This is a genomic window from Blautia glucerasea, assembly GCF_013304385.1.
Lineage (GTDB): Bacteria > Bacillota > Clostridia > Lachnospirales > Lachnospiraceae > Blautia_A > Blautia_A ammoniilytica.
In genome coordinates this window covers 1-90,403 of record NZ_JAAITU010000010.1, presented here as the reverse complement: position 1 = coordinate 90,403, position 90,403 = coordinate 1, and the positions used below count along the sequence as shown (strand labels likewise).

The window sequence follows — 90,403 nt, the reverse complement described above, 5'->3', positions numbered from 1 at the left end:
CAATTCATCTCCCACCTGTAGAGGAAGGAGAATTCTTGCTATATATTATGTTAAAACTTTTGTTTCTACTTGATAAAGCATTGACAGATCACTATCCACCATGACTTGTTTGTTTCTTACTACATAAATCAGATTTTCAATGTCCGGTGGCATGATTTCAACGATTTGTGTTTCCACTGGTTCCATTTCTTTTGCTTTCTGATCCGCCATTCCATCTCCTCTATAACTCGAAATGCCAAACTGGCATTTCAAGTTACTTTATCGCACAATCATTTCTTATGAGTTTCCAAAATCCATGTTCCCATTTTACCCTATTTTTCTCATCCTGCCTACTGCTATTTTTCATACAATAATGAGGTCGCAATTCACGACCTCATCACCTTCATTTAAACATAAATCAATTCCTTGAGAATAATCTCTTCCGCAATCGCTCTGTGCTGATTAGCAGCTCTTACCCATGCCATCTGATCTTTCTCTTTATCCAGTAATGGTTCTTTTTCTTCCAACTGTTTCAGGATCACTTCTTCCCGTTCTCTGGCTGCCTTATCTACTTCCAGAAGATGTTCTCCAATTGTATCCTGTAAAAGCATCACCTGATAGGTTGAATTTCGATGGTTTTTCAGATAATCTCTGCGAAGAAAACCATACTTGCCAAGTTGCTCCATCTGCTCACCGGATTTATAGGTGAGATTCGGAATCAGATATCCATTTACATTCGTATACCTTATATAAATAGGACATTCGCAATCCGCTTTCGCTACTTGCTCATGAACGCAGTTGCTTCGCTGCCTGCGTTCATTTTATTAGCACTCTCCATTTCTCATCATTTTTTGACCACAAATTTACGACATTTACGACAAATCTGACACTGCTTTACAATACCAGGCAAAATGACTGATGCACCGGAAAGCCTGTAAAACAGGCACTTCTAAGATACACAAGACAGGACAAAAATCGACTTCCATTATCAAGAGGTGAGTGCTAATTTTTATGAAGAATTTGTTATCGCTACAAGCCATGAAAAATAAGGAAATTATCTCTCTGACTCCATATAATATTACTTTGCAGTTTATTTACTTTTATATTAGGACAGGGGAAATCACCTGTCTTTTCCATATCAGAATGTATCACACAGGCGAAAAACTGATCTGCTGTAAATTCTTCCATTCCTTCTACGCTGATATAACGGAATCCATGGAATGTAAAATGCGGTCGAAAAATCTGTTCTTCTCCATTACAGATAAATGTATCGATTGATTTTGCCTGACGAAGTGTCTCCGGATAGAAGTTTCCATCTTTGTCCAGTACCTCTGCATGACGGAGCACAATCTTCTGTCCTTTCTCGCCTTTCACATGAACCTCTACAACGCCAGTCACAATCTGTCCGAAGTCATTCAAGTCGAGCAGCCGCGAGACTTGGCGCGTGATTCTGGTCAGCGTAAGCTGACATATTCTTTGCAGAATCACTGTGCATCCTCGCGGAGCGTTTATCTCAGTCGGAGATTGGACTCCCACTAAGACTAACTTGCTGTTACTCACCACCTGAAAGAGGTGGGAGTCTTCTCGACTGAGATAAACTTTTCACCTTTTGATGTCACAATCAACTCTTCACCCACAATTTTCTCTATGATACGAACAGGTTCATTCTCCTGTGCTGTTAATACTGCTTTGTCAAAATCTTTAACAATAACATTTCCTTCTGTGATTTTCGGCGCATCTGTACCGATTGTCGATTCTATTTTCCAGGAAAATCTTGGTGCTTTCTCTGTAAGTCCCATTGGATTTTCTCTGTATTCTGTCCAAAAAAAGATTTGAAAGGTATCAGCCAGAAGGTTCTCACTGACAGTCTAAGATTAATGGCAGAAGATGGAATCTGCCCAATACCACCGCAGATACTGTCAGGGTCCATATGCACCCGGGCGTCAAATCCCACGAAAGGGCGGCCAGAGTCTTGATCGAATATTTGCTTGTATCAGGAAATAGATATTACTTTTCCAATGAACAGAATTTCATCATTGTTTCTGTCATAGATCAGAAATGCAAATGGGCGAGTAAGCTCCACGGTTTTGATAATCGGTTCATTTTCCACCGCGGCAGACATACATTCCATGGTAACTGCCGTCACTGCTGCTGCCTTCGTGCCGTTTTCATCCAACTCCAGTTTTGTTTTCTGCAGTATCGTATCCACATTTACATTTTGGTCTACAATACCGGAGAAATCAGAATTGCTGGAAAATAGATTGTCCAGCCCCATGCTTGAGAGCATATCGTTTAGAACAGTGCTCGTCTCAAAGTTAAGTTTTGGCATCTTGCAATCAACTTCATCATATTCTGGATTGGATTTCAGAAGTCCGCCAATATCCAGATCCTCAAGGTTGAAATCACCTTCATCATTTGGCAGGATGCCTATGAAACTTAGCCCGTTGGCATAATCCCTGCCAAAAGCAGTAGCCTTGTCATTTTCATAATACCTGTCTCCTGTACAGGTCATGTATTTTGTTTTTTCTTTTTTTCCAAAACTTTCTTCTGTATCAGAAACATTCCAAGGTTCCCCACTCCATCCGGACTCAAAATACAGGGAATTGGTCAGGCACAGTCCCGTATTGTCATTGATCAGATCCGGCGTAATGATCTTCGGGATCAGCCCTTCTGTATTTTTGTCACACCAGGAATTGATGACATCACATGTTTTCTCCGCGGCAGAAAAATCCACAGCTTCCACTTCTGCCCCAAAACTATTCGATACCGTATTCTTGAATTTCTCCTGAAGTGTTAACCCATTATCCAACCAAATCGCATCTGCTATCTTTACTTTTGACTGATATCCGTAACTCTCATCTTCAGTATTATATGCCTTAATTTTGTCCAGATACTCCTTTGCATAGGTGGCAAAATCATTGGTTCCCAGGTAATTATCCAAAATTTCTTTTGTCTCTCCTTTCGCACCTTCTGCAATCATGCCGAGTGCAAAGTTCAAACTTGTCGGACTGAACATGATGTTTTTACCGAAAGCTTCCGCTGAGAGCATGTCTGTCATTTTTACTGAATTTTGTAATACTGTAGTTTTGTTAATATTGGTTTCATTTTGCATGTATTCATCTGAAGTAAAGATTTGGATTTCGCTGGCCGCTGCGGTATCAACATATACGTTGACGACTGGCATCACTGCTGCCATCGCTGTCATTATACCAGCCAGAAGTTGGTTTCTTCTCATAAGGCATTTCCTCCTTTGGCATTTCCTCCTTTGGCATTTTCTATAGTTTAACATGCTAGTCTTCTTGCTGTGTAATTTCAGAAAACCAAATATCTGAAGCCTGTTTCATGACAGCCGAAATTTAAGCCGAATCAAGTAAGTCCAACTTTCGGTGATGCGTTGACTGTATGTATTTCATAGGGTCTGATTCTGATGTTTCCCCAAGTCATATTTTATGTTCTCACAGCTGAAATATCCCCTGTCCAGAATGAATCCGATCTTCTTATAACCATATCCAAATGCTTTATCCAGCATGAACCGAAGCTGGGAGATATTTCAGGAAATTCACCAATGCTATCTTGCAGGAACATTATCTGATACAGTGAATTTCTATGATTTTTCAAATAATCTCTGCTTGAAAATCCATACTTGCCAAGTTGTTCTATCTGTTCGCCCGATTTATAGATGCGATTGGAAATCAGATATCCATTCACATTTGTATAAGTCAGTTTCCAGGATTAACTATCTTTTCTCAAAATTTAAAAATGTCTCAACACGCTTTCTTTAATATTATTTTGTCATTGGAAGTTTATTACATTCTATAATTATTTTCTCACATCTGTCATAACCAAGCTGGGAACTGTTCAGGCATAGCGTATAATTGCTGGCTTTTCCCCATTTCTGCTCTGTATAAAAGTTATAATTTGTCATACGTCGCTTATCTGTGTCTGCCATCATTTTGACCGCTTCCTTCTCCCCTACATTATATAAGCGAATAATGCGCTGTATTTTTTCCGGCATATTCCCATGAATAAACACATTCAGTACATCGTCCCGGTCTTTCAGAATATAATCTGCATTTCTTCCAATAATCACACAGGACTCCTTCTGAGCCAAATCAAGAATAACCTTTCTCTGTGCCTCGTATACCATATCCTCTACTGATTTTCCTGTAATGTCACGCCCGGCAAATGCATACGCAAATAGTCCTTTCTTCGGAGATAACTCAGCATTTTCCTGAATATATTCCGGTGATAAGCCGGATTTTTCTGCAATCTCATTAATAACATTTTTATCATAATAGGCAATTCCCAGTTTCTTTGCTACCTCTTCACCGATAAAACGTCCGCCGCTTCCAAATTCTCTGCTGATCGTAATGATTCTTTTTGTCATCTCAGACTCCCCCTTAATTCAAAATATCCACTTTATTTTTCCTGATTTTCTTTAAAAATACATATCCCACCAGGCATGAGATCACCTCTGTAATCGGAAATGCCCACCAGATTAATGCAACTCCTGCCTGACCATTTCTGACAAACAGTGAAAAGATTCCAGCCAGCGGCAGAATGATAATAAGCTGTCTTAACAAAGAAATAACCAATGATTCCAAGCCGCCATTCAACGCCTGATAAATGCCCTGATAAGCAACATTAATTCCGGAAAACAGAAAACTGACAGAGATCACTCTCATCGCGCTGATAAAAAAGTCTCTTGACTGTCCCGCATTAAACAATGTTGCAAACGCTCCAGGGAAGATCTCTGTGATTGCAATTCCCAGAATCATTAATACAATGGTATAGATAAGCCCATATTTGATTCCATCCTGAATTCTCTTCTTGCTCCGCATTCCATAAGCAAATGCAATGATCGGTGTGATCGCATCTCGTAAACCAAAAGCAAGAAACAGAACAAACTGCTGAACTTTATAGAACAATCCATAAGCTGTCTGTGCAGACGGATTAAATTTCAGTATCAGATTCATCACATAAACCATAATAGACATCAACGCCTGTGCAATAATTGCCGGAAGTCCGATTGCATAGATTTCTTTTATAACCTTGGCATCTGGCTTCATATATTTCACCCCATGCTGAAATTCCTTATTCAGTTTGATATGAAAAATAAGCAGTAATACTGCGGATGCTACCTGCCCAATTACAGTTGCGTAAGCAGCACCTTTTACTCCCATTTCAGGGCAAGGTCCAATACCATAGATCATGATCGGATCAAGAATAATATTTACTAACGCACCAACAACCTGTCCGATTGTAGAATAAAAAGAACGCCCTGTTGCCTGTAATAACTTTTCAAATAATGAAAAGAAAACAATTCCAAAAGAAATCACACAGCATATTCTCAGATAACTAACTCCCATCTCAAGTACTTCTGCATCAACTGTTTGTGATGAAATATATACTCTCACACCAAAGATACCAAACAATAAGCAGAGCACATAAATGATCACTCCCAGAAACAGGCTGTTTCCTGCTACCTTTGCTGCTTTTTTACTGTTTCCCTGTCCAAGTGTCCTTGCAAGAAGTGCATTGGTTCCTACACCGGTTCCAACTCCCACCGCAACCATAAGCATTTGAACCGGAAATACCAATGTTAATGCATTTAATGCCGCTTCACTACCTACTCTCATATTTCCCACAAATGCACTGTCTACAATGTTATAAACCGCCTGCAATGCCATGGATAAGATCATCGGGATTCCCATTTGGATCATCAGCTTACTCACTGGCATCTCCTTCATTTTATTGCTTTCCGACATTTTATTTTAGCTCCTCTCTTTTTGGCACAAAAAAAGTGTGCACCTTGTCATATAAGCTGGACTTACGCTGAAAGGCTACACACTTTTTCATGGCAAATATTATATTTTAACAAAAAACGAGCAGCTAGTAAACTGGATTTACGCTTACTCGCTACTCGTTTGGTGTAATTATATTTCCTGTTTTTCAAAAAGTCAAACAAAATTTTTCTTACATTTTTTTTGCAATGCCATAAGGAGGCCTTATGAATTCCAGAAACAAACTGGCAGAAAGGCCAATCTGACCTTTACTATACACAATGGCAGTTCCCCTAATGCTGTCATTGCTTGTATTAATATGATCAGTGCAGCTATCCGCCAACTGATATTACTGGTTCCCTGCCTCTGGATTTTCATAGAGATTTCTGACATTTCACATAGCTGGTATGCATTCTGGCTTCTTCTTTTGTCAGACACAATCTCAATCTTGCATCTGAGTTTGAGACAGGAACATATATTTTTTCTTTTTCATCTTCTACCGGCTTCATCAGATAATACAATTTGTTGTTTTTTTCGTCCTGTGGATTCAAATATAAAATATTATCTATTTTGCATATACCTGTAACAGGCTTGCTGACAAGATCTCCAATTTCATATTTCACAAAATTCTCTCCTTACTGATTGGCACATTTATTCCGTAAAAGTATAACGTACAAAAGAACCATGATTATCTCCTGTCACTATTACAATATCCCCACTCTCATTACATGTGGATTCCAGAATTGGATATCTTCCATTTTCTTTTACATAGGCTTCCGGACTATCTGCTTCTGCCTCGATCAGAGTTTTTTTACTATACTGCTCTCCTCCACAAGGATTGATTTCCTCAATAAAGATTTCATACTCATGCATATACGCTTCCTCCTGAAATAATTTTTATAAGATGAGCAGCGGCATATGTTGCTTTCCTGCACCATTGCGCTGCTCATCTTTATTTTCATTATAAAACTATTTCATTTTGATTTCAAAAGCGTTTTTTGCCAAAATGCCTATTCTATTTTTAGGCATTATTACTACGTATTTGCACATAGTCAGCCTTCTTTGCTGAGATAAGACTATCACTTATACCAAATCCTCAGGCATTTCACCTTGATATTCGATGGATCTGCTATTAGTTTTCCTATATTGAGATTCATAGTTTTTGTCTTTCCAGGCTTTATGTTTACTTTAAACGTCTTGGTACGGGTCATTGTTTCGTTGATGGTCATGGTAAACTTAAGCTTCACTTTGGTGATGATAGATTTGGATTTGTTGGTAAATTTAGTCCTGTAATAGGTTTTACCGGAGGTTGGATAATATTTATAACCTGTCACCTTCACCTGCAGTTGTTTCAAGGTGGGCTTTGGTGCAGACTTTTTACCTACGATCACAGTAATCGTCTTTCGCTTGCCATTTACCAGAGCGCTTACCTTCGCAGTGCCGGGTTTCTTTGCTATAATAAATCCGCCAGCTGCATCAACGATCTTTTTATTGCTGGATTTTACTTTTTTGATCGTAATGCTTCCGCCACCTGTTTTGAAAACATAACTGGAAAACATTGTTGTGTCCCCTACCTTAAGGGTAATGGATTTGGCAACCGTAATAACTGTTTTTGACACAGTAAAGGAAACCTTCTGGGTTTGATTGCCATATTTGAAAATAAGCTCTGCTGAACCGGCTTTATAAAAATAAACATTTACCTCAACACTATCACCAGATCTTGGAGTAATTCCTGTAACCTTTCCAACTGATGAATCTGAAATGCTTACAGAATATTTGGATGTGTCCTTCAGCGGATCTAATACATACGGATCATCCACTGTTACCAGAAATGCTCCTGTAGTTTTATCATAATTTTTTTCAGGCGGATAAATAGTTATGTCCGCATTTTTCCGATTTTCCCGAACATTTACTGTAATATTGAAATCCACATACGACTCAGAAATATAGTTATCGTAATATGTAAATATTTCCATAAATTCCAGTTCATCCGATTCATTGAAAGTACCAGAGCCCTGGAGTACATTGCTGCCATTTGGATATAAATATGTGCTGTTGTCGCCCAGCCATAAGCTTACCCGGCCAGGAGTCAGTTCAGTATTGGGAAAAGTCATAGTCACATCTACTCTGTAATCCATGGACTCCTCTGACGGAACCTGATATCCAAGATAATACCGAAATGAATTTCCACTTTGCACATCCATGGTTCCTGTCCCACTAAGCTTAAATCCGTCCTGGGTATTCTCCCTGGTGATCGCCGCATGTACCTGCTGTGATCCAGAGCAAAGCAACATAAATATTGCAACTACAAACACCAAAGTGTATTTCTTCCATCTGGTTAAATTGCTTTTCATAATCATAAAAAATCCCCTCCCTTTTATCTTTACACAGGCTATGATATTGCTTACAATCAGTGTATATAGTTGAAGGGAATTTTTCCATTAACCATTCGTTAGTTTTTCAAGAAGATAAAAAAGGAGACTGTACACCATGAATATAAGAACTGCCACATTCAACGATCTTGAACAGATTTCAGAGGTAGAAGCTCAGTGTTTTCCTGCTGCTGAAGCAGCAACCAAAGAAGAATTTTCAGAAAGACTTCGTTATTACGGTGATCATTTCTGGCTGATGTTCGATCACGAAAAATTGATTGCCTTTGTTGATGGCTTTGTTACAGATGAACCGGATCTATATGATGAAATGTACGAAAAAGCGTCTCTGCATAATCCTCAGGGTGCCTGGCAGATGATCTTTGGGGTTAATACACTTCCCTCCTATCGTCGCCAAGGTTATGCAGGCCAGCTGATCCAGTGTGCCATCGACACCGCCCGCAAGCAGCAGCGAAAAGGTCTTGTCCTCACCTGTAAAGACCGCCTGGTTTCCTATTACTCCAAATTTGGTTTTAAAGATGAAGGTATCTCTGATAAATCCGTACACGGAAATACCGTATGGCATCAGATGCGCCTTACTTTCTAATATCGAAAACGGCCGGAAAATCTCCGACCGTTTTCACCTAAAATTAGTCCTGAGGATGTACCACCACTTTGATGGATTCACTGGACATCTGCATAAGAATAGCGTCTTCCAGATGTTCCAGATCATAATGATGGGTGATCAGCTTTTCGATCTCCAGCCGTCCGCTGTTAATCAGATTTACTGCTCTCTGATGAGTATCCGGATTGATAATAGAACCACGCACAGTAAGTTCTTTTTTATAAACATCAAATAATGGAAGAGGTGCAGTTCCTTCTACTGGCGGTACACTAAACAGCACTACAGTTCCGCCTGCGCCAGCCATTTCGATGGCCTGCTGAGCGATCTTCGGATTGCCTACGCACTCGATGACGCAATCTGTTCCTTCATTTCCTGTGATCTGAAGGATCGCCTGGGCCAGATCCTCATGGATAGGATCAACAGCAACATCTGCCCCTACACTAAGACCAATCTTACGTCTCATCTCAATTGGCTCACTAAGAATCACTGTAGATGCGCCTTTTAATTTGGCCAGCTGGATCATCAGTTGACCGATGGCACCGCCGCCGATCACCAGTACTGTCTGTCCAGGAATAATATCTGTCCTGTCAATCCCATGGATCGCACAAGCCAGAGGTTCAGCCATGGCAGCCACATCAAAAGGAACATCTTTATTTAATTTGTAGCATTGATCCTCCGGTGCTACAGAATACTCTGAAAAACCACCGTCCACATTCACTCCAAGAGCAAACAGGTGCTCACAGTTCTGCTTTTTCCCCATGCGGCATGGGCGGCATTTCCCACAATACATATTAGGATCTAAGGTTACATGATCCCCTACTGCCACTTCTGTTACTTCAGATCCCACCGCAGTAACCACACCGGAGTACTCATGTCCCAATACAACCGGAGGGGTTACATCTGCTGAACCCTTTTCTCCATGATAAATATGTACATCTGTTCCACAGATTCCTGCTGCCATATTCTGTATCATTACCTGATGTGGCTCCAATTCTTTAAATTCCATATCACGGACTTCAAACTTTTTTTCTTTGTCCGCTCCTAAAAAATATGCTCCACGCATGTCCAAATACCTCCTATTACTTTAATGTTCTATTCAAATAATCCAGGATCAGATTCTTTACTTCAGTCTGTGAAAATGCTGCATCCGCATGGTCTACCCCATCAATCAGTACAAATTCTGCCGGAACACCTTCCTTTTCAAGTTTTTCATACAAAATTTCACTGTGAAATACTGGAACCTGTGTATCTTTTGTTCCATGAAGCAGAAGAAATGGAGGTGCATCCTTTGTAATGTAAAATCTTGGATCCATCTTCTCGCCAATTGTCTTTTCATGGCGCAGGTGATTCACTCCTGCTGCCACTGACTGCGGTTCCAATTTTCCTCGTAACAGAAACTGCTCTTTTTCATCATAAGAATCCAGGCTTTCCCTGCCCTCAAAATTCATCATATCCACAGCTCCGTAGAAGATCACTGCAGACTGCACTGCCGAACTTTCATCCAGGTATTCCCCTTTTTCAAATTCCTTACAATCTCCGGTGGCTGCCACAAGTGAAGCCAGATGTCCTCCTGCTGACTCTCCCATCACTGCAATCCTGTCAGGATCGATGTTCCACTCACTGGCATGGGCTCGTAAGTACCGGATTGCCTGCTTCACATCCATCAGCATTTCCGGGAAAAACCAGGTTGCTGGAAGACTGTAAGAAACACTTGCCACCACATAACCTTTCTTTGCATAGTAAGACAACTCCGGAAGCCATACATTCTGATCTACCTCTGTCCATCCACCGCCTGTGATCCACAGGATACAGGGCTGGGGCGCAGGCTTATCATCATATTCAAAAAATGCTCTCTGATGAAGAATGCTCATCTTTAAAGGAACTCTGGTGGCATTGCACCAGTACGGTTTCTGAGAGAATACCAGGTCTGTGCACTGAAGGATCACAGGTTCTTTTGTTTCTATTTTTATGATTTTCTTCACATTGACCACCTTCCTGTATTATGGTTTTATTCTTTTTCCACAGCAGAAGCAGCATGCTTCCTGGAAGCATAGTCCATACCAACTGCAAGGATCAGTACAACACCGTTCATTACATACTGCCAGTAAGTATCCAGTCCCAGAAGGGTAAGTCCGTTATTCAGGATACCAATGATCAGTACACCAAATACTACTGAAAACAATCTTCCGGCACCACCGCTTACTGATACACCGCCTAATACAACAGCTGTAATTACCTCGAACTCGAAGCCGCGGCCTGTATTCGGGGTTCCGGACATCAGACGGGAAAGCATAAGAAGTCCGGCCACGCAGGCAAACACAGAGCTCATAATATAGGCCATGATCTTTACTTTATCAACATTGATTCCGGAAAGTCTTACAGCCTCTTCATTTCCACCAATAGCATACAAGCTACGCCCAAAAACGGTTTTCTTTAAAATAAAGGCACCAAGTACAAACATCAGAATCATGATCAGCGTAGGAATAGGAAGCATTCCAATATACCCCTGTCCCATAAGTGCAAATCCATCACTGAAGCCAAATACTGGCTGACCACCGGAGATCAGATATGCAGCGCCATAAAGGATATTCATAAAAGCCATTGTTGCGATCATCGGCGGGATATTATACTTTGTGATCAGGAAGCCATTACAAAAACCAACTACTGCAGACATGAGTAGACTGATCAAGATCGCTAAGATCGGATGCACACCCATTTTTACCATCATGGTTGGACAGAGTACATTTACAAGTTCAATAGTGGAACCAATGGACAAATCAATCCCACCGGTAAGGATGATCATCATCATTCCAACTGCCGCAATTCCACGAAAGGAAATCTGCCTGGTGATATTTAGAAGATTATTCAGGTTCAGAAATGCCGGTGACAAAATACTGAATACAATAAACAGCGCCACAAATGCAAATACAATAATATTTTGGTTCATCCATGATTTTACATTTTTCTTATTCATCTTTTATGCCCTTTTCTTTATAAAATTCTATATTTAAAGGAATCAGCTAAAATACTATTCCGCCCTAACTCTGAGATGCCAGGGACATTACCGCCTCCTGACAGAATTCTGTTTTTGACAGTTCCCCTGTCACACGACCTTCACAGAATACTACGATCCTGTCGGACATTCCCAGAAGTTCCTCCATATCAGATGAAATCATGATAATGGATTTCCCTGCCTGTATTAGTTCATTCATGATCCCATATATTTCCTGCTTTGCCCCTACATCAATACCACGGGTAGGCTCATCCAGTATGATCACATCCGGATTCTTTGCCAGCCACTTGGCAATAACCACCTTTTGTTGATTTCCACCAGACAGGTTTTTACAGATCTGTCTGTCGGAAGGTGTTTTGATTGCCAGTGCTTTAATGTATTCACCAACAATATTTTTTGCTTTTGTATAATCGATCACATCATGTTTCGAGATCTGAAGCAGACTGGGGAAATATATATTCTCCCCCACAGACATATGAAGCATCAGACCCTGCTTCTTTCTGTCCTCAGGTGCAAGAGCGATTCCCTGCTCAATGGCATCCTTTGGATTTTTAACCTTTAACTCTTTTCCTTTGTAAGTGATGGTACCGCCGGTTTTTCCTGTAATCCCGCAGACCAGCTGCACAGACTCAGTCCTTCCGGCTCCTACCAGGCCGCCAAATCCCAGGATTTCACCTTTACGAAGCTGAAAAGATACATCCTTTACACCTGGTCCTTTCAGATGCTGTACGTCCATCACAACTTCCGTCTGTTCCTGCTTGTCCAACTTTGGATACTGCTCCGTCAGCTCTCTTCCTACCATCATGGAAATCAGTTCCTGACGGTTGGTATCACAGGTGTTTACTGTTTTGATCATTTTTCCGTCCCTCAGGATCGATACCCTGTCTGTAATCTCAAAGATTTCATCCAGCCTGTGGGAAATATATATAATGGTAACACCTGAGGCTTTCAGCTTTTTAATGATCTTAAACATGATCTCCACTTCATTGGTAGTAAGAGAAGCAGATGGTTCGTCCATTACCAGGATCTTAACCTTATGGGACAGAGCCTTTGCAATCTCTACCAGCTGCTGATAGCCTGTTGTCAGTGTTCTTACATTCGCCGTCACATCAATATTTATTCCAAGCTGTTCAAATATTTTCTGGCTTTCACTCACCATAGCTTTCATATCAATCATTCCGTGTGTGCGGATCGGACTTCCAAGGAAGACATTTTCCGCAATAGATATGTCGTTTACCAGATTGAATTCCTGGTAAATAACAGCAACTCCCTGCTCCTTTGCAATAGCAGGTGTCAGATTATTAGTATATTCTTTTCCATCTATCAGAATCGTTCCGGATGTAGGAATCACAGCACCTTTGGTAGATTTAATCAATGTGGATTTCCCGGCTCCGTTCTCACCGGCCAGCGCATGGACTTCTCCTGCACGGAACGCAAGACTGACATTATCAAGTGCCACAACACCTGCGTATTTCTTTGTGATATTTTTAAATTCCAATATATTTTTCGTACTTTCCATATGCCAACCTCTTGAATATCTTTTGCTCGTTGTAACTGTCCAGTACCCTTGTGAGATACTGCCTGCTGAATCGTTACTGCCTGTTGTCTTAAATTATGCAGGGACCTGCCTGAGGCTTCCTTTGCACGATATTCACCGTTGTTGCCTCTTCTGCCTGTACAGGTGCCCTGCATACACATGTTTACTTGCTGAGTTTACTCAGATCTATCTGATCTTCATATTTCCATTCTTTCAGCCAGTCTTCCATAGTATCAACAGTTACCAGCTCATTTGGTGTTACCTGATCTTTTTCTGTGATTCCATTATTCAGAGAATCAAGGATAACTTCTACGATACCATCTCCAAGCTGCCAGCCTGCGCCAAATGCAACTTCCGCTTTGATGGGGTCGCCGTTTGCCATCAGCTGAAGGGCTTCGATAGTACCGTCAACTGCAAAAATACCAAATCCTTCCTGCTTGCCGGCTGCTTTTACTGCCTGGTTAGCACCAATACCGCCGCCATCACCGATGGACATGATCACTTTCATATCCGGATATGTTTGCAGCCAGTTCTCTACGATGGTCATTGCCTTATCTGCAACTACACAGGAATCCTCAACAACAAGTTCTGCATCTGGAGCATTCTCTGCCAGGGCTTTTTTCATTGCCTCTCCACGATCTTTACATTCCTGGTTCTCATAGAAAGTAAGAAGACCAACCTGTGCTTTTCCGTCATAATTATCATTAATAAACTGAGCTGCCTGCTCACCGATCAACTGTCCTGCACCTGCATTATCATTTGTATAGGATACATCATATGTGTTGGTATGCACGCCGTAACACATAACCATGATTCCTGCATCCTGGGCATCTTTGATAGCACTTTCTACAGAATTGATATCAATTGCAGAAACGATAATGGCATCCTTTTTCTGCTGAATGAAATCCTCGATCTGTGCAACCTGCGTAGACGGATCATTATTAGCTGCAACAACGGTAAAGGTACTTCCCATTTCTTCACCCTTCTTCTGTACCTCGTCACAAACCTCTGCCCAAATTGGATTGGTCAGATCCGCTACTGTCATACCGATCTCATAGCTTTTTGCCTCTTCGCTCTTAGCCTCCTCTGCTGAAGCTGGAACTGCCAGAACAGATGTGCCGATTAACGCTGCTACTAAAGTCCCTCTCAATACATTACGTTTCATGAATGCTCCTCCTTTGTTTTATAAATATATTTTACAAATGTTTCTTGATATATTTGATGATATCATTGTATTTATTTACTGTCAATCATCGAATTGCTGATTCTATTTGTGCATATTTACCATATCTCTTTATGTTTTATGTATTCTCAAAGCAGTTATTTTTACAAAAATGCTTTATATATCTCTTTTCAATCCACGGTTATAAGGTTTTATACATCACTTTTCTCTCATTTTCAGCCTTTCACAGATTTCTTTTTCGCTTTTTTACATGAGTTTTACATTTATTTACGATTATTTATATAATTCCTTCTTCTTTTTCACCTTATTTAGCTATTTTTTCTCATTTTCCCTATTCACTTTTGTAAATATATTTGTTATAATTATAACAAAATCAAGATCTTTCACAGGAGATGTATTATGGGGATTACAACTTCAGAATTGAAGCAATTGAATTGCGATATGGTATATCGGATGATTTATGAGAATAACGGCATCACCAAGCAAATGATTGCCAAAGAGTTGAGATTTTCATTGCCTACAATTTCACAGAATCTGGGATATCTGCTGGAGCAGGATAAGATCCACTGCAGTTCCCACAGAGCTGCAACCGGCGGCAGACCGGCACAGTTATATAAATTCAACTATAATTCCAGAATCACTATTTCTGTAGAGCTTCTCGCCAACATGCTGAATGTGGCTGCAGTCAATCTGGCAGGGGAGATCATCGCCGAATCCAGCCTTGACCTGGTTTTTACAAATGACCCTCTTTATTTTGAAACCTTCAGTTCCTGGGTGAATCATTTTATTGCTTCACTAAGCTGCAGGCCTGAACAGATCCTGGGCATTACAATTGCCATTCAGGGTGTGGTTGATGCAGATCAGGAACATATTTCTTTCGGCACCCTGTTGTCTAGCAGTACTTTTGTAAGGACTGATTTTGCACAGCACTTTCAATATCCAGTGTCTCTGATCCATGATGCAGAAGCAGCTGGGATCGCTGAGAGCTGGCACAGTGCTCCGGATATGAATGCTATCTACCTTTCCCTGAATGCCAACCTGGGCTGTGCGGTGATCGTCAATGGTCAGATCATGAGATCCAGACATCTGAGCAGCGGTGTTATGGAGCATCTTACACTGTACCCCAATGGCATTCCCTGCTACTGTGGGAAGTGTGGCTGTGCAGAAAGCTATTGTTCTGCTAATACCCTGATCCGAAAATCCGGTCTGAGCCTGCCTTTATTCTTTCAGAAGGTTCGTGACAAGAATATCAAATACCTGCCGATCTGGCAGCGATACCTGCAGGATCTGGCACTTATGATCGATGATGTACGGATGGTCATCGGTGGTGATGTGATCATCGGTGGTCTACTGACCCCATACCTTACAGATGAAGATCTGGATTCCATCAAAGACAGCGTATGCTCTCTTACCACCTTTAAAAATGCAGACTTCACTATCAGTAAGGGTAAATATGGCAAGAAAGCCACTCTTATCGGTACTGCGCTCACCCGCATAACGGATTACCTGAAAGAAGAGCGCCTGGTTGACTGACCAGATACTTAAATTCATTTACGTAAAAAGACCGCCGCTGTACCTGGCAGCGACGGTCTTTTTACAACAACATTCATACATAAACAACGGCTCTTTATTCGGCAGCCTCTTCTTCCTTCGGCTCTTCTTCAGGAACAACATTGTGTACCTCGGAAACCACAACTACGGTAGCATTCAGATCTGTACGTAGATCTACATCCTTATCCTGTGCAATCGGCAGATCCTTAACTTTGATGCTGTCACCTATATGCATATCTCCAACATCTACCTCGATCTTCTCCACCAGTGCTGCTGGCAAAGCCTTATAAGCAATCTCTTCCAGCAAAAGCTGTACCACTCCATCTGTTACTTTATCATGGTTCAGAAGAACAACCTCTGCAACAGAATGTACTTTTTCATTGCTTACCAGAGCCTGGAAATCGATCTCATCTACCTGTCCTTTTAACGGGTTAAATTCCACGTCCTTAATCAGTACATCATACTTTGTACCGTCCACATCCAACATGATCTGGCTGCCCTTACTGTTTGTTTTCAGCAGCTTATCCAGATCCTTCTTAACGATCTTGACGGGAATGGATTCTTTTATTTCTCTTCCAAAGATATTACCGGTAACAAATCCTTCTCTTCTTAATTTTTTGGCTTTGACATCCATGCTTCTTTTTTCAGCTTTTAAAGTATTCATTTATCTTTTCCTCCAAAAATCTGATTTGCTCAATAGCCTTCACCCCGATCTTCCAGGGAGGTTTTATTAAGTAGCTTTCCTTTGTTACAATCGTATTATAACACCCATATCAATTTCAGATTCACCAATTTTATTTTTTTTCATCTGTAATTTTTGTCAGTTTTTAATCTTGTATTTTCCCGCCACCCTGCTTACGATTTTTTGCCACATCTCCCACGATTTTCTTTGTATTACTTTTGCTTTTGGTGTATTGTAGTATTAAATACAGCCACTTGATTTTTAATCTTATTTTAATCTTTCTTCAAAGTTACTTTAAGGAACTACTGGTAGATTATAACAGTCAACTGATACAAAACTTTGATTGAAAGGAAAAGGAAAATATGGACCAGTTAGAAAAAGTAGATAAATTAAGAGAAAGAGCAAATGTCAGCTATGAAGAAGCAAAAGAAGCCCTGGAAGCAAGTAACTGGGATCTTCTGGATGCTATGGTATATCTTGAAAAGCATGGGAAGGCAGAGCCTCCTGAACAGGAAACCGCATCCTCTGCCTCCCAGGAAACTCCCCAGTATGTATCGGTTAAGGAAAAGGTAGAAGAACAGGAAAAAGAATCTTCTGAAGGCCTTCTTACCAAGCTGGCAAAAATATGCAAGGTGCTGTTCCGCATGAGCAAAGAAAACAGCTTCTGTGTGAATCGTCATGACAAAGAACTGATCCGCATACCCGCCTGGGTACTGATCCTGGCTCTGCTGTTTGCATGGAAAATAATACTTCCGGCAGTGGTCATCGCCTTGTTCTTTGACTGCCGATATTCTTTCTCAGGAAAGGATGACCTTTCCCCGGCAAACAAAGCTATGGACAAAGCCAGCGAATTTGCCGGAAAAGTAAAAAGCGAATTTGAAAGCAGGTAAATTCTAATCATGAATGAACATATTCTAATTGTAGAAGACGAAGAAAAACTGGCCAGGTTTGTGGAGCTTGAACTGCTCCACGAAGGCTACCAGGTCAGCAAATCATCCAACGGAAGAGAAGCCCTTGCCATGGCTGTGGCAGGGGATTTTGACCTTATCCTTCTGGATATCATGCTTCCAGGCCTGAATGGTCTGGAGGTTTTAAGGCGACTTCTGCAGGATCATCCTACGCCTGTGATCCTGCTCACTGCCCGTGACGCAGTCATGGACAAGGTAGCCGGGCTTGATGCAGGTGCTGTAGATTACATTACCAAGCCATTTGCTATCGAAGAATTACTGGCTAGGATCCGCGTAGCCATAAAGCTGCACAGGAATTTTAACAAAGGAACTGTGCCAGAAGCAGAAGACGGTCTTCTTCGCTGGGGACACCTTACCCTAAATGAAAAGAAGCACCAGGTTACTTATGACAACCACCAGATCAGCCTTACCAACCGGGAGTTCCAGATGCTGAAAGTCCTTCTGGAAAACCAGGATATTGTACTGACCCGGGATGTTCTCCTGGAGCGTATTTGCGGATATGATTATGTAGGCGAAACCAATGTTGTTGACGTATATATCCGTTTTCTCCGTTCCAAGATCGATCAGGTTTTCCAGGTCAAAATGATCCAGACCGTCCGGGGCGTAGGCTATGTGATCAAATCGGAAGAGTGAAAAATGCAGAAAAATAATACTCAGACCAAACGTATGACCTCTATCGCAAGAAAGCTGCACAGGTCATTGATTCGGAAGAAGATCTCCATGTATACAGGCTTTGATTTTCTTCTTTTTATGCTTCTTCTTGTTGGCTGGCTGGCCAGCCTGGAATACCACACTTTTGGTAAATTCATCCTATCGTACAACCGTTATTTCCATATTCCATCTGGAAGTACGCACTGGTTTCGGGATCTTGTTTACATTGTATCCGATCAAAAAGAAAAGATCCTGCTGAAGGTTCCCCTTGCGGATCTGATCATTGTGCTGTGTATCACAACAGGTATCCTGTTTTTACTACAGCTTCTGTTTATATGTTTTTCATATGCAAAAGAAAGCAAAAAAATCCGTCGGATTCTGGCTCCCATTAATGAAATTGCCCTGAAAGCAGATGAGCTGAGCCGTATGACTCTTTCCGGTGACAAATACCAGCAGATCGAAGATGCTATTTCCCACCTTCATCCGGAAGAGGCTGAACTGCTTTCTTTTGGTGATTCCGATCTTCAGGGGATCGAAGCGGCAATGAACAACCTGCTTCTGCGTATGCGGGATTCTCAAAGACAGCAGGCCCGTTTTGTCAACGACGCTTCCCATGAGCTGCGAACCCCTATTGCAGTGATCCAAGGCTATGCCAATATGCTTTCCCGTTGGGGCAAAGATGATGAAAAAGTTCTGGATGAGTCTATCACTGCTATCCAAAATGAATCTGATCATATGAAGCATCTGGTAGATCAGCTTCTTTTCCTTGCAAGAGGTGACAGCGGTAAAACACAGCTTTCTTTGGAACTGGTTTCCCTTAATGATCTGATGAATGAAATATATGAAGAATCCCTGATGATTGACGAAAATCACTTATATCGTTTTCGGCCCGGGGATTCGGTGCGGCAGGTACAAGCTGACCCTGCCCTTCTAAAACAGGCTGCGCGTATTCTTGTTGATAACAGTGCCAAATATACCCCTGAAGGAGCCGAGATCCTTCTTCGTACCGGGCAGACTGATGATGGAAAGTCTTATCTGGAAGTACAGGATTCCGGGATCGGTATGTCTCCCAAAGATGTTTCCCATATGTTCGAGCGTTTTTACCGTTCTGACGAAGCCCGCAGCTATCAGGGCACAGGGCTTGGGCTTTCTATCGCCAAGTGGATCATTGACCGGCATAATGGACGTTTTGAAATCCTTTCCCGTACAGAACTTGGCACCAGGATCAGGATCATCCTGCCTTAATATTACTTAGCCTCTGGATTTTATCGCTTTACCGTGATACAATATTTTTCAGACAGTGCTGCCAGGCCTGGTGGTTCTGATTATGAATTTACTGCAAGGAGATACTGATATGGAATTATTTGAAGGAAGACCCACCGACTGCCAGGGGCGTCTTGCAAAGGAAATCCGGGTTTATGATTTTCTTGATTCACTTGGGATCAAATATCAGCGGATTGACCATGAAGCCCTGATGACCATTGAGGCCTGCCAGGAAGTCGATCAGCTACTGGGAGCTATGATCTGCAAGAATCTGTTTCTCTGCAACCGCCAGGAAACAGACTTTTACCTGCTTCTGATCCCTGGGGATAAGAAATTTAAAACAAAAGATCTGTCTTCCCAGATCGGGTCTGCAAGACTTTCTTTTGCAAAAGAAAATTATATGGAAGAATTTCTGGACATTACTCCAGGCTCTGTAAGTATCCTGGGACTGATGAATGATAAAGATCACAGGGTACGTCTTCTCATCGACAGTGATGTGGTAAAAGAACCGTATATCGGCTGTCATCCCTGTATCAACACTTCCAGCCTTCGGATCAGCACCAAAGATATGCTTGAAAAGATCATTCCTGCTATGGGACATGAGCCTACATACGTAGAATTGTGATATGTTTTTTTGCTAAAAGAGACCGTGGCACAGCCTGAAACGGCTATGACACAGTCTCTTTTTTATGGAAAAGGAACGCACAGATCAGCACAGTCAGCGGCACGCAGAGAACGATTCCAAAGCTGCCTGCCAGTCCCTGCATAATGGCAATTCCTATATTATTTGAATTAATGATCTGCTGATAAGGCAGATTGTATGCGTAATCCAGAAGGAGCATGCTCACACTGCTTCCAGCAAAAGCAAGGATCAGCGTATTGCTGTCTGTTCCCATCATGTCACGGCCTACACGCATCCCGGCCTTAAACAATTCTTTTCTGGTAAGCACAGGATTCTGTCTGTAAATCTCATCAATGGCACTGCAAATAGACATAGACACATCCATCACTGCCCCAAGACAGGAGATCAGAAGTCCTGAAAACAACAGTCCTCCCACCTGAATCCCATTGGTATTCCATAAAGTCATTAAAGTCTCGATATCTGATACATTATATCCGGTGATCCCAGAAGCTTTACTGAAGCACCATGCTGCCACACCAGCCGTCATAACTCCCACCAAGGTTCCCAGTGTGGCCGCTATGGTCTTTCTTGAAGCCCCACCGATCAGGTACATGGTCACAAGAGTGGTGATAAAACAAATAAATACCCCACACCAGAATGGAGAATAATTCAAGTATACCAGCGGAAGATATACAAAGATCACGCAAAAAAAGGTAAAGACCAGTCCCAGACACCCTTTAATTCCCTGCCAGCCTCCTATAATGCAAAGAGCAAGAAGATATAAAGCGGCAAAAATATAGATCACCCATTCCCTGTCCTGGGAATATACACTTGCCACCGTTGAATCACCTGCAACACTTTGCATAACGATCACTTTCATTCCCGGACTGCAGGCGGCCCCAAACAAATACCCGGAACTGCTGGTAATATCCAGTTCTTCTCCTTTTCGCACACCTGTAAGCATACGCACCCGCACTTTTTGCTCTCCAACACGGGTTCCATTGTCTTCCAGATTGTCCTGAAGGATCTTCACTACTTCTGCTTTTTCAAATGTCTGCCCTGTACGGACTACCAACTCTGTTTTCTCCACCTGGTTCAGACGGATCACAAACACAGCGAACAGACAGACAAGAATGAATCCTATAAGATACCGGGCTGCTTTTTTCTTTTGAAACAGCCCGGCAGATTTTAATTTACTCATTTCGTTTTTTCAATGGTAAAGGTATCATCAATCGCTTCTGCTTTTCCATCATCGGTAATCTGATATGTATCAATGGAAAACTGATCTGCGGTCATTGTGATCACGGAGTAGCTTGGAAGCCAGTTCTGGCTGCGTGCTGCAATGTAATCCTGCTGTGTAGGTACAAGCTCATAATATTTGGATCCGGATGCAGAGTTTGCTGTCATGTAAAGGATTCCCTGAGGATCTGTTACTGTATTGCCTTCTACATCCTCAATGGTGTAGCAGTTATTATCCTGTTTAAAGGCATCCAGTGCAGCCTGTGCATCTGTATCTCCATCTTCCGGAGCCAGTGTGATCTGTTCCTCTGTATCTACGTTTGTTGCATGATCCCAGTCATAATCAGAGCCATCCTCATTCAGACGGAATTCATATTTTCCATGAGTCTGTCCATCACCATAAAGCATTTTGGAACGGCTGTAAGTATGATCATGTCCCTGAAGTACCACATCAATATCATTGCTATCAAATACAGGGGTAAGCTGTGTACGAAGGATCATACCGTCTGTATCAGAATGATCCAGACCTGAGCCGTAAATATCCTGATGGATGGTAACTACACGCCATGCTGCATCCGGATAAGCAGCTACTGCCTCTTCAATAGTCTTCTGATGCTCTGCCACATTGTAATTATTTGTATTCAGTACGATAAACAGACCCTGGCCATAGCTGTAATAATAGTCTCCTCCAGCTGCTGTTTTACCGTTCTCTGTGTTATTCGGATTATTGAAATGATAAGCATAATCCGCATTCAGGGAATCATGATTTCCAATGGTAGTTGCAACCGGAAGGGATGCCAGTGCGTTTGCACTTAAATAAGACGCATACTCTTCTTCCTTCGGTTTTCCTGTTTTATTTACCTGATCACCTGCAGAGATCACAAAATTCAGATCCGGATTTTCTGCCAGTGCTGTATCCAGTGTACGTGACCATGCAAAGCCATCGTTCTTTGCCGCTGTATTAGCTGCTCCATCCTCAGCGGATAACTCTGCTCCGTCCTGAGTCTGTCCTTTGGAAGCGCCAACCTGGGGATCTCCCACATACAGGATCTTTACGCTGTCTGTTCCCTTTGTGGTATACTCTGTTACTTCTGTCTGCTCACCATTTTTCTCAACTGTATAATAGTAAGTAGTGTTTGGCTCAAGGCCGGTAACTGTTACATGATTATATTCATAAGCCTTGTCACCTGTCAGATCCTGGTCTACGTCTCCGCTGGTTCCTTCAAAGGTTTCCAGATTGTCCTTGTCTGTTCCGAAATGTACCACAGGTGTTGCCTGGCTGTCTGTCTTTTCACTGTACCATGCAAAATTTAATTCTGTATCATCTGCTCCAGGTGTAAGGGAAACTTTTGTAAAATCTGCTGCGGTTGTTTCCCAGCTGGATGACCACTCATCCCAGCCATTATCCTTTCCTACTACACTACTGTCTGTATAATGATCTGTGGAAGCAAATGCTGCTGCCGGACATACGGTTACTGCACTCAGGGCAAGGATAAGACCTGCAACTAATTTTTTCTTCATAATAACTCCTCTCCAGTAAATGGAATTTTAATATCAAATCAAGTCTTTTTTATTCTCAGCAGAAAAAAGTCCCGGGCCCGTCAGGCTTTCTCGCTTACGGGATGGAGTATAGCACTGTAATTTTTGTAAAACAATATGGTTTCCAATGTTTTGTCACACATTTTACCCTGCCTTTACAAAGCAAATGCGCCTGGTACGATCTCTTAACCCAAAAGAAACAAATTTTCCCTTGGCAAAACGTACCAGGCGCAGCTGATCTCTGCTTAAGCAGACATATTTATTTATTTTCGTTTAAATCATAAAATACTACCCAAAGTATTTTCGTTAGTCAACCGGCTTCTTTTTCCTCAAAACTGCAAGAATCAATATGGCTGATGCTGCAAACAAGAGCAGATAAAAAGCAATTGGTGTTTCATCCGCCGTCTTTACATTCTGTGTCTGAGAACCGTAATTACTGCTGCCGCCTGAACTTCCAGGATTGCCTCCATTGCCATTCTGACCTGGCACTGCACTCGCAGATGGGGTTACAGATGGACTTACCTCTGGAGTTACTGACGGGCTCACCTGCGGAGTTACTGATGGGCTCACCTGCGGAGTTACTGACGGGCTCACCTGCGGAGTTACTGACGGATTTACCGATGGTGTTACTGATGGACTTACCGATGGTGCCGGGCTTGGCTGAACTTTAAACTCATTTGTAAATACAGGTTCTGCCTCTTTATAAGTAAATCCTTCCCCATCTTTTTCCTGCAGCTGATAAGTTACTTTATACGGAACTAACACTGCTTTTCCCTGATCCTCATCCAGCTTCATGGTAACAGTAACTTTATACACAGCATTGTCACTGTAATATCCTTCCGGAAGCTTTTCTGCATTCTCTCGGATATAATAAACAAAGTCTTTGGCAACTGCTGTTTTGCCTTCCAGCTCCTGCACCGCATAAACAGTTCTGCCATTTTCCTGTGCTGTCATATCCTTCATATCGAAGGCATAATCCTGTCCCTGCTTGAACGGAACTGTAAACTCAATCTTTCCTGTGCTCAGGTCATTGGTAAATATCTGATCAGATGCCTTTTCTGTACACTTCTCATCCTTGTAAAGATTGAATGAAAAGGCTTTCATATCTCCGCCAACCACTTTTTTCTCTGCCTGGAAGGAAGCATTTCCTGTGGCAGCAAAGGAATTGACAAACAGGATCTGATCTGCATTTTCAGTTTGACCTTCCATTGTTTTTTCTACAACCTGAGGTACTGCCTGCAGGGTACCATCTCCCTGATCAGTAATTCTCACAGTTACTTTATAACAGCTGTTATCTTTTCCATAGCCAGCTGCATCACTGCTTAGATCCTCTTCCTGTACATAATAAGTCTTTTCTGTTTCTGTCAGATAAGAGGTAATCTTTCCGCTCTGGTCCTTAACTGCCAGATCATCCATTGTATAGTCCAGAGTAAATTGAAACTCTCCGGTACCGTCCTCTGCATAGGCACTGTCTCCATTCGGAATAACTGCAGTGGCAGTATCCAGTCTGTTTCCTGGTGTTCCCTGGTTATCCTCATAAATGCCAAAGGTGAAATCCTCCCTTAACGGACCGCCGGAAACCCTCTTGGTCCCTGTGATCCGGGCACTTCCCTTTGCCTGATAGATATTTACAAATTCAAGAACTGCGTCATTTCCTGCAAGAACTGTAAAATCACTTTCGCCTGCTGCCTTCCTGCCTGCTACCTTTGGCGTTACAGTAAGAGTACCATCATTTTTCAGGCTTCCATCGTCCTTCTTATTACTTACAAGCACCTCAATCTTATAGATGCTTTCATCCTTTGCATATCCTGCTTTATCAGAGTTTTCCTTTACATAATATACAAATGTTTTCTCACCGGCATATGCCGCTTTTCCGGAACCAGTACTTTCTTTCAGATCCTTCATGGTATATGCAAATGTAAATCCAAAGCTTCCATCTGCCGGATCACTTGCTGCCACATTGGTCTGTACCTGGCTTCCAGCCAAAGCTGTGCAGGCCTCATCCTGATAAATACCAAATTCAAAAGCGGAAGGATTAGCTCCTTTCACTGTTTTCTTTCCTGTAAGAGAAGCCGTACCGGAAGCTTTATCCCTGTCAAAAAATCCTGCATCATTGGCAGAAGAAACGTATACTCTGGTACTTAACGCACTTTCATCAGGCATAAGAATTTTCGGAATAAAGCTGTACTTCAGATCTCCTGCCCCATACTCAGTATCATTTTCCTGTGCATAGCATGGAAGTCCGTCCGAATCGATCCGGTCATTGTCTCCCACATTGGACAATGCTGCTGTATAAGGAGTCAGCTCCAGTGCCGCACTTATTTTGCCAAGTCCCGGTACTTCATAATTCCTATCTGCAAAAAGAATTCCGAAGGTACCCTTTGGCAGATTTATAAAGCTGTAATGTCCTTCTGTATAAGTTGATATTGCCCCTGTAGTCAGATTCATCTGCTGTCCTGTAACAACCTGGGCCGGATGAAGCAAACCATCAGATCCTGTGTACCTGTAAACCTCATAATCTGACAACTTCTGTGGATCCCCGTTTTCTTTCAGTTTCATCAGAACCACACCTGCTCCGTTCAGAGATGCTTCACTCTGGCTGCGTATGCCATTCATATCATCATCCAGCCATGTCTGACCTTCCAGCCTTCGGCTTACGATATAGGTTGATGCAAAAGCGCTTAATGTACCATGGGTCAGGCTATTCTTGATCACATCCCCTGCTTCTCCTTCCGGAAGCTGAAGATTGATGTGCATCTTCAGCGTTTTCCGCTGAGGCATGGTGCCATAAGCTGCTATAGCTGTAATTGCCTCTGTTTTCTGTGTCTGAACAGCCGGAAGGTTCTCAGCTACAAACTGCAGGCTGCTTTCCCCGTCAGAGCTGGCTTTTACCCGGAAAGTGACCGGCTTCCAGTCTGCATTTGCTGCAAAATCAAAACCTCCCGTTTCCGGTGTGCCATCTCCATCAAAATCAGAAGTACCATCCTCGTTCATATACCAGGTACTTGTTTTGCCCTGATATGCCGGGTTGGTGGTATAGTAAAATTTAAGATTGGTTGAAAACAGATCCGCATCTGCTTCCTTTTTTGCCCCAAAGCTGAACTCATTTACTGTCAATGGGCCATGGAAGGAAGAATCACTCTGTTCTCCGGTATAAGGAAGCCCTTCAATAATATAACTGTCTGGTCGTGCTGTAGCAGAATTATTACCCACATTCATGGTAAATCCCATATCCTGTGCTTTCTCTGCTACACTCTGCTCGGCAAGTTTTGACAGGCTGACTGCAGATTCCTTTAATACAGAGATCCCTGCCTGAGACAGATTTTTAAATACCGCCTTCTGCTCACGCTGATCCAAAGTACTGGAAATCCTGGCTGCGATCTGTATCTGCTGCCCATTTTTTACATCCTTATCATCATCACCATTGACTCCGATCTGGCAGCTGAAATAAATAGGATTCAGTTTTGTTACCTGCTTGCTCATATCAATGGTCACATCTTTTAATACCCATTTCAGGCCTGTGATCTTCTGCTTTCCATCAATCTCTTTATAAACATATTCTGTGATATTTTCCTGGTCAAGATTAATGCCTCCTGTAACTTTTCCAGGTGCACCCTTCTGTTCCTGATAGGTACCTCCCCAGCAGGCAGAATCTTCTTTATATGTGAGAGACAGATCCTCTGGCAGATCCACTTCAATAGTCACATCAGTAGTATCCGTACCGCCGGTGGTGCCAGGCTCTCCCGCTGTCACACAGATAGACGGATTCAATTTGTAATCCACATACCTTTGGTTTGCAGACATATCATAAACCTGCTTCCGTTCGCTGGTCTTATTTCCGGCCTGGGCAACCTGGGCAAGGATAGATGTCTGATGGGGCATAACCAGACAGGAGTCACCCCCGTAACGGCCTGCCGTACCATTCACATACTTATTATCCTTGTAAACAGTCTTAATGTAGCCATAAATATGTGAGCTCTTAGCATAGTCAAAAGTCCAGAAGTTCTTTGGATAGTCCTGATCATACTTTATCTGACCATTCCCTTCTCTGGTAGGAAACAGATCTGATTTAACATAAGCATCATATTCTGCATGAGTAGGTGCATAGCTATTATCTTGTCCCAGGCTTGCTGCCACCTGTTTCGTAATATCAGCCTCTTTCCACGCCCTTGCTGCATGGCTGGCCATATAAACATATCCAACAGGGCAGTCATTCTTCACCTTACCCTTTATGCACAAATACAGTGCATTTTTTCCGCCTATATCGGCAAGGCCTCTCCATTCCACAAGTACTGCTACAGGCACACAGCCTGCTGCCTTTAGTTCTTCCAGACTGTTATAGAAAATCAGATCATCTGCTGTAGCCTGAAGCATTTCCGTATCATAATCTGCCCCATCCGGATCCTGACCCTGATGATTCCAGCCATCCTTTGTTGGCTTTGCACCCCAAAGAAGTTTATATTGATTCTGAGAAATAACCGTTTGGGTCTCTTCGTCACGAAGACCCTGGTATCCATATTTTTCCGCTTTCGCACTGGAAGGTTCCAGAAATACATCATCGAATTTCACCAGCTGGTCATATGCAAGTCTGGTATTAGTTCCTTCTGCAGCTGAGTCACTAATAAAATCCTCAATAACCATGCTGGTGCCTCTGGTTGCCCAGTCTTTTCCGTCATCTTCACAGCCCTCGGTTAAGGCATCCAAATAATTGGAGTAATTTGACTTCAGGAACAGCATCTGGTCAGAAATCTTTCCCTTCTGTTCCTGGACCATTGCCTGGATCGCAGAGTTATCCTTCAGCTTTTCCTCACGAAAGCTTTCACTGCTATCCGGTCCGAAGCTCTGTCCGGAAACGCTTTTCATGGTAAGTTCTGAAGCTGCTAATTTTACATTGAAAGTACCCTCTGCACTGTTAAATTTATCTACATATGCTACGCCGCTTTCATCCTGATAGGGCTGGATCAGCCATACCTCCCCTGCTGAAAAGCAGGCGTTTTCAATATCCCAGTAATTTGTCTGAATCTCTGGATCATAATATGTGCATGTTTTCACCATACCTGTATCCATCCATGGGAAACGATCCACATTAATCTTAAATCCCTGTACAGTTACATGGATAGTGCCATTCTCATCTGTCTGCTGAGTCCAGGTACCGCCATTATAGCAGGTAGTTGCAACATCTTTTCCCCGATTCAGCGGTGCTGCATAAGCAGCTTTTGTACCAGTACCTAACAGCTTTCGATGATCGTTGTTCCACCGATTCGTTTCACTTGGCAGCTGTTCATCAAGACTCCACAACAAGGGCTTGCGGATCTCTGTATTATCATGAGAAACCTTTTTGGCATTAAAGACAGAAGACACAGTCAGATCAAACTGAATGTCCGTATTTTCATCCGGAAACTCCAGACCGCGCATGCCTTGTCCTTCTTTCCCCAACATCATCAGGGTAATTCCATAGGCTCCTATTCTTCCATAAACTTTACCGATACCTTTGTTAGGGGCAAAATCTTCCCCAGTATCAAAGTTAAAGGTTCCCAGATACTGGCAGTCTGTTGTGCCTCCGTTCTTAATCTGTACATTATATCTTGGTGCTGCACTGACTGTTACCGGATCTGCTGCAAAAGATACGGCCTCAACATTCCCATGCTCCACACAGCTGGTCTGTCTGCCTGTCACCAGACTTCCGGTTGGGATCTTCATTGCCTGCGTCTTTATCTGACCATCTTCTTCATAAGTATAAGCAGCACCTGCAATAGTTTTGTACTGGGCGCCTACATCATTTCCTTCCAGCCAGTAAGTAAACTGAGGCTGTACAAGATCATTATTATGCATCTGCAGTACACGAAGCACGACCTGAAGCTCATTATAGCTTGCGCCAATAGCAGTAGGATTGTCCTCTGCCGGCTCCAGCATAAAGCTTCCACGCAGTACCTGACTGCCATTTACCTCTGTTACCTCATAGTAACAGCTGGGCTTTGCCTTCAGCCATCCCATGGCATTCGTTTCAAACTGCGCCTTGCTTTTCTCATATGGAAGAACAATTTCAAAGTAAAAACGGCCTTTTTCATAGCCAGCCGGTCTCTGTGCATCCGGCTGCATCCTTGTATAAAACATGGTTGTATAGCTGATGGTATCAAAACTGCGGACGATCTGGTCATCCGGAGAGGTATCATTGCCTGCACCTTCTGTTGTGTCAAAAGGAACGGTTCCGGTCACAGTCTCATCCTTCAGGATCCCTGCATTGGAAATATATGCTTCGTCCTTATTCTGATCATCTGGAAGTACTGTCCCATATTCGCCGGTAGCTGCTACAGACAGAAGAACCTCTTTGCTTCCGCAGTCTGTCTCGGCTCCGTTCTCATCTGCATAATATGCCCGGTATGTTACCACATACTGCTGCTGTGGTGTCTCAGGCGTAATCGTTGTAGGTCTGCCCAGTGTTTCCCAATCATAGGAAGGATCATCTACATAAGTAACCCCATCTGTACTCATCTTCTGACGTTTCAGGCTGTTGATCCCAATCTTTACAGAAACCTCTTTGCCATTTACTGTGATAACAGATGGATCTGCGATTACTCCTTTAAGAAGATCATAATCGGTTCCTGCAAAAATAATTCCCTCTAACTTAGGGATAATGGTAACATTCTCCTGACCTGCATCTTCCAATACATCTGTCTCCTGATTCTCTGTCACATCCTCAACAATTTCTGCATCGGAAGATGCCTGAGAATCCTCTGATGCAGAAGGCTCTGCCGACGTTTCCGGCTCTGTAACCTCTCCCGGAGTTTCCGTTATTTCCGGCTCTATAACCTCTCCCGGAGTTTCCGATATTTCCGGGCCCGTAACCTCTCCCGGAGTTTCCGGGGCTGTAACTTCTCCTGGAGTTTCCGGGGTTGTAACCTCTCCCTGGGTTTCCGCCCCTTCGACAGCTTCTGCAGGTGCTTCAGTTACAGAAACATCTGTATTTCCCGGATCTGAAGCTGCTTCTTGATTGACGCTCTCCGCTGAAGCTGCTGGTACTTCACTCTCAGACAAAACAGCTTCCTTTGTGATTCCTGCATTTTCCTCTGCAAACAGGGACATGCCTGACGTCTGCAGGATCATAGACACGGCAAGTATGCCGGTCAAGGCTTTTTTACGCCAAGACCGGCCTGTTCTTTTTTCTTTCTTTTTCATGCGCTCCTCCTTATATTGTGTACGCTTTTCTAACTAGAAAATCCACCTGCAATGCTCTGCCGGAGGTTATGTCAGACGTGAGCACTGCGTTTCACCACTGCTATCAGACGTAGACTCTACATTTTATCACGACTCCGATAGCAGAAGATATTTAGGAGTGTAGCGCAATCCATCTTTCCTTACAATATAACATTTTTCATTTTTATATAATAATTAAACGCTAAAAGGTACGCAGATCCCCTAATCCCAGGATCACATTACGTAATTCTTCCTGTGTTTTCACCTGATAATCCGGTTTCTTTGCACCTTCCGGAAGCTTATACCCATGGTAATTCACCCAGATGGTTTTCCATCCTGCATTCATTGCCCCTGCCATATCATTGGCAAAGGAATCGCCGATCATATAAACAGTCTCATCTGTGATCCCCAGCCGCTGTTCTGCCATCCGGAAGATTTCACTTTCAGGCTTGGCGCATCCAACTCCTTCTGAAACCAGCACATGTTCCATTGGAATCCACTGTTCCAATCCCATAATATGACATTTCTCCTTTTGATGCTGATCTGGACCATTGGAGATCACACCCATCCGTATCCCTGCAGATTTACATCTTTCCAATATTTCCGCCAATGCCGGTGAAAGCTTCAGGTTCTGCTGTTTTTCTTTGTATCTGCGCTGAAAATCTTCTGCCATTTCTTCTGTAAAAGGAATCTGCAGGTCTTCCATTGTTTTCATAATGCGGCATATCCTTGACTGGTGAAGTTCCATTCTTCCAGCCGAACTTTCCAGGAACATTTCGTAGCTTCTTTTCCCAAAAGTCTGATAAAACAGTTCCGGATCCGGCAGCTTTTTACCGCCCATTGCTTCTTCACAGGCTGACTGAAGCAAATCGATCTGGCGGTATAATGTATCATCAATATCAAAAACCAATGCTATTTTATCTGTCATCAAATGTTCTCCCTTCCCATTTCCGTATCATACGATTATATTATACTCTTCCACAAACAGCAATTCATTTATTTGATGCGCTTCTGCACCTACAGAACCTGCCACCGGCAGCTTCTTACGGATGCCTGGCGACAAAAATACCGCACCGGCTTCCTTTCCCGAAACCGATGCGGTATTTTATACCAGGTGCTTTACCTGCTTCATATTCTTTTCAATTCAGAAAGTCTTAGTTCACACCATCACCGAACTGAAGTCCGCTTCTGCCTCCCTGTTCAAAATCATCAAACAGGTTATCGCCGCCCTGGACATCATCGCCCTGATCATCACTGTTCTGTACATCGCTGTCCTGATCCTCATTACTCTGATCCTGGTCCTCACTGGAGCCAAGAGTAACGTCTACTGTACTCTCTTTGTAACCGCCCTTACTAAGTGTTGCGATCGTGACCTCTACCTGTTCTTCTGGCTCGTAATACTCAAGCATATCTACCAGATCTTCAATAGAAGTAACAGTCTTGCCATCAAACTTTGTGATAATGTTCTGTTCCTTAATACCAGCAGCCTCTGCAGCACCGCCTTCCGTTACTTCTGCAACATAAACACCTTCCGGAATACCATAATACTGGCTTGCTTCATCACTGACTGTACGTCCGCTGATGCCAAGTACGCCATGGCTTCCCTCTACTTTATCTCTTGTCTTCGCATTCATCAGATTCTCAATATCATCTGTAACATCAGAGATCGCAATTGCATAACCGATACCTTCAACCTCAGTAGATGCCAGCTTTGCGGAATTGATACCAACAACCTCACCCTTCATGTTAAGAAGAGCACCGCCACTGTTACCAGGGTTGATTGCTGCATCTGTCTGGATCAGATTGATACCGCTCTGGTTATCTTCTTCATCACTCTGAACCGTCTGCTGGGAATAATCAGAATTTGCTCTGCGGTTCTTTGCACTGACAATACCAGTTGTAACAGACTGTCCATAACCAAGTGCATTACCAATAGCAATTACCTGCTCGCCAACCTTCAGATCATCGGAGCTTCCGATGGTTGCAACAGAGATTGCATCCATGGTATCATCGGAAATATCATCCAATGATACGGATACAACTGCCAGGTCATTTGCCTTATCATATCCTTTTACTTTTGCTTCATAAGCATTGTTATCAACAAAACCAACAGATAATGTATCTGCGCCCTCCACTACGTGGTAGTTGGTTGCGATCAGAAGCTCTGTATCGTTCTTCCCGATAATAATACCGGAACCGCTGCCTTCAACTTCTCTCTCCTGTGGTGCATATCCGTACTGGCTGAAGATTCCGTAATAATCCTGTACCTCCTGTACAGACTTGGTACTGATGGATACTACAGAAGGCATTGCCTGCTCTACAATTGCAGATACATCCATACTTCCTGCAGATGCTGTATCTTTTTTGTCAGAATCATCGGAGCTTGACTTCTTAGCTTTCAGAAGAGTAAGTGTATCACCACTCTCCGCTGCCTGTACATTGCTTGCTGTATTCCAGTTATTCAGATAATTAAATCCGTGATAAGAGCCTGCTGCAAGTCCTCCTGCAAGCACTGCACAAAGGCTGATGCTTAAACCTTTCTTCACCATTTTCTTTTTCTGGTTTTTCTTTTCTGCCTTTTTGTTATTTTCATTCTCATTCATTTCATCCATCTCATTCAGTTCATTAAAATCCTTCATGATATATACCTCCTTAAAGACTCATCGTCTGTTTTATTCTTTAATGATCTGTTGCATTCTTTAATATCTGCTTCATTTCCTTTTGATGTTTCACAGTATAGGGGTTATTTGTGTTTACTTTGTGGGAAAAATGTGTTCAATTTGTTAAAAATCATTTTTCTGTTTTTCATCTTTTTCTGCCTGCATGCGCACAGCTGTATATAATGAAACCCCATCCCTGAACCTTCTCGGATCATATCCGCAAATCTCCCGGATACGGTTCAGCCGGTACTGAAGAGTATTTTTATGCATATTCAGCAGTTCACAGGTTTTCTGCAAAGACATATCCTGGCTGTAATAGACTTTCAGTATTTGAAGATCCTCCGATGCCAGACCCTGCAGAATTTTCGCTATATACTGAGTTTTCACTTTTTCAGATACATTTCCCAGAAGCATTTCAAATCCCAGTTCTTCATACAAGCAGAATCCCTTGCGGCCCTGCACACTTCTCTGAGCCATCCTTGCCTCCTGCCAGGATTGAGAAATATGGGAAAGTTCCTTGAGCATTCCCATCCCTGCAGTAATCTCTGCTTCATGAACCCTGGTCAGTTCCTGCAGCAAGCGAATAGCTTTGCCTGTATCGCTTTCTTTCAACAATAATACATATTCTCCCGGATATTCATATGTATACCAAGGACTGATCTTTTCAAAAACACGAAGCACCGGGTTGGTCATGCCTTCCGCAAAAACATCTGACCTTACATTTACAAAAGCCATCCTGTACTTTCCAGATTCCCTAATCCCATTTTCTTTGAAAAAAGCTTTCAGCTCTGTATAGTCTGTGATGTCCTGCCTGATCAATGTCCGAAGCATATAACTGATCTTGGATCTCTTTTGGCTGCCTCTGGCTTCCAATTCTCTTTCCCGCAAAAGGATCGTGGTGATTTTCTGTGCCAAAGCTGCATATTTTCTTGCCTCTTCCACATCGCCGCTGATTCCTACTGCAGCAATCACTTTTCCATGATAAAAAACCGGAAGATTTACTCCTTTTTGAACGCCCCAAAAGCTTTCATCGCCTGAAACTTCTTTTGTATCTCCCTGGGTCACTACCTGATAGCCGATCTCATGAAAGGAATCTACCCGGCTGTGATCTGTGCTGGCAATAATAATCCCCCTTGCATCAATATAATTAATATCTTTTCCACATACACTCTTTACTGTATCCACAATATACTGGGCTGTTTCCCTGTCAATGATCTCCATGTTTTCCCCCTCATTGTGCTTTTATAAATTTATATGTTCTTTATAACATATATTTCTTGTTTTTTAAACCATATTTTATTATTTATACCATTTTTTCACGCGATAAAACTGATAAAATATAAACAAAAGTAAGATTTGATTCGTAAGCCCAAGAAAAGGAGATCTGACCATGAAGCTTGTAATTGCCATTGATTCATTTAAAGGAAGTATGACTTCTAAGGAAGCCGGTATCGCAGCTGCCCAGAGTATCCGAAAAGTTTTTCCAGATGCTGATATCTGTATCCGCCCTCTTGCAGATGGCGGCGAAGGCACAGTGACTGCCATCACAGAAGGTATGGGTGGCTCTTTTCGTACTGTCACAGTGATCGGTCCAGGCGGAAAACCAGCTCACTGCCGCTATGGTATCCTTCCTGCCGCCCACACTGCCGTGATTGAAATGTCAGGTGCTGCAGGCATCACACTAGTACATGGAAAAGAAAAAAATCCTCTGCATACAACCACTTATGGTGTAGGTCAGGTGATCCTGGATGCAATCTCACAAGGCTGCCGTAAGTTTATCATAGGTATTGGAGGAAGTGCCACCAATGACGGTGGTGTGGGGATGCTGCAGGCATTAGGCTTTGATTTTCTGGATGCTTCCGGGGATCCTATCCCTTATGGAGCCCAGGGGCTTTCCCTTCTGAAAACCATTGATAATACCCATGCACTTCCAGAATTAAAAGAATGTACCTTTCGCATTGCCTGTGATGTGACCAATCCACTTTGCGGTCCTGAAGGATGCAGTGCCATTTTCGGACCCCAGAAGGGTGCAGACAGCGAAATGATCGCTCTTATGGATCCATGGCTGGCACATTTTGCAAGCCTTGCCGGTAAAATGTATCCGAATGCAGACCCAGACTACCCAGGCTGCGGTGCTGCAGGCGGCCTGGGCTTTGCTTTTCGTACTTTTTTGAATGCTTCTTTGGAATCCGGGATCAAGATCGTGTTGGAAGAAACACACATGGAAGATTATATCAAAGACGCAGATATCATCCTGACCGGAGAAGGCCGTCTGGATGCACAAACTGTTATGGGCAAAGCCCCCCAAGGTGTGGCACAAATGGCAAAAAAATACGAAAAACCTGTTTTGGCTTTTTCAGGATGCGTAACGCCTGATGCTGCCGTCTGCAATCAGTCCGGTATTGACGCATTCTTCCCGATTCTCAGATCCCCGGTCTCCCTGGAAGAGGCTATGGATACTGAAAATGCCAAAGCAAACATGTCTGCTTCTGTAGAACAGGTTTTCCGTGTAATAAAAACATTTATTGTAAGTACTCAGTAATTATCCTCACAGTTACAAATTTTTCCTTAAGATATCCTTTAGATCATCTCTTATTTGAAAGGATTATAAAATCGTCCAAAACGCAGGGTAATGCCAAGGCTGATTCCAAACAGCACAACCCCCAGGGCAAGGACCACAAAATCCCTGCGTGCAAAGGGACGCTTCATATACCAGGTACGCTTTTTATCCTTTCCAAAGCCTCTTAGCTCCATAGCATTGGAAATGGTATTGATCCGGTTCAGGCTGGTAAGGATCAGCGGCATCAGAATACTGACAGAATTCTTCAGTCTGGCAAAAAACGGCTCGCTTTTTCCCAGCTCAACGCCTCTGGCCTGCTGTGCCTGGCTGATACTGTGGTAATCTCTCTGGATATCCGGAATATAGCGGAGGGCAATTGCCACAGAATATCCAATCTTGTAGGAAACACCAATGCTGTTCAGGCTGGCCGCAAATTCGCTTGGATTGGTAGCAGAAATAAACAAAATCGCCACCGGAAGTGCCACAAAATATTTCAGAGAAATATTCAGCATATAAAACAGCTGCTCCTGGGTGATATCATACCTCCAGAACAAGTGAAAAAGCACATGGCGGGTCCCATACAATGTGGTGCCCTGGTTAGGATCAAACAGCAAAATAAACAAATTATTCAAAAGGAGAAATACCAGCATAAAGATCATCATAAACCGTACTTCCCGAAAATGGATCCGGCTCAGTTTAAAAGCAAAGAGACTAACCGCCAAAAGTCCTAAAAGTACCCATGTATTATAGGTGATCATACTTGCAAAAGTAAACAGAAGAAAAAATGCCAGCTTGGTGGTACCTGTAAGCTTATGCACCACACTTTCCCTGGGAAGATAATTTAATACTGTCTTAGCAGCCATGACTGCGCACCTCCCTGTCCGTCTCTATAAATCGTTCTACAAAAGCTTCTGCTGGAGTGATCCCACACCGGTTCGCTAATGTAAAAAGACTGGTTTCCTTTAATGCTGCCTTTTGTATCAGCTCCGAATCACAAAGAACCCCTGCCGCACTTCTGTCTGCGATCAGCTGTCCGTTGCAAAACACCAGGGCTCTTGGTGTATACTCCAGCATCAGATGCATATCATGGGTGATCATGATCACAGTTACACCTTGTCGGTTCAGTCCCCGCAAAAATTCCATAATATCCGTGTAATGTCTGAAATCCTGGCCTGCCGTAGGCTCATCCAGGATGATCAGTCTTGGATCCTGCACCAGCACACTTGCTATAGTCACCCGCTTCTTCTGTCCAAAGCTTAATGCAGAAACCGGCCAGTTTCGGAAAGGATATAAGCCACAGATCTTCAGGGTAGACTCCACCTTCTCCCTGATCTGCGCCTGATCCATACCACTTCCCTGAAGTGCCAAGGCAACCTCATCAAAAATCATATTCTTAGAAATCATCTGGTTAGGATTCTGCATTACATATCCAATATATTTAGCTCTTTTCCGGATATTTTCTCCGGTAATGTCCCGTCCTTCAAAAAGTATCTTGCCCTTCTCTGCCTGTTCAAAGCCGCAGATCACCTTGGACAGTGTAGACTTCCCTGCGCCATTCTGCCCTACAATGCTGATCATTTCCCCTTTTCCAATAGAAAAGCTTACGTTATGCAGTGTCTGCCGCTCTTTTGTATATCCGAAATTCAGTCCCTCTACCTGCAGCAGAACCTGCGGATCTTCATTTGACTGTGGCTGTGGTCTGGATTCAAACCAGTCAGAAATCTTCCGGATGTCCTGTTCGTCAAGCACTGTATGATCCACATGAGAAGGCCTCTTCTGTGGTGTGATCTGAACCCCCGCATACCGCATGGCGGTTACATACAAAGGCTCACGGATCCCATTCTCCGCCAAAAGGTTGGTGGCAAGCAGTTCATCTGGATGCATATCCGCCAGGATCTTCCCTTCATTTACCAGAACGATCCTATCCACATTTCGCCACAAAACATCCTCCAGCCTGTGCTCAATGATCAGCACTGTAGTATCTGTCTTCTCCTGGATCTCATCGATCAGTTCGATCGCCTGCTTGCCAGTAGCCGGATCCAGATTGGCCAGTGGTTCATCAAATAAAAGGATCTTTACTCTGTCCACCATCACACCAGCCAGAGAAACTCTCTGCTTCTGACCGCCAGATAATTCATGGGGCGCATACTCTAGATGCTGCCGGATCCCTACCAGGTCCGCCACATGTTCTGTGATCTTGTGCATCTTATCCTGTGGGGTGCAGCTGTTCTCCAATGCAAATGCAATATCCTCCCCTACTGTCAGACCGATAAACTGTCCGTCAGGATCCTGGAGCACAGTACCAACATGTGCAGAAAGTTCAAAAATACTGCTGTTTGGTGCATCCACACCATCTACCATCAGACTTCCAGTGCACTTTCCTGGATTTGAGAATGGATTCAGACCATTCACGCAGGATGCCAGCGTACTTTTACCACTGCCGGAAGGACCGGCGATCAAGACTCTCTCGCCAGGATAAATATCAAGATTGATTCCGGTCAGTGTAGGCTTTTTCTGTGCCCTGTACTGAAAGGAAAAATCCTTAAATGAAATAATAGGTTTCTTCAGTTCCCTCATATGTATATACCTCAGTTAAATGATTCAAACATAACATATTTGATTATAACATAAAAAAGGCTCTTCCACACCCCTAAAGAATGTGGAAAAGCTTTCTTCTTGAAATCTGTGCAGTTATTCCCTGCACTCACAGTTACAAAACCGATTAAAATTAGTATTTCTGATTTTTACGAAGCGCTCTGTCTGATTATTCCTGATCCAAAGAGCCTTTCTTTGCAATGGTCTTGGTATATGCGATCACAAGCAGGATACCTACGATCACAGCTGTAAGGATATTAGCGACAGCAGCAAATGCGCCCTGTGCAAAAACCTTGTTGGCAGGCTCTGCATAAATAAGAATATCAAGAACCGGTGCTACTACGATCCAAGCTGCCAAATGTGCAACAATATTGGAAATTGCAAATGTGGCAATCTTGCCCTTGCCAAAATCACCTTCCTGGATATCCAGCTTCTTAGCAAACAGGCCAACTACAATACCAACAAATGTGGATGCAATTACCCAGCTCCACCATGGGCTGCCACCCCATGACAAATCAATCAATGTATGACCAATGAATCCAATCAGTCCGCCTGCAAATGGTCCGTACATAGCAGCAAGTAATGCCAGTACTGCATACTGCAGACTGATATTTGTGTTAGGTACCGGACTTGGGATCGCAACAAAACGTCCCAGCACAAAAAACAGTGCTGCACCGATACCAACAGCTACAACTGTCTGAATACTGTTGTTTTTCTTCATAACTCCGTCCTCCTGGAAATGTAAAAGTATTTTGTATGTAACTGTAATGATATAAAACAGTTACTTTTGTCTTTATTGTAAAGACAGTGTTAGTATACTCCCGTTTTTCGGAACCTGTCAACGTATAAATCCCCAGGCCTGCAACAACCCGGGGATTTGAAAATTTCAGAGGATACTAAATAGTTATGCTTTTTCTGAGTTCTTCCGAGATGCGAAGTAGGCTCTCAGAGAATTGATCACGATAGTAAGTCCAAGAATGATCAGCAGTATGGCAATGATCAGCTGGAGCCCTTCTACCAGAAAAGTAGCAGAACCTGCTGCAATTGCCTTCACCAGACCAATCGTCCGCTCTGCCAGCGCAGTGCCGGTTACCAGAAGCATGATGATCAGCGGTGGAAACAGCATCTTATTACTTCTTCCTGTAACCTTCATAAATACACACAAGGTGACAAGCACCAGTGCAGATAACAGCTGATTGGCAGATCCAAATAATGGCCAGATATTTGCATATCCGATCCTTGTCAGAACGAAAGCTGCTGCCAAAGTAAGGATCGTTGAAAAATATTTATTGCAGAAAAGCTTTCTCCATCCTTCTGCATGCTCCATATCATCCGTACTAAAAAGTTCCTGGAAACTCATACGGCCAATACGTGCAACTGCATCCAGGCTTGTCAGTGCCAGCGCAGATACACACATGGTCATAAAACACTGTGCCACGTAAACCGGCACGCCAAACATTTCAAAGAAGCCTGCTACTCCACTGGAAAAAATCTGAAATGGCGTACCTGCTGCCGGAGTGCCGTCTGCAGATGCTGCAGCACCGGCTACACAAAGAGCCAGCACAGCCAGCAGACTTTCCAGTACCATTGCACCATATCCCACCTTCAGCATATCCTTTTCGTTGGCAACTGTTTTTGAGGATGTACCGGAAGAAACCAGACTGTGGAATCCGGAAACTGCACCACAGGCTACTGTAACAAACAAAATCGGGAACATATCTCCCAATGCATCATTGTGAAATCCAGTAAATGCTGGAAGGTTCATAGAAGGATGTGCTACCAGCAGTCCCAGAGCTGCACCTGCGATCATACCTATAAACATATAAGTAGTCATCGCGTCACGAGGCTGTTTTAACAGCCACATAGGTAATACAGCAGCAAAGAAAATATATACAAATGTAATATAAGTCCATGTATCTTTCCCTGCTATTATGGGAAGCATCATACCAATGGCCAGTGCAGCAACTGTACAGATCAGCCCGGTTACAGTTTCTTTCCAGCCATGGAAATTCATTTTTTTCTGAATCAAACCGAAAATCATTGCAAATCCAATAAACAGAAGAGAAATCGTTCCGGCAGCTCCATTTGTCCTGGCTGCATCTGAAAGAGATGCAACACCATCCGCAACAACATAAGCATTAAAAGTACCTGCAACCATATCTGCAAACGCAGCAATTACAAGTAATGTGAAAAGCCAGCAGAAAAGCAGAAACAGCTTTCTCCCCAGCTTTCCGATATATTTTTCAATCAGGAGTCCCATGGATTTGCCATCATTCTTCACACTTGCATACAAGGCACCAAAATCAGTAACTGCACCGAAAAAAATACCTCCGATCAGCACCCATAAAAGCACCGGTACCCAGCCAAATACAGCAGCCTGGATAGCACCTGTCACAGGCCCTGCACCTGCAATAGAGGAAAACTGATGACTGAAAACAGTCCATCCATCTGTTGGGACATAATCCTGTCCATCTTCAAATTTACGCGCCGGTGTTTTTGCCTTCGGATCAATCCCCCATTTGTTGACAAGCCAGCGTCCGTACAACACATAAGCAGCAACTAACAAAACTGCAGCAACTAAAACAATAACTAATGTATTCATCTGTCTTTCTCCCCTCTGTATCATACAGGTAAGATAACGGCTCAATGCCCTTACAGTTACCAGATAAGATACAATTGATGTAAAAATTACCATTGTTTTAGTCTCAAACAATTCAATTGTCAATGCTTTTTTGCGTATTTCATCACTTTACACTAAAAAAGAGTTAAAGTAAAAAAATTTTTAATGATTTTTACAAGCTATTTTAACAGGTTTCTCTTTCAATAATATATGGTTCCATAAGAACACATTTTTCCTGTATCTTTTCCTTGCGGATCAGTCGCATCAGATACTCAACAACTGCTTTTCCCAAAGCCTGTTTGGGCTGGGCAACCGCTGTCAGCTCTTTTATAGACAGCTTCCCCATGTCGCTGCCATCAAACCCAAGTATAGACACCTGTTCTGGCACCTGGTACCCATGTTTGATCAGTGCATTCATTGCACCAATTGCATAATAATCCACGCAGCCAAACACTGCATCATAATCAAACTTATCCTGCAAAAGCTTCTCCACCCTGTCCATTGCGCATTTAACGGAACGCTCTGGCAGAATTTCATAATGAATCTCATCAGATAAACCGGCAAGCTCCATTGCCTTTTTGTACCCCAGAAGCCTTTTCCTTGAAAAATCGAAATCCAGGTCATATCCTAAAAACAAAATTTTCCTGCGGCCTTTGGAAAGAAGATATTCTGTTCCCATCTGCCCACCTGCAATACTGTCTGACTGCACAGTAAGAAATGCTTCGTCAGCCGCACGATCAATACAGACAATCGGTATCTGTGCGTTCCGGTAGCTGGATAATACGTTGTTTCCACTACCCATCAGGATCAGACCGTCAATATTCCGAGCCAGCAGTCTTCGCAGATTCTTTTTTTCCTTTTCAGGGCTCTGATCAGAATCACATACGATCATACAATAGCCGTACTTGCAGATTGTATCTTCCATCACACGAAGCACTTCAATGGAATAATTGTTTTGCATATCCCACATCACAACCCCTATGGTTTTTGATAGATTTGTTTTTAAACCGCTGGCCAGAAGATTGGGACAGTAATCTACCTGCTTGATAGCATCCTGTATCCTTTTCAGCGTTTCCGGACGAACTGTTTTCTTGCCGCTCAGAACATAAGATACGGTACTTACGGAAACCCCGGCGATCTCAGCTACGTCTTTTAATGTTGACATATCTTCACTCCAGATTATTTCTAATTTTATGAAAAGGGCACCCAATATACTTGGCATGCCCTTTACCGATCAATAACTATATCATCAACCCTTGCTTCTATCAAAGATTTCTGCGTCTGCTAAAGGACCTGTGGAAATCTTTCTTGGCTCTTCATTCCATACTTCGTCATTCATGGTAAGGTTCTCAATATCTTTTATCAGATCCAGAGATCCGTCATGGAAACCGCCATCATAAGGGGTGTTCAGGAAAATCTCAAGCATCTCAATAGCTTCCCACTCACCAATGGTCTTTCCACCCATGCACAGAATATTTGCATTATTATGACGTCTGGTCATCTCAGCCTGATACTGTGTACTGCATAGACCTGCACGGATGCCTTTAAATTTATTTGCTGCCATGCTGATACCGATACCGGTTCCGCAGATCAGTACGCCGCATCTTGCCTCGCCGGAACGAACTGCATTTGCCACCTTTGCTGCAAAAAACGGATAACGGGTTGCCTCAATATCCGGATTATCATCAGATCCACAATCTACATAAGGAATCCCTTTTCCTTCCAGATACTCGATACATTTTGATTTCAGATAATAGCCTGCTGTGTCATTTCCAAGATATACTTTGTCTCCCATGTCTGTGTCTTCTCCTTTATGTTTAATAATGCCAATCCCTTGCTGTCAGCATCTTCCCCGGCATTCTCTTATGACTCTGCGTGGATCAGCTTAACCTCTTTGCCCAGGAATTTACAAATCCCATATACTGCAGTATTGTGATCTTCGTGATGTTCCAGTCCTGATACTGAAAGTACGCCTACTACACCAACACCATTTACATAGATAGGAAATCCGCCGCCCATCATACTGTACTCATCCGGATCCAGATGTCCATCGACAAACAGATCATCCTGCCCTACAGACTTCATATAATGAATTCGCAGCGTGCTTCTGTGTATCATGTTTACAGAATTGATCTTTCTCTGAAGCCAGATCTCATTAAATCCGTTGGTTCCTGCAAACCCATACCTAAAAACCTGATACCCATTGATCTGAATATCGATTGCAATGGGTAGCTTATCCTCTTTTGCCTTTTTCACAAGAATCTTTCCAAGCTTCCATGCATCATCATTATCAAAATGCTCAAATCGAAGCTCCTCTTCCTGTTTGCAGAGAATGTCATATTTTTCTTTATCACTTAATTTTCCCATATCAATCCTCTAATTCTACTCCGTATTCTTTTGCCAGTGCCTCTTTCATAACCTTTGCATTACAGTCACGGCCGGACCAGAATTTAAAACTGATCACAGCCTGATTAACCAACATGCCAAGGCCATCAATAGTCTTTGCACCGTTCTTCTCAGCCTCTTTCAGGAACATTGTATGTGGATGGTTTGGAATCACATCACATACTACCATCTCAGGCTTTACGGTAGCATAATTAATATCTGGTTTCTGATCTACATTCGGATACAGGCCGATATTTGTAACATTTACAAGAATATCCACATCTTCCGGAACATCCAGGGTATGATCCCAGCAAATGTATTTTGCATTGGCAGATGTTTTCTCATTTACAAGCTTTACCAGTTCCTCTCCTCTGCCAGAACCTGGACGGTTGGCAATAAGGATCGTCTCTGCACCTGCATTTGCAAGCTCCACTGCGATGGCACGGCCGGCTCCTCCAGCTCCCAGCATCATAACTTTCTTGCCCTTCATCTCTACATTTTCATCCTGAAGGGATTTGATAAATCCTTTACCATCTGTGTTCTCGCCATATAATTCACCATCTTTTACCCATACGGTATTAACAGCGCCCATAATGGCTGCATCTTCAGCCACATGGTCCAGATATTTTAATACCTCCACTTTATGTGGAATGGTAAGATGGATACCTTTCATATTCAATGCTGGCAGTGCTTTCATTGCATTCTCAAGATCTTCCGGTTTTACCAGAATGGTAAGATAACGGTAAGGAATCCCCAGGTCTTTAAATGCTGCCTCTGCTACTACTACTGTAGGGTTCTCGTCGATCGGACACCCAAATACACCCACAAGCTCTTCTCTATATGATTTGCCCATAAATATTCTCCCGTTTTTTCAAAACACCGGGGATGTATCTCCCCGGTGTTGCATTTTGAACGAATTACTTACTCAGCATCTGTTGTCTCTGTCTCTTCCTCTGCTGTTGCATCTTCCTCTGTTGTTGCCTCTTCCTCTGCTGTTGCATCTGCATCTACATTATCAGCTGTTACAAGCTCAACCTCTGTACCGATAGAAGCTTCAACTTCCTCGCCAGCTGCGATCTTTCCGCAAACCTCTACTGCAGTCTCTCCCATAAGAGCCGGAAGCTGACGAACAGTTGCAGCCTGTGTACCAGCCTTGATTGCATCCAGGTTATCTGCATCTGCATCAAATCCAACGATAACGATGTCATCTCTGTCTGCCTGCTGGCAAGCTTCGATAGCTCCTAATGCCATCTGATCATTGTGGCAGAATACAGCCTTGATATCCGGATTAGCTGTCAGAGCATTCTCCATAACACTCATAGCCTCAGAAGAAGACCAGTTACCTGTCTGAGAAACAACAACTTCAAATTTGTCATTGTCATCCATAATATTGTGGAAGCCTTCTCCACGCTCGTTGGTAGCACTTGCACCAGCCTGGCCCTGGATCTCAACAACCTGTCCGCCATCTGGAAGCTGATCTACGATGTACTGAGCTGCGATCTCGCCGCCATATACGTTATCAGATGCAATGTGGCAAACAATATCACCACTGTTGGCAGCACGGTCAACTGTAACAACCGGGATACCTGCATCATTTGCCATTGCAACAGCATCACCTGCAGCATCGGAATCAACTGGATTATAAACGATAACATCCGGGTTCTGTGTCAGCAGGTCTTCCATGTTTGTAACGTCCTTTGCAGCGTCATTACCGGAAGAAAGAGAGATCACTTCATACCCTGCATCTTCTGCTGCTTTCTTGAAAGCATCTTCAAGGGTGGAGAAGAACTGGTTTGTGTTATCAGATAACATAAGACCAAGTGTAAGATCCTGTTTCTCGTCAGCAAAGACTGCGACTGGTGTCACTGTTCCAAGTACCATTGCTGCGGTTAATGCTCCTGCGATAAGTTTTTTCATTTTTTTGTCCTCCCATGACATTATATATTTTATACAGCTTCTGCTGCATAAGTACGGTTTTATATAAATTTCTATTGAAGTAGCGCAAAATTTACTTCGTAAATATTCGGGTCCCTTCAATTTTGCTTAGTTGTTACTTTTTCTGTCCATAAGTACAGCTGCCAGGATAACAACACCTTTTACGATGGTCTGCCAGTAGCTGGACACATTCATAATGTTCAGGATATTGTTGATCATACCGATAATAATGGCACCAACAAGTGTCATTGCAATGCGGCCTTCGCCACCTCGTAAGGATGTACCGCCAACAACGCAGGCTGCGATAGCATCCATCTCATAGCTTTCACCTGCAGTAGGCTGAGCAGAACCAACACGAGCACACATAACTGCACCTGCAAGACCTGCAAGGACACCACAGATCACATGACACATTAATTTGATCTTGCGTACATTCAAACCAGAAAGATAAGCAGCATCCTCATTGCCACCCACTGCATACATATGGCGTCCGAAAGATGTTTTGTTCTGAACATAGTACACAACAATAAATACAAGTGCCATGATCAGAACCGGCATGTACAGGAATCCAAAAATCCTGCCAGATCCAAGGAATTTAAAGGAAGCAGCACATGCACCCTTTGACATTGCTACTGTTGCACCATTTGTAAATACCAGGGTAGCACCTCTGAATACAGACAGTGTTGCAAGTGTTACGATCATTGGCTGCAGATCAAAGTATGCAATAAACACACCATTGATCAGACCTGCTACAGCACCGATAGCCAGTGTTGCCAGAATAACAACAACCAACGGAACATCTCTGACAACCAAAGCGGCTGCAATGGCACCGGTAAATCCTACAACTGATCCGATGGAAATATCGATACCGCCCAGGATGATGGCAAAGCTCACGCCTGCTGCCAGAATCGCATTGATAGAAACCTGCTTCAGTACGTTGGTAAGATTACCAACAGAAAGGAATCTGCTGCTGATCAGTGAGAAAATAATGATCTCTGCCAGCAGAATAATAACCTGGCGATAATTGTTTATAAATTTTAATCCTTTATTTGTTGTCTTGCTTTCCATTTCTCTTGTTCTCCCTTTAACTAAGAATCTTATCCATGATCTTCTCTTGTGTTGCCTCTTCTCTGCTCAGTTCTCCCTTTTTCTTACCTTCATGGAGAATCATAATACGATCACTCATACCCAGAATCTCCGGCATTTCTGAAGAAATCATAATCACTGCTTTTCCCTGCCTGCGAAGTTCATTGATCAGAAGATAAATCTCTTTCTTTGCTCCAACATCAATACCTCTTGTAGGCTCATCAAGAATCAGCACCTTGGGATCAGACATCATTGCTTTTGCCAGAATGACCTTCTGCTGATTGCCGCCTGAAAGATTTCTTGTTTTTTGGAAAACAGACGGTGTTTTGATACGCATCTTTTTCACATAATCTTCTGCATATTCTCTGTCTTTTTTCTCATTGATATGACCGCTGCTGGTAATCTTGTCTGATGAAGAAAGAGAGATATTCTCCTTTACATTCATGATCAATACAAGACCGTCACCCTTTCTGTCCTCAGTCATATAATAAATGCCATTCCTGATGGCATCACTTGGGTTTTTGGGATGGATCTGCTGTCCGTCCAGCTCCACGGTACCCTTGTCGTAATGGAAAACACCATATAAAGTCTTAGCCAGCTCTGTACGTCCTGCACCTACAAGACCTGCCACACCCAATACCTCACCGGCCTTGACATCAAAAGAAATATCATGTACATAATCATTACTCAGATTCTTCACGGAAAGGACTGTCTTACCAGGCTTCATTGCCTCATAAGGGAACTGATTCTCCAGCTTACGCCCAACCATCATGCTGATCAGTTCATCATAGGTAAGCTCTGAAACTTTCTTCTCACCGATGAATGCGCCGTCGCGGAGGATGGTGGCCCTGTCACAGATCTCAAAAATCTCTTCCAGTCTGTGGGAAATATAAACAACCGCTTTCTTCCTGTCCCTAAGATCATTGATGATCTTAAACAGGCTGACTACCTCTGAGTCGGTAAGTGCATCTGTAGGCTCATCCATAACGATCACCTTGGTATCCAAAAGAAGGGCCTTAGCGATCTCAACCATCTGCTGTTGTGCCACAGATAACTCACAGATCTTCTGATCAGGCTTCAGATCTACATTCATGGACTTCAGCATCTCTGCTGTCTTATTGTACATCTGCTTAATATCGATCTTGCCCATCTTATTCTTAAGCTCTCTGCCCAGGAAAATATTCTCATATACTTTCATCTTAGGAATCAGATTAAGTTCCTGGTGGATAATGGAAATCCCGTCATCCTGTGCCTGCCTGGCATTGGTATAATTGATCTCTTTTCCCTTGAACTGGATAGAACCGGCATCACGCTGATACACTCCTGTCAGGCATTTCATAAGTGTACTTTTGCCTGCTCCGTTCTCTCCCAGAAGTGCCATAACCTCGCCTTCACGTACTTCCAGATCCACTCCGTCCAGAGCCTTTACACCTGGGAACTCTTTGCAGACACCCTTTAATTTCAAAACAACTTCGCCCATTTGTTTCTCCTTAATTATTCTTTATAAAGCCAAGATACCCGGTCTTAAAATATGCTGCCCTTTGTATGTTACATCTTCGTATACCCAGCTGCCTGTATGAGAGATCACTTCCGGCTTCCCGTCTATCACAATAAAAGTATCCTCTGCCTTAACTCCGGCAATAGTAGGATTCCAAGAAAAAGCCTGATGCTCCAGTACTGTCTCTGTATTGGAAAAGTCTGTACAATAATCCCTGGTAGGATAACCAAGAGCGCCGCCCTGATGGTGAAGATGGAAATCTTCCCCATATCCCTCTTCTTCATAAACCTTCTTACCAGCCTCCAGTACATCCTTGGCCTTAACACCAGGTACTGTAGATAAAATATATGCTGCATCTACTTTAAGCACTGCATCCAGCCGTTTCTTCTTGTCCTCATCCACCTGGCCAAAAGAAACCAATCTGGTAAGAGATACCGTAAGGCCATATTTCTGTGGACAGATGGCAACCATCATATATTTCTCTACACGATTGTCTGTAGGAATGGGGTGGCGGTATTTCTTAAGACGATCATCTGCAGCAACCAGCGTAACCGGCATCTGATATCCTTTTGCAAAAAAAGCACCGTTCACCATACCGGCTACTTCCATCTCAGAGTCACCCTTCTTAATCTGTCGGCAGCAATCCTCAAGAATCTGTGCTGCTTCAGGTCCGATCATGCGGAAACGGGCAACCTCTGCATCTGTAAGCACGTAACGCAGGTGCTGGATATCTGTTCCAATATCCTCCCCATAGCATCCATTGTCGCTGGCTACCTTCTTACCTGCCAGATACTGCTCCAGAACCTTTGCCTCACTTTCATGCCAAAGGTATGGGATCAATTCAAATGTACCATCTGTCAACTCCTCATCCATTACACGGTATCTCTCACTTGAATTACAAACCACATAATTCTGTTCTGCAGTGATCATGATCTTGGATGCCGCTGGTCCTGACTTATCTACAAAAGCACTCTTACCACCGGTAATCCAGAAAAAATTCTCGTTCTTAGAAAGCAGGACCACATCCAGGTGCTTCTCCTTCATAAGTCCTCTCACTCTGTCAAGCTTAACCTGAACTTCATCTGTTATGTTCACTCTCTACTCCTCCTCTCTTATAAGCAGCCTGTGTAACTGCTAAACTGCCTGGTGCCTTAGCTGTTATAAGACAAAAGCACATCTGGCAGCTACTAATTTGCACAATAAAATTTATTATCAATCGTTTGACTATGTACTGATTATATAAATTTAATTCTCTTTTGTCAATCGTTTGACTTTGATTTTTATCAACTTTGTGTAAGTAACACAAATCAAAAACCGCGCATTTGGTAATTTATACCAAATGCGCGGTTTCATCATCAAGAGGACGTTATTTTTTTATGATTATTTTTAATGATTGTATTTTCTGTAAAACCAACGGCATCCATAGCCGGAAAGATGGTTTCCTGCTGCTTCCATGGTCATGCCGCTAAGCAGGTCTGTATATTCCCTGCCTTCATCCATTGGCATCCATACTTCATCCAGTTCATATTCGCTGAAATTGAAATATGCACGGATCTCTTCCCCGTCCAGGTAACGGCCGATACCAAGCACATGGGAATAGCCTGTGTCAAATGTCCACACATCCGCTTTTCCGTTGAATACAGGATGCTGCTCGCGAATCTGTTCCATTTTGCGGATTGTATGGAAAATCTCCATGGAAACTCTGTAATTCTTATCTGTTTCTTTCAGCTTTTCCCACTGGAATTTTCCCCTGTGCAGATAACGGCTGTCTGCACATTTATCAGGGTCTTCCTTATAGCTGTAGTCATTCAACTGACCTACCTCATCCCCACTGTAGAGAACGGGGATTCCGCTCTGGATCAGAAGATATGCATGCAGCATCAGGTCACAGGCTACTGCCTGTTTCACTTTATCCGGATTGTTTTCGTACAAGGCTGTCTCCAGTCCGCAAAGAGAAGCAGTTGTTCCGCAAAGCCGGGCATCCCCCAGCCTTGGATCGTCATTATACAGCTCTCCTCTTGCATCTGAGCCATACCCTCTTCCGGTAAGCACATCGTTCAGATACTTTTTATGAGGCACTTCCTCAATGCCAAACTGTTTCAGCCAATCGTAATCCAGACCCCATCCAATATCATCATGACATCTAAGATAATTCAGGAAAACATATTCATTTGGAAGAGCACATACCTGATCCATCTGTCTTCTAAGAAGTCCCACATCCTTTGTAGCAATGGTATTCCAGGTACTTGCCATAGTTGTAACATTGTAAAGCATATGACATTCCGGTTTGTCCACGCTGCCAAAATAAGGCAGTACTTTGGCAGGCTCCATCACTACTTCTCCCAGAAGCAGTACTCCCGGGCATACGATCTCACTAACCAGGCGCATCATACGTACAAGAGTATGGACCTGTGGCAGATTTCTGGATTTTGTTCCCAGTTCTTTCCATATATATGGTACTGCATCCAAACGGATCACATCGATCCCGCAATTGGTAAGGAACAGCATGTTATCCACCATATCATTAAATACCATACAGTTAGCATAATTAAGATCCCACTGATATGGATAAAAAGTGGTCATCACTACCTGGTTGCAATCCGGCAGCCAGGTAAAATTACCAGGTGCAGTGGTTGGAAAAACCTGTGGCGTTGTTTCTTCATACTTATTGGGAATATCCCAGTTATCGTAAAAGAAATACCTGCTTCTGGCCTGTGGATCTCCGGCTCTTGCTGCTTTTGCCCAGGCATGGTCTTCACTGGTATGATTCATTACAAAATCCAGACAGCAGCTGATTCCCTGCTCATGGCACAAAGAAGTCAGCTCCTTCAGGTCTTCAATGGTTCCCAGCTCCGGCTTTACCTTTCTGAAATCAGCCACAGCATATCCTCCATCATCTCTGCCTTTCGGGCTTTCCAGCAAAGGCATCATATGGAGATAATTTACACCACAGGATTTTACATAATCCAGCTTTTCCTTTACACCTTGCAACGTACCTGCAAATGCATCTGTGTACATCATCATACCCAGAATATCATTGCCTTTGTACCAGCAGGGATTTTTCTCCCGCTTCCGGTCAATTTTCCGTAATGGTACAGGGCGTTCCACATAATTCTGATACATACGCTGTATCAGATAAGCAAAGCCTTCCTTTTGTCCCGGATACAGCTGCTCATATAAAGATCTCAGTTCCGCCTCCCGGCATTCATATCGATTTCTAAATTCCGGTTTCCACTTCATAGGGTCAGACATTTTTCACACTCCTGTTTCACTGGCTCTTTTTTGCCATCAAATCTTTAAAGCTGCATCCCAAGGCTGTTTCTCAGTTACCACAGGCTTATATGGATCAGCCATTGCCTCTTCCATTTTCAGGCAAAGGTACATATCCTGAAGCGCATCTGCAAGAGAGTAAATTTCTTTTCCACTCTTTACATACTCTGACATACCAAGAAGCAGGCTTCCTACAGCAATCTCATCATCATTCAGTCTGGCATTAACAAATGGTGTCTTATAAAGGAATTTTTCCCCAAGCATAATCGCAAAATGGGACCACTCCTGATTACCATAAACGCCAAGGTCGATCCTGTTCAGTTCCTGTGTTACAGGGATATTCTCTGGTGTAAGATAACGAATGGTAAGATCATCGATCTCTCCTCTGTCTCCCTGAACGGACAGCTGACGGGTACGGATAAAGGAATGATACTGTGCCGGATCAGAGAAATCAAAAAATGCCACCTGTCCGTTTTCAAATTCCAGAGTCACACGATCTCTTGGGCATACAAAGGTTTCTCCATCAAAAGCCATTCCCTCACGGCCATAAGTCTCTGTCACAGAAAAATGATATCTTTTTCCGTACATGGTACATTTCTGTCCCTTTGTGCCAAGCATCCATCGGATCATGCTGATCCCGTGATATCCATGCAGTGCAGAAATATTAATATTTTCCACATTTCCGATCAGTTTCATATCTGCAATGGCTTTATGCCAGGATGCATACAGCGGCTGCAGGAAATACTGCTCTGCCACCTGGATTTTAGGCTGATATTTCTCATAAGCACTCCACAGCTTCTGCAGATCCTCCTGACTTTCTCCAGGAGGTGTTTCTGTAAGTACAGGAATACCTTTTTCAAACAGTTCAAGCAGATAATCTGTTACGCAGCCACGTTTGATTGCCAGAACAACAAACTCCGGCTCATCTTTCATCAAAGTATCAACTGTATTTACTACTTTGACGCCAAATTTTTCACTGAACTTTCTGCCTTTTTCTTCATCTCTTATCAAAACAGCTGTCAGATCAAATTTTTCCGGAACAGCCTTTGCAATACGGATATAAAATTCGGCACGCCATCCGGAACCAATTACCGCATATTTTACTTTTCCCATTTTATGTCTACTCCTCTTTTCGTTTAGGCAGCACGAAAAGGGACTTCTCCCTTTTCGTACAATCTTATCCTATACAAGAATCTATGATCACGGCACATCAAATCCGCGGGATGCAGCCAGGATCGCATACCACTCATCATAGGTAAGCTCAAGCTTCAGTGCATCCACTGCATTTTTCACACGATCCAGGTTCATGGTTCCGGTGATCGGCATGATCTTAGCCGGATGACGAAGAACAAATGCATACATAACCACATCCATGCTTACCTGATGTGCTTCAGCGATCTTCTGGATCTCTGCGCGAAGACGTACAGACTGCTCATCCTCACCCTTGAATACGCTGCCGCCGCCAAGCGGGGACCATGCCATAAGGCCTGTCTGGTTCATCTGTGCATTGTCTACAACACCGTTGAAGAAATTGTAAGTAGCTTTTACAGAGAACTCCATCTGGTTTGCAACGACCTTAACCGGCAGGTATTTCTGAAGTGCTTCCAGCTGTGCAGGCTCATAGTTGGATACACCAACATTGAGGGCTTTTCCTTCTTTTACGATCTGTGCCAGGGCCTCAGCAGTCTCCTGTGGATTGCTCAGCACATCCGGACGATGGATCAGAAGAAGATCTACATGGTCTGTACCCAGGCGCTCCAGAGATGCATCCATCTCAGCCAGGATATTTTCCTTTGTGGAATCATAATAAATATGGGAATTTCCCTTCTGTCCCGGTAAAATAATACCTGCTTTTGTAACGATTTTCATTTTGTCACGAAGAGAAGGATCTTTTCTAAGTACCTCATCTCCGAAAATTTTCTCACATTTGCCAGCTCCATATACCGGTGCATGGTCGAATGTATCAATACCCAGGTCCATGCAGCCATGAACGAAAGCACGAAGCTTATCACCGTCCATCCCTGCATCCAGTGTACGCATGCAGCCTGCAATAATGCGGCTGAATTCCAGTTTTTCTGTCAGTGCGATATGTTCCATTATATTATTTTCCTTTCTACTGAATAGTTTCCAAAAATCAACCTTTCATACCACCGGTTGTCAGACCTGCTACAATGTTCTTCTGGAAAATAAGTACCAGTGCGATCAGTGGCAGTGTGCAGACAATGGAAGCTGCTGCCATATCTCCCCATGGCAGCTGATAGTTGCTTGGGAAAAGAGCAATTCCAACAGGTACTGTTCTCATTGCATCTTTGCTCATAAATGTAAGTGAATACAGATACTCATTCCAACAGTTGATAAATACCAGAAGTCCTACAGAAAATGTAGCCGGTTTGATCAGCGGAAGCATGATCTTTACAAATGTCTGGAAATGACTGCATCCGTCAATTGCTGCTGCTTCCTCAAATCCTTTTTCAATCTGGGAGAAGAAGTTGGTCATCAGCCAGATTGCCATTGGAAGGGAAAATCCGATATAAGTAAGGATAAGTCCCTGGTAGGTATTCAGCAGGTTCATATTTTTCAGGATCAGATACAGTGGTGATAATGTTGCAATGGTAGGGAACATGGATACTCCCAGGATCACCATCAGTAAAACAGCCCTGCCTTTAAAATGAAGGCGTGATAATGCATAAGCGGCTGATGCGCCGATCAGCAGACTGAGCAGTGTGGCAGAAGTTGCCACGATCAGACTGTTCAGCATATATCGTGCAAACGGATGCTTTGTAAATACATTCACATAGAACTGGCCATGGAAATAGCTTGGGATCCATTTCGCAGGCATCTCTGCAATCTCATTTAACGGTTTCACGGAAGTCAGGAACTGCCAGATAAAAGGAAGCAGCAGTAAAACAACGAATGCTGCAACAAATATATAAAATGCAACCCATCCTACTGTACGTTTTGTTTTCTTACTCATAAATACACCTCTACTCTGCAGTCAAATCTTTCTTCAGGAAGCACATGTAAATCAGACTGATTCCAAATACAATAATAAAAATCAGAATGGCAAGTGCTGAACCATAACCGAAATTCAGGAAGGTCATCAGCTGCTTGTATGCATACATGGCAATACTCTCTGTACCATTGGCACCGCCTGTCAATACGCTTACAAGGTCGAATACACGGAATGCATCCAGTGTTCTGAACAGAAGTGCAACCAACAGGGATGGCTTTACGATGGGCAGCGTGATCTTGAAAAATCTCTGGAATACATTTGCACCATCGATTTTTGCTGCCTCATACAGTCCCTCGTCAATAACCTGCAGTCCGGCCAGAAGCAACAGCGCCATATACGGTGCCGTTTTCCAAACATCCGTGATCACCATAGCCATAAAGCTTCCGCTCCTTGTACTGAGCCATGCTTTATATCCGTCAATGATGCCAAGTCTGTAAAGAATATCATTAAACATACCATACTGATCATTGTAGATAAATTTCCACATCATAGCAGATACAGATGTGGGAATTGCCCAAGGCACAAGGATCGCTGCACGTACCAGACCTCTTCCCTTAAATGCCCGGTTCATGATCAGAGCTGCTGCAAAACCGATGATCAACTCCAGTGCCACCGTTGCAATTGTAAATTTCAGTGTGAACATAATGTCCTCACCGGCACGGCTGTCGGACAGGATCTTTGCATAATTTTCAAGTCCGATCCATGGAAATCCTGTCTGTGGCCTTTTCAGGTTCATCTCATGAAAGCTGAGCCAAAAGGTACGCAGAATAGGGTATGCCTGGATCACTCCCAGAACAACAAGGGCAGGAGCAAGCATAGCCCATGCAGTTCTTGCCTCCTTAACCTGCGATTTCATCTTTTTCGTTTTCAAGGTTTTATTCCTCCATTGCCTGTCTCAAAAACAGGGCTGCTGCAATAAACAGCCGCTGTGAATAAATATGCATTTTATTCAGCAGTGCGTATTTAGTGCAGCAGCCCCGGTAATAACTATCTTGTAAAGCGGAAATTCGCGATCCGCTCCGCTACTTGCTCATGAACGCGGTCGCTTTGCGATCTGCATTCAAAATTACTTTCCGGTCAGACTTCTATAATTACTGAAGTCCTTCTGCCTCTTCCTGAAGTGCGTTTAATGCGTCTTCTACAGGTGTCTCTCCAGTCAGAGCTGCATGTACGTTTCTCTGGATTGCATCAGATAATAAGGAGTAATCCGGAGTAGATGGACGGCCTTTACCAGTCTCGATGATTGAATAGAAATCTGTGTAGAATGGGATCTGCTCAAGTACATCTGCATCAGAGTAAACAGCTTTTACTGTCGGCGGCTGAGAAGAGCTGAGGCAGAATGCTTTCTCTTCTTCCTCAGAAGATAACCATTTGATGAATGTCTTAGCTGCTTCTTTGTGCTCGTCGTCAATGTATGTATTTACAGCAAGGTCAAGACCGCCAAGGCAGCTGTGTGCTGTATCGCCTTCATTGTATACAGGAAGCATTGTCATACCAACTTTTCCTGCAACTTCAGACTGCTCTGCATCGTTAAATGTATTCCATGTACCAGACCATGTACGGCATGTAAGAGCTTTGCCCTCCTGGAATACCTGCTGTGACTCTGTCTCAGCATATGTGGTTGTTCCTTCCGGAGCATATGTTCCAATGTAATCATGCATCAGCTGTGTAGCATCGATTGCTTCCTGAGTATTGCATGTAGGATTTCCGTCCTCGTCAAGTACGCTTGCGCCGAAGGATGCAAGGAACTCAACCCAGTTGCAAACCATAGCCTCGCTCTGTGCTCCCTGATAGCAGAATGCATAATCAATACCAGAATCCTCGCCAAGCTTCTCATATACATCGATCCATCCCTGATATGTGGTAGGAACTTCTGTAATTCCCAAATCCTCAAGTACATCTGTACGATAGAACAGTGCAGATGCGTTTGTGAACCATGGTGCTGCATAAAGCTTACCATCGTATTTTGCGCCTTCTACTGTACCATCCAGATATGCGCTCAGTTCATCCTCTGTGTACAGATCATCCAGTGCCTCGATCCATCCGGCAGATGCAAACTCTGCTACGTAAACAACATCAAGTGCCATAACATCAATGCTCGTATCCTCAGATACCATTTTGTTTACAAAATCATCATGAAGGTTGTTAGCGTCCTGTGGAAGATGATAGGACTGAACCTCGATCTTGTCCTGGCTCTCGTTGAATGCCTTGATTGCTTCTTCTGTAGGTGTGCCAACGCCCTCATCAAAAGCAAAAGTAAGTGTGATCTTGTCGCCAGATGCGTTTTCCTCATCTGCAAAGACGAAAGCAGACTGAGATGCAGTCATAGCTGCGATCACGCCAAGTGCTGTGGCTCTTCGTAACATTGTTTTCTTCATGTTATATCCTCCTTAGATATATGATATTTTATCTTGCACCCTTTCGGGAACAGTTTCTTAAGTATTTTTCTGAAAAAGGCCGCAGTTTCCCCGTAGGAAAGCGCTTACCTACTTTTTGAAAAAGTATCCTGCCTGATAACAGCTGATGTTACAAAGCAGGATGCCTGTGCTCATCAGAAATGAACAAATCTTTCTATATTACTGCTTAACTATGATACCCTTGGATTATTTCATACTTTATAATCTTACAATTCTTGTATCATCAAATCTTTTTAACGCTGAATCTGCGGATGATCTTGTGAGGAACATATGTAAGCTTCTCAGTGGTTTTCTCCTGGTTTTCAATCAGGGAAAACAGCTCTTCAGCCGCTTTCTTGCCCTCATCATAATAAGGAATCCGTACCGTAGACAATGCAGGGGTTACATACATGGAAACCTCAGAATCATCAATCCCCATAACAGAAATGTCTTCCGGTACCTTCATGCCAAACTTGGCAATGCAAGCCTGAGCGCCAACCGCCGTCATATCACAGCAGGCAAGCACAGCAGTGGGAAGCACCATGCTCTCCTCATAGATTCGCTGCATAGCCTTTACTCCACTGTCGTAGGAGAAATCACCGATAGTAATATAAGACTCCGGTATCTCCAGTCCTAACTTATCTACTGCCTCGCGAAAACCCTGAAGCCTTAATGTCCCAGAAGAATAGTCCTCCTTAGGTCCACTGATATAAGCGATGCGCTTATGTCCATTGGCTGCCAGAAACTCTACCGCATCGATCACAGCTTTCTTATTGTCATGGATCACTGTATTGATTTTTGTCTTTCCGTCAGAAGCCTGCTGAGTAAGAAGTACCACAGGAAAATCCAGATCCAGCATCCATTTCACACGGTCACTGTCAATGTTCACACCTGCCAGCAACACTCCAGATGCCCTCTGCTCCTGCATTCTCTCAAGCAGCACCTTCTCTTTCTTCCTGTCTCCGTCTGACTCACAGATCATTACTGTAAAGCCTTTCTTCTGACAGACACGGTTGATTCCTTTAATGCTTGTAGAAATAACCGAATTGGAAAGATCCCGCACGATCACGCCAATGATATTGGACTTATCTGTTGCCAGTCCTTTGGCAAATGTGTTGGGTTTGAACCGGTTCCTTTCTACCGCATCCAGAACTCTTTGTTTCAGTTCCGGGCTTACCGCCTTTGTATCGTTGATCACTCGGGATACGGTAGCGATGGAAACCTTTGCCTCGTTTGCAATGTCTTCAATCGTAACTGCCATGCCTTATTCCTCCGCTTATCAGGAAAGCCCTTTCCTTGATTAAGAAGTTATCACTCTTTCCTGTTTCTGTCAATAATATTCTAAGCTTTTCCTTACTTTCTGGCTGTTTTCGTCACTATGCATAGTTTTAAATGTTTGTTTTTGGATACTTTTCCGGCTTTTCCTGCTATTTTAGGTAAGCGTTTTCTTAGCTAAAGCCTTCTATACTTTTCTGTACACTTCTGCAATCCTGCCGGAGGCTATATCCTTATTTCTAATCTTCCTCGCTGAACAGCTCCGGAAGCAGCGGCTTTAGTGCCCTTCTGTGTAATCCTACACAGACGTAGGCAGGACAGGAAAACCAGAAGAGAAGAATCAGCGGCAGCATACGCAGCATAAGTGATACAGACATCATAAGTACCGAAAGAACTGAAGCAGTGAGAAGTGTAGTCAGGATCACCAGAGGAAATTTGGCCAAAGCCAGCAGAAAACTGTTTTTCAGATCATCTTTATTCCACTTTTCTGTTTTGGCTGCAATAAATGCTGAATACTGAAAGATACCTGACAGGATCAGGAAAAGTACCACATAAATCCCGCAGAATAAGATACGTCCTGTCCCTTCCATGGTTTTCAAAACATAATTCACATTAAAGCCAAGCCCAACGCAGCATACCAGGATCACGGTCCCGATTGGAATCATAGGCTTCAGGCTTTTTTTGAACACCTGGAAGAACCGTTTTGCCGAAAAACAACCTTCACCGTGAACATGCATTTCATTCATACTGTCTGTCATGGCTGCGTAGGAGGCTCCCATGGTCACAACCGGCAGGGAGCATAGGATGAAGAGCAGATTGATCTCTGCCAGTTCCAGAAGGATAGTCATAAATCTGAACAACGGGGAGTCTGTGCCAAAAAATCGTTTCATTGTCTTTTCCTCTCTTCTTGTGTATTTTCCTGGGCGAACTATTTTATAATAGGGTGAGATAGCAGCCAGGAAAGTGCTTTCCCGATTATCTTATATCTATATTTATCCAATTCCCGGTATGTTGTCAAGCCCTAACCATGGAAAGAATTCATCTGTTGCTCTTTGTATAAGTATCGAATGACTGCTTTGCATGTTTCTCTACTGAACAAATCTTCAATGAAAATAGCGCAGCCTGTTTAAAGACTGCGCCATTTCCTGATTGGCATTTTTTGGTTTATTACTTTTATTGCTTTTATTGTTTTATTACTTTTATTATGTTATTACTATTATTATTTTTATTGTTACAGGTTTATTTTGTTCCTTTCATGCGTCTGTCAATGTAATCTGCCAGGAAATCCACGCTTCCCTCAAGCCCTAACTTACTGCTGTTCAAGCTCAGATCATAGGTATGGGAATCTGACCATTTTGATTTACAGCGACTGTCATGGTATTTCTTTCTTTTTCTGTCTTTTTCTCTGATGAATCTTTCAGCTTCTTTCTCGCTTTTTCCGTAAAGATGCTGCACACGGGCTACTTTGCTTTCCATGTCACCAATGATAAAGACAGAAACCAATCCTTCATAATCTTTCAGGATCGTTTCAGAGCAACGGCCTACGATCACAAAAGACTGGCCTTTCTCTGCTTTATCCAGAAGAAAGTTAAACTGCATATTTGCCACATTGTCTGCCGGTGAACTGCTCATCCCATTGATAGAGCGGTACAGAAATTTGTTGTGCTTCATTTCATCATATTCCTGAAGCTCCTGGCTGTCCATATTATGACTGGCAGCCACTTCATCCAAAAGATTGTGGTCATACAGCGGCAGTCCATAACGCTTCGCCAAGCGCTCTGCGATCTCATGTCCTGCACTTCCGAACTCTCGTCCGATTGAAATAATTAACTGCTTCATCTTCTCTTCCCTCCCATTACGGTAAATAACGTACATATATCATAACCATGGAGATCAGAATCACAAGTATGGTCGCCGGAGCCATAGATTTGCAATATCTTCCCCACTTGATCATATGACCGCTCTTTGCTGCTGTGGCAATACCCACAACATTGGCAGATGCTCCGATCGGTGTGGCACTTCCGCCAATATCAGTTCCCATAGCAAGTGCCCATGCAAGGATGGAAATCTCAATCCCCTGTGTAGCTGCCAGACTGTTGATCACTGGGATCATGGTAGCAGCAAATGGAATATTATCAATAAATGCACTTGCAATTGCAGATACCCAGATGATAATGGCAATCATTACTTTCAGATTACCTCCGCTGACAGTTCCGATAAAGCCAGCCAGCAGCGTAAGGATTCCGGTCTTTTCCAGACCGCCTACGACAACAAACAATCCTACAAAGAACAGAAGGGTTTTATAATCTACTTTTTTCAGAAGGTCAAGTGCATCTCTTCCTGCTGTAAGCAATGTAACAAGAGCAATGAATACTCCAATGCAGGATACAGTAAGCCCGGTCTGAGAATGTGTCACCAAAAGAACCACTGCACACAGGAAAATGATCCAGCTGATCACAAATCCTCCCTTGCTGGTGATAGCCTCTGAAGGATCCGGATAATCTGCCGGATTCTTTGTGACGGCATTGGAGGTCAGTTCCTTTCTGAATACCAGATAGAAATAAATCACAACTGCAACAAGACATACAATTGCGATCAGACCTGTATTGGTCACAAAGTCGGAAAATGACATTCCCAGGGATGTTCCGATGATAATGTTTGGCGGATCTCCGCACATAGTAGCCGATCCACCAAGATTTGCGCAAAAGATCTCAGACAGGATCATTGGCACAGGGTTAAACTTTAACAGCTGGGACAGCTCCACCGTAACAGCTGCCAGGAACAGGATCACGGTAATGCTGTCGATAAACATTGCAAGTACAAAGGAAAGTACCATAAATGTGATAAAAATCGGGATGATCTGATATTTGACCATCTTGGCGATCTTCATACACAGCCAGCGGAAAAATCCGGATTTGGCCATACCTTCCACCATAATCATCATTCCGGCAATAAATACGATGGTTTCCCAGTTAATACCACCAGAGGATTCACTGGCTTGTCCGGTTGTGTGCCAGAACGCTTCTGTGAAAAAGGTTTTCAGGTTTAAGGTATCTATAATCGCACTTGGACTGTGCATACAGATACCAAAAATGACCACCAGGGTCAGAAGGGCACATCCCAGCGTTACAATGTGTCTTTCCCAAACTTCTGTAATAATTAAAATGAACATTGCCAGAAAAATTATTACAGCCAATATCTGTGCTATCATTCTCTCTTTTCCTCCATATATGTATCTTGGATATCATTATCCTTTTTCCGTATACAGAAGATCAGTGCTTTCTTCCATCCTGCTGATGTATATATCTTATGATCTGGCTTCGCCCACCCACATTGCAGAGGATGCAGAACCGTCTTTTCTTTTCCATGTAATGAAAATTTACCAAAAAACAAATTGCCGCCAAAATAATCAGGCATACCGCAATGCCGTTCCTTTGCAGATAACGTCTTGCCTCTTCCAGGGACTCACAAGCCTGGCGAAGGCCGGACGGCTCTTCTGCTGTGTCCTGAGTGCTCCTTGCAAGCTCCGGTGACATCAGTGAAACTAAAGCCGGGCTCTGTTCCAAACGTCCAACTGCTTCTGCCTGCACATCCGCAAAGTACACCCCTGCAATGACCATAATGATCCCCAGTGCGAAACATATGAACTTTTGTATGATAGCCTGTCTGTTCATTGAACCCACCTCTGCATCCAGAAAAATTGCTTCGTATATCATAGCACAGGAAAAAACTTGTTTCAATTCTTTTTAAAAGGTGAAAACGCTGAAAAAAGAGCCCATTACTACAGGTAAAATGAACAGTATTGAATTTTATTTTTCAAAAAAATGATATTCATATAAATTTGTCAGCTTTTTGCCAGTCATAACTGCATAAGTTTTCAAAAGAGAAGATCCGCATCCTGCTGCGCCCACATATAAACCCGGATAGCTTACGATCCTTGTGGGAATGGTTCTCCACCAGCTGTCATACCAGGTTTTCTTTCCCGGTGTACGATGGTCGGAATCTGCCAGCAGCACATCTGCTGTACGGATCATATATTCATAGAATTCCTGTTCTTCGGTAAACTCATACATAGCAGCAAAATGCTCCAGGATCCCTGCAGTTCCGCAGCACTGGCATCTGCAATTCCAATATCCCCAGGAATGCTTCTCCGGCGCCCCTGCTTTCACGATTCCCCTGGAAAGTTCTTCTGTCCAATTTCGGAAAAGCTCCTCTCCTGTTGCTTCGTACACTGCCCTGAATGCCAGAGTGCTTCCTACCGGGCCATGGCAGGTGCTAAGATAATATTTATCATACGTGGGTCCTGTTACCGGATGGTCCTGATACGGGATCAGGCGTCCAGTTTCATCTCCTACAGAAATATTCATTGCATACTCCAGACCTGCTTTTGCAAGCTTTAGATAATCTTCCCGTTTTGTGTCCTGATAGAGGACAGCAAACATCCAGGCAGTCCCTGTGGTGCCATGAGACCAGTTCGGAAAGGTAGTCTCCTTAGGAAAGTCTATCATGGACAGATCCAAAAGTTTCCAGAATTTTCCTCCCAGAGGCGCATCCAGGGTGTCTTTTCCGATCCGGTCTGCAGCCTTGCATGCAAAATCCAGATACTTTTTTATCCCTGTTCTACGATACACATGATCCAGAAATACGATAAATCCCCCGTCCGCTGTCACATCCTCCTGGTCACTCCAGTGAAGCCCTTGCTCATCCTCCACTGCTGCCTCAAGCAATACATCCGCCACATAAAGCACATAATCCCTGTATTCCTGCTTTCCTGTCACCTGGTACAGATCCTCCAGAAAATAGGCTTCACCTACAGGACCATTGTATGAGCCTGCCGCCCATCCTGGAACCGGGATGATCCCTTTTACCTCTGAATGAAGAGTATCATAATACCACTCTGCTCCTACCTTTGTTGCCAGGATATGAGCTGCTGCTTCCTGTGCTTCTTCCAGCCAGCGGTTATCCCCGGTAGCTTCATACAGGCGGATAAGGAAGATCCCAATACCTGCGGATCCGTCATACATGCTCTTTGATGTAAACATAGGCACATCCTCCCTGTACCCTTCCTGATCGTCAGGCAATGCCTTCCATATCCTGCCGTATGGGGTTTTTACAGCCAGGGTATCAATCCATTCTGCTGTATCAATGGCAGCCTGCAGGTAATTATCTGCATGGTTCTTTTTAAATATATCCGGATAAACAATTCTTGGATTCATAGTGTATCCTCCTTATCAATCCACTTTTATGCGTTGTTTTTCTATTTCTGAAAAATATCCTATTTTTCATATCAAGTCAATATGTTTTATGCATTTGATTATACCGAAATAAGATAATCAGGAATAGGTTTGGGCTATAGCGCAAAAATCCCCTATACAGAATCGGCTCAGACATAAGTCTGTCCAAATTCTGCACAGGGGATCATTATTTCATATATGGTTATGTGGATGGCGCCAAAAGGCCACGTATCTGTTTATACTCTGCTTACTCAGGCAAGAATGGGCTCCAATGCTTTTGCAAGCTTATCCTTCTCTGCCTGCGCCTCTTCCAGATCTTTTCCAAGAGTTGTGTAATAAATCTTGATCTTTGGCTCTGTTCCTGACGGACGAACGATAACTGTCTCATTATTTTCCAGTTTATAGATCAGTACATTCGCTGCCGGAAGCCCTGTCTCCTCTGGCTTCTCATAGTCTGCAACGCTGACTACCTTATAGCCTGCGATCTCTGCAGGCGGATCCTGACGAAGCTTCTGCATGATTCCTGCCATAGTATCCATACCGCTAAGTCCAGGGAACTCAAAGCTGTCAACCTTATTCAGGTAACGGCCATACTCTGCATAAATTTCCTCAAGTCTCTGCTTCAGAGAGCTTCCGATGCTTCTGTAATATGCAGCCATCTCACAGATCAGCATGGAACCGATCACAGCATCCTTATCTCTTACATAAGGTCCTGCCAGATATCCATAGCTTTCCTCAAATCCAAAGATAAAGCGGTCTACTTCTCCTGCCTCTTCCAGCTGTGCGATCTGATCGCCGATCCACTTGAAGCCTGTCAGTACGTTACGCATCTCTACACCATAATGGGTAGCTACTGCATCTGCAAGAGGTGTGGAAACAATAGACTTCACAGCTACCGGATTCTTCGGCATAGTGCCTTTCTCAATACGTCCTGCACAAATATAATCAAGAAGAAGAACTCCTACTTCATTTCCGCTTACCAGCTCATAAGAACCATCCGGGCACTTCATGGCGATTCCCACACGGTCAGCATCCGGATCTGTGGCAAGCATCAGATCAGCGCCTGTCTTCTCTGCCAGATTCAGACCCTGCTCAAGGGCTGCAAAAATCTCAGGATTAGGATAACTGCAGGTTGTAAAATAACCATTCGGATATTCCTGATCCGGTACGATGGTAATATCTGTAATACCGATGTCTTTCAGCACCTGTGTAACAGGTACCAGTCCGGAGCCATTCAGAGGGCTGTACACCAGCTTCAGGCCTGCGGTGCTGCAAAGGCCCGGTCTTACCTGACGGGACTCAATTGCTTCATAAAGAGCTTTCTTGCAATCATCTCCTACAAAACGGATCAGACCTTCCTCTACGCCCTCTGCAAAAGACATGTATTTTGCACCGGTAAGCACATCTGTCTTCTGGATCTCTTCGTACACGATCGCTGCAGCATCATCGGTCATCTGACATCCATCAGGACCGTATGCCTTATATCCGTTATATTTCGCAGGATTGTGGGAAGCAGTCACCATAACTCCTGCATTACACTCATAATATCTGGTTGCAAATGAAAGAGCCGGTACAGGCATCAGTGCATCATAAATCCGCACTTTAATACCATTGGCTGCCAGCACGCCAGCTGCTGTTTTGGCAAAAACATCGCTCTTAATACGGCTGTCATAGCTGATGGCAACTGTCTGGGAACCGCCCTGTGTCTTTACCCAGTTGGCAAGTCCCTGTGTAGCCTGACGTACCACATAAATATTCATCCGGTTGGTACCTGCGCCCAGCACGCCTCGAAGTCCGGCAGTTCCAAACTTCAGTGCTACTGCAAAACGCTCTTTGATCTCTTCGTCATTTCCATTGATCTTTGATAATTCCGGTTTCAGATCCGCATCCTCAAGATCCGCTGCCAGCCAGCGCTCATATTCTTCTTTGTACATTTCACCACTCCCACTTTTCATTTTGATTTGAAATTGAAATTAACTGCAATTGCAAATTACTCTTAACAAACTACATTTAACTGTAATATAACATATTCTTGTTCACTCGGCAACTGCTTGAAGAGTTTTACCTCGCAGTCCTCGCAATTGCCTCACAGTGCTGCCGTATTTTGTCAGCGATCATCAATCTGCTATTCTTTTCCCGCATTTCTGTCATGTAAATATCTACAGCTATATCAGCCAAATCAGATCACCTCAAATATCAGAATTTTTTCCCTGCTATCTTCTCCCTGAAACAAATCCCTGGTGTCAATTTCATCATAAAACATCAGCTGCCCCTGCGTCATCAGAAAGCTGACATATTCTTCTGATGGATAATAGAAAAACAGCAGCATGCTTCTTGGATTCCTGTAATATGATTCATATATCCTTGCAAGAACAGACCGTAAAATCTCCAAAGCAAAGGGATTAAAAAAATAGCATCTGTCCACTTCCGCCGGAACCTCATAATTCTCAGCACTGTTTAGTACAAAAGAAGTACGGCTGCCTGATACGGCTGCTGATCTGTTTGCCGCCGCTTCCTGATAAATCCGCTCATCATACTCCACACCGATGGATCTGCATCTGGTCTGATAAGAAAGAAAAAAGCATACCCGCCCCTTGCCGGTACCATAATCCAGCACTGTGTTATTTTTCCTGATCAATCCACTGTTCGCCAGACGTTCCAGTACAGTATAAGCAGTCGGTTCATAGGGATACCTGTACTGGTCAGAATGTGTGTCGTCCCTGCCCGTGGTTTTTATCTTTAAAAGCTTATCCCATTGCGTTTCACTTTGATTCATTGGTTTCATTCTTTCTTGGTTTCATTCTTTCTTGGTTTCATTCTTTCTCTGTTTCATATTTTCATATCAATTACAAAATCAGCGTAAGCATATTATACCTAATTTAATTTTATAACCCTGACAAAGTCCTCATTACCAAATCTACATCTTTGTTCTCCAATTCCTGAATAATATGCAGATACGTTTTCTGTGTTGTGGTCATACTGGCATGTCCAAGCCTTCGTGCAACACTGGCAATTGATACTCCTGCAAACAGCAACAGCGATGCATGGGTATGCCGAAGTCCATGTATGGAAATCTCTGAAATGCCGCATCTCTTGCAATGTCTTGCCAGCACATCATTCACAGTAGAATTATAAATTTTTGTTTCATCAATAAAAATCGGTTTATTTTCCGGCAATCCCTTTGTCAATTCTGCAAATTTCACCACAATCTGCCAGTCAATCTGAATCTTTCTTACCGATGATTTATTTTTAGTTGGCAAAAAACCTCCGTCACCTTTATAATCCCATGTTTTGCTGATTGACAATGTTTGTCTGGCAAAATCGAAATCTGAGGGTGTAATTGCCAAAGCCTCTGAAAAACGCATTCCCGTCTTTGCAACCAGAAGTATAAACCAGTCCCAATTAGGTTCTTCTTTGATATCAAGATCAGCAATCAGTGTATGCAGTTCAAATTGATTCAGATATTTTATCTTTTTTGCCCTTGGGGTTTTTCCTTTAATAATTGCTTTTCTGGTTGGATCTCTCTCAATCATTCCTTCATCAACCGCATCCAAAATTGCGCCTTTAAGCTGATGATGAAAATCCAGAGTTGTCTGTCTTTCATGCTCTTTTGCATAATCATTCAGAAGCTGCTGGTATTTTGTCCGCGTCAGTTCAGACACCTTCACCTTTGGAGCCAGTTTTTCCACCCATTTCTGGGTCATCAAATATTTTGCCATAGTTGCTTCTCTGATTGCACCTCTTTTATATACCTCAACCCACTGTGCATAATATTCGCAAAAAAGCATTGAATTTCCTGTATCACTAAGCATAAGCATTCTCCTTTTCCTTTTAATTGCTTACGCTGATACATACATGTATATAATTAAGTCCACTTCAGGCAGTTCTCATAAGAGGTTCTATTTCTTCATCAAGAACTTTTCTCAATTCTGCCATCATTCGGTTATAATATTTAAATTTTGGCAATGGCTTTTCCTGTTCTTCTTTGTAACCTGCATAATTACAGGTGGCCTTTATCTCATTTTCATTTGGAATTACTCCGTTTCTATAATGGACCGCAGCATACAAAACATCATTTTTTGATGCATACCAGGTTACACAAAAATCTGAAATAACTTTATTCACACAATCGTGCTTCATATTTTCTACAATATTGAGAATTGACTGTCCTCTATATTTTGTATCATCCTTCTCAATTTCCGCAATCAAGTCTGACATAAGTTCTGCTATCTTCACATTATCCTTACGCAGTTCTTCCACATACTGTTTTACTTCATCAATCTTCTTTTGTCTTTCTTCAGGTGTTATATTCCCCTCATCTTCTGACGGATTCACAATATTCTGAATCAGGTTGATAATATACTCATAATCAATTTTCGTGCTGCTGTATGCCATAAGTTCATAATCCTGATCCACTCCTGCATCTTCCGCATTCTCTGATTGAGTATCTGACTTATCATCAGCGATCTCTTCTATCACATTTTTGTAATGCCCTGCATAATCATCATATTCTGCTTCTGTTATGCCATATTTTTCAAGCATGCTGTCATCATATCTTGTAAATGACTTTAGTTGTGCAAACAGGCTGTCAAATGACTGAAAAATTTTCGCAAAAATTTTCTTTTCTTTCACAGACATATTTGCAATCTCCGAAGGTGTCCTGGCGCAAACTCTAAGTGCTGAAAGTGCTTTACGAAATGCCGGTTCAATCTCATTCCATTCTGACATAATTGCTTTTTCGGTACTTCCGGCAGAATACAGCCTTACTGCATCATCCACGCATTTTTTGAAAAGCTTTGGTGCCTGGAAAGTAACAATCTGCCCATATGTTTTATTTTTGTTAAAAATACGATTTGTTCTTGAAAACGCTTGAATTAGATCATGTGGTCCCATAGGCTGCCGATCTATGAATATCGTGGACATACATGGTGCATCAAACCCGGTCAGAAGCCGATCTACCACAATAACCAGATCCAGCTGTTCATTTCTGCTTTTGAACTTTGCATCCTTTCTTGCCAAGCGTTTATTCAAATTGCCATTATATGCCTGGATCTGGGACAGATCATATTTTGTATTAAACATTTTGTTATAATCATCCAGCGACTTCTGCATCTTCTGCTGATTAACATGTGAACTTTCATCATTTTCTGTCACAGAATATGTGATGGCAAATTTAGGAAAATCAGGAAGCACCTGTTTCATTTTCTCATCAATTGTAAGAGATGTTTCACCGTTTTTGACCTTTGTCAGTAAATCATAATATTTCTGTGCAATCTGAATAGAACTTGTAGTAAGCATTCCTTCATAAGTCTGCCCTTTTCCATTTTGAAATCCCAGCTTATAAAAAGATTTGTTCAAAATAATATCCAAAACCTTTAACATATGCGCTTCATTATCATATGCATTGCTGTCTGTCTCATCTTCAATATTTTTAGGTCCATTGTGCTCTACTTGAAATCCCAGCACAGCATTATCGTGAATTGCATTTTGTATCGTATATCTATGAAGACAGTTGCCATACAGTTCTACTGTTGTTCTAGGTAAATCTCCCATCTGTGGGTATGGATTTTCTGCAAATCTGGGAGTTCCGGTAAAGCCATACCATAAGGACCTTCCAAAAAATCGTTCTATTTCTCTTTTTGTTTTTGGTGCAACCGCTCTGTGACATTCATCTACTACAAAAGCAATCTTCAGATTCCTGATTTTTCTATATTCTGCTGTTCCCTCCTGCAATCTCTTGCTGATCAGAATCTGCATTTTCTGAATCGTCGTAACAATAACCTGGCGATCATCTGATTTCAGTTTCTTTTTGAGATCATTTACATTTTCTGTTGCATCAACATCTATCAAATCATTATTTGCATACGCCTGAAATGCCATCGTTGTCTGCATGTCCAAATCTTTACGGTCAATCAGAAATATTGCTTTATCAATAGATGGAATATCCATCAACAGATTTCTTGTGGCTTTATAGGATGTTAAGGTTTTTCCGGAACCTGTAGTATGCCATACAAATCCTGACTTGCTTTCCTTAGATGCTTCACGTATGGATTCAATCGCATGAATCTGATACGGTCGAAGTAATATCAGCCTTTTCGCATCTTCATCCAAGACTGTATATTTTGCAATCATTTCATGTGCTTCCGGAATTCGGAGCACGCTTTTTGCAAACTCAAGATAATCTGACACCGGATTATTGTCTTTATCCACCCAGCCACTCATAAATTCAGGTTTTAATTCTGTATCACTGGCCGCAGCAAAATACTTGGTGTCTACCCCATTGCTGACTACAAACATCTGAACTGCTGAGAAAATCCCAGTAAACTTTCCCTCGCCAATGTATTTCTTTATCTGTCTGAAACCATCCTTATAGGAATGCTGCTTATTTTTCAATTCAATATGTATCATAGGCAAACCATTGATCATCAATGTTACGTCAAATCTGCGGTCTCTCCCCGGACCTGTAGTCTCCTCATCCGTTTTCAGTGCCTCGTACTGATTGATTACTTCGTATACACTGCTGCCACCGGCTATATGCTCATGATTCATTACGACCAGATGCAGCCTTTTCGTATCACGCTGCACATGAACCTGCACCTTTCCGTTTTCACCAACCAGCCACTCCCCGGCTTTATAAAATGAAGAAAATTGCAACTGGTTCTTTACCTGCTCGAATTCAGAATCTGACAGACTTTCTCCATCCAGTCTTTCTTTGTTATTCTGCTCAAGGATATATCGGAAATTCGCCCACAAATCAGCTTCCGTTTTTAAATCCCCCCTGTATGTCCATTGAGAATCGCCGTAAATTAATTGTTCAATCAGTTTTTGCTCTATCATTGATTCTAATTCTGGCATAATTTCCTTCTCCTTTGTATTATTCTCGTACATCATCTTTTTAAGGCATATTTTTTTCAGTTTTTTTAAGTTATTCAGCTGGCGCTGGTGAAGAGTGATGAAGTGGTCGAGGCTTCTGAAATAGTCTCCAATTTTTTTCTGTTCTTCAAATCTAGGGCATGAAATAGGGATTTTTTTACATGTTTCCTTATTAAGTTTTGGCATTGCCATTCCTGTATTGTATTGTGTATAGTCTTTTCGTTCTAATGAATTGCAAATAAAATTATTTTCATTTTCTTGCTTTGTACGAAGAACATGAGCATGGTTATTTACCCAGTATTTTCCGCTTGCTAGAAAGCATACCGGATAATTTCTGTCGGTAATATTGGCACCATCTTCACTTAACAATATCAACTCTTCATCGAACAAATATCCATCTACATAATCAACAATTCCAGAGGCTCCATAATATGGATAAGGACCAGGAATGCGTTTTGCACCTTCTAAAGGTTTTCGCATTGTATCAAGAAATTCAACTACATCATCTAACTTACGCTGTTCCCAAGAGAATTTTCTTTTTCCATGAAAAAAATATAACTTACACTGGTGAAGAGTGATAAGGCGGTCGAAACTTCTAAAATAATTTCCAATTTTCTTCTGTTCATCAAATGTTGGTGTTGCTGTTTCAACATTATTTATTATTACTTTAGAAAGGCTTGGTACACCTGTGGATTCATCCTTTTTCTTCCAATCAACATTTTGAAAAATACAGCTTGTAAAATCCAAGTCGTAGTTTTCCTTCGGAATACAATAAAATAGCGTATCTACGGTCCAAAATGGTGCTTTTAAAATGTATGGCTTATCTATTGTACCCTTTCGTCCAATGCCAACGGCATCCTTATCATCTGAAAGCGCTTTATTTACACTGAGCATGTATCCACCTGTTCCATATACTGGAATATCGCCTTCTTCAAGATGTTTGTAGTCCATTCCGCTTCCAATGTCTACCACATCCGAGAACTTACGCTGTTCCCAATCGTTTGAGCCTCAAAACTACTAATTCAAACACTCTCACTGAAAATCAGTAATCGCATTATTTTATTAAATTTCCGCCTGGATAATGTGTCCAAAATTCATTTCATCTTTAAATAAATCGTACACGTATTCAGGGCTTTCCAAATACAATCCCGTTTCCTTATCCAGAAGCTTTACAAAGACTTCAGAATTATAAAATTTATTCATAGCCTCATCATATTCTATATTTTGATCGATGCTAATCATGTCAACAATATCCTGTACAGCATATTCCACCAACTGATCCTTTTTAGACAACTTTACTCGCCACCTTTCGCAAAAATGCCACACTTCTTTCCGTATGAAAAGAATACTGAGAAGAAGTTCTTTTATAAATCATTCCCTTTAACAGTGTTTCAAAATCAATAATTTCATTTTCATATTGCCGAAACAATAATGCCATATTATCGTCTGCAACAGGGCCTATAACAATATCATACTTATTATCTTTGTTACACAAAATATCTTTTACATCTATGAAGTCCCTGCTTCTGTTATTCATTACAAACCTTGCCCATTCTTCTGTTGTCTGTATACCGAAATCTTTGATCCTGAGATTATCTAAAGCTTTAAAATCATCATCTATCTCATAAACATTTATAATCGGCGTTTTTCCATAAATTCTGGCTACTCTTGCCGCCATTTTTTTTGCTTGTTCTTCAATATCTGTCAAATAAAATCCCTGTCCAAAATCCTTATATGGTCTACACATTGCCAGATTTATATTATCAATCGCTATATTACTCCCATGGTACAATCTCATAATGTACCTCCATTTTTCCTACATAAAATCCCTAAATCTTCTAATATTGTTTCAAAATCCAAGGTATGCTCCACATCATAGTTTTCCTTAATAAAAGCTATACCTTTAAATTGAAAAAGGTATTGAAATGCCTCTTGAATACTCAGATCATGCTTATTGGCAAATTCATTTACACATGCAACTGTAAATCCAATTTTCCTTTTCTGCTCACTCATTCAAAATCTCCTCATTATGCTGAACTTCTGTAATCATAAAACACTGTAAGTACATGTTGGTAACATAATAATGATAAATTTTTAGTCTAATATCATTCCTGCTTCATATGAACATTTTATATGATCCGGATTGCTATAATACACGCTTGAATTAAAATTAGAAAGCTCATCACTAATAAACGAGCCAAAAACTTTTTTTATTGCTTCAATTACATTTTCGTATAATCCCATAACATCCAAAATTAATGTTTGGTATACACGTCCTATGGAAGTTACAGTTGGAGCGCTATATCTGCAAGCTGCAACATTATCAAATTCATCTTCTTCTATTCCATATTTCTCAATCCATTCATCACATACCTGTTCAAATGAAAGACAATGATTTACTCCTGCTACTTTCCATTGATGTTCTAACGCTTTATCTGACATTTTTGCCACAATATCTTTTCTTTTATTACATATTTTTCTTGCTACAAACTCAATCATCGAACATACATAAAACAAATCATCCTCATTCCACGAAACTATTGCCATTGACCGCCTCACTCTTTCTATGTCTTTAACATGCCTAACTATAGGCTTTCGTTTAAGCATATCGTAAGTCCTCCTGTTTTGCTGCCAAAAACGCCTCTCTCATTAGGATTATTTATTCTTGTCTCAATCTCAATATGATAATCATAGTTTTCTATATAAACATGTTTTGCAGCATAAATTTCTTAACATTTCGTAATTCATCGCACTTCTGCTGGTGAAGAGTGATGAGGTGGTCGAGATTTCTAAAATAGTTGCCTATTTTCTGCTGTTCTTTGAGTTTTGGCATAATTAATTCTATATTAAGCATGGATTTTTGAACAAGTTTTTTCCTGCTTGAACCTGCTAACTGAACCCAATTTCGTATATCTTTATGTGCTAAAATGCTATATAAAAAATATGCACTTCCCAACGGACGCAACACATGTGCATGATTATTTACCCACGTTTTTCCACATATATACTGGGCAATTTCCTTTGTTCTAAAATCATCAAATGCATCTCCATCTTCCAATAATAAAACGAGTTCCTCATCAAATAAAAACTTATTTATATACCCTTGTATATTACCAGCTCCATAATATGGAATTTCTCCAGGAATTTTTTCTCTTTCTTCAGCGTTTATTGGAATTCGTTCGGAATCTAGGCATTGTGCTACTTCACCCAACTTACGCTGTTCCCACTCTTCAGTAAAGCCAGAAAATCGTATTTCCGGAACTTTTCTCCCATTTTGAGGAAACATTTTTTGCAACATGTATTTTTTTAATTTCTGAGTTTTCTCATACTTTCGCTGGTGAAGAGTGATGAGGTTATCCAAATCATCAAAATACGCAGCTATTTTTTTCTGCTCTGCTTCAGATGGAAAATTCATTTTGTATTCAAGCATATCGCTTAATTTCAAAACCCTGTTCCTTCCGGCTCCTCCTGGTGAGGATAATTCCAAATGATGTTTAAAGTTTTCATCAAGAATCAGATACCTAAAAAATTTTGGAACCATCCCTGCGTTGAAGCTATATTGTGGAAACCTATGAGAAACAAGCTTTCCAGCATCATTTTCATCAGTAATTGCTACTGCATGTTCCCATCCAAATGTAATGTTCACAATGAATTTGTCCGCTGCTACTCGAAACATTTTAGCTGTCTCAAGTTCTTTTCCCTTTTCAACATAACTATGAAATGTTCCTTTAGCATGACTTCTAATTCCAAGTCTCGTATAACCTTCTGTTGGAGTTTCTACCGGATCTTCATATTTTTCTACTATTTCTCCGAACTTACGCTGTTCCCACTCATCGGTATAACCTTTAAATCTGATCTTAGGTTTTCCCATAATTATACCCCCATCTTCTCGATCAAATCATTCAACAGCGACATTGTTGTTTCATCGGTTGACGTCAATTCTTTAAGAAGTGACACAAACTCTCCCTGCACCTGTTCCAGTTCATCATCAGTCTTTTTCATATCTGATAAGAGTGCGGATAAATCAACCTCTTCTTCTTTTTCAAAATTATCAACATACCTGGGAATATTAAGGTTAAAATCGTTCTTTTCAATATCCTCAAAGCTGGCAAGATAAGCCTCTTTTTCTACTGTTTTTCTTTGACTATATAAATCAATCACAGCATTAATATGCTCATCGGTCATTTCATTTTGCTTCTTGCCTTTATTAAATTTCTTAGAAGCATCTATAAACAATACATCCCTGCCGTCTCTGTGTTTTTTCAGCACAATGATACAGGTAGGAATTGATGTATTATAAAACAGATTTGCAGGCAATCCGATCACGGCATATATATTTCCGGAACGAAGCAGTTTTTCTCTGATTTTGCCTTCTGCCGCACCACGGAAAAGGACTCCATGGGGCAGAACAATCGCCATTGTTCCATTACTTTTCAAATGATACAATCCATGAAGCAAAAATGCATAATCTGCTTTTGATTTTGGTGCCAATACACCGTAATCACTGAATCTTTCATCCTGTAAAAAGCCAGCTGCTGCACTCCAATTTGCTGAATATGGAGGATTCATAAGAACCATATTGAAATCAGTTTCCTCATCTGTAGGCCAATCTCCATCAAGAGTATCTCCATTATTCAAATGCTGGTTATTCGGATCAACCCCATGTAAAAACATGTTCATCCTTGCCAGATTATATGTGGATGTATTCATTTCCTGCCCGTAATATTTAATGTATCCAGGTGTGGATGAATACTTCTTTGCATTCAAAAGCAGTGAACCGGATCCCATACAAGGATCATATACAGACAATCCGGTTTTATCTTCCTGTCCCGCAATGGCAATTTTAGTTAATATTTTTGATACTGCCTGCGGTGTATAAAATTCTCCGGCTTTTTTTCCTGTTTCAGAGGCGAATTGTCCAATCAGAAATTCATAAGCATTTCCTAATATTTCTGCATCTGAATTAAGCAAATCTGCCTTATCAATTTCCTTAATCAGGCTGGCAACCGTATCACTTTGTTTTTGATCTCCTGTTCCCAGGCGGTTGGAATACAAATCAATATCAGCGAACAAATCTGCAAATATCTGATCACTCTGCTCAATATTATTAAATGCCTTCTGAAGCTGTTCACGATTAAACGAATTGTTTCTGGCTGCATCGGCAAAATAAGTATATGTAAGTTCAGGTTCAATCACGTAATGATACTGATCTTGCATTTCTTTTTTCAGTTCTTCTGCATCTTCTCCTTTTAATTCTTCTACATAAGCATCCAATGCTTCCTTTAATGTTTGTGGACGGGCATCGCAAATCAGATCATATACTTTGATAAGAAATGAATCCGATAAATATTTATAAAATACAATGCCCAAAAGATAATTCTTATACTCATTTGCATCCATCTTGGAACGAAGTATATCTGCTCCACTCCATAATACACTAATTAAATCCTTGCCATTCTCCACCTCAGCCATTTTCTCTCCTCCATCATACGTTCATAAAAATTAATCTAAAACAAGTATAGCATATTTCTACTGAACATGTGCACTTTTAGGTCGTTTCCCAAAATTACAGGATTTTTCCTTTTAACTGTTTTTATTCTATCATAATTCATCTAGTTATTCTTCATATTTTTTTAGAACCACTTCAGGCCCTAAAATGAACTAACTGCAATTTTATATAGCGGATTCTGTCTTTTTTCGCTATAATAAGGATGTTTTAATAAAATACTTGCAAGGATGGGACTGACACACTACAGCCCCTTCAGAACGGAGGAAAAATGGAAATCGTATGTTTAGATCTGGAAGGTGTATTAGTACCGGAAATCTGGATCGCATTTGCCAAAGAGACCGGCATTCCAGAATTGGAGCGCACCACCAGAGATGAGCCGGATTATGATAAGCTTATGAAATATCGTATTGGGATTCTGAAAGAGCATAGCCTTGGCCTGAAAGAGATCCAGGAAACCATCGCAAAGATCGATCCGCTTCCCGGAGCAAAAGAATTTCTGGACAAGTTAAGAGAACTGACCCAGGTGATCATTATCAGTGATACTTTTTCCCAGTTTGCAGGACCTTTAATGAAAAAGCTGGGATATCCTACCATTTTCTGCAACTCTCTGGTAGTTGCCCCTGATGGTGAGATCCTTGATTTTAAAATGCGCTGCGAAAAATCAAAATATACTACTGTAAAAGCCCTTCAGTCTATCGGCTATGACACTATTGCCAGCGGAGACAGCCATAATGATCTGGGCATGATCCAGGCCAGCAAAGCAGGCTTCCTGTTTAAGAGCACAGATGCTATTAAGGCTGAATACCCGGACATTCCTGCTTTTGAGACTTATGATGAGCTTTATGATGCCATCAAAAAAGTAATCCAGTAAAAATATATAAATACGTCCTTTTAATGCTCTGTGCCAAGGAACAGGAACGCTTATTCTGTCAGCAGATGGATGATGCGCCCTTCCCTGTGCAGGATCTTCTGATCCTCCAGGCTTTTCAGCTCACGCATCATAGCACTTCTGTCCACTCCCAGATACTGGGCCAGAGTTGTATAAGACATTGATATTGTAATATCTTTTTTATGCTTTTCAGCGGCTATGCAGTTCAGATAAGCAAGAAGCTTCTTCTGTGTAGTCGATCTGGAAAGCATATAAATCCGGTTTGTCTGCTGCCCGGCATGCAGGGCAGTCATCTGAAGTAGATTGCTGACCATCTGGCTGTGATGCCAGCAGGCTTTTTCGCATCGCTTGATCACATGTTCATAATCAATAAACATTACCCGTGCCATTTTTTGGGCACGCACATAATAATGCTGTGAATCCCCGGATAATAGAAAAGGTTCCCCAAAAACACTGTCCTTCTTCAATTCATCTATAATATATTCATTCCCATCTGCGTCGCAACAGTACAAAAGCGCCTGTCCCTCCATCATCAGCCCAATCTTTTTCATAACAGAAGAATATTCCATGATGGTTTCATTATTCTGATAGGTTGTTTCCCTTGCACAGAAGCAAACCCGCATCAACTCCTGCTCCTCTGGTGAAATTTTTGTAAAAAGTGTAATATGTTCCATGATATTCCTCCCTGGTTACAGTATATCATTCTTTTTTATAAAAAAACATAGATTTTGTTGCATTTGCAACAGCTTTTTTTCCTGTTTCAGGGTATACTTTCATCATCAGGAAACATAAAAAACAGAAACTCATAAAATTTTTAAGGCACATAAATATGAATCAAGAAATAAAAGTGAGGGCAAAAGCATGAAAATCACAGATAGCATTAAATATGTTGGCGTAAATGATCATCAGGTAGATCTTTTTGAAGGACAGTATGCTGTTCCTAATGGAATGGCATATAATTCCTATGTGATCCTTGACGACAAAATTGCAGTTATGGATACTGTAGATGCTAATTTCACCCATGAATGGCTGGATCATCTTCAGCAAGTACTGAACAACCGGAAGCCTGATTACCTGATCGTCCAGCATATGGAACCGGACCACGCTGCAAATGTAGCAAATTTTCTGAAAGTTTATCCAGATACTACCGTAGTTGCAAATGCGAAAACTTTCACCATGATCAAGAACTTCTTTGACCTGGATCTGGACGGTCAGAAGCTGGAAGTGAAAAACGGAGGCACTCTTTGCCTTGGTTCTCATAATCTTACTTTTGTTTTTGCTCCTATGGTTCACTGGCCGGAAGTAATGGTAACTTATGACAGCACAGACAAGGTTCTTTTCTCGGCAGATGGCTTTGGCAAATTCGGCGCCCTGGATGTGGATGAAGACTGGGATGATGAAGCAAGAAGATATTTTATTGGAATCGTAGGCAAATATGGCCCGCAGGTTCAGTCTCTTCTGAAGGTTGCCGCAACTTTGGATATACAGGTGATCTGTCCTCTTCACGGCCCGGTTCTTTCCCAGGATCTTGGTCATTATATCAGTCTTTATGACAAATGGTCCTCCTATACCCCTGAAGAAGAAGGAATTGTGATCGCTTACACTTCTGTTTATGGTCATACCAAAAAGGCAGTTGAAATCCTGACAGACAAACTGAAAAGCAAAGGCTGTCCCAAGGTTGTGGTTTATGATCTTGCAAGAGACGACATGTCTCTGGCTCTGTCTGACGCTTTTCGCTACAGCAAACTGGTTCTTGCAACTACCACCTATAATGCCAGTGTTTATCCATTTATGCATGACTATCTTACCCGCCTGGCTGAGCATAATTTCCAGAACCGTACCGTTGGTCTGATCGAGAATGGTTCCTGGGCTCCTCTGGCAGCAAAGGTGATGAAAGAGCTTCTTTCCGGATGCAAAAAGATCAACTGGCTGGATACTACAGTAAAGATCCTGTCTGCAGTAAATCAGGAAAATATGGATCAGCTGGAAGCTATGGCAACTGAGCTTTGCAAGGAATATATTGCCCAGAATGACCAGCTTGCCAACAAAAATGACCTGACTGCTTTATTCCGTATTGGCTACGGTCTATATGTAGTTACATCCAATGACGGTAAAAAGGATAACGGCCTGATCGTCAATACTGTCACACAGCTTACAGATACCCCCAACCGTGTGGCTGTAAATATTAATAAAGAAAATTATTCCCACCATATTATCAAACAGACCGGCGTCATGAATGTAAACTGCCTGTCTGTGGATGCACCATTCTCTGTTTTCCAGCAGTTTGGATTCCAGACAGGGCGAAGCGTGGACAAATTTGCAGGACAGAAAATCTGTCGCTCAGACAATGGTCTTGTTTTCCTGGATAAATATATTAATGCTTTTATGTCCTTGAAAGTAGAGCAATACGTGGATCTTGGCACTCACGGAATGTTCATCTGTCAGGTAACTGAAGCCCGTGTTATGAGTGATCAGGATACTATGACTTATACTTATTATCAGAAACATGTAAAACCTCAGCCTGAGACAGAGGGCAAAAAAGGCTTTGTTTGTAAAGTTTGCGGCTACATCTACGAAGGAGATGAGCTTCCGGAAGACTTCATCTGTCCGCTTTGCAAGCATGGTGCAATTGATTTCGAGCCGATTGGCTGATATTTCTTCTCTACTCTATCAGAAAAGTCCCATCCGGATGGCTCCATAGCCTGACGGATGGGACTTTTCATAATGAACATGATTAATATGTAATGATAATCGCAATTACCTTCATGGGAATATCTCCGGTATTTATAAGCTTGTGGGATTCTCCATGGGCTGTTACCACCAGATCACCTTTTTCCACTGCTTTCTCAACTCCATTATCTACTGCCATACCGGTTCCTTCAGTTATAATGTAATACTCAGATTCATTAATATGGGTATGCTCTCCAATGCTTCCTCCTACCGGAATCGTCATCTGAGACAGCAGACGACAGTTCTTAAAGTCAGTACAGTCTGCAAAATTAATAAAAGAAATATCTCCTTCGCCGCCTTTTAAATTGCTCCGCACCGAAGTGGTCATATTTTCCTTCTTGTATACCATGATTTAATCCTCCTGAATTTTTGTAGTATATCGCTAAGAATGATCATAACCGTTCATCACCCTCATAGTTACGATGCCAAATACCGCATTATTTTACTTCTACTAACTCGATCCTGAAATTCAATTCTTTGCCTGCCATTTCATGATTGGCATCCAAAGTAATATTTGTCTCATCCTTTGCTGTTACTTTTACAGGAAATGGCTGGCCGTACTGATTAGACAGATATACCTGCTGGCCTACAGTCAGATCCTCTGAACCTGGAAGCTGTGCGATCTCAACTGTAAAAACAGCATCCGGATTAGGCATACCGTAAGCTTCTTCCGGCATCAGGTGTACATCTACGATCTCTCCAACTTCCATATCTGCCACTGCTGCATCAAAGCCTTTGATCATCTGGCCTGCTCCACATGTAAATTCCAAAGGTTCTCCCCGGTCATAAGAAGAATCAAACTGTGTACCATCATTAAAGGTTCCTCTGTAATGCGTTCTGCAGGTTTTTCCCACATTTTTACCTGTAATCGTCGGCTGTGAGCCACAGCTGCTGCAGCCACCACAGGAATGACCTTCTTCATGGCTTCCACAAGAATGGCCTTCCCCGTGATGATGGTCACAGTTGACACCTGCAGATGCCAGTTCGCCCTTCAGATAGCTTTCTACTGCCTGGTCAGCATCCCCGCTGGCACCTGAGCAAACTTCGATCCCCGCTTCTGCAAGAGCAGTCTGTGCTCCGCCTCCAAGGCCGCCACAGATCAGTACATTCACGCCCTGTTCTTCAAGAAGCACTGCAAGTGCCCCATGTCCTTTACCATCGGAGCTGATCACTTCACTGGATACCACTTTCTGATCCTCTGTCTCGTATACTTTAAAATTCTCTGTTTTTCCAAAATGCTGAAAAATGTTTCCGTTGTCATAAGTTACTGCAATTTTCATTTGAAACCTCCCATTTCGATGCATAGTTGTCTGTTTAGTATAGACCTTCTGCCTATGGAAAGCAAGGAAAACGTATCTGGTTTCTGCCTATGTATCTGGTTTTCTTCTGCCCTGCCCCTATTCTGCAGCGCCCGCCATAACCATATCAGAAATCGTATCTGACAACAGCACAGTTTTTCACTCCAAACGCTGCATATTCCTGATTACTCATCTCATAAAAATAGGAGTTTACCACTCGCGCAATCCCATTGTGTGCAACCAGAATATATGTCTTCCTGTCAGCTTCCTCTTGAATCTCATCCAAAAGATTGTAAATCCTCTGTGCCAGCTGTAGCATTGACTCTCCGCCTTCATATCTGCAGCAGAAATCTTCCTTGGCTTTTTTAAATGCCAGACCATCACGGGCCGTTGATTCCCATTTGCCATAATTCTGCTCCTTCAGCCTTGGCTCCATCCTTCCTGGAATACCGGTGATCTCTGAGATATGCCGGGCAGTCTCTGCTGCCCGGATCAGTGGGGAATACAGGATCTCATCAGCCTGGATGCCCTGCTTCTTAAGCATTTTCCCTGTCTCAATTGCTTGCTGATGGCCCAGTTCTGTAAGTGCTATGTCAGTAGCACCACATATTTTATTTTCTACATTCCACACAGTCTGTCCGTGCCTTACAAAATATACACAACCCATTTTCTTCTTTTGTCATCCTGTTCTTTTATTTTCTGTATAGAAATCTTTTTCCCGCTGATACGCCTCAGATCATAGAAAAAAACTTTTCACACAGCAGTTGGATTTATCGGATATAATGAACCCTGCTTTCCTCATAACGATCCTGCTGTTTTCTTTCTTCTGCCGGATAGCCACAGGGCACAATCGCAAAGGCATTCAGATTTTCCGGAAGATTCAGGATTTTTCTTACAGTTTCCATCCGGTCTGTGCCCGGTGCAATTCCCATCCATACAGCCCCAAGTCCAAGCTCATCTGCCTCTAACAGCAAGTTTTCTACAGAAGCACTCATATCAATATGGAAGTACTCCGGTGCAGCACCCTCTGACCGATAACATGGAACAAATACCACCGGTGCATCTTTTGCACATTTTGTATAAGGTGAAGCCTGTGACAGCTGCTCAATAATGTTCTTATCGCTGACAACATAATACTCCCATGGCTGCTGATTATGTGCGGATGGCGCAGCCATAGCCGCCCTTAACAGCTTCTCAATCTTTTCCTGATCTACTTCTTTATCCTGATATTTTCTGATACTCACTCTGTGAAAAATACTATTCATCTTACTTTTCCTCCATGTATAAAAATCTGTATTTTGCTGGTGTGAAAAAGCTCTTGCTGTGATCTCATTTTATCACAGAAGAGCTTTTCATGCATTATGAATAATACAAATCATGCCAAATAACCAAAATGAATATTCTCTTCCCCAATTGTTATTTCATCGTATCACCCATGCAATTCCTTATATTTCTTCAATACCCTGCTCAAACTTTCGGGAGTCATATTCAGATAGGATGCTATTTCTTTTTTGCTTACTTTATCCACAATTTCCGGATATGTTTCAACAAAATATTCATATCTTTTCAATGGATTATAGGAAAGTATCATCTTTTCATATTCAAATTCTCTTATGGAGGAAATCCCCTGCATCCGTGTACAGGCCAATGCTACGTCTACACTTTCTCTTGACAGCCGATAGATATCATCGGCTGAAGCGCTCACAATCTCACAGTCTGTTACCAGTTCAGTGGTCACAAAAGAAGTCATATTTTTGTCTATATTCATGATTCCTACCAACGGCTCACCTGGAAGGTATGCAAAGCAATGGATCTGTTTTTTCCCTTTGCGGGTATCATAGTAAGCTTTCACGATTCCGCCTGCCTTATACAGAAAATGGATCCTATCCACCTTGTCATTCTCTTTTAACAGTATTGTTTTTGCTTTCAGTTTTAATAATTCTGAATGCTCTGCCAGCTCCTGCACTGCTGTCTCTTCCCGGATCCCCATGATCCTCTGGTAAAAGATTTTAAGTTCCTGTGTTTCATTCAGTCCTTCCATCGCATCCTGATTTATTTTTGGTTTCCCGTTTACCATACTTTTGTTTCCTGTCATAAACCCTTTTCTTTCGGTACCCTCCTCACAATTTTGAGATATATAAAACATTATATAATATATTATATCGCTTTATATATCTTATAAAGATGACTGCTCACTTTTACAATGATTCTCCCCTCAGTGAGCAGTCATCTTTATTATACATTATAGACTAATAAACTGCAATTTTTATTTTTTCATTTCCCTGCTGATCCATTCCATGATCACATCCACCACATACTCCTGTTCCTCCTGCGTCAGTTCTCTTCCTTTTGGAATATGATGCCATTTTTCCAGACATCCTCTGCAGCAGGTAGCAGTTCCATGCTGGGCAACAAACACCGGATGGCCTCGCATAGGAGTCTGCCTGCCATCATTTGGCAGATCAGCCGGTGCCAGTCTTTTACTGATAAAATCAATTGCATGTTCCCGTACCTTAGCCATCCCTTTTTCTGACACATAATTCCTGTCGTTCGCCTTTAAGGAAAAACTGCTTCTGAATTTGGATTGAGAAAGGCGTTTCCACAAATCCCCTTCATAGACCGTTGGTGTCTCACATATCATGGAAGGTTGAATACCACCTTTATAAACGATCATTTTTTCTTTGGAAGTTTTATCTGCAAACTGTGCTTCTTTGGATTCCCTGCTGTTTTCCTGCAGCCGCCTGGCCAGACATGTATTCCGCCCTGCAGTGGTTTCATTTTTGATAGCATAATATACAGCTTTTTTCTCCCCCACCAGCACCAGGATCTTTTTTGCCCTGGTCACACCTGTATAAAGGAGATTTCTTTGCAGCATCACAAAATGGCTCATAGTAAACGGCATAACCACAATAGGATATTCACTTCCCTGTGCCTTGTGGATGGTTACTGCATAGGCAAGGGAAAGCTCCTCCAGTTCTGTCACATCATAAACCACTTCACGATCGTCAAACAGAACCGTCAGTTCCCGCTCTTCCATATCCACCTTGATAATGGTGCCAATATCCCCGTTAAATACTTCTTTATCGTAATCGTTACGAATCTGCATCACCTTATCTTTAAGCCGATATTGTGTCCCACCTCGCCGCAAAAAGATCCTGGAGGGATTCATAGCCTCCTGCAGCACCTGGTTTAAATGAACCGCCCCGCATTCTCCCCGCTGCATAGGTGTCAGCACCTGAATATCTGTAAATGGATCCATATGGTAATACCTGGGCAGATTCATTTTGCAATACTGGACAATGGTATCCACAACTTCCTGATTGGTTGTCTTTGAAGCAAAGAAAAAATCTGACTCCTTCCCGCCACGCATATCAATCGACTCCCCCCGGTTGATCCGATGAGCATTCATAATGATCCGGCTTCCCTGTGCCTGCCTGAAAATCTGTGTAAGACGCACCACAGGAACCCTTTGGGAAGCTATAATATCCCGAAGTACATTTCCAGCACCAACACTGGGCAGCTGATCTGTATCTCCAATCAGGATCAATGACATCTGTTCCGGCAATGCTTTTAAAAGATTGTACATCAGCATAATGTCGATCATGGAGCACTCATCCAGGATCAGCACATCTCCCTCAAGAGGGTGCTCCTCATTCTTCTGATACCCTTCCGGCGGTTTATATTCTAACAGCCTGTGAATGGTCTTTGCCTCCATGCCGGCAGCCTCGCTCATTCTTTTTGCAGCTCGTCCTGTAGGTGCAGCCAGAATGATCTTACAGCCAGCCTGTTGATATGCTGAAATGATCCCCAGTGTTGTAGTGGTCTTGCCTGTGCCTGGCCCTCCTGTCAGCACCATTACTTTAGAAGAAATCGCCGTTTTAACTGCCAGCCATTGGGTCTCATCATAGGTGATTTTTGATGCATCCGCCACCTTGGATAAAATCCGTTCCGGATCTTCTCGCTTTGCGGCATCAGCCTTCATCAGATGGATCAGTCTTCTGGCACATCCGCTTTCAGCAAAATAATACGGCGGCAAATAGATAGCTTCCTGTTCCTCTGCCTGGTCCCGGATCACATCGTTGGTACGCAGCATTTCATCCAAAGTGATCTCCAGCTCCGGTTCTTCTACCTCCAGAAGTTCTCCTGCTTTGCTGATCAGCTGCTCTCTTGTCGCATAGCAATGCCCTGTCTCTGCCAGCTTATTAAGAGTGTAAAAAATACCGCTGCGCAGACGGACAAATTTCCCCTTATCAATACCCATCTTCTGTGCAATGGAATCTGCTGTTTTAAACCCGATCCCCCAGATATCGTCAGCCAGGCGATATGGATTTTCTTTTACAATGGCGATGCTTTCACTTCCGTAGGTTTTAAAAATCTTTGTGGCATGAGAAGTGCTCACTTCATGGCTTTGAAGAAACAGCATAATGTTCTTGATCTCTTTCTGTTCTTGCCAGCTTGTTGTGATCCTGTCTACACGCACTTTCCCAATCCCTGGTATTTTCAGCAATTCCTCTGGTGTGTCCTCAATCACATTTAAAGTTTCTTTTCCGAATGTTTCAACGATCTTTTTTGCGAACTTTGGGCCAACCCCTTTCACCAGTCCGGAACCAAGATATTTCTCAATCCCGTAAACCGTTGCCGGAAGTGTTTCTTCAAATTTTTCTACAGAAAACTGTCTCCCATATCTGGCATCCACTTTCCACATACCTTCCAGTGAAAGAACCGAACCTACGTGAGTATCCGGCATAGCGCCAACCACTGTAACCAGATCACTGTAATCCTTCACTGCACATTTCAGCACTGTATAGCCGTTATTTTCATTCTGATATGTAATTCTCTCCACCACGCAGCGCAGATGCTCCATCTCATACCTCTTTTCTACACATCATTTCTGTCTCAGCTCAAGTATACATAAAAGCCCTTTCCATGATTCTGATTTTATCACAGAAAGAGCTTAACTGATATTACTTTTACTAATTTTGCTTTTACTTTGCTTTTACTGAATGTACTGATATTTCTTTTGCTGATTTCTTTTATTGATTTTTTATGAATTTACTTTTTCTATACGCTTAGCTTCTTATCCATAATCCAGCCGCTGATCAGATAAAAAATCGCAGCAGCCAGGAAAGATACCGCTATATCAAGAGCAAAGGTAAGTTCTATACTATTCAGTTCCGGAAGCATATCCATACCCATTCCCAGAATGGTGGTCAGGATAATGAAAATAATAAAGGCTATGATTCCACTAGCCTTCTTACCAGCAAGCACACTGGCAGATAAGATCACAGCTAAATCCGCACTTACAATACATGTGATCCAGCCGGCCAAAGCTGAGAAGAAGTTAAAAGCGATCATCCAGGGATCAATGGATATATTCATATTCATATCCAGGAACCTGTACAACATATCCCAAAGTTCTTTATAATTGCCTACGGCTATATCAATCACTGCCAGAACTGCAAAAAATACTCCTGTCAGCAAAATAGAAATTCCATTTTCCAAAATCTTGGCTCCAAGGATCTGATAACTGCTCCTTGGGGTAAGAAACAACATATAGCTTTGTTTCGTGTTCAGATCCCGCTGCAAAACATTTATGCTTTCCAGACCAATGTACAGGATTCCGGCGGTAGCACATAAGGTCAGCAACATAATCCCTATAAAAAGCAGGTTGTCTTTCTTCAAAAAAACGCCCAGTAAATATACAATTTCCACAACCATGGTAATGCATAATAAAATCAATTTTGAAAATGCGGTTTTACGAAATTCATATTTCATCAACTTCAACATACTGCCTCTCCTCCATGTCCATAAATTTCACGATACAGATCAGCTACAGATTTGTGCTGGCTGATACGTAATTCTTCTACCATACACTGCCGGATCAGATGCCCCTCCTTCATAAAAAGCACAGCGTCTGCCACACGCTCCAGTTCATCGATCAGGTGGCTGGAAATCACCATCGTCACATCCGGTTCAATGGACGCCAGAATCGTTCTCATAATCTCATCTCTTGCCAGAAGATCAATACCGTTCAATGGTTCATCCAACAGATAAATTTTCGCCTTTCTAGCCATAGTCACTGCTATTTTCAGCTTCGCCATCATACCGGAAGAAAGCTTTTTGGCTCTCATATCTTCGGTAAGTTCCATACTGGTAATCAGTTGATGATATTTTTCCATAGAAAAATCATCAAAGAAATCCTCATAATATTTTCCCACATCTGCTACCGTCATCCAGCTGTAAAAGTAGGGTTCTGTGGACATATAGGCGATCTCTTTCTTGCTCTCGATGCCTATAGGCTGATTCTGGTAAAGAATCCCACCACTATTTGGCTTCACAAGTCCTGCTGCCATCTTCATCCAGGTGGTTTTCCCACTTCCGTTAGGACCCAGCATGGCATATACAAACCCTGCCTCCAGTTCCAAGGATACATGATCCACAGCAGTTTTTCTTCCATATGTTTTTGTTGCTTCTCTGCTTTCCAAAACCATTTTCATATTCTCCTCATCATTATTTTAACCGTGTCAAGTAAGCCCCTGTGGGGTTGCGAATATCCACTTGACTCCAAAAATGTCCAAACATTCATACTGCAAGATGCGCCGGTTTCATTTTTCATTTTCCAGAAAGGTGATAGCCTCATGCCTGGAATACCCAAGCTGCTCCATTCCCTCCAGAAAATCCCGTATTAAAGTGCCTGCCATCTCTTTCTTAAGCATATCTATCTTCGCTGAATCTTCTGTAACAAAGGTTCCCATGCCTCGTCTGGTAAAGCATACACCCTCACTTTCCAGTTCTTTATACACTCGACTGACTGTGTTAGGGTTGATAGTATATTCCACCGCCAGGTCACGTACAGATGGAAGCTTCGCTCCCGGGGGAAGCTTGCCTGTTACAATGTCCCGCTTGATCGCATTGGCTGTCTGAAGATAGATGGGCAATGTGGGATTATATTCCATAATATCCTCCTTGTGTATCGCTGTTATAGTTAGATAGTACACTATGTCATTATGATTGTCAAGTCTTTTATATTTGTTTTTTATATTTGTTTTTTATATCTGTTTTTTATATCTGTTTTTTACACCGGCATCTTTGCAAGTCGCATCCTCGCGGAGCGTTTTTGCGTAATAGGAACATTACGAAGTAATCTCCTATTACATAAAAAAAGCCCTTTGAGAAAAGGATTTCTCCCCTCTCAAAGAGCAAGTCATTCTTTTGTAATGGCTGTTTGCAGACCTTGCAGATCATCCATGTCAGGATGAGACAACGCACGGTCAAAATTGTCAATCAGCATATCAAGATTCGCCGGATGCTCCGGTTTCTCTTTCATCCTCAGATAACGTTCCCTCACAGACTGTGGCATTTTCCCCTGACACATATATTCTCCGACAACAACATTGCTTGAATCAATGGACTGCCTGATTTGTCCCAGAATCTTCTGAAAATATACATCACTTCCACCAAAACCAGCTGTACCAAAAAGAAAAATCTTTTTATTTTTTAATTTGGATAACAATTCCAAAGTTTTATGATCCGCATTCCCTTTGTCTGTCCAAAATCCTACATACAGCAACTTTGATTGAGGTACCTGAGCTTCAATCGCGCCAAAATAATCACACTCATTCTTAGGCAGTGTTTCATGAATTACATCCGCAAGCTTCTTCGTATTACCTGTTAAGCTGCTGAATACTATCGAATAACTCTCTCTCTTCAAACCTTATCATCTCCTTCTGAAAATGGCGTTACAACATATGAACAGTATTTTCAAACGCAACTATTCACAGTAGGTAAATATATTCTTACAGCAACTGTAAGTGTTATTTATCTCGCTTCCGTGCTATGCTTCTATTATGATACCAGGGTAGGATTGTGAGAGCACATAGCACGAAACAATGCATAGGTATCATAGCCTTGGGCTTTTGCCATCAAAATCTTATTATAATGCTAGAAGAACTTAATGTGAAGCCTATTTTATATATTGAAAATCTAACTAAAATCTATGGCAAGGCACCCAGCTTAACTGTATTGCAACCGTCATCCGGCCTACAGACGGCAGTATCCAAATAAATAGACACAGTCTGCAGGCACTCAAGGGAAAAGCCCTTGCCGAATACCGTGGGAAAACATTAGGATATTTGTTCCAAAACTTTGAGCTGCACTTTTATCTGCTGTCTGCATCGAAATACTGAAATTTAATCTGTAAGAAAATCTATTTATTCTTGCGACCCGATTCTGGCATTCTCCAAGTATCTGTTCAGGCATCAGCAACGATGCTGCAAATCTTATAATACTTTAGCGTAAGAATATGAATTACTTCTTGAATTTATATTTTCCTTTTCCGTAACCGGATACTGGTTCAATAATATCTGCCTGCACCAAATTAGAAAGAAGTTTTGAAGCTCCAGAACTTTTCAGTTCAAGAATCTCCATAACTGCACTTCTTCCAAATACTTCATCAAATCCAAACTTTGCAAAAAGTCTATGGATGTTAACTGTTGTTTTTACTGTAAAATTGTTGCATTTGCCTGAAAATATGTTTTCTACATTCACTTTTAAGGCTCGAATGTCCACTTTTTGATCTCGAATATCCACTTTTCGGTTTTGAATGTCCACTTTTTGATCTCGAATGTCCACTTTTCGATCTCGAATGTCCACTTTTTCTTCATTTAAAAGTCTACTTATGTGAAGGTTTCGATTGAGAAGTTCATTTTTTTCGTTTAAAAGTAGATTTCTAAGAAACACTTCCAGATATTCTGTTGTTTCGTGAATACCTTTCGAAAAATCCAAATTTTTTGTTGGATCAAACACAATTGGATCCGTATGAAGCTTTGGAATCTGTATTTCATTTTTATAATTCTCAAAATCACAGATTTTTTTATTGCATCTTCCGCATAAACTATTACCGATGGCAGTATTTCCATAATCCGGAAGTCCGGCATGATGTCCAGCAATACAGTAACTTAAAATAGAATAGTAACCTCCCTTTTCATTGCAGACTTTCGCACCTGCAGTTGAGTGATCCACTCTTTCACTTGTATCATTCTGAATTTTTCTTTGAAATTCTTTGGAATATTTTCCAAGATCATGTAGTATTCCGCAGCAATAACCCCATTCTTTCTTCCCAAACTTTTCTGCAAAAGATCCTTCCAATTCTGCTGTACCATATAAGTGTTCTTTTACTGTCTGTACTCTTTCACCGTCTTTATGCGCTATATACTCCATATAAACAACACCTCCAATTCAAAAGAGGAGTTAAAATAAAAGTTGAAGCCCCATTGCGATAATCCACATATATGCACAAGTTTTTGGTATCATTAGTAATAAGGTGTTTCCTTTTGAAAATATAAAAAACAACACTGCGGCAACCAAATCAAAGATCAGATATGCCGCATCAAATATTGCCTCCATAACATCGGGCATCTGTGGTTTGTAATTATTCTCTCTCATTATTAATCCTGCTCCGCTTCTATCAGTTGATTGTAAAACAAATAGTTTCTGGTAAAAATAACTCCTGCTAATGCTAAAGCGAAGCCCAGTCCAGAATAAAAAAATGTAATAAACATCTCTGGAAATATACCTACTGCTCGAAATCCGATCCCGCCACTCATCATACAGGTCATAATTAAATATACTTTTAGATCAAAGAAATTCCAAAATGGCCGGTACTCTTCACATCCCAGGATTCGTCTTGTATATTTCTGACTCATTTTGAAGAACATTAAGCCCAAAAGAATAAATACCAATATTGATATAAAATATAAATACCACTTTCTTTCAATATTCAAGTAGGATAATACTCCTAATCTGGCAACATTAAAACCAGCTATCATCCACACGATTCCGGCAATCAGAAGCAATGTTTTCCTCTTTACACAAAATCTAGCTTTCATCCACTCTCTCCTTATATTTCCTCAAATACTCCTCTGCATTATTGCAAATCTTATTGAAAACCTTGATACACATATGCGTTTCTTCTTCTGTCAATCCGCTTAAAACATTTTGTGCAAACTGTTTTTGTACGTTTATTCCTGCTTCCACAATTAATTCTGCCTTATCCAGCAAAACAATCTCAATATGTTTTTTATTGTCTTCACTTTGTATTCTTTCAATAAATCCTTCAATTTTTTTAACGAAGTTGAAACATGTGATTTGGTTGATTTTCTAATCTTTACTATTTCTGCTGCAGTATTATGCTGCGGATTATTATGCAGGAACATAAGTATATCATATTCCATCCGAGTTAACCCATACTGGTCACATATCCGGCTGGAAAGCAATTCATAATAGCTTGTAATTGTTTTATGCTTATCCCAGAAATACATCTCGCCCTCCCTATATAGTCAAGTCTTTTTTCCTTGAAAATCAAGGAATTTCTAATGTTT

Annotated in this window: 80 protein-coding genes and 2 pseudogenes; 9 read left to right on the top strand and 73 right to left on the bottom strand. The window is 42.1% G+C overall.

The features are described from left to right. Positions 1–45 precede the first annotated feature (45 nt). From G5B11_RS06130 to G5B11_RS06080, 11 genes and pseudogenes are all read right to left on the bottom strand, one after another. Positions 46–210 (bottom strand): ORF6N domain-containing protein, encoded by a 165-nt coding sequence (locus G5B11_RS06130; protein WP_330603081.1) that lies wholly within the window; start codon positions 208–210, stop codon positions 46–48. 176 nt (positions 211–386) lie between these two features. Further along, positions 387–734, bottom strand: coding sequence for a TnpV protein (locus tag G5B11_RS06125; protein ID WP_158422094.1), 348 nt, complete (start codon positions 732–734; stop codon positions 387–389). Between the two features lie 274 nt (positions 735–1,008). Beyond that, positions 1,009–1,398 (bottom strand): family 78 glycoside hydrolase catalytic domain, encoded by a 390-nt coding sequence (locus G5B11_RS06120; RefSeq protein ID WP_244092928.1) that lies wholly within the window; start codon positions 1,396–1,398, stop codon positions 1,009–1,011. Positions 1,399–1,535: 137 nt separating this feature from the next. After that, a complete protein-coding gene (locus tag G5B11_RS06115) occupies positions 1,536–1,778 on the bottom strand; it encodes a hypothetical protein (RefSeq protein ID WP_173727231.1) in 243 nt (80 codons plus the stop codon). Between the two features lie 194 nt (positions 1,779–1,972). After that, positions 1,973–3,214 carry a serpin family protein gene (locus G5B11_RS06110; protein ID WP_173727230.1) on the bottom strand — a complete coding sequence of 414 codons (1,242 nt, stop codon included), beginning with the start codon at positions 3,212–3,214 and terminating at the stop codon, positions 1,973–1,975. 323 nt (positions 3,215–3,537) lie between these two features. After that, a pseudogene (locus G5B11_RS19550) lies at positions 3,538–3,702 on the bottom strand (TnpV protein); the annotation flags it as partial. A gap of 61 nt (positions 3,703–3,763) precedes the next feature. Continuing rightward, a complete protein-coding gene (locus G5B11_RS06100) occupies positions 3,764–4,366 on the bottom strand; it encodes a cytidylate kinase-like family protein (RefSeq protein WP_173727229.1) in 603 nt (200 codons plus the stop codon). 13 nt (positions 4,367–4,379) lie between these two features. Further along, the gene (locus tag G5B11_RS06095; RefSeq protein WP_173727228.1) at positions 4,380–5,747 is read right to left on the bottom strand and encodes an MATE family efflux transporter; all 1,368 of its coding nucleotides are present in this window, start codon (positions 5,745–5,747) and stop codon (positions 4,380–4,382) included. 389 nt (positions 5,748–6,136) lie between these two features. Beyond that, positions 6,137–6,385 carry a CarD family transcriptional regulator gene (locus G5B11_RS06090; protein ID WP_173727227.1) on the bottom strand — a complete coding sequence of 83 codons (249 nt, stop codon included), beginning with the start codon at positions 6,383–6,385 and terminating at the stop codon, positions 6,137–6,139. A gap of 28 nt (positions 6,386–6,413) precedes the next feature. After that, positions 6,414–6,635, bottom strand: a complete 222-nt coding sequence (locus G5B11_RS06085; RefSeq protein WP_158422100.1) for a hypothetical protein — start codon at positions 6,633–6,635, stop codon at positions 6,414–6,416. Between the two features lie 206 nt (positions 6,636–6,841). Continuing rightward, a complete protein-coding gene (locus G5B11_RS06080; RefSeq protein WP_173727226.1) occupies positions 6,842–8,122 on the bottom strand; it encodes a hypothetical protein in 1,281 nt (426 codons plus the stop codon). A 130-nt stretch (positions 8,123–8,252) separates the two neighbouring features. Here G5B11_RS06080 and G5B11_RS06075 point away from each other — a divergent pair, with 130 nt between their 5' ends. Next, positions 8,253–8,738 (top strand): GNAT family N-acetyltransferase, encoded by a 486-nt coding sequence (locus G5B11_RS06075; protein ID WP_173727225.1) that lies wholly within the window; start codon positions 8,253–8,255, stop codon positions 8,736–8,738. Between the two features lie 43 nt (positions 8,739–8,781). Here the strand turns inward: G5B11_RS06075 and G5B11_RS06070 are convergent, their stop codons facing one another. The 5 genes from G5B11_RS06070 to G5B11_RS06050 all read right to left on the bottom strand — a co-directional run bounded on the left by G5B11_RS06070 (position 8,782) and on the right by G5B11_RS06050 (position 14,471). Next, on the bottom strand, positions 8,782–9,819 hold the full coding sequence (locus G5B11_RS06070) for a zinc-dependent alcohol dehydrogenase family protein (RefSeq protein WP_173727224.1): 1,038 nt from the start codon (positions 9,817–9,819) through the stop codon (positions 8,782–8,784). A gap of 16 nt (positions 9,820–9,835) precedes the next feature. Beyond that, positions 9,836–10,738: an alpha/beta hydrolase fold domain-containing protein gene (locus G5B11_RS06065; protein WP_173727223.1), complete on the bottom strand. Its 903-nt coding sequence runs from the start codon at positions 10,736–10,738 to the stop codon at positions 9,836–9,838. Between the two features lie 26 nt (positions 10,739–10,764). Continuing rightward, a complete protein-coding gene (locus G5B11_RS06060; protein WP_173727222.1) occupies positions 10,765–11,730 on the bottom strand; it encodes an ABC transporter permease in 966 nt (321 codons plus the stop codon). Between the two features lie 64 nt (positions 11,731–11,794). After that, positions 11,795–13,288 (bottom strand): sugar ABC transporter ATP-binding protein, encoded by a 1,494-nt coding sequence (locus G5B11_RS06055; RefSeq protein WP_173727221.1) that lies wholly within the window; start codon positions 13,286–13,288, stop codon positions 11,795–11,797. Between the two features lie 181 nt (positions 13,289–13,469). After that, positions 13,470–14,471 carry a sugar ABC transporter substrate-binding protein gene (locus G5B11_RS06050; protein WP_158422106.1) on the bottom strand — a complete coding sequence of 334 codons (1,002 nt, stop codon included), beginning with the start codon at positions 14,469–14,471 and terminating at the stop codon, positions 13,470–13,472. A 417-nt stretch (positions 14,472–14,888) separates the two neighbouring features. On the opposite strand from G5B11_RS06050, the gene G5B11_RS06045 reads away from it, so the two are divergent. Further along, on the top strand, positions 14,889–16,022 hold the full coding sequence (locus G5B11_RS06045; RefSeq protein ID WP_173727220.1) for an ROK family protein: 1,134 nt from the start codon (positions 14,889–14,891) through the stop codon (positions 16,020–16,022). Positions 16,023–16,116: 94 nt separating this feature from the next. Here G5B11_RS06045 and G5B11_RS06040 read toward each other — a convergent pair whose 3' ends face one another. Beyond that, complete coding sequence (locus G5B11_RS06040) at positions 16,117–16,704, bottom strand: 50S ribosomal protein L25 (RefSeq protein ID WP_173727219.1); 588 nt, start codon at positions 16,702–16,704, stop codon at positions 16,117–16,119. Positions 16,705–17,084: 380 nt separating this feature from the next. On the opposite strand from G5B11_RS06040, the gene G5B11_RS06035 reads away from it, so the two are divergent. The 4 genes from G5B11_RS06035 (at position 17,085) to G5B11_RS06020 (ending at position 20,229) form a co-directional block, all read left to right on the top strand. Beyond that, positions 17,085–17,612: a ubiquitin gene (locus G5B11_RS06035; RefSeq protein ID WP_173727218.1), complete on the top strand. Its 528-nt coding sequence runs from the start codon at positions 17,085–17,087 to the stop codon at positions 17,610–17,612. 9 nt (positions 17,613–17,621) lie between these two features. Beyond that, the gene (locus G5B11_RS06030; protein ID WP_173727217.1) at positions 17,622–18,323 is read left to right on the top strand and encodes a response regulator transcription factor; all 702 of its coding nucleotides are present in this window, start codon (positions 17,622–17,624) and stop codon (positions 18,321–18,323) included. Between the two features lie 3 nt (positions 18,324–18,326). Next, on the top strand, positions 18,327–19,586 hold the full coding sequence (locus tag G5B11_RS06025; protein ID WP_173727216.1) for a sensor histidine kinase: 1,260 nt from the start codon (positions 18,327–18,329) through the stop codon (positions 19,584–19,586). Positions 19,587–19,695: 109 nt separating this feature from the next. Beyond that, positions 19,696–20,229, top strand: coding sequence for a prolyl-tRNA synthetase associated domain-containing protein (locus G5B11_RS06020; RefSeq protein ID WP_173727215.1), 534 nt, complete (start codon positions 19,696–19,698; stop codon positions 20,227–20,229). Positions 20,230–20,272: 43 nt separating this feature from the next. Here G5B11_RS06020 and G5B11_RS06015 read toward each other — a convergent pair whose 3' ends face one another. The 6 genes from G5B11_RS06015 to G5B11_RS05990 all read right to left on the bottom strand — a co-directional run bounded on the left by G5B11_RS06015 (position 20,273) and on the right by G5B11_RS05990 (position 34,079). Next, positions 20,273–21,427, bottom strand: a complete 1,155-nt coding sequence (locus G5B11_RS06015; protein ID WP_173727214.1) for a YibE/F family protein — start codon at positions 21,425–21,427, stop codon at positions 20,273–20,275. Further along, positions 21,424–22,986, bottom strand: a complete 1,563-nt coding sequence (locus G5B11_RS06010) for a fibronectin type III domain-containing protein (protein WP_173727213.1) — start codon at positions 22,984–22,986, stop codon at positions 21,424–21,426. Before G5B11_RS06010 ends, G5B11_RS06015 begins: the two co-directional genes overlap by 4 nt. A gap of 324 nt (positions 22,987–23,310) precedes the next feature. Beyond that, the gene (locus G5B11_RS06005; protein WP_173727212.1) at positions 23,311–30,180 is read right to left on the bottom strand and encodes a Spy0128 family protein; all 6,870 of its coding nucleotides are present in this window, start codon (positions 30,178–30,180) and stop codon (positions 23,311–23,313) included. Between the two features lie 220 nt (positions 30,181–30,400). Further along, the gene (locus G5B11_RS06000) at positions 30,401–31,126 is read right to left on the bottom strand and encodes an HAD family hydrolase (protein WP_173727211.1); all 726 of its coding nucleotides are present in this window, start codon (positions 31,124–31,126) and stop codon (positions 30,401–30,403) included. A 226-nt stretch (positions 31,127–31,352) separates the two neighbouring features. Then, a complete protein-coding gene (locus G5B11_RS05995; RefSeq protein WP_244092927.1) occupies positions 31,353–32,837 on the bottom strand; it encodes a S1C family serine protease in 1,485 nt (494 codons plus the stop codon). A gap of 144 nt (positions 32,838–32,981) precedes the next feature. Continuing rightward, positions 32,982–34,079, bottom strand: coding sequence for a CdaR family transcriptional regulator (locus tag G5B11_RS05990; protein WP_173727210.1), 1,098 nt, complete (start codon positions 34,077–34,079; stop codon positions 32,982–32,984). Between the two features lie 169 nt (positions 34,080–34,248). On the opposite strand from G5B11_RS05990, the gene G5B11_RS05985 reads away from it, so the two are divergent. Beyond that, complete coding sequence (locus G5B11_RS05985) at positions 34,249–35,400, top strand: glycerate kinase family protein (protein WP_173727209.1); 1,152 nt, start codon at positions 34,249–34,251, stop codon at positions 35,398–35,400. Between the two features lie 50 nt (positions 35,401–35,450). On the opposite strand, the gene G5B11_RS05980 is transcribed toward G5B11_RS05985, so the two are convergent. The 35 genes and pseudogenes from G5B11_RS05980 to G5B11_RS05815 all read right to left on the bottom strand — a co-directional run bounded on the left by G5B11_RS05980 (position 35,451) and on the right by G5B11_RS05815 (position 75,070). Continuing rightward, positions 35,451–36,281 carry an energy-coupling factor transporter transmembrane component T family protein gene (locus G5B11_RS05980; protein ID WP_173727208.1) on the bottom strand — a complete coding sequence of 277 codons (831 nt, stop codon included), beginning with the start codon at positions 36,279–36,281 and terminating at the stop codon, positions 35,451–35,453. Next, a complete protein-coding gene (locus G5B11_RS05975) occupies positions 36,271–37,995 on the bottom strand; it encodes an ABC transporter ATP-binding protein (protein ID WP_173727207.1) in 1,725 nt (574 codons plus the stop codon). Before G5B11_RS05975 ends, G5B11_RS05980 begins: the two co-directional genes overlap by 11 nt. Before the next feature lie 187 nt (positions 37,996–38,182). Next, positions 38,183–38,734, bottom strand: coding sequence for an ECF-type riboflavin transporter substrate-binding protein (locus tag G5B11_RS05970; protein WP_173727206.1), 552 nt, complete (start codon positions 38,732–38,734; stop codon positions 38,183–38,185). Positions 38,735–38,917: 183 nt separating this feature from the next. Next, on the bottom strand, positions 38,918–40,615 hold the full coding sequence (locus G5B11_RS05965; protein WP_173727205.1) for a carbon starvation CstA family protein: 1,698 nt from the start codon (positions 40,613–40,615) through the stop codon (positions 38,918–38,920). Between the two features lie 202 nt (positions 40,616–40,817). Beyond that, positions 40,818–41,798 carry a LacI family DNA-binding transcriptional regulator gene (locus G5B11_RS05960; protein ID WP_173727204.1) on the bottom strand — a complete coding sequence of 327 codons (981 nt, stop codon included), beginning with the start codon at positions 41,796–41,798 and terminating at the stop codon, positions 40,818–40,820. Positions 41,799–41,882: 84 nt separating this feature from the next. After that, complete coding sequence (rpiB, locus tag G5B11_RS05955; protein ID WP_158422123.1) at positions 41,883–42,428, bottom strand: ribose 5-phosphate isomerase B; 546 nt, start codon at positions 42,426–42,428, stop codon at positions 41,883–41,885. A 68-nt stretch (positions 42,429–42,496) separates the two neighbouring features. Beyond that, positions 42,497–43,000 (bottom strand): heme-degrading domain-containing protein, encoded by a 504-nt coding sequence (locus G5B11_RS05950; protein ID WP_158422124.1) that lies wholly within the window; start codon positions 42,998–43,000, stop codon positions 42,497–42,499. A gap of 1 nt (position 43,001) precedes the next feature. Beyond that, positions 43,002–43,871 carry a shikimate dehydrogenase gene (gene aroE, locus G5B11_RS05945; protein ID WP_173727203.1) on the bottom strand — a complete coding sequence of 290 codons (870 nt, stop codon included), beginning with the start codon at positions 43,869–43,871 and terminating at the stop codon, positions 43,002–43,004. A gap of 68 nt (positions 43,872–43,939) precedes the next feature. Continuing rightward, positions 43,940–44,935, bottom strand: coding sequence for a substrate-binding domain-containing protein (locus tag G5B11_RS05940; RefSeq protein WP_173727202.1), 996 nt, complete (start codon positions 44,933–44,935; stop codon positions 43,940–43,942). A gap of 126 nt (positions 44,936–45,061) precedes the next feature. Further along, positions 45,062–46,021 (bottom strand): ABC transporter permease, encoded by a 960-nt coding sequence (locus G5B11_RS05935; RefSeq protein WP_173727201.1) that lies wholly within the window; start codon positions 46,019–46,021, stop codon positions 45,062–45,064. Positions 46,022–46,037: 16 nt separating this feature from the next. Beyond that, entirely contained in the window at positions 46,038–47,519 is a 1,482-nt protein-coding gene (locus G5B11_RS05930) for a sugar ABC transporter ATP-binding protein (protein ID WP_173727200.1), read from the bottom strand. 21 nt (positions 47,520–47,540) lie between these two features. Next, the gene (locus tag G5B11_RS19395; protein ID WP_173727199.1) at positions 47,541–48,632 is read right to left on the bottom strand and encodes a M24 family metallopeptidase; all 1,092 of its coding nucleotides are present in this window, start codon (positions 48,630–48,632) and stop codon (positions 47,541–47,543) included. Between the two features lie 291 nt (positions 48,633–48,923). Next, entirely contained in the window at positions 48,924–50,789 is a 1,866-nt protein-coding gene (locus tag G5B11_RS05920; RefSeq protein ID WP_244092926.1) for an alpha-amylase family protein, read from the bottom strand. Between the two features lie 36 nt (positions 50,790–50,825). After that, entirely contained in the window at positions 50,826–51,920 is a 1,095-nt protein-coding gene (locus G5B11_RS05915) for a Gfo/Idh/MocA family protein (RefSeq protein WP_158422131.1), read from the bottom strand. An 87-nt stretch (positions 51,921–52,007) separates the two neighbouring features. Then, positions 52,008–52,904 (bottom strand): aldo/keto reductase, encoded by an 897-nt coding sequence (locus G5B11_RS05910; protein WP_158422132.1) that lies wholly within the window; start codon positions 52,902–52,904, stop codon positions 52,008–52,010. 37 nt (positions 52,905–52,941) lie between these two features. Continuing rightward, positions 52,942–53,781 carry a carbohydrate ABC transporter permease gene (locus G5B11_RS05905; RefSeq protein WP_158422133.1) on the bottom strand — a complete coding sequence of 280 codons (840 nt, stop codon included), beginning with the start codon at positions 53,779–53,781 and terminating at the stop codon, positions 52,942–52,944. A 10-nt stretch (positions 53,782–53,791) separates the two neighbouring features. Then, positions 53,792–54,691 carry a carbohydrate ABC transporter permease gene (locus G5B11_RS05900; protein WP_202188983.1) on the bottom strand — a complete coding sequence of 300 codons (900 nt, stop codon included), beginning with the start codon at positions 54,689–54,691 and terminating at the stop codon, positions 53,792–53,794. 220 nt (positions 54,692–54,911) lie between these two features. Then, on the bottom strand, positions 54,912–56,198 hold the full coding sequence (locus G5B11_RS05895) for an ABC transporter substrate-binding protein (RefSeq protein WP_173727198.1): 1,287 nt from the start codon (positions 56,196–56,198) through the stop codon (positions 54,912–54,914). A 262-nt stretch (positions 56,199–56,460) separates the two neighbouring features. Further along, entirely contained in the window at positions 56,461–57,477 is a 1,017-nt protein-coding gene (locus G5B11_RS05890) for a LacI family DNA-binding transcriptional regulator (RefSeq protein ID WP_173727197.1), read from the bottom strand. A 253-nt stretch (positions 57,478–57,730) separates the two neighbouring features. Next, positions 57,731–58,381 (bottom strand): YesL family protein, encoded by a 651-nt coding sequence (locus G5B11_RS05885; protein ID WP_173727196.1) that lies wholly within the window; start codon positions 58,379–58,381, stop codon positions 57,731–57,733. Positions 58,382–58,730: 349 nt separating this feature from the next. After that, complete coding sequence (locus G5B11_RS05880; protein WP_173727195.1) at positions 58,731–59,330, bottom strand: cytidylate kinase-like family protein; 600 nt, start codon at positions 59,328–59,330, stop codon at positions 58,731–58,733. 16 nt (positions 59,331–59,346) lie between these two features. Continuing rightward, positions 59,347–60,702, bottom strand: a complete 1,356-nt coding sequence (locus tag G5B11_RS05875; protein WP_173727194.1) for a sodium:proton antiporter — start codon at positions 60,700–60,702, stop codon at positions 59,347–59,349. 61 nt (positions 60,703–60,763) lie between these two features. Then, the gene (locus tag G5B11_RS05870) at positions 60,764–61,165 is read right to left on the bottom strand and encodes a hypothetical protein (RefSeq protein WP_173727193.1); all 402 of its coding nucleotides are present in this window, start codon (positions 61,163–61,165) and stop codon (positions 60,764–60,766) included. 135 nt (positions 61,166–61,300) lie between these two features. Then, a complete protein-coding gene (locus G5B11_RS05865; RefSeq protein WP_173727192.1) occupies positions 61,301–62,707 on the bottom strand; it encodes a lanthionine synthetase LanC family protein in 1,407 nt (468 codons plus the stop codon). A 269-nt stretch (positions 62,708–62,976) separates the two neighbouring features. After that, positions 62,977–64,659 (bottom strand): phospho-sugar mutase, encoded by a 1,683-nt coding sequence (locus G5B11_RS05860; protein WP_173727191.1) that lies wholly within the window; start codon positions 64,657–64,659, stop codon positions 62,977–62,979. 245 nt (positions 64,660–64,904) lie between these two features. Next, on the bottom strand, positions 64,905–65,501 hold the full coding sequence (locus G5B11_RS05855) for a class I SAM-dependent methyltransferase (RefSeq protein WP_173727190.1): 597 nt from the start codon (positions 65,499–65,501) through the stop codon (positions 64,905–64,907). 109 nt (positions 65,502–65,610) lie between these two features. Beyond that, positions 65,611–66,537 carry a site-specific integrase gene (locus G5B11_RS05850; protein ID WP_158421348.1) on the bottom strand — a complete coding sequence of 309 codons (927 nt, stop codon included), beginning with the start codon at positions 66,535–66,537 and terminating at the stop codon, positions 65,611–65,613. A gap of 64 nt (positions 66,538–66,601) precedes the next feature. Next, positions 66,602–69,562 carry a type I restriction endonuclease subunit R gene (locus tag G5B11_RS19735; RefSeq protein ID WP_420360621.1) on the bottom strand — a complete coding sequence of 987 codons (2,961 nt, stop codon included), beginning with the start codon at positions 69,560–69,562 and terminating at the stop codon, positions 66,602–66,604. A 93-nt stretch (positions 69,563–69,655) separates the two neighbouring features. After that, positions 69,656–70,585, bottom strand: a pseudogene (locus G5B11_RS19730) (restriction endonuclease subunit S); the annotation flags it as partial. A 75-nt stretch (positions 70,586–70,660) separates the two neighbouring features. Then, positions 70,661–70,891: a hypothetical protein gene (locus tag G5B11_RS05840; protein ID WP_158421350.1), complete on the bottom strand. Its 231-nt coding sequence runs from the start codon at positions 70,889–70,891 to the stop codon at positions 70,661–70,663. Next, positions 70,884–71,396 (bottom strand): DUF3990 domain-containing protein, encoded by a 513-nt coding sequence (locus G5B11_RS05835; RefSeq protein WP_158421351.1) that lies wholly within the window; start codon positions 71,394–71,396, stop codon positions 70,884–70,886. Before G5B11_RS05835 ends, G5B11_RS05840 begins: the two co-directional genes overlap by 8 nt. Beyond that, a complete protein-coding gene (locus G5B11_RS05830) occupies positions 71,393–71,611 on the bottom strand; it encodes a DUF3791 domain-containing protein (RefSeq protein ID WP_158421352.1) in 219 nt (72 codons plus the stop codon). Before G5B11_RS05830 ends, G5B11_RS05835 begins: the two co-directional genes overlap by 4 nt. 81 nt (positions 71,612–71,692) lie before the next feature. Further along, positions 71,693–72,205: a hypothetical protein gene (locus G5B11_RS05825; protein WP_330603080.1), complete on the bottom strand. Its 513-nt coding sequence runs from the start codon at positions 72,203–72,205 to the stop codon at positions 71,693–71,695. A 91-nt stretch (positions 72,206–72,296) separates the two neighbouring features. Continuing rightward, positions 72,297–73,469 (bottom strand): restriction endonuclease subunit S, encoded by a 1,173-nt coding sequence (locus tag G5B11_RS05820; RefSeq protein WP_173727188.1) that lies wholly within the window; start codon positions 73,467–73,469, stop codon positions 72,297–72,299. Positions 73,470–73,471: 2 nt separating this feature from the next. Next, positions 73,472–75,070: a type I restriction-modification system subunit M gene (locus G5B11_RS05815; RefSeq protein WP_173727187.1), complete on the bottom strand. Its 1,599-nt coding sequence runs from the start codon at positions 75,068–75,070 to the stop codon at positions 73,472–73,474. 305 nt (positions 75,071–75,375) lie between these two features. Here G5B11_RS05815 and thrH point away from each other — a divergent pair, with 305 nt between their 5' ends. Beyond that, complete coding sequence (thrH, locus tag G5B11_RS05810; protein ID WP_173727186.1) at positions 75,376–75,978, top strand: bifunctional phosphoserine phosphatase/homoserine phosphotransferase ThrH; 603 nt, start codon at positions 75,376–75,378, stop codon at positions 75,976–75,978. Between the two features lie 50 nt (positions 75,979–76,028). Here the strand turns inward: thrH and G5B11_RS05805 are convergent, their stop codons facing one another. Continuing rightward, positions 76,029–76,670, bottom strand: coding sequence for a Crp/Fnr family transcriptional regulator (locus G5B11_RS05805; RefSeq protein ID WP_158421356.1), 642 nt, complete (start codon positions 76,668–76,670; stop codon positions 76,029–76,031). A gap of 187 nt (positions 76,671–76,857) precedes the next feature. Between G5B11_RS05805 and G5B11_RS05800 the strand changes: the two genes are divergently transcribed. After that, the gene (locus G5B11_RS05800) at positions 76,858–78,648 is read left to right on the top strand and encodes a flavin reductase (protein WP_173727185.1); all 1,791 of its coding nucleotides are present in this window, start codon (positions 76,858–76,860) and stop codon (positions 78,646–78,648) included. Positions 78,649–78,730: 82 nt separating this feature from the next. Here G5B11_RS05800 and G5B11_RS05795 read toward each other — a convergent pair whose 3' ends face one another. The 14 genes from G5B11_RS05795 to G5B11_RS19725 form a co-directional block, all read right to left on the bottom strand. Beyond that, positions 78,731–79,075: a cupin domain-containing protein gene (locus G5B11_RS05795; protein WP_173727184.1), complete on the bottom strand. Its 345-nt coding sequence runs from the start codon at positions 79,073–79,075 to the stop codon at positions 78,731–78,733. Between the two features lie 88 nt (positions 79,076–79,163). After that, positions 79,164–80,006 carry an FKBP-type peptidyl-prolyl cis-trans isomerase gene (locus tag G5B11_RS05790; protein ID WP_173727183.1) on the bottom strand — a complete coding sequence of 281 codons (843 nt, stop codon included), beginning with the start codon at positions 80,004–80,006 and terminating at the stop codon, positions 79,164–79,166. A 145-nt stretch (positions 80,007–80,151) separates the two neighbouring features. Further along, the gene (locus G5B11_RS05785; protein ID WP_173727182.1) at positions 80,152–80,691 is read right to left on the bottom strand and encodes a histidine phosphatase family protein; all 540 of its coding nucleotides are present in this window, start codon (positions 80,689–80,691) and stop codon (positions 80,152–80,154) included. Positions 80,692–80,794: 103 nt separating this feature from the next. Further along, on the bottom strand, positions 80,795–81,289 hold the full coding sequence (locus tag G5B11_RS05780; RefSeq protein WP_173727181.1) for a nitroreductase family protein: 495 nt from the start codon (positions 81,287–81,289) through the stop codon (positions 80,795–80,797). A gap of 164 nt (positions 81,290–81,453) precedes the next feature. Then, positions 81,454–82,119: a Crp/Fnr family transcriptional regulator gene (locus tag G5B11_RS05775; RefSeq protein ID WP_173727180.1), complete on the bottom strand. Its 666-nt coding sequence runs from the start codon at positions 82,117–82,119 to the stop codon at positions 81,454–81,456. Between the two features lie 171 nt (positions 82,120–82,290). After that, positions 82,291–84,888 (bottom strand): SF1B family DNA helicase RecD2, encoded by a 2,598-nt coding sequence (gene recD2 / locus G5B11_RS05770; RefSeq protein WP_173727179.1) that lies wholly within the window; start codon positions 84,886–84,888, stop codon positions 82,291–82,293. Positions 84,889–85,085: 197 nt separating this feature from the next. Continuing rightward, complete coding sequence (locus G5B11_RS05765) at positions 85,086–85,811, bottom strand: hypothetical protein (protein WP_158421365.1); 726 nt, start codon at positions 85,809–85,811, stop codon at positions 85,086–85,088. After that, positions 85,805–86,521 (bottom strand): ABC transporter ATP-binding protein, encoded by a 717-nt coding sequence (locus G5B11_RS05760; protein WP_330603079.1) that lies wholly within the window; start codon positions 86,519–86,521, stop codon positions 85,805–85,807. The genes G5B11_RS05765 and G5B11_RS05760 overlap by 7 nt, the downstream gene beginning before the upstream one ends. Positions 86,522–86,629: 108 nt before the next feature. Next, a complete protein-coding gene (locus G5B11_RS05755; RefSeq protein ID WP_158421367.1) occupies positions 86,630–86,980 on the bottom strand; it encodes a GntR family transcriptional regulator in 351 nt (116 codons plus the stop codon). Between the two features lie 248 nt (positions 86,981–87,228). Then, positions 87,229–87,735, bottom strand: a complete 507-nt coding sequence (gene bilS, locus G5B11_RS05750) for a flavodoxin family protein BilS (RefSeq protein WP_173727178.1) — start codon at positions 87,733–87,735, stop codon at positions 87,229–87,231. 596 nt (positions 87,736–88,331) lie between these two features. Further along, positions 88,332–89,243 (bottom strand): CRISPR-associated endonuclease Cas3'', encoded by a 912-nt coding sequence (locus G5B11_RS05745; protein WP_173727177.1) that lies wholly within the window; start codon positions 89,241–89,243, stop codon positions 88,332–88,334. A gap of 30 nt (positions 89,244–89,273) precedes the next feature. Continuing rightward, positions 89,274–89,468: a hypothetical protein gene (locus tag G5B11_RS05740; protein WP_173727175.1), complete on the bottom strand. Its 195-nt coding sequence runs from the start codon at positions 89,466–89,468 to the stop codon at positions 89,274–89,276. A gap of 2 nt (positions 89,469–89,470) precedes the next feature. Further along, a complete protein-coding gene (locus tag G5B11_RS05735; protein WP_173727176.1) occupies positions 89,471–89,911 on the bottom strand; it encodes a hypothetical protein in 441 nt (146 codons plus the stop codon). Between the two features lie 150 nt (positions 89,912–90,061). Beyond that, complete coding sequence (locus G5B11_RS19725) at positions 90,062–90,238, bottom strand: hypothetical protein (protein WP_420360620.1); 177 nt, start codon at positions 90,236–90,238, stop codon at positions 90,062–90,064. Between the last annotated feature and the right edge of the window lie 165 nt (positions 90,239–90,403).

Excerpts from the sequence above, each read along its gene's own strand:
- G5B11_RS06085 (WP_158422100.1), bottom strand. The coding sequence starts at position 6,635 with ATGCATGAGTATGAAATCTTTATTGAGGAAATCAATCCTTGTGGAGGA.
- G5B11_RS05970 (WP_173727206.1), bottom strand. The coding sequence starts at position 38,734 with ATGAAGAAAAACAACAGTATTCAGACAGTTGTAGCTGTTGGTATCGGT.
- G5B11_RS05915 (WP_158422131.1), bottom strand. The coding sequence starts at position 51,920 with ATGGGAAAAGTAAAATATGCGGTAATTGGTTCCGGATGGCGTGCCGAA.
- G5B11_RS06025 (WP_173727216.1), top strand. The coding sequence starts at position 18,327 with ATGCAGAAAAATAATACTCAGACCAAACGTATGACCTCTATCGCAAGA.
- G5B11_RS06115 (WP_173727231.1), bottom strand. The coding sequence starts at position 1,778 with ATGGGACTTACAGAGAAAGCACCAAGATTTTCCTGGAAAATAGAATCG.
- G5B11_RS06050 (WP_158422106.1), bottom strand. The coding sequence starts at position 14,471 with ATGAAACGTAATGTATTGAGAGGGACTTTAGTAGCAGCGTTAATCGGC.
- G5B11_RS05795 (WP_173727184.1), bottom strand. The coding sequence starts at position 79,075 with ATGGTATACAAGAAGGAAAATATGACCACTTCGGTGCGGAGCAATTTA.
- G5B11_RS05815 (WP_173727187.1), bottom strand. The coding sequence starts at position 75,070 with ATGGCTGAGGTGGAGAATGGCAAGGATTTAATTAGTGTATTATGGAGT.
- G5B11_RS05985 (WP_173727209.1), top strand. The coding sequence starts at position 34,249 with ATGAAGCTTGTAATTGCCATTGATTCATTTAAAGGAAGTATGACTTCT.
- G5B11_RS05960 (WP_173727204.1), bottom strand. The coding sequence starts at position 41,798 with ATGTCAACATTAAAAGACGTAGCTGAGATCGCCGGGGTTTCCGTAAGT.
- G5B11_RS06030 (WP_173727217.1), top strand. The coding sequence starts at position 17,622 with ATGAATGAACATATTCTAATTGTAGAAGACGAAGAAAAACTGGCCAGG.
- G5B11_RS05890 (WP_173727197.1), bottom strand. The coding sequence starts at position 57,477 with ATGGCAGTTACGATTGAAGACATTGCAAACGAGGCAAAGGTTTCCATC.
- G5B11_RS05825 (WP_330603080.1), bottom strand. The coding sequence starts at position 72,205 with ATGCTTAAACGAAAGCCTATAGTTAGGCATGTTAAAGACATAGAAAGA.
- G5B11_RS05745 (WP_173727177.1), bottom strand. The coding sequence starts at position 89,243 with ATGGAGTATATAGCGCATAAAGACGGTGAAAGAGTACAGACAGTAAAA.
- G5B11_RS05855 (WP_173727190.1), bottom strand. The coding sequence starts at position 65,501 with ATGAATCAAAGTGAAACGCAATGGGATAAGCTTTTAAAGATAAAAACC.
- G5B11_RS05835 (WP_158421351.1), bottom strand. The coding sequence starts at position 71,396 with ATGAGATTGTACCATGGGAGTAATATAGCGATTGATAATATAAATCTG.
- G5B11_RS06095 (WP_173727228.1), bottom strand. The coding sequence starts at position 5,747 with ATGTCGGAAAGCAATAAAATGAAGGAGATGCCAGTGAGTAAGCTGATG.
- G5B11_RS05965 (WP_173727205.1), bottom strand. The coding sequence starts at position 40,615 with ATGAATACATTAGTTATTGTTTTAGTTGCTGCAGTTTTGTTAGTTGCT.
- G5B11_RS05830 (WP_158421352.1), bottom strand. The coding sequence starts at position 71,611 with ATGAGTGAGCAGAAAAGGAAAATTGGATTTACAGTTGCATGTGTAAAT.
- G5B11_RS05740 (WP_173727175.1), bottom strand. The coding sequence starts at position 89,468 with ATGAGAGAGAATAATTACAAACCACAGATGCCCGATGTTATGGAGGCA.
- G5B11_RS05995 (WP_244092927.1), bottom strand. The coding sequence starts at position 32,837 with ATGAAGGATTTTAATGAACTGAATGAGATGGATGAAATGAATGAGAAT.
- thrH (WP_173727186.1), top strand. The coding sequence starts at position 75,376 with ATGGAAATCGTATGTTTAGATCTGGAAGGTGTATTAGTACCGGAAATC.
- G5B11_RS05765 (WP_158421365.1), bottom strand. The coding sequence starts at position 85,811 with ATGTTGAAGTTGATGAAATATGAATTTCGTAAAACCGCATTTTCAAAA.
- G5B11_RS06070 (WP_173727224.1), bottom strand. The coding sequence starts at position 9,819 with ATGCGTGGAGCATATTTTTTAGGAGCGGACAAAGAAAAAAAGTTTGAA.
- G5B11_RS05780 (WP_173727181.1), bottom strand. The coding sequence starts at position 81,289 with ATGAATAGTATTTTTCACAGAGTGAGTATCAGAAAATATCAGGATAAA.
- G5B11_RS06010 (WP_173727213.1), bottom strand. The coding sequence starts at position 22,986 with ATGAAGAAAAAATTAGTTGCAGGTCTTATCCTTGCCCTGAGTGCAGTA.
- G5B11_RS05875 (WP_173727194.1), bottom strand. The coding sequence starts at position 60,702 with ATGATAGCACAGATATTGGCTGTAATAATTTTTCTGGCAATGTTCATT.
- G5B11_RS06060 (WP_173727222.1), bottom strand. The coding sequence starts at position 11,730 with ATGAATAAGAAAAATGTAAAATCATGGATGAACCAAAATATTATTGTA.
- G5B11_RS06100 (WP_173727229.1), bottom strand. The coding sequence starts at position 4,366 with ATGACAAAAAGAATCATTACGATCAGCAGAGAATTTGGAAGCGGCGGA.
- G5B11_RS06035 (WP_173727218.1), top strand. The coding sequence starts at position 17,085 with ATGGACCAGTTAGAAAAAGTAGATAAATTAAGAGAAAGAGCAAATGTC.
- G5B11_RS05775 (WP_173727180.1), bottom strand. The coding sequence starts at position 82,119 with ATGACAGGAAACAAAAGTATGGTAAACGGGAAACCAAAAATAAATCAG.
- G5B11_RS05905 (WP_158422133.1), bottom strand. The coding sequence starts at position 53,781 with ATGAGTAAGAAAACAAAACGTACAGTAGGATGGGTTGCATTTTATATA.
- G5B11_RS05880 (WP_173727195.1), bottom strand. The coding sequence starts at position 59,330 with ATGAAGCAGTTAATTATTTCAATCGGACGAGAGTTCGGAAGTGCAGGA.
- recD2 (WP_173727179.1), bottom strand. The coding sequence starts at position 84,888 with ATGGAGCATCTGCGCTGCGTGGTGGAGAGAATTACATATCAGAATGAA.
- G5B11_RS05800 (WP_173727185.1), top strand. The coding sequence starts at position 76,858 with ATGAAAATCACAGATAGCATTAAATATGTTGGCGTAAATGATCATCAG.
- G5B11_RS06130 (WP_330603081.1), bottom strand. The coding sequence starts at position 210 with ATGGCGGATCAGAAAGCAAAAGAAATGGAACCAGTGGAAACACAAATC.
- G5B11_RS05980 (WP_173727208.1), bottom strand. The coding sequence starts at position 36,281 with ATGGCTGCTAAGACAGTATTAAATTATCTTCCCAGGGAAAGTGTGGTG.
- G5B11_RS05895 (WP_173727198.1), bottom strand. The coding sequence starts at position 56,198 with ATGAAGAAAACAATGTTACGAAGAGCCACAGCACTTGGCGTGATCGCA.
- rpiB (WP_158422123.1), bottom strand. The coding sequence starts at position 42,428 with ATGGGAGACAAAGTATATCTTGGAAATGACACAGCAGGCTATTATCTG.
- G5B11_RS05935 (WP_173727201.1), bottom strand. The coding sequence starts at position 46,021 with ATGGAAAGCAAGACAACAAATAAAGGATTAAAATTTATAAACAATTAT.
- G5B11_RS05990 (WP_173727210.1), bottom strand. The coding sequence starts at position 34,079 with ATGGAGATCATTGACAGGGAAACAGCCCAGTATATTGTGGATACAGTA.
- G5B11_RS06000 (WP_173727211.1), bottom strand. The coding sequence starts at position 31,126 with ATGACAGATAAAATAGCATTGGTTTTTGATATTGATGATACATTATAC.
- G5B11_RS05760 (WP_330603079.1), bottom strand. The coding sequence starts at position 86,521 with ATGAAAATGGTTTTGGAAAGCAGAGAAGCAACAAAAACATATGGAAGA.
- G5B11_RS05940 (WP_173727202.1), bottom strand. The coding sequence starts at position 44,935 with ATGAAAAAACTTATCGCAGGAGCATTAACCGCAGCAATGGTACTTGGA.
- G5B11_RS05975 (WP_173727207.1), bottom strand. The coding sequence starts at position 37,995 with ATGAGGGAACTGAAGAAACCTATTATTTCATTTAAGGATTTTTCCTTT.
- G5B11_RS05885 (WP_173727196.1), bottom strand. The coding sequence starts at position 58,381 with ATGAAACGATTTTTTGGCACAGACTCCCCGTTGTTCAGATTTATGACT.
- G5B11_RS05850 (WP_158421348.1), bottom strand. The coding sequence starts at position 66,537 with ATGCTTAGTGATACAGGAAATTCAATGCTTTTTTGCGAATATTATGCA.
- G5B11_RS05920 (WP_244092926.1), bottom strand. The coding sequence starts at position 50,789 with ATGTCTGACCCTATGAAGTGGAAACCGGAATTTAGAAATCGATATGAA.
- G5B11_RS06020 (WP_173727215.1), top strand. The coding sequence starts at position 19,696 with ATGGAATTATTTGAAGGAAGACCCACCGACTGCCAGGGGCGTCTTGCA.
- G5B11_RS06075 (WP_173727225.1), top strand. The coding sequence starts at position 8,253 with ATGAATATAAGAACTGCCACATTCAACGATCTTGAACAGATTTCAGAG.
- G5B11_RS06110 (WP_173727230.1), bottom strand. The coding sequence starts at position 3,214 with ATGAGAAGAAACCAACTTCTGGCTGGTATAATGACAGCGATGGCAGCA.
- G5B11_RS05865 (WP_173727192.1), bottom strand. The coding sequence starts at position 62,707 with ATGAATCCAAGAATTGTTTATCCGGATATATTTAAAAAGAACCATGCA.
- G5B11_RS05785 (WP_173727182.1), bottom strand. The coding sequence starts at position 80,691 with ATGGGTTGTGTATATTTTGTAAGGCACGGACAGACTGTGTGGAATGTA.
- G5B11_RS05910 (WP_158422132.1), bottom strand. The coding sequence starts at position 52,904 with ATGGAACATATCGCACTGACAGAAAAACTGGAATTCAGCCGCATTATT.
- G5B11_RS05860 (WP_173727191.1), bottom strand. The coding sequence starts at position 64,659 with ATGTACAAAGAAGAATATGAGCGCTGGCTGGCAGCGGATCTTGAGGAT.
- G5B11_RS05930 (WP_173727200.1), bottom strand. The coding sequence starts at position 47,519 with ATGGGCGAAGTTGTTTTGAAATTAAAGGGTGTCTGCAAAGAGTTCCCA.
- aroE (WP_173727203.1), bottom strand. The coding sequence starts at position 43,871 with ATGGGCAAATCATATAGAGAAGAGCTTGTGGGTGTATTTGGGTGTCCG.
- G5B11_RS05950 (WP_158422124.1), bottom strand. The coding sequence starts at position 43,000 with ATGGGAAAATTAAGTGATAAAGAAAAATATGACATTCTCTGCAAACAG.
- G5B11_RS05870 (WP_173727193.1), bottom strand. The coding sequence starts at position 61,165 with ATGAACAGACAGGCTATCATACAAAAGTTCATATGTTTCGCACTGGGG.
- G5B11_RS19735 (WP_420360621.1), bottom strand. The coding sequence starts at position 69,562 with ATGATAGAGCAAAAACTGATTGAACAATTAATTTACGGCGATTCTCAA.
- G5B11_RS19725 (WP_420360620.1), bottom strand. The coding sequence starts at position 90,238 with ATGTTCCTGCATAATAATCCGCAGCATAATACTGCAGCAGAAATAGTA.
- G5B11_RS05755 (WP_158421367.1), bottom strand. The coding sequence starts at position 86,980 with ATGGAATATAATCCCACATTGCCCATCTATCTTCAGACAGCCAATGCG.
- G5B11_RS06045 (WP_173727220.1), top strand. The coding sequence starts at position 14,889 with ATGGGGATTACAACTTCAGAATTGAAGCAATTGAATTGCGATATGGTA.
- G5B11_RS05790 (WP_173727183.1), bottom strand. The coding sequence starts at position 80,006 with ATGAAAATTGCAGTAACTTATGACAACGGAAACATTTTTCAGCATTTT.
- G5B11_RS06040 (WP_173727219.1), bottom strand. The coding sequence starts at position 16,704 with ATGAATACTTTAAAAGCTGAAAAAAGAAGCATGGATGTCAAAGCCAAA.
- G5B11_RS06015 (WP_173727214.1), bottom strand. The coding sequence starts at position 21,427 with ATGAGTAAATTAAAATCTGCCGGGCTGTTTCAAAAGAAAAAAGCAGCC.
- G5B11_RS05805 (WP_158421356.1), bottom strand. The coding sequence starts at position 76,670 with ATGGAACATATTACACTTTTTACAAAAATTTCACCAGAGGAGCAGGAG.
- G5B11_RS06005 (WP_173727212.1), bottom strand. The coding sequence starts at position 30,180 with ATGAAAAAGAAAGAAAAAAGAACAGGCCGGTCTTGGCGTAAAAAAGCC.
- G5B11_RS06055 (WP_173727221.1), bottom strand. The coding sequence starts at position 13,288 with ATGGAAAGTACGAAAAATATATTGGAATTTAAAAATATCACAAAGAAA.
- G5B11_RS05735 (WP_173727176.1), bottom strand. The coding sequence starts at position 89,911 with ATGAAAGCTAGATTTTGTGTAAAGAGGAAAACATTGCTTCTGATTGCC.
- G5B11_RS05820 (WP_173727188.1), bottom strand. The coding sequence starts at position 73,469 with ATGGGAAAACCTAAGATCAGATTTAAAGGTTATACCGATGAGTGGGAA.
- G5B11_RS06080 (WP_173727226.1), bottom strand. The coding sequence starts at position 8,122 with ATGATTATGAAAAGCAATTTAACCAGATGGAAGAAATACACTTTGGTG.